The 113,016-nt window shown below is 70.4% G+C and carries 100 protein-coding genes, 17 pseudogenes and 1 other annotated feature (2 of these 118 only partly in view); of the genes and pseudogenes, 81 read left to right on the forward strand and 36 right to left on the reverse strand.

The features are described 5' to 3' along the window. The 11 genes and pseudogenes from QQK49_RS02370 to QQK49_RS02420 form a co-directional block, all read left to right on the forward strand. Positions 1-1,579 (forward strand): annotated as a pseudogene (locus QQK49_RS02370) (bifunctional uroporphyrinogen-III C-methyltransferase/uroporphyrinogen-III synthase) (it extends 88 nt beyond the left edge of the window). Then, positions 1,579-2,598 carry a porphobilinogen synthase gene (hemB, locus tag QQK49_RS02375; RefSeq protein WP_284302515.1) on the forward strand — a complete coding sequence of 340 codons (1,020 nt, stop codon included), beginning with the start codon at positions 1,579-1,581 and terminating at the stop codon, positions 2,596-2,598. Before QQK49_RS02370 ends, hemB begins: the two are co-directional and overlap by 1 nt. Positions 2,599-2,611: 13 nt before the next feature. Then, entirely contained in the window at positions 2,612-3,145 is a 534-nt protein-coding gene (locus QQK49_RS02380; protein ID WP_284302517.1) for a MarR family winged helix-turn-helix transcriptional regulator, read from the forward strand. Positions 3,146-3,152: 7 nt separating this feature from the next. Further along, a pseudogene (hemL, locus tag QQK49_RS02385) lies at positions 3,153-4,513 on the forward strand (glutamate-1-semialdehyde 2,1-aminomutase). After that, a pseudogene (locus QQK49_RS02390) lies at positions 4,510-5,117 on the forward strand (histidine phosphatase family protein). The pseudogenes hemL and QQK49_RS02390 overlap by 4 nt, the downstream one beginning before the upstream one ends. Further along, positions 5,114-5,728 (forward strand): TlpA family protein disulfide reductase, encoded by a 615-nt coding sequence (locus tag QQK49_RS02395; RefSeq protein ID WP_284302518.1) that lies wholly within the window; start codon positions 5,114-5,116, stop codon positions 5,726-5,728. The pseudogene QQK49_RS02390 and the gene QQK49_RS02395 overlap by 4 nt, the downstream one beginning before the upstream one ends. A gap of 3 nt (positions 5,729-5,731) precedes the next feature. Continuing rightward, complete coding sequence (locus QQK49_RS02400) at positions 5,732-6,508, forward strand: cytochrome c biogenesis CcdA family protein (RefSeq protein ID WP_284302519.1); 777 nt, start codon at positions 5,732-5,734, stop codon at positions 6,506-6,508. Positions 6,509-6,675: 167 nt separating this feature from the next. After that, positions 6,676-6,957, forward strand: a pseudogene (locus QQK49_RS02405) (cytochrome c biogenesis ResB family protein); the annotation flags it as partial. Beyond that, positions 6,846-8,263: pseudogene (locus QQK49_RS02410) on the forward strand (cytochrome c biogenesis ResB family protein). The pseudogenes QQK49_RS02405 and QQK49_RS02410, both read left to right, overlap by 112 nt. After that, positions 8,260-9,300, forward strand: coding sequence for a c-type cytochrome biogenesis protein CcsB (ccsB, locus tag QQK49_RS02415; protein WP_284302522.1), 1,041 nt, complete (start codon positions 8,260-8,262; stop codon positions 9,298-9,300). The pseudogene QQK49_RS02410 and the gene ccsB overlap by 4 nt, the downstream one beginning before the upstream one ends. Next, positions 9,300-9,653 (forward strand): DUF4229 domain-containing protein, encoded by a 354-nt coding sequence (locus tag QQK49_RS02420; RefSeq protein ID WP_284302524.1) that lies wholly within the window; start codon positions 9,300-9,302, stop codon positions 9,651-9,653. The genes ccsB and QQK49_RS02420 overlap by 1 nt, the downstream gene beginning before the upstream one ends. A gap of 41 nt (positions 9,654-9,694) precedes the next feature. Here the strand turns inward: QQK49_RS02420 and QQK49_RS02425 are convergent, their stop codons facing one another. Beyond that, entirely contained in the window at positions 9,695-10,036 is a 342-nt protein-coding gene (locus QQK49_RS02425; protein WP_284302525.1) for a hypothetical protein, read from the reverse strand. Between the two features lie 34 nt (positions 10,037-10,070). After that, positions 10,071-10,460 (reverse strand): heavy metal-responsive transcriptional regulator, encoded by a 390-nt coding sequence (locus tag QQK49_RS02430; RefSeq protein WP_007928756.1) that lies wholly within the window; start codon positions 10,458-10,460, stop codon positions 10,071-10,073. Between the two features lie 105 nt (positions 10,461-10,565). Here QQK49_RS02430 and merA point away from each other — a divergent pair, with 105 nt between their 5' ends. The 6 genes and pseudogenes from merA (at position 10,566) to QQK49_RS02455 (ending at position 15,227) form a co-directional block, all read left to right on the forward strand. Beyond that, a complete protein-coding gene (merA, locus tag QQK49_RS02435) occupies positions 10,566-11,966 on the forward strand; it encodes a mercury(II) reductase (protein ID WP_017838447.1) in 1,401 nt (466 codons plus the stop codon). A gap of 220 nt (positions 11,967-12,186) precedes the next feature. Next, on the forward strand, positions 12,187-12,789 hold the full coding sequence (locus tag QQK49_RS02440; RefSeq protein WP_094364518.1) for a recombinase family protein: 603 nt from the start codon (positions 12,187-12,189) through the stop codon (positions 12,787-12,789). 1 nt (position 12,790) lies between these two features. After that, positions 12,791-12,901, forward strand: a pseudogene (locus QQK49_RS22535) (hypothetical protein); the annotation flags it as partial. 53 nt (positions 12,902-12,954) lie between these two features. After that, complete coding sequence (locus QQK49_RS02445) at positions 12,955-13,275, forward strand: transposase (protein ID WP_284302529.1); 321 nt, start codon at positions 12,955-12,957, stop codon at positions 13,273-13,275. Beyond that, positions 13,239-13,370 (forward strand) — a sequence feature (AL1L pseudoknot). Its footprint overlaps the gene before it by 37 nt. A 102-nt stretch (positions 13,371-13,472) precedes the next feature. After that, positions 13,473-13,706 (forward strand): IS3 family transposase, encoded by a 234-nt coding sequence (locus QQK49_RS02450; RefSeq protein WP_284302530.1) that lies wholly within the window; start codon positions 13,473-13,475, stop codon positions 13,704-13,706. Positions 13,707-14,000: 294 nt separating this feature from the next. Then, on the forward strand, positions 14,001-15,227 hold the full coding sequence (locus QQK49_RS02455) for an IS110 family RNA-guided transposase (RefSeq protein WP_284302531.1): 1,227 nt from the start codon (positions 14,001-14,003) through the stop codon (positions 15,225-15,227). A 173-nt stretch (positions 15,228-15,400) separates the two neighbouring features. On the opposite strand, the gene QQK49_RS02460 is transcribed toward QQK49_RS02455, so the two are convergent. Beyond that, on the reverse strand, positions 15,401-16,402 hold the full coding sequence (locus QQK49_RS02460; protein WP_284302532.1) for an IS256 family transposase: 1,002 nt from the start codon (positions 16,400-16,402) through the stop codon (positions 15,401-15,403). Between the two features lie 44 nt (positions 16,403-16,446). Between QQK49_RS02460 and QQK49_RS02465 the strand changes: the two genes are divergently transcribed. After that, positions 16,447-17,708 (forward strand): IS3 family transposase gene (locus QQK49_RS02465; protein ID WP_094449642.1). Its coding sequence is split into 2 segments (ribosomal slippage): positions 16,447-16,798 and positions 16,798-17,708, totalling 1,263 coding nucleotides; the frame shifts between segments, so codons are not numbered across the junction. A gap of 34 nt (positions 17,709-17,742) precedes the next feature. On the opposite strand, the pseudogene QQK49_RS02470 reads toward QQK49_RS02465, so the two are convergent. Continuing rightward, positions 17,743-18,045, reverse strand: a pseudogene (locus QQK49_RS02470) (transposase); the annotation flags it as partial. Between the two features lie 148 nt (positions 18,046-18,193). On the opposite strand from QQK49_RS02470, the pseudogene QQK49_RS02475 reads away from it, so the two are divergent. The 6 genes and pseudogenes from QQK49_RS02475 to QQK49_RS02500 all read left to right on the forward strand — a co-directional run. Then, positions 18,194-18,625, forward strand: a pseudogene (locus QQK49_RS02475) (integrase core domain-containing protein); the annotation flags it as partial. A gap of 242 nt (positions 18,626-18,867) precedes the next feature. Next, a complete protein-coding gene (locus QQK49_RS02480) occupies positions 18,868-19,041 on the forward strand; it encodes a hypothetical protein (protein ID WP_284302534.1) in 174 nt (57 codons plus the stop codon). 8 nt (positions 19,042-19,049) lie between these two features. Then, entirely contained in the window at positions 19,050-19,910 is an 861-nt protein-coding gene (locus QQK49_RS02485) for a Mu transposase C-terminal domain-containing protein (protein WP_284302535.1), read from the forward strand. Between the two features lie 2 nt (positions 19,911-19,912). Continuing rightward, the gene (locus tag QQK49_RS02490) at positions 19,913-20,722 is read left to right on the forward strand and encodes an AAA family ATPase (protein ID WP_094364516.1); all 810 of its coding nucleotides are present in this window, start codon (positions 19,913-19,915) and stop codon (positions 20,720-20,722) included. Between the two features lie 157 nt (positions 20,723-20,879). Then, entirely contained in the window at positions 20,880-21,239 is a 360-nt protein-coding gene (gene cmtR, locus QQK49_RS02495; protein ID WP_006590980.1) for a Cd(II)/Pb(II)-sensing metalloregulatory transcriptional regulator CmtR, read from the forward strand. After that, positions 21,236-21,837 (forward strand): annotated as a pseudogene (locus QQK49_RS02500) (cadmium resistance transporter). Before cmtR ends, QQK49_RS02500 begins: the two are co-directional and overlap by 4 nt. A 380-nt stretch (positions 21,838-22,217) precedes the next feature. Here QQK49_RS02500 and QQK49_RS02505 read toward each other — a convergent pair. Genes QQK49_RS02505 through menE form a run of 3 tightly spaced genes read right to left on the reverse strand, consistent with a single transcriptional unit; the run spans position 22,218 to position 24,620 of the window. Next, positions 22,218-23,099 carry a 1,4-dihydroxy-2-naphthoate polyprenyltransferase gene (locus QQK49_RS02505; protein WP_284302536.1) on the reverse strand — a complete coding sequence of 294 codons (882 nt, stop codon included), beginning with the start codon at positions 23,097-23,099 and terminating at the stop codon, positions 22,218-22,220. Between the two features lie 3 nt (positions 23,100-23,102). Next, complete coding sequence (locus tag QQK49_RS02510; RefSeq protein ID WP_284302537.1) at positions 23,103-23,378, reverse strand: PLD nuclease N-terminal domain-containing protein; 276 nt, start codon at positions 23,376-23,378, stop codon at positions 23,103-23,105. Between the two features lie 3 nt (positions 23,379-23,381). Then, the gene (menE, locus tag QQK49_RS02515; RefSeq protein WP_284302538.1) at positions 23,382-24,620 is read right to left on the reverse strand and encodes an o-succinylbenzoate--CoA ligase; all 1,239 of its coding nucleotides are present in this window, start codon (positions 24,618-24,620) and stop codon (positions 23,382-23,384) included. A gap of 29 nt (positions 24,621-24,649) precedes the next feature. Between menE and QQK49_RS02520 the strand changes: the two genes are divergently transcribed. Then, the gene (locus tag QQK49_RS02520) at positions 24,650-25,390 is read left to right on the forward strand and encodes an SDR family NAD(P)-dependent oxidoreductase (protein WP_284302539.1); all 741 of its coding nucleotides are present in this window, start codon (positions 24,650-24,652) and stop codon (positions 25,388-25,390) included. A 203-nt stretch (positions 25,391-25,593) separates the two neighbouring features. On the opposite strand, the pseudogene QQK49_RS02525 reads toward QQK49_RS02520, so the two are convergent. From QQK49_RS02525 to QQK49_RS02540, 4 genes and pseudogenes are all read right to left on the reverse strand, one after another. Beyond that, a pseudogene (locus QQK49_RS02525) lies at positions 25,594-26,607 on the reverse strand (IS110 family RNA-guided transposase); the annotation flags it as partial. A gap of 321 nt (positions 26,608-26,928) precedes the next feature. Next, positions 26,929-28,062 (reverse strand): acyltransferase family protein, encoded by a 1,134-nt coding sequence (locus tag QQK49_RS02530; protein WP_284302540.1) that lies wholly within the window; start codon positions 28,060-28,062, stop codon positions 26,929-26,931. A 2-nt stretch (positions 28,063-28,064) separates the two neighbouring features. Further along, positions 28,065-29,051: a 1,4-dihydroxy-2-naphthoyl-CoA synthase gene (locus QQK49_RS02535; protein WP_284302541.1), complete on the reverse strand. Its 987-nt coding sequence runs from the start codon at positions 29,049-29,051 to the stop codon at positions 28,065-28,067. Positions 29,052-29,173: 122 nt separating this feature from the next. Continuing rightward, positions 29,174-29,365 carry a hypothetical protein gene (locus QQK49_RS02540; RefSeq protein WP_284302542.1) on the reverse strand — a complete coding sequence of 64 codons (192 nt, stop codon included), beginning with the start codon at positions 29,363-29,365 and terminating at the stop codon, positions 29,174-29,176. A 337-nt stretch (positions 29,366-29,702) separates the two neighbouring features. Here QQK49_RS02540 and QQK49_RS02545 point away from each other — a divergent pair, with 337 nt between their 5' ends. The 3 genes from QQK49_RS02545 (at position 29,703) to QQK49_RS02555 (ending at position 33,516) form a co-directional block, all read left to right on the forward strand. Further along, positions 29,703-30,230 (forward strand): NUDIX hydrolase, encoded by a 528-nt coding sequence (locus QQK49_RS02545; protein WP_284302543.1) that lies wholly within the window; start codon positions 29,703-29,705, stop codon positions 30,228-30,230. A 163-nt stretch (positions 30,231-30,393) separates the two neighbouring features. Further along, positions 30,394-32,433 carry a phosphate acyltransferase gene (locus QQK49_RS02550; RefSeq protein ID WP_284302544.1) on the forward strand — a complete coding sequence of 680 codons (2,040 nt, stop codon included), beginning with the start codon at positions 30,394-30,396 and terminating at the stop codon, positions 32,431-32,433. Between the two features lie 75 nt (positions 32,434-32,508). Next, entirely contained in the window at positions 32,509-33,516 is a 1,008-nt protein-coding gene (locus QQK49_RS02555; protein WP_284302545.1) for an o-succinylbenzoate synthase, read from the forward strand. A gap of 70 nt (positions 33,517-33,586) precedes the next feature. Here the strand turns inward: QQK49_RS02555 and QQK49_RS02560 are convergent, their stop codons facing one another. Continuing rightward, positions 33,587-34,825, reverse strand: a complete 1,239-nt coding sequence (locus QQK49_RS02560; protein WP_284302546.1) for a class I SAM-dependent methyltransferase — start codon at positions 34,823-34,825, stop codon at positions 33,587-33,589. A 324-nt stretch (positions 34,826-35,149) separates the two neighbouring features. Between QQK49_RS02560 and groES the strand changes: the two genes are divergently transcribed. Then, positions 35,150-35,446, forward strand: coding sequence for a co-chaperone GroES (gene groES, locus QQK49_RS02565; RefSeq protein ID WP_284302547.1), 297 nt, complete (start codon positions 35,150-35,152; stop codon positions 35,444-35,446). A 154-nt stretch (positions 35,447-35,600) separates the two neighbouring features. Continuing rightward, positions 35,601-37,211, forward strand: coding sequence for a chaperonin GroEL (gene groL, locus QQK49_RS02570; RefSeq protein WP_284305806.1), 1,611 nt, complete (start codon positions 35,601-35,603; stop codon positions 37,209-37,211). Between the two features lie 114 nt (positions 37,212-37,325). Here groL and QQK49_RS02575 read toward each other — a convergent pair whose 3' ends face one another. Continuing rightward, positions 37,326-37,616: a WhiB family transcriptional regulator gene (locus QQK49_RS02575; protein ID WP_284302549.1), complete on the reverse strand. Its 291-nt coding sequence runs from the start codon at positions 37,614-37,616 to the stop codon at positions 37,326-37,328. Positions 37,617-37,975: 359 nt separating this feature from the next. Here QQK49_RS02575 and shbA point away from each other — a divergent pair, with 359 nt between their 5' ends. Further along, complete coding sequence (gene shbA / locus QQK49_RS02580) at positions 37,976-38,545, forward strand: RNA polymerase sigma factor ShbA (RefSeq protein ID WP_284302550.1); 570 nt, start codon at positions 37,976-37,978, stop codon at positions 38,543-38,545. A gap of 604 nt (positions 38,546-39,149) precedes the next feature. On the opposite strand, the gene QQK49_RS02585 is transcribed toward shbA, so the two are convergent. Continuing rightward, the gene (locus QQK49_RS02585; RefSeq protein WP_284302551.1) at positions 39,150-39,749 is read right to left on the reverse strand and encodes a hypothetical protein; all 600 of its coding nucleotides are present in this window, start codon (positions 39,747-39,749) and stop codon (positions 39,150-39,152) included. Positions 39,750-39,951: 202 nt separating this feature from the next. Here QQK49_RS02585 and guaB point away from each other — a divergent pair. The 6 genes and pseudogenes from guaB to QQK49_RS02615 form a co-directional block, all read left to right on the forward strand. Further along, positions 39,952-41,489, forward strand: a pseudogene (gene guaB / locus QQK49_RS02590) (IMP dehydrogenase). Between the two features lie 403 nt (positions 41,490-41,892). Continuing rightward, positions 41,893-42,669: a glucose-1-phosphate cytidylyltransferase gene (gene rfbF, locus QQK49_RS02595; RefSeq protein ID WP_284302552.1), complete on the forward strand. Its 777-nt coding sequence runs from the start codon at positions 41,893-41,895 to the stop codon at positions 42,667-42,669. Continuing rightward, positions 42,669-43,694 carry an NAD-dependent epimerase/dehydratase family protein gene (locus QQK49_RS02600; protein ID WP_284302553.1) on the forward strand — a complete coding sequence of 342 codons (1,026 nt, stop codon included), beginning with the start codon at positions 42,669-42,671 and terminating at the stop codon, positions 43,692-43,694. Before rfbF ends, QQK49_RS02600 begins: the two co-directional genes overlap by 1 nt. A gap of 2 nt (positions 43,695-43,696) precedes the next feature. Then, on the forward strand, positions 43,697-44,239 hold the full coding sequence (rfbC, locus tag QQK49_RS02605) for a dTDP-4-dehydrorhamnose 3,5-epimerase (RefSeq protein WP_284302554.1): 543 nt from the start codon (positions 43,697-43,699) through the stop codon (positions 44,237-44,239). Beyond that, positions 44,236-45,534 carry an NAD(P)H-dependent oxidoreductase gene (locus QQK49_RS02610; protein WP_284302555.1) on the forward strand — a complete coding sequence of 433 codons (1,299 nt, stop codon included), beginning with the start codon at positions 44,236-44,238 and terminating at the stop codon, positions 45,532-45,534. Before rfbC ends, QQK49_RS02610 begins: the two co-directional genes overlap by 4 nt. Before the next feature lie 200 nt (positions 45,535-45,734). Next, positions 45,735-46,166 (forward strand): annotated as a pseudogene (locus QQK49_RS02615) (FAD-dependent oxidoreductase); the annotation flags it as partial. On the opposite strand, the gene QQK49_RS02620 reads toward QQK49_RS02615, so the two are convergent. Then, entirely contained in the window at positions 46,121-46,261 is a 141-nt protein-coding gene (locus QQK49_RS02620) for a hypothetical protein (RefSeq protein WP_284302556.1), read from the reverse strand. The pseudogene QQK49_RS02615 and the gene QQK49_RS02620 sit on opposite strands and share 46 nt — an antisense overlap. Positions 46,262-46,309: 48 nt before the next feature. Between QQK49_RS02620 and QQK49_RS02625 the strand changes: the two genes are divergently transcribed. Both QQK49_RS02625 and QQK49_RS02630 read left to right on the forward strand, forming a co-directional pair. Further along, positions 46,310-46,438, forward strand: a complete 129-nt coding sequence (locus QQK49_RS02625) for a hypothetical protein (RefSeq protein WP_284305976.1) — start codon at positions 46,310-46,312, stop codon at positions 46,436-46,438. Further along, positions 46,423-46,911: an FAD-dependent oxidoreductase gene (locus QQK49_RS02630; protein ID WP_284305807.1), complete on the forward strand. Its 489-nt coding sequence runs from the start codon at positions 46,423-46,425 to the stop codon at positions 46,909-46,911. Before QQK49_RS02625 ends, QQK49_RS02630 begins: the two co-directional genes overlap by 16 nt. Positions 46,912-47,061: 150 nt before the next feature. On the opposite strand, the gene QQK49_RS02635 is transcribed toward QQK49_RS02630, so the two are convergent. The 3 genes from QQK49_RS02635 to QQK49_RS02645 form a co-directional block, all read right to left on the reverse strand. Continuing rightward, complete coding sequence (locus QQK49_RS02635; protein WP_284302558.1) at positions 47,062-48,054, reverse strand: SRPBCC family protein; 993 nt, start codon at positions 48,052-48,054, stop codon at positions 47,062-47,064. Then, positions 48,051-48,296: a hypothetical protein gene (locus QQK49_RS02640; protein ID WP_284302559.1), complete on the reverse strand. Its 246-nt coding sequence runs from the start codon at positions 48,294-48,296 to the stop codon at positions 48,051-48,053. Before QQK49_RS02640 ends, QQK49_RS02635 begins: the two co-directional genes overlap by 4 nt. A gap of 224 nt (positions 48,297-48,520) precedes the next feature. Further along, positions 48,521-49,648, reverse strand: a complete 1,128-nt coding sequence (locus QQK49_RS02645; RefSeq protein WP_284302560.1) for a DUF480 domain-containing protein — start codon at positions 49,646-49,648, stop codon at positions 48,521-48,523. Between the two features lie 162 nt (positions 49,649-49,810). Here QQK49_RS02645 and QQK49_RS02650 point away from each other — a divergent pair, with 162 nt between their 5' ends. From QQK49_RS02650 to QQK49_RS02675, 6 genes are all read left to right on the forward strand, one after another. Continuing rightward, positions 49,811-50,956, forward strand: coding sequence for a GuaB3 family IMP dehydrogenase-related protein (locus tag QQK49_RS02650; RefSeq protein WP_284302561.1), 1,146 nt, complete (start codon positions 49,811-49,813; stop codon positions 50,954-50,956). 58 nt (positions 50,957-51,014) lie between these two features. After that, positions 51,015-51,323, forward strand: a complete 309-nt coding sequence (locus QQK49_RS02655) for a DUF3995 domain-containing protein (protein WP_284302562.1) — start codon at positions 51,015-51,017, stop codon at positions 51,321-51,323. Continuing rightward, positions 51,320-51,505: a hypothetical protein gene (locus tag QQK49_RS02660; protein ID WP_284302563.1), complete on the forward strand. Its 186-nt coding sequence runs from the start codon at positions 51,320-51,322 to the stop codon at positions 51,503-51,505. The genes QQK49_RS02655 and QQK49_RS02660 overlap by 4 nt, the downstream gene beginning before the upstream one ends. Before the next feature lie 16 nt (positions 51,506-51,521). Continuing rightward, a complete protein-coding gene (locus tag QQK49_RS02665; protein ID WP_284302564.1) occupies positions 51,522-53,081 on the forward strand; it encodes a succinic semialdehyde dehydrogenase in 1,560 nt (519 codons plus the stop codon). A 66-nt stretch (positions 53,082-53,147) separates the two neighbouring features. Then, the gene (locus QQK49_RS02670; protein WP_284302565.1) at positions 53,148-54,026 is read left to right on the forward strand and encodes an SURF1 family protein; all 879 of its coding nucleotides are present in this window, start codon (positions 53,148-53,150) and stop codon (positions 54,024-54,026) included. Beyond that, entirely contained in the window at positions 54,023-54,394 is a 372-nt protein-coding gene (locus QQK49_RS02675) for a DUF3817 domain-containing protein (RefSeq protein ID WP_284302566.1), read from the forward strand. Before QQK49_RS02670 ends, QQK49_RS02675 begins: the two co-directional genes overlap by 4 nt. A gap of 62 nt (positions 54,395-54,456) precedes the next feature. On the opposite strand, the gene QQK49_RS02680 is transcribed toward QQK49_RS02675, so the two are convergent. Further along, positions 54,457-54,741, reverse strand: a complete 285-nt coding sequence (locus QQK49_RS02680; RefSeq protein WP_284302568.1) for a hypothetical protein — start codon at positions 54,739-54,741, stop codon at positions 54,457-54,459. Continuing rightward, on the reverse strand, positions 54,738-55,343 hold the full coding sequence (locus QQK49_RS02685; protein WP_284302569.1) for an HlyD family secretion protein: 606 nt from the start codon (positions 55,341-55,343) through the stop codon (positions 54,738-54,740). The genes QQK49_RS02680 and QQK49_RS02685 overlap by 4 nt, the downstream gene beginning before the upstream one ends. Before the next feature lie 118 nt (positions 55,344-55,461). Here QQK49_RS02685 and purL point away from each other — a divergent pair, with 118 nt between their 5' ends. Both purL and QQK49_RS02695 read left to right on the forward strand, forming a co-directional pair. Then, the gene (gene purL, locus QQK49_RS02690; RefSeq protein WP_284302570.1) at positions 55,462-59,457 is read left to right on the forward strand and encodes a phosphoribosylformylglycinamidine synthase; all 3,996 of its coding nucleotides are present in this window, start codon (positions 55,462-55,464) and stop codon (positions 59,455-59,457) included. Positions 59,458-59,471: 14 nt separating this feature from the next. Beyond that, positions 59,472-61,238 carry a choline/carnitine O-acyltransferase gene (locus QQK49_RS02695; RefSeq protein WP_284302571.1) on the forward strand — a complete coding sequence of 589 codons (1,767 nt, stop codon included), beginning with the start codon at positions 59,472-59,474 and terminating at the stop codon, positions 61,236-61,238. On the opposite strand, the gene QQK49_RS02700 is transcribed toward QQK49_RS02695, so the two are convergent. Then, positions 61,219-61,776 carry an NADPH-dependent FMN reductase gene (locus QQK49_RS02700; RefSeq protein ID WP_284302572.1) on the reverse strand — a complete coding sequence of 186 codons (558 nt, stop codon included), beginning with the start codon at positions 61,774-61,776 and terminating at the stop codon, positions 61,219-61,221. The two genes, QQK49_RS02695 and QQK49_RS02700, sit on opposite strands and share 20 nt — an antisense overlap. Before the next feature lie 210 nt (positions 61,777-61,986). On the opposite strand from QQK49_RS02700, the gene guaA reads away from it, so the two are divergent. Continuing rightward, the gene (gene guaA / locus QQK49_RS02705) at positions 61,987-63,597 is read left to right on the forward strand and encodes a glutamine-hydrolyzing GMP synthase (RefSeq protein WP_284302573.1); all 1,611 of its coding nucleotides are present in this window, start codon (positions 61,987-61,989) and stop codon (positions 63,595-63,597) included. A 166-nt stretch (positions 63,598-63,763) separates the two neighbouring features. Further along, positions 63,764-64,138, forward strand: a complete 375-nt coding sequence (locus QQK49_RS02710; RefSeq protein WP_284302574.1) for a nuclear transport factor 2 family protein — start codon at positions 63,764-63,766, stop codon at positions 64,136-64,138. A gap of 33 nt (positions 64,139-64,171) precedes the next feature. On the opposite strand, the gene QQK49_RS02715 is transcribed toward QQK49_RS02710, so the two are convergent. The 3 genes and pseudogenes from QQK49_RS02715 to hemG all read right to left on the reverse strand — a co-directional run. After that, positions 64,172-65,425 carry a radical SAM protein gene (locus QQK49_RS02715; RefSeq protein ID WP_284302575.1) on the reverse strand — a complete coding sequence of 418 codons (1,254 nt, stop codon included), beginning with the start codon at positions 65,423-65,425 and terminating at the stop codon, positions 64,172-64,174. Further along, positions 65,422-66,204: a protoporphyrinogen/coproporphyrinogen oxidase gene (locus QQK49_RS02720; RefSeq protein ID WP_284302576.1), complete on the reverse strand. Its 783-nt coding sequence runs from the start codon at positions 66,202-66,204 to the stop codon at positions 65,422-65,424. Before QQK49_RS02720 ends, QQK49_RS02715 begins: the two co-directional genes overlap by 4 nt. 23 nt (positions 66,205-66,227) lie before the next feature. Further along, a pseudogene (gene hemG / locus QQK49_RS23120) lies at positions 66,228-66,863 on the reverse strand (protoporphyrinogen oxidase); the annotation flags it as partial. Positions 66,864-67,029: 166 nt separating this feature from the next. Between hemG and QQK49_RS02725 the strand changes: the two are divergent. The 7 genes and pseudogenes from QQK49_RS02725 to QQK49_RS02755 all read left to right on the forward strand — a co-directional run bounded on the left by QQK49_RS02725 (position 67,030) and on the right by QQK49_RS02755 (position 76,317). After that, positions 67,030-67,902: a phosphatase PAP2 family protein gene (locus QQK49_RS02725; RefSeq protein ID WP_284305808.1), complete on the forward strand. Its 873-nt coding sequence runs from the start codon at positions 67,030-67,032 to the stop codon at positions 67,900-67,902. Positions 67,903-68,056: 154 nt separating this feature from the next. After that, entirely contained in the window at positions 68,057-69,337 is a 1,281-nt protein-coding gene (locus tag QQK49_RS02730; protein WP_284302577.1) for a PHB depolymerase family esterase, read from the forward strand. 359 nt (positions 69,338-69,696) lie between these two features. After that, a complete protein-coding gene (locus QQK49_RS02735; RefSeq protein ID WP_284302578.1) occupies positions 69,697-71,613 on the forward strand; it encodes a beta-glucoside-specific PTS transporter subunit IIABC in 1,917 nt (638 codons plus the stop codon). A gap of 11 nt (positions 71,614-71,624) precedes the next feature. Next, the gene (locus tag QQK49_RS02740; protein WP_284302579.1) at positions 71,625-73,061 is read left to right on the forward strand and encodes a 6-phospho-beta-glucosidase; all 1,437 of its coding nucleotides are present in this window, start codon (positions 71,625-71,627) and stop codon (positions 73,059-73,061) included. A gap of 3 nt (positions 73,062-73,064) precedes the next feature. Next, positions 73,065-73,970: a PRD domain-containing protein gene (locus tag QQK49_RS02745; protein WP_284302580.1), complete on the forward strand. Its 906-nt coding sequence runs from the start codon at positions 73,065-73,067 to the stop codon at positions 73,968-73,970. Positions 73,971-74,306: 336 nt separating this feature from the next. After that, a pseudogene (locus QQK49_RS02750) lies at positions 74,307-75,421 on the forward strand (MurT ligase domain-containing protein). Next, complete coding sequence (locus tag QQK49_RS02755) at positions 75,418-76,317, forward strand: type 1 glutamine amidotransferase (RefSeq protein WP_284302581.1); 900 nt, start codon at positions 75,418-75,420, stop codon at positions 76,315-76,317. Before QQK49_RS02750 ends, QQK49_RS02755 begins: the two are co-directional and overlap by 4 nt. Here QQK49_RS02755 and QQK49_RS02760 read toward each other — a convergent pair. Next, positions 76,269-76,613: a hypothetical protein gene (locus QQK49_RS02760; protein ID WP_284302582.1), complete on the reverse strand. Its 345-nt coding sequence runs from the start codon at positions 76,611-76,613 to the stop codon at positions 76,269-76,271. The genes QQK49_RS02755 and QQK49_RS02760 overlap by 49 nt on opposite strands. Continuing rightward, on the reverse strand, positions 76,610-77,974 hold the full coding sequence (locus QQK49_RS02765; RefSeq protein WP_284302583.1) for a PspC domain-containing protein: 1,365 nt from the start codon (positions 77,972-77,974) through the stop codon (positions 76,610-76,612). The genes QQK49_RS02760 and QQK49_RS02765 overlap by 4 nt, the downstream gene beginning before the upstream one ends. Before the next feature lie 202 nt (positions 77,975-78,176). Between QQK49_RS02765 and QQK49_RS23125 the strand changes: the two are divergent. The 3 genes and pseudogenes from QQK49_RS23125 to QQK49_RS02775 all read left to right on the forward strand — a co-directional run. After that, positions 78,177-78,308: pseudogene (locus QQK49_RS23125) on the forward strand (PspC domain-containing protein); the annotation flags it as partial. 442 nt (positions 78,309-78,750) lie between these two features. After that, positions 78,751-79,431, forward strand: a complete 681-nt coding sequence (locus QQK49_RS02770; RefSeq protein WP_284302584.1) for a sensor histidine kinase — start codon at positions 78,751-78,753, stop codon at positions 79,429-79,431. Between the two features lie 2 nt (positions 79,432-79,433). Beyond that, positions 79,434-80,156 carry a LuxR C-terminal-related transcriptional regulator gene (locus tag QQK49_RS02775; protein ID WP_284302585.1) on the forward strand — a complete coding sequence of 241 codons (723 nt, stop codon included), beginning with the start codon at positions 79,434-79,436 and terminating at the stop codon, positions 80,154-80,156. A 7-nt stretch (positions 80,157-80,163) separates the two neighbouring features. Here QQK49_RS02775 and QQK49_RS02780 read toward each other — a convergent pair whose 3' ends face one another. Further along, a complete protein-coding gene (locus tag QQK49_RS02780) occupies positions 80,164-80,376 on the reverse strand; it encodes a hypothetical protein (protein WP_284302586.1) in 213 nt (70 codons plus the stop codon). Positions 80,377-80,517: 141 nt separating this feature from the next. Between QQK49_RS02780 and QQK49_RS02785 the strand changes: the two genes are divergently transcribed. Both QQK49_RS02785 and pcrA read left to right on the forward strand, forming a co-directional pair. Then, complete coding sequence (locus tag QQK49_RS02785) at positions 80,518-80,865, forward strand: hypothetical protein (RefSeq protein WP_284302587.1); 348 nt, start codon at positions 80,518-80,520, stop codon at positions 80,863-80,865. 437 nt (positions 80,866-81,302) lie between these two features. Further along, positions 81,303-83,806, forward strand: a pseudogene (gene pcrA / locus QQK49_RS02790) (DNA helicase PcrA). Between the two features lie 63 nt (positions 83,807-83,869). Here the strand turns inward: pcrA and QQK49_RS02795 are convergent. Next, positions 83,870-84,802 carry a M23 family metallopeptidase gene (locus QQK49_RS02795; RefSeq protein WP_284302589.1) on the reverse strand — a complete coding sequence of 311 codons (933 nt, stop codon included), beginning with the start codon at positions 84,800-84,802 and terminating at the stop codon, positions 83,870-83,872. Positions 84,803-85,096: 294 nt separating this feature from the next. Between QQK49_RS02795 and icmB the strand changes: the two genes are divergently transcribed. The 3 genes from icmB to sucD all read left to right on the forward strand — a co-directional run bounded on the left by icmB (position 85,097) and on the right by sucD (position 87,833). After that, complete coding sequence (icmB, locus tag QQK49_RS02800; protein ID WP_284302590.1) at positions 85,097-85,498, forward strand: coenzyme B12-dependent isobutyryl CoA mutase small subunit; 402 nt, start codon at positions 85,097-85,099, stop codon at positions 85,496-85,498. A 232-nt stretch (positions 85,499-85,730) separates the two neighbouring features. Further along, positions 85,731-86,912, forward strand: a complete 1,182-nt coding sequence (gene sucC, locus QQK49_RS02805; RefSeq protein ID WP_284302591.1) for an ADP-forming succinate--CoA ligase subunit beta — start codon at positions 85,731-85,733, stop codon at positions 86,910-86,912. 33 nt (positions 86,913-86,945) lie between these two features. Next, the gene (gene sucD / locus QQK49_RS02810) at positions 86,946-87,833 is read left to right on the forward strand and encodes a succinate--CoA ligase subunit alpha (RefSeq protein ID WP_284302592.1); all 888 of its coding nucleotides are present in this window, start codon (positions 86,946-86,948) and stop codon (positions 87,831-87,833) included. Here the strand turns inward: sucD and QQK49_RS02815 are convergent. After that, positions 87,820-88,653, reverse strand: coding sequence for a prepilin peptidase (locus QQK49_RS02815; RefSeq protein ID WP_284302594.1), 834 nt, complete (start codon positions 88,651-88,653; stop codon positions 87,820-87,822). The genes sucD and QQK49_RS02815 overlap by 14 nt on opposite strands. A 140-nt stretch (positions 88,654-88,793) precedes the next feature. Between QQK49_RS02815 and QQK49_RS02820 the strand changes: the two genes are divergently transcribed. From QQK49_RS02820 to QQK49_RS02850, 7 genes are all read left to right on the forward strand, one after another. Beyond that, positions 88,794-90,278, forward strand: coding sequence for a cell division protein PerM (locus QQK49_RS02820; RefSeq protein WP_284302595.1), 1,485 nt, complete (start codon positions 88,794-88,796; stop codon positions 90,276-90,278). A gap of 56 nt (positions 90,279-90,334) precedes the next feature. Beyond that, positions 90,335-90,967 (forward strand): phosphoribosylglycinamide formyltransferase, encoded by a 633-nt coding sequence (gene purN / locus QQK49_RS02825; RefSeq protein ID WP_284302596.1) that lies wholly within the window; start codon positions 90,335-90,337, stop codon positions 90,965-90,967. Positions 90,968-91,131: 164 nt separating this feature from the next. Then, positions 91,132-92,787: a bifunctional phosphoribosylaminoimidazolecarboxamide formyltransferase/IMP cyclohydrolase gene (gene purH, locus QQK49_RS02830; protein ID WP_284302597.1), complete on the forward strand. Its 1,656-nt coding sequence runs from the start codon at positions 91,132-91,134 to the stop codon at positions 92,785-92,787. A gap of 25 nt (positions 92,788-92,812) precedes the next feature. Next, the gene (locus QQK49_RS02835) at positions 92,813-93,811 is read left to right on the forward strand and encodes a DMT family transporter (RefSeq protein WP_284302598.1); all 999 of its coding nucleotides are present in this window, start codon (positions 92,813-92,815) and stop codon (positions 93,809-93,811) included. Then, positions 93,808-94,305 (forward strand): MOSC domain-containing protein, encoded by a 498-nt coding sequence (locus QQK49_RS02840; protein WP_431310506.1) that lies wholly within the window; start codon positions 93,808-93,810, stop codon positions 94,303-94,305. Before QQK49_RS02835 ends, QQK49_RS02840 begins: the two co-directional genes overlap by 4 nt. A 239-nt stretch (positions 94,306-94,544) precedes the next feature. After that, the gene (locus QQK49_RS02845; protein WP_284302599.1) at positions 94,545-94,820 is read left to right on the forward strand and encodes a hypothetical protein; all 276 of its coding nucleotides are present in this window, start codon (positions 94,545-94,547) and stop codon (positions 94,818-94,820) included. A gap of 56 nt (positions 94,821-94,876) precedes the next feature. Next, positions 94,877-95,614 carry an HNH endonuclease signature motif containing protein gene (locus QQK49_RS02850; protein ID WP_284302600.1) on the forward strand — a complete coding sequence of 246 codons (738 nt, stop codon included), beginning with the start codon at positions 94,877-94,879 and terminating at the stop codon, positions 95,612-95,614. 247 nt (positions 95,615-95,861) lie between these two features. Here QQK49_RS02850 and QQK49_RS02855 read toward each other — a convergent pair whose 3' ends face one another. Next, positions 95,862-96,677, reverse strand: coding sequence for a hypothetical protein (locus QQK49_RS02855; protein WP_284302601.1), 816 nt, complete (start codon positions 96,675-96,677; stop codon positions 95,862-95,864). 186 nt (positions 96,678-96,863) lie between these two features. Here QQK49_RS02855 and QQK49_RS02860 point away from each other — a divergent pair, with 186 nt between their 5' ends. Further along, the gene (locus QQK49_RS02860; RefSeq protein ID WP_284302602.1) at positions 96,864-97,712 is read left to right on the forward strand and encodes a bifunctional methylenetetrahydrofolate dehydrogenase/methenyltetrahydrofolate cyclohydrolase; all 849 of its coding nucleotides are present in this window, start codon (positions 96,864-96,866) and stop codon (positions 97,710-97,712) included. A gap of 8 nt (positions 97,713-97,720) precedes the next feature. Then, positions 97,721-98,035 (forward strand): DUF3017 domain-containing protein, encoded by a 315-nt coding sequence (locus QQK49_RS02865; protein ID WP_284302603.1) that lies wholly within the window; start codon positions 97,721-97,723, stop codon positions 98,033-98,035. Here the strand turns inward: QQK49_RS02865 and QQK49_RS02870 are convergent. The 4 genes from QQK49_RS02870 to QQK49_RS02885 form a co-directional block, all read right to left on the reverse strand. Beyond that, on the reverse strand, positions 98,014-98,469 hold the full coding sequence (locus QQK49_RS02870; protein WP_284302604.1) for a hypothetical protein: 456 nt from the start codon (positions 98,467-98,469) through the stop codon (positions 98,014-98,016). The genes QQK49_RS02865 and QQK49_RS02870 overlap by 22 nt on opposite strands. A 155-nt stretch (positions 98,470-98,624) precedes the next feature. Continuing rightward, positions 98,625-99,614, reverse strand: coding sequence for a malate dehydrogenase (locus QQK49_RS02875; RefSeq protein ID WP_284302605.1), 990 nt, complete (start codon positions 99,612-99,614; stop codon positions 98,625-98,627). A gap of 186 nt (positions 99,615-99,800) precedes the next feature. Then, positions 99,801-100,556, reverse strand: a complete 756-nt coding sequence (gene aqpZ, locus QQK49_RS02880; protein ID WP_284302606.1) for an aquaporin Z — start codon at positions 100,554-100,556, stop codon at positions 99,801-99,803. Positions 100,557-100,734: 178 nt separating this feature from the next. Next, positions 100,735-101,742, reverse strand: coding sequence for a hypothetical protein (locus tag QQK49_RS02885; RefSeq protein ID WP_284302607.1), 1,008 nt, complete (start codon positions 101,740-101,742; stop codon positions 100,735-100,737). A 235-nt stretch (positions 101,743-101,977) separates the two neighbouring features. Here QQK49_RS02885 and QQK49_RS02890 point away from each other — a divergent pair, with 235 nt between their 5' ends. From QQK49_RS02890 to QQK49_RS02920, 7 genes are all read left to right on the forward strand, one after another. Then, positions 101,978-104,203, forward strand: coding sequence for an NADP-dependent isocitrate dehydrogenase (locus tag QQK49_RS02890; protein WP_284302608.1), 2,226 nt, complete (start codon positions 101,978-101,980; stop codon positions 104,201-104,203). A gap of 240 nt (positions 104,204-104,443) precedes the next feature. Continuing rightward, positions 104,444-105,178: a hypothetical protein gene (locus tag QQK49_RS02895; RefSeq protein WP_284302609.1), complete on the forward strand. Its 735-nt coding sequence runs from the start codon at positions 104,444-104,446 to the stop codon at positions 105,176-105,178. Further along, entirely contained in the window at positions 105,178-105,339 is a 162-nt protein-coding gene (locus QQK49_RS02900; protein WP_284302611.1) for a hypothetical protein, read from the forward strand. The genes QQK49_RS02895 and QQK49_RS02900 overlap by 1 nt, the downstream gene beginning before the upstream one ends. 95 nt (positions 105,340-105,434) lie before the next feature. Next, positions 105,435-106,268: a hypothetical protein gene (locus tag QQK49_RS02905; RefSeq protein ID WP_284302613.1), complete on the forward strand. Its 834-nt coding sequence runs from the start codon at positions 105,435-105,437 to the stop codon at positions 106,266-106,268. Positions 106,269-107,221: 953 nt separating this feature from the next. Continuing rightward, positions 107,222-107,602 carry a hypothetical protein gene (locus QQK49_RS02910; protein WP_284302614.1) on the forward strand — a complete coding sequence of 127 codons (381 nt, stop codon included), beginning with the start codon at positions 107,222-107,224 and terminating at the stop codon, positions 107,600-107,602. Positions 107,603-107,633: 31 nt separating this feature from the next. Next, entirely contained in the window at positions 107,634-108,647 is a 1,014-nt protein-coding gene (gene trpS / locus QQK49_RS02915; RefSeq protein ID WP_284302615.1) for a tryptophan--tRNA ligase, read from the forward strand. 11 nt (positions 108,648-108,658) lie between these two features. Then, a complete protein-coding gene (locus QQK49_RS02920; protein ID WP_284302616.1) occupies positions 108,659-109,234 on the forward strand; it encodes a 2'-5' RNA ligase family protein in 576 nt (191 codons plus the stop codon). Between the two features lie 347 nt (positions 109,235-109,581). Here QQK49_RS02920 and QQK49_RS02925 read toward each other — a convergent pair. Both QQK49_RS02925 and QQK49_RS02930 read right to left on the reverse strand, forming a co-directional pair. Beyond that, positions 109,582-110,370 (reverse strand): annotated as a pseudogene (locus QQK49_RS02925) (D-alanyl-D-alanine carboxypeptidase family protein); the annotation flags it as partial. Between the two features lie 179 nt (positions 110,371-110,549). After that, the gene (locus tag QQK49_RS02930; RefSeq protein WP_284302617.1) at positions 110,550-111,680 is read right to left on the reverse strand and encodes a glycosyltransferase family 4 protein; all 1,131 of its coding nucleotides are present in this window, start codon (positions 111,678-111,680) and stop codon (positions 110,550-110,552) included. Positions 111,681-111,928: 248 nt separating this feature from the next. On the opposite strand from QQK49_RS02930, the gene QQK49_RS02935 reads away from it, so the two are divergent. Continuing rightward, positions 111,929-113,016 carry the 5' portion of a mannose-1-phosphate guanylyltransferase gene (locus QQK49_RS02935; RefSeq protein ID WP_284302618.1) on the forward strand. 25 nt of this gene lie beyond the right edge of the window, so 1,088 of the gene's 1,113 nt are visible here — the first part of the coding sequence; it begins with the start codon at positions 111,929-111,931; its stop codon lies beyond the right edge, outside the window.

Raw genomic sequence — 113,016 nt, forward strand, 5'->3', positions numbered from 1 at the left:
TGCTGACCGTCCGGGCCACCGACCTGCTCGCGGCGGCGGACGCCGTCGTCGTCGACTCGGTCGCCGCCGAGGACATCGTCAAGCAGTTCGGTCGTGAGGACGTCACGATCATCGAGACCACGCAGGGCGACCGTGGCAGCGCGCTCACCCACGCCTCGTGGGCCAAGCTCGTCGCCCGCGCCGCGACCCAGGTCGCCAAGAACGCCGCGCAGAACGGCGCCGCGACCGCGGGTGGTCCGGGGCTGCTGGTGCGGCTGATGACGGGCGACCCGACGGCCTTCCACGGCCTCGCCGCCGAGCTCGCCGCCTGCCACAAGGCCGGGCACAGCACCGAGATCGTACCCGGCGTGAGCACGTCGGCCGGGGTCGCCGCGTACGCCGGCATCCCGCTGACCTCGCGCGAGTCGGCCTCGGTGCACATCGTCGACGCCGCGACCTCCGACGCCGACTGGGGTGGCGGTGTGGCGTCCACGACGACCGTCGTCGTCATCGGCACCGACGCCGCCCAGCTCGCCGACGGCCTCGACCGGCTGCTCGAGGCCGGGCGCGACGGCGCGACCCCGGTGGCGCTCACCGAGCACGGCACCACGGTCGAGCAGAAGACGACGACCACGACCCTGGCCGAGGCGTCCGCGTTGCTGCGTCGGGGCGACCTGCAGCCCGACGTCGCGCTCGTCGGGGCGACGGTTCCGCTGCGCGACGAGATGTCCTGGTACGAGACCAAGCCGCTGTTCGGGTGGCGTGTCCTCGTGCCGCGCACCAAGGACCAGGCGGGTCCGACGATCGAGCGCCTGGCCGAGTACGGCGCCCGCGGTGAGACCGTCCCGACGATCAGCGTCGAGGCCCCCGCACGCCGCAGCAGATGCAGCGCGCGATCAAGGGCCTGGTCACCGGTCGGTACGAGTGGGTCGGGTTCACCTCGGTCAACGCCGTGCGGGCCGTGCGCGAGAAGCTCGAGGAGATCGGCCTCGACGTGCGGGCGTTCGCGGGCCTCAAGATCGCCGCGGTCGGCGGCGTGACGGCCGACGCGCTGCGCGAGATGGGCCTGGAGCCCGACCTGCTGCCCACGGGTGAGCAGTCGGCCAAGGGCCTGCTCGAGGTGTGGCCGCCGTACGACGACGTGCTCGACCCGATCAACGGGGTCTTCCTGCCGCGCGCCGACATCGCGACCGACACCCTCGTGGCCGGTCTGCAGGAGATGGGCTGGGAGGTCGACGACGTCACGGCCTACCGCACCGTGCGCGCGGCGCCTCCGGCCGTCGAGATCCGCGACGCCATCAAGCAGGGCGACTACGACGCGGTGGTCTTCACCTCCTCCTCCACGGTGCGCAACCTCGTCGGCATCGCCGGCAAGCCCCACCCGACCACGGTGGTGGCGTGCATCGGGCCGGCCACGGCCAAGACCGCCGAGGACCACGGGCTCACCGTCTCGGTCCTGGCCGACGAGGCCTCCTCCGCGGCCCTGGTCGACGCCCTGGCCGACTACGGACACCGGTTGCGCGCCGCCGCCCTCGAGGCGGGCGAGGACGTCCGCCGGCCCAGCGACAAGCGTCCCGCCGGACGCCGGAAGGCGCGTTGATGTCCGAGGCGAACCTCGACCGCTCGGCCGGGCGCATCCGTCCGCGCCGGCTGCGGAGCACCCCGGCCATGCGGCGTCTCGTCGCCCAGACGCGGCTGCACCCGGCCGAACTCATCTGGCCCCTGTTCGTCAGGGAGGGCGCCGACGGTCCGCGACCCGTCACGTCGATGCCGGGGGTGGAGCAGCACAGCCTGGACTCCCTCGTGACGGCGGCGCGCGAGGCCGTCTCCGCGGGCGTCGGTGGACTCATGCTGTTCGGCGTGCCGCAGCAACGTGACGCCACCGGCACCGGGGCCGACGACCCCGACGGCATCCTCAACGTGGCGCTCGCGACGGTCCGTGAGGCCGTCGGCGACGACACCCTCGTCATGGCCGACCTGTGCCTGGACGAGTTCACCGACCACGGACACTGCGGCGTGCTCACAACCGGCCCGCGCGGTGAGACCGTCGTCGACAACGACGCGACGCTCGAGCGGTACGCCGCGATGGCGCTGGCCCAGGCCGACGCCGGGGCGCACGTGCTCGGCCTGTCCGGGATGATGGACGGCCAGGTCGGCGTCGTGCGCGACGCCCTCGACGCCCACGGCCGCTCCGACGTCGTCGTGCTCGCCTACGCTGCCAAGTACGCCTCGGGCTACTACGGTCCGTTCCGCGACGCGGTCGAGTCGACGCTGCAGGGCGACCGGTCCACCTACCAGCAGGACCCGGCCAACGCCGCGGAGTCGCTGCGCGAGGTGCGCCTGGACATGGAGCAGGGCGCCGACATGGTCATGGTCAAGCCGGCACTGCCCTATCTCGACATCCTCGCCAAGGTCGCCGACGTGGCGGCGCAGGCCGGGGTGCCGACGGCCGCCTACCAGGTCTCCGGTGAGTACGCGCAGATCGAGGCGGCCGCCGAGCGGGGTTGGATCGACCGCGACCGGGTCGTGCTGGAGTCGCTCACGGCGATCCGGCGGGCCGGTGCGGGCTCGGTCCTCACGTACTACGCCCTCGAGGTCGCGCGCCGCCTCAACGGATGACGAGCGAGGACAGATGAGCGCCGATCGGCCCGCGGACCCCCGGCGGGGACGCGATGTCCCGCGCCCGCGCCAGGAGTGGTTGACCGAGCGCGAACAGCGTGCCTGGCGGGCCTATCTCGCCGGCAGCCGCCTGCTCGACGACGCCCTCGACCACGATCTGCAGCGGCACGGACTCCAGCTCAGCGAGTACGAGATCCTCGCCCTGCTCTCGGAGGCCGACGGACGCCACCTGCGCATGTCCAAGCTCGCCGATCAGGTCGTCCAGTCGCGAAGTCGCCTGACCCACACCGCCACCCGCCTGGAGCGGCGGGCCCTGGTGCAGAGACGCCCGGCTCCCGGCGACGGCCGCGGCGTGGACCTGTGGCTCACCGACGAGGGGTCGGCGTTGCTCGACCGCGTCGCCCCCACGCATGTGGCGAGCGTCCGTCGCCACCTCGTCGACCACCTCGGGGCGGAAGGACTCGCGCAGTTGGGGGCCGCGATGGCCCGGATCCGCGACGGCATCCTCGGCGAAGGTGACCCCGCGTCGCCCCGCACGGCCCGCTGAGGACAGGATGGGAACCATGAACGACAACGCAGCAGTCCAGTCGGCCCGACTCCTCGACCGTGCGACCGCGGTCACGCCGGGGGCGTCAACAGCCCGGTCCGCGCGTTCCGGGCCGTCGGGGGCACGCCGCGCTTCATCCGCGAGGCGAAGGGCCCGTGGCTGACCGATGTCGACGGCGCCACCTATGTCGACCTCATCGCTTCCTGGGGGCCGATGATCCTCGGACACGCCCACCCCGACGTCATGGCCGCTGTGCAGGACGCCGCCTCCCGCGGCTTCAGCTTCGGCACACCCAGCGAGAACGAGGTGCTGCTCGCCGAGGAGATCGTCTCGCGGGTCGAGCCGGTCGAGCAGGTGCGGCTCGTGAGCAGCGGCACCGAGGCCACGATGAGCGCCGTCCGCCTGGCGCGCGGGTTCACCGGCCGCAGCAAGGTCGTCAAGTTCGCCGGCTGCTACCACGGCCACGTCGACGCGCTCCTCGCGCACGCGGGCAGCGGTGTCGCGACGTTCGCCCTGCCCGATTCGGCGGGGGTGCCGACGTCGGCGGCGGGCGAGACGATCGTCCTGCCGTACAACGACGTCGAGGCCCTCGAGACCGCGTTCGCCGAGCACGGCTCCGAGATCGCCTGCCTCATCACGGAGGCGAGCCCGGGCAACATGGGTGTCGTGCCACCCGAGGAGGGGTTCACCGAGGCCCTGCGCCGGGTGACCGCCGCCCACGGTGCGCTGCTCATCTCCGACGAGGTCATGACCGGCTTCCGCTGTAGCCGATCCGGGTGGTACGGGCTCGAGGGGCCCTACTCCGGCGGCGCGCCCGACCTGTTCACGTTCGGCAAGGTCATGGGCGGCGGGTTCCCGGCCGCTGCGTTCGGCGGGCGGGCCGACATCATGAGTCACCTGGCGCCGCTCGGCCCGGTCTACCAGGCGGGCACGCTGTCGGGTAACCCCGTGGCCACGGCCGCCGGGCTCGCCACCCTGCGCGGCTGCACCCCCGAGGTCTACACGCGCCTGGACGAGGTCTCGCGCACGATCGCCGACGCCGCCTCCGCCGCGCTCAGCGCCGAGGGCGTGCCCCACCTCGTGCAGTGGGCAGGCAGCATGTTCAGCGTCTTCTTCACCTCCGAGGGCTCTCGTCCCGCGCAGACCGGCGTCGTGCGCGACTACGACGACGCCCGCGCCCAGGACCTCCCGGCGTTCGGCGCGTTCTTCCACTCGATGCTCGACTCGGGCGTGCACCTGCCGCCGAGCGCCTTCGAGGCCTGGTTCGTCGGCGCCTCCCACGACGACGAGGCCGTCGGCCGGGTCCTCGATGCGCTGCCGGCCGCTGCCAGGGCAGCCTCAGCAAGCCGTGGCAGGATGGCGGGATGACCCGCACGATCGTTCATCTCGTCCGTCACGGCGAGGTCGAGAACCCCGATCGTCTGCTGTACGGCCGACTCCCCGAATACCACCTCTCGGCCCGTGGACAGCGGATGGCCGAGCGGCTGGGGAGTACTTCGCCGGCAACGACCTCGCGGCCGTCACCGCCTCCCCGCTCGAGCGTGCCCAGGAGACCGCGGCGCCCATCGCCCGGGCGCACGACATGCAGGTGCGTTCCGACGAACGTCTCATCGAGGCGGGCAACCACTTCCAGGGCACGCCGATCGGCTCGCGCCCCGCCCAGTTGCTCAACCCCAGGTACTGGCACCTGCTCGTCGATCCACTGCGTCCCTCCTGGGGCGAGTCCTACGACTCGATCGCGCAACGGATGTCGGCGGCGATCGACGCGGCGCGCGACTTCGCCCACGGGCGCGAGATCGTGCTGGTCTCACACGAACTGTGCGTCTGGACCGCGCGCCGCCACGCCGAGGGGCGGCGCCTCTGGCACGACCCGCGGCGCCGGGAGTGCACCCTCGCCTCGGTGACGACCCTGACCTACCACGACGACGTCCTGTCCTCGCTCGCCTACTCGGAGCCCTGCGCAGATCTATGACCCCTCGTTCCACTCGCCCCGCCCGGTTCGCCGCCGCCACGCTCGCCCTTCCCCTCCTGCTCCTGGCGGGCTGCACCGACGAGGGCGGCACCAACACCGTCGCGGGCCAGGCCCGTGAGGTCGCCGACCGCGCCTACAACAGCGGCGACGGCCGCATCGAGACCCTCGCGCCCGACGAGCGCGGCGAGCCCGTCGAGCTGACCGGCCGCACCCTCACCGGTGAGGACTGGTCGAGCGTCGATCATCGCGGCGGCATCGTCGTCCTCAACGTGTGGGGGTCGTGGTGCCCGCCGTGCGTCTCGGAGATGCCCGAACTCGAGAAGGCCTGGACCACCCTGCAGAAGCGCGACCACAAGGTGCAGTTCATGGGCGTCAACACCGGCGGTGAGAGCCCCGCGACCGCCGCGGCGTTCCTGCAGCGCACCGGCACCAGCTACCCCTCGCTGGAGGACGACGGCGGCGTGGCCCTGATCGCCCTGCAGGAGAAGGCCTCCACACCTCCCACGACCCTCGTCCTCGACACCCAGGGCCGCATCGCCGCCCGGGTCGTGGGCGAGACGACCGCCGCCACCCTCACGGGCCTCGTCGACGACGTCGCCGCGAAGGGCTGAGGCATGCTCGTCGCCTCCGGCGGCCTCGCCGGGCTCCTGTTCGACGGAAACCTCCTCCTGGCGGTGGGTGTGGCACTCGTCGCGGGTGTCGTGTCGTTCGCCTCACCGTGCGTGCTGCCGCTCGTGCCGGGATTCCTCGGGTTCGTCACCGGCGCGACCGAACGCCCCCTGGCCGACCAGCCGCGACCGCGGGTCCTCGCCGGGGCGCTGTTGTTCGTCCTCGGGTTCTCCCTGGTCTTCATGACGGGCACCCTGCTGGCCACGGTCACGGGGTCGTTCCTGCGCCTGCACGGCGACCTGCTCCGGCAGATCGGCGGCGTGGTCGTCATCCTGCTCGCCCTGGTGTTTCTGGGCGTGGGGGCCGGGGCGGGCACCCAGCGCGCGTGGACGCCGCGGTGGCGACCGGCCGCCGGACTCGCGGGAGCGCCGCTGCTGGGCGTCGTCTTCGGCCTGGGCTGGGCGCCCTGCATGGGCCCGACGGTCGCCGTCATCTACACCCTCGCCACCGACCTGCGCGGTGACGAGCACGTCATCGCCCGCGGCGCGGCGCTCGGACTCGCGTACTGCCTCGGACTCGGAGTTCCGTTCCTGCTCATCGCCGCCGGGTGGTCGAAGGCCGTGCAGACCTCGGCGTGGCTGCGTCGCCACACCCGCGCCGTCCAGCTCCTCGGCGGCGGACTCCTCCTGCTCGTCGGCATCCTCCTGGTGACCGGCGGGTGGGGCGTGCTCGTGACCCAGGTGCAGAGCACGCTGGTCCAGCGATTCGAGACGCTGCTGTGAGCGGCGGGCGTGGGGTGAGCGGTCGCGCTCCGGACGGACTCGACACCGGCTCCGGCGGATCCGGCGCAGTCGACGCCGGTGGCGACGACGCCGGTAGCCACCGGGTGCGCGAGCCGCGGCTCGGCGCCCGCGGGTGGGCCCGGTTCGTGTGGCGGCAGCTGACCAGCATGCGTACCGCGCTGATCCTGCTGCTGCTCGTGGCGATCGCGGCCATCCCCGGCTCGGTCTTCCCCCAGCGCAGCATCGACGTCACCGCCGTCGGCGAGTACCTCGAGGCCAACCCCACGTGGGGTCCGATCCTCGATCGGCTGCAGTTCTTCGACGTCTACACCTCGGTGTGGTTCTCGGCGACCTATCTGCTGCTCGTCATCTCCCTCGTGGGCTGCATCGTGCCGCGCACCGGCCAGTTCTGGGGCGCGCTGCGGGCCGTCCCGCCGGCGGTGCCGCGACGTCCCGAACGCCTCGGCGACAGTGTGCGACTGGAGATCCCCGCCGCGCCGGCGGAGGTCGAGTCGCACGTGCGCCACCTCCTGCGACGTCGGCGCTACCGGCTGCGGGCGGCCTCCGACCCCACCGGCGACGCCACCGGTGCGGCGACGACCCGCGAGGTGTCGGGGAGTCCGGTCACCTGCGCGAGGCGGGCAACCTGCTGTTCCACTACGGCGTGCTCGCCGTCATCGTGGCGCTCGCGGCCGGGTACCTCGTCGGGTGGAAGGGCGACCGGATCGTCCCCATCGGCGAGAGCTTCGCCAACGCCCGCTCGGCCTACCACACGTTCTCCGGCGGGCCGCTGGTCGACGACGGCGGTCTCGAGCCGTTCGTCGTCACGCTCGACTCGATGGTGGCGAGGTTCGAGGACCGTGTCGGCACGGGGCAGCTCGGTGCGCCGCGCGAGTTCCGCGTCGAGACCACGGTGCGCGACACCCCCGGCGGCGAACCGCGGCCGGAGACCCTCGAGGTCAATCGGCCGCTGCGGTTCGACGGCGCCGAGGTCTACCTGCTCGGCAACGGGTACGCGCCCGTGCTGACCGTGCGCGACGCCGACGGCGACGTCATCTACCGCCAGCCCACGCCGTTCCTGCCGCACGACGACAACTACCGCTCGACGGGCGCGGTGAAGGTCCCGGCCGCCGCGCCGAAGCATCTCGGCTTCTCGGGGTGTTCCTGCCCACCGCCGTCCAGGTCGGTGAGGACGGTGAGACCTCCGGCGTGCCCGGCGACGACGTGCCGGACTACCAGTCCGGATTCCCCGACGTGCGTGATCCCCTGCTCGTCCTGTCGGTCTTCGAGGGCGACCTGTTCCCGGGCGCCGAGCCGCAGTCGGTCTACCAACTCCAGACCCGCGCCATGCAGCCCGTCGCCGACGCCGCCACGGGGCGTCCGTTGCGCCTGGAGATGCGCCCCGGGCAGACCGTGACGCTCCCCGGTGGGCGTGGCAGCGTGGAGTTCGAGAGCATCGAGCGCTGGGCGGGGATCTCGACCCGCTACGACCCCGTCAAGGGCGTGGCCATGTGGTCGGCGATCCTCATGCTCATCGGGCTTCTCGGGTCGCTGGTGATCTCGCGGCGCCGGGTCTTCATGCGGGCCACCGGCGTCGAGGGGGAGGAGCGCAGCACCGTGCTCCTCGCCGGACTCGCCCAACGTGAGGACGTCGCCCTCGGCGGGTTGCTGGAGGACCTCGCGGACGACCTGCGAGAGCGATGGCCCGGGGCAACTATCATCGACCAGACCGACTCGCGGACGGATCGCCCATGACCTCTCCTCAGATGGCCCAGCTCTCCACCCTCGCGCTGTACGCGGCGATGGGGGTGCTCGCCTTCGCGATGCTGGCCTTCACGCTGTACCTGGCCCGCCTCGCCCCGAAGCGATCGGCGACCCGTCGGGCCGACCGTTCGCCGGTGCTCGTGGGCGCCGGCGGTGCCGAGGTGGAGACCCTCGACGGCCGTTCCGCCGGCCGCGGGGACGTGCAGGACGCGACGGGTGGGGCCGACTCGTCCGAGGTGTCTTCGAAGCGGGCCGGAGGCGCGGCGGGCAGCGCCGGTCTCATGCTGAGCTGGCTCGCGGCCATGCTGCTCGTGGCCTCCATCGCCCTGCGCGGGTTCGCCGTCATGCGCCCCCCGGTGGCCAACCTCTTCGAGTTCGCCGTCGCCGGCGCCACGGCCACCCTGGTCACGTATCTCGTCCTGGCCCAACGCCGCCCGCTGCGGTGGCTCGGTCTGTTCGTCGTCCTGCCGGTGCTGTGCGTGCTCGGGCTCGCGCTCGTGTCGTGGTACGTGCCGGCGGCCGAACTCGCGCCGGCCCTCGACGACTACTGGATCGCGATCCACGTGCCGATCGCCATCATCTCCATCGGGATCTTCACGGTGGCCTTCAGCGTGCTCATGATCCAGCTCCTCGTCGAACGCCGTGAGCGCGGCCTGGCCGAGGTCGAGCGCGGCGGCGGCGCCGCTCCGGCGGGCAGCCTGCTCGACGAGCTCCCGAGCGCGGCCCGCCTGGACCGGTTGGCGTACTCGCTGCACGTGGCGGCGTTCCCGCTGTGGACCTTCACGATCATCGCCGGCGCCATCTGGGGTCAGAAGGCGTGGGGCACCTACTGGAGCTGGGACCCCAAGGAGATCTGGAGCTTCGTCATCTGGGTCCTCTACGCCGCCTACCTCCACGCCCGCGCCACGAGCGGCTGGAAGCGACGCACGGCCAACCTCATCGCCGTCGCCGGCTACGTGGCCATCCTGCTCAACACGACGGTCGTCAACCTCTTCTCCTCCGGCCTGCACTCCTACTCGGGACTCTGATGAACACCACGATCCAGTACTCGCTCCTGCGCATCCTGCTCTTCCTGGCCTCGCTGTTGGTCCTGTGGCTGGTCGGCCTCAAGAACCCGCTGTGGCTGCTGCTGGCCGCGGCAACGGTGTCGATGCTGCTCTCGCTGTTCCTGCTCTCGGGGCTGCGGGAGCGCATGAGCGCCGACGTCGTGCAGCGTGTCGAGAGCCGTCAGGCCAAGAAGGCCGCGCGACGCGAGAGCGCGCCGCTGGACGAGGACATCGAGGACGCCGAGGTCGGTCGTCGCGAGCGCCCCACCCCCTCCGCCTCCACCGAGCGCCCCGGTCGATCCACCCCCGCCGAGGACCCCGACGCCTTCCGCTGATCACCCCGGCGCGAACCGCGTCAGAGGTGATCGGCGCGAGGTCAGTGCCGGTCGGGGCCGGTGAGCACGGCGCCCTGGCGCCAGCACTCCGCCCAGAGATCGAACGCCGTCAAGGTCGCCAGCGTGGCCAGCTCACCCATCCCGGTCAGGTGGGCGCCGGTGGTGGCCATGCCCACGGGGTCCAGCGGGAAGGCGGGCTCATGCGGTTCGTCGATGCGCGTCGGGGGGTGTCCGGTGAGGTCCTGCTCGATGCCGGCGAGGAAGGTGGCGGCGTGGACGGCAGGGCCGCCGAAGAACGCGCCGTAGTTCTCCAGGCCCAGGCGGGCGGAGGTGTGGCTTTCGCCGTTATATGGCGGGGTTCTGTCGACGCTCTGTGGCGGCATCTGCTCATGGCGATACACGCGAGCACCGGTCTGGTCACAGATAGCGGCAGACGGTCGTGGTGTCGCATTTGGTGGGGTCGCTGGTGGTGGCACTGTGGTGAAGGTGCGCGACGGTGTGTCGCAGTGCTTGCAGGTCGGCGATTTGGCGGTCCAGGTCGCCCAGGTGGGCTTCGAGCAGGGCGTGCACGTGCTGGCAGGGTGCGACTCCGGCGTCGCGGATGTCGAGGATCTCGCGAATCTGGGCCAGGGTGAGCCCAGCGGTGCGGCCGCGGCGAACGAAGTCCAGGCGCGCCAGGGCCGCAGGGGTGTAGTCGCGGTATCCGTTGGCGGTGCGCTCAGGCGCAGGTAGTAGGCCGGCTTCTTCGTAGAAGCGCAGCGTCTTGGTTGTGGTGCCGCTGGCCACGGCCAACTCACCGATGCGCACAGTGGCCCCTTTCTCGGCTCTCGTCCATGTTCGCCTTGACCTTCCCCTGCGCTGGAACGTCCACTATGGACGCTGAAGAGGGGTCACGCGAAGGAAGGTGGGCAAATGGGTGTGGACTACGACGTCGATCTGGCCGTGATCGGCTCAGGAGGCGCGGCGATGTCCGCCGCCATCGCGGCCAGCCAGGCCGGTAAGAGCGTCGTGCTGGTTGAGCGCGGTGTTCTGGGCGGGACGTGCGTGAACATCGGCTGCGTGCCGTCCAAGACGCTCCTGGCGGCCGCCGGGGCCCGGCACGCCGCGCTCACCAATCCCTTCAAAGGTGCCCCAACGTCAGCCGCACCGGTGAACCTCGGCGATCTGGTGGCCCAGAAGGACGCACTCATCGAGCGCCTGCGTGATGCGAAGTACGCCGATGTGGCCGCTGCCTACGGCTTCCAGGTCCGCCCAGGCCAGGCCAGCTTCCTGGACGGGGACACCCTGGCCGTCGACGGCCAGGCGCTGCGGGCCCGGGCCTATCTGGTCGCCACCGGTGCCACCCCCGCCATCCCGGAGGTGGTCGGTCTCGACTCTGTGGACCGGCTGACGTCCACCACCGCGATGCAGCTGACCGAGCTGCCTGAGTCCCTGGTCGTTATCGGTGGCGGGTACGTCGGGATGGAGCAGGCCCAGCTGTTCGCTCACCTCGGCACCCGGGTCTCTGTGGTCGGGCGTCTGGCGCCGCACGCCGAGCCGGAGCTGGCCCAGAGACTTCGGGAAGTCTTCACCGACGACGGCATCACCGTGGTCGAAGAGCGCGCGACCACTGTGGCCCGCGAACCAGGCCCCGCAGGAGAGGTGGTGGTGACCACGGACTCGGGCGAACAGGTGCGCGGCGCGCAGGTCCTGGTGGCCACCGGACGCCTGCCCCGCACCGACGGCCTGAACCTGGCCGCTGCCGGTGTGGACGTGGACGAGCGCGGCTTCGTCGTGGTCGACCAGACCCAGCGCACCTCCAACCCGCGCGTCTGGGCCGCCGGTGACGTCTCGGGGGCTCCCCAGTACGTCTACGCCGCCGCCGCCGGCGGTCGGGCCGCCGCGCTCAACGCCCTGACCGAGGACAGGTACCCGCCGGCAGCTCGGGTCGACTACGCCGGCTTTCCTGCGGTCGTGTTCACCCGGCCCCAGCTGGCCTCGGCGGGGTTGACCGAGGACGAGGCCCTCACCCGAGGGCACGCGTGCGACTGCCGCGTCCTGGACCTGTCCGATGTCCCCCGGGCGCTCGTCCAGCACGACACCCGCGGGGCGGTGAAGCTCGTCGCCGACGCCGTGAGCGGCAAGGTTCTGGGCGTGCACGCTCTGGCGGACGGGGCCGGGGAGATCATGCTGGCGGCCACCTACGCCATCAAAAGCGGCATGACCGTCGACGATCTGGCCGACACCTGGGCGCCGTACCTGACCATGAGCGAAAGCCTGCGCATCGTGGCCGGCCTCTTCCGAAACCAGATGCCGACGTCATGCTGCGCCTGAAACCCGCGGCCCCAGCGGGGTGGACGAGGGCTCCCGCGGCGGCCCGCCTGGCGCCGTGAATGTGCCTTAAAAACCTACAGTCTTATGAGACACCAGGCGGGGACCGGACGCCGAGACCGCTTCATGGGCCGATGGGCACCTTCTGCCTCTCGCGAAGTCGTCTCACCGTGAACTGTCGCAGGGTGGTGCTCGGTAGGGGTTTGTGAGTCATAATCATGTCATGAGGCTCTTGGGGTACACCCGCGTGAGCACTGCGAGTCAGGACGCGCAGTTGCAGTTGGATGCACTCGTGGATTCCGGGGTGCAGAAGCGGGATGTGTTCGCGGATGTGACCTCGGGTAGCCGGACCGCGATCGAACGCCCGGGGATGAAGCGCCTGTTGGACTATGCCGAGTCCGGCGACACGGTCGTGGTGTGGCGCATCGACCGGCTCGGCCGATCCTTGATCGATGTCCTCAACACCGTGAACCTGATGCGCGACAAGGGCGTAAAGATCAAGTCGCTTTCGGACGGCATCGACCCGGAGACCACTTCCGGCCGGTTAATGCTGGGCATGCTGGCCACGCTGGCCGAGTACGAGCGCGAGCTGATCACCGAGCGAGTCAATGCCGGCATCGCTGCGGCGAAGCAGAGCGGTACCCGGTTCGGTCGGCCGCCTGTTGACCCGGCGGTGATTGCGGAGAAACTCGACATCGCTCGGGACGCCCGCGCCAAGGGTCGCACCGCCGAGGAAGCCGCCCGATTGGTCGGATGGTCTCGCGCCACGCTGTACCGGCACCAACAGGCTGCCCGCGACCGCGACATGGTCTCCCAGCAGGTGTGACATGGACGGGCCGCAGCGGTGGCGAATCCTCCGGCTTCACGTCGAGGACGGCATCTCGCTGACGACCCTGGCCCGTGACACCGGCACCGGGCTGCGGACACTGCAACGCTGGCTGGATCGCCCCGGGAAGGGTGGAGGGCTTGATCTCCCCAGGAGGATGGAGTCATGCCTGCACCAAGGAAGTACCCCGAGGAGCTGCGTGAGCGGGCGATCCGGCTGGTCCGGGATCGTCTTGCGGACGAGCCTGGCCTGCCGGTCTCGCGAGCGTGTCGCTTGGTCGGTGAGCAGCTCGGAGTCAATGGCGACTCGTTGCGGAACTGGGTCAAGCGCGAACGCATCGATGCCGGGGAGGTCCCGGGCGTGACCAGCGCGGAAGCGGTCCGGATCGCCGACTTGGAGAAAGAGAATCGTGAACTCCGCCGGGCGAACACGATTCTGCGACAAGCGAGTGCGTATTTCGCTCAGGCGGAGCTCGACCGCCGCTGACTGATATTGATGGCTTCATCGACGCGTACCGCGATGAACACGGGGTCGAGCCGATCTGCCGCGAACTCACCGAGTCCGGCGTCCAGATCGCCCCGAGCGGATATTACGCCCGCAAGACCCGTCCGGCGTCGGCGCGGTCGGTCATGGATGCCCAGATCGATGAACGGTTACAGGTTCTCCACGCGGATAATCTCGGCGTGTACGGAGTGAGGAAGCTGTGGAAGGCGTACAACCGGGCCTGGCCGCAGGCGCCGATCGCGCGGTGCACCGTCGAGCGGCGGATGCGGGTCCTGGGCTTGGCTGGAGTCCCGAACTCCCGCACCGCCAGGACCACCAGGTCAGATCCGGCGCAGGCGAGCCCGGGTGACCGCCTGGAGCGGGACTTCACCGCCCCGGCCCCGGATCGGCGATGGGTCGCCGACATCACCTAATGGTGGAGCCACCCGGGGTGGCGGCTCCTGGCAGGGGCCACTGAGATTTCACTGACCCATAGGGTCGATGCTGGTGGTGAGCTGCTGGCGGGTGTCCACTCACCTGTGCTTCACCAAGGCTCGGCCGTGCCGAGGTTTCTCAACGTAGACGGTGGCCCTGCCAGTTGCCCGGGACCAGATCATCGGCTTGTGAGATGCCGCGCCATTGAGCGCTTCCATTAGGTCGCCGTGCTCGTCCCGATGCTCATCACCGGTCCGACCGTCGGACCGCGTGGAAGGGACGAGGAGAAGTGGATGGCACCTGTCACCGTCGGCATCGACTGGGCTGAGGGGCATCACGACGTCGCTGTCATGGACGAGGCCGGCGCCGTCGTCGGCAAGACCCGGATCGACACCGGCGTCGCCGGTTTCACCGAGCTGCTCGCGTTGATCGCCGAGCACGGCGGTACGCCCGAGCAGACCCCGGTCGGCATCGAGACCGACAAGAACCTGCTCGTTGTCGCGCTCGTTGCTGCCGGGTTCACCGTGTACCCGCTGAACCCGCGCGCCGTGGCCCGCTACCGGGAGAGACACTCCCAGTCCGGGCGAAAGTCCGACGCCCGCGACGCCGCGCTGCTCGCCGACGTGTTGCGCACCGACCGTCACCTGCACCGCCCGATGCCCGCGATCAGCGAGCAAGGGCTGGCGCTGAAGGCGTTGGCGCGCCAGCACCAGGAAGCGATCTGGGCATGGCACGACGTCCTCAACCGGCTGCGATCGCTGCTGATGGAGTACTACCCCCAAGCACTCCTGGCCTTCCCGAACCTCAAGCACAAGGCCGCGATCGAGGTCCTGGGCCTTGCCCCCACCCCGAGCAGCGCCAGGACGCTGACCCGCCGACGCCTCGTCGCGGCGCTGCATCGCTGCGGCCGACGCAACGACCCACCCCTGGTCGACCAGCTCCTCACGGCACTACACGCAGACGGCCTCGCCCAGCCACCCGCCGTCGAAGCTGCCCTCGGCACAGCAGCCGCCCAGCTGATCGCTGTGGCCAAGACGATGAGCGCCGGTGTCGACGAGCTCGAAGCCGCCCTGACAGCAGCGTTCGCCGAACACCCCCAGGCCGCGATCGTGGCCAGCGCACCAGGACTGGGGCCAGTCCTGGCCGCGCGCGTCTTGGCCGAGATCGGCGACGACCCCACCCGATTCCCCACCGCTGCTGCGCTGCGCTGCTACGCGGGCACCGCACCCGTGACCAGGTCCTCCGGCCGCTCCCACTACGTCAAGGCGCGCAAGGTCCGGAACAAGCGACTGGGCGACGCCTGCCACTGGTGGGCCTTCGCCACCCTGACCCGCTCGCCAGCAGCCCGAGCCCACTACGACGCCCGCCGCGCCGCCGGCGACCATCACAACGCCGCTCTGCGCAACCTCGCGAACAAGCTCCTCGGCAAGCTCTGGTGGTGCCTGACCCACGGGCAGGAATGGGACGACGCGACCGCCTGGCCAGCGCACCCACGAGCCGCTCTGCCCGCGGCTGCCTGAGCCTGATGTTGACACCTCACTCGCGTGGGATGTCTACGTCTCGACCTGGGCGGGTTTCGTTTATGTTGCCTTCGTGATGGACCTTTTCTCCAGGCGGATAGTCGGCTGGCGGGTATCGACATCGCTGGAGCCTGTCAAGTTGTCTGTGTAAGTGACCTGGGTCTCATGGGGTGTTACAGGTAGGGGTTGATGCGGTCGGGATAGATCAGGGCGAGCTCTCCCAGGGCGGCTTTCCAGCCTTGGATGACGGAACCCTCGACGAGCTTGCCGGGCGCCTTGCGGGGAGTTCCTCTGGGGGCGCCGGCTTCCTTGGCGCGTTCACGGGCCCGCTTGTCCTCGATGTTGCGGATGGCCAGCCACAGCAGCTTGATCGCGGCCGTGTCGCTGGGGAAGTGGCCGCGGTTCTTGATGATCTTGCGTAGCTGGTAGTTGAGCGACTCGATCGAGTTGGTCGTGTAGATGACCTTCCTCAACGCCGGCCCGAACGCCAGGAACGGGGTGAACCGCTCCCATGCGTTCTCCCAGGAGGCCACGGCGGCGGGGTACTTCTTGCCCAGGTTCGAGTCGGCGAACGCGGTCAGCGCCATCAACGCCGCGTCCTCGTTCGCGGCGGTGTAGATCGGACGCAGCATCGCCGCGACGGCCTTGCGGTCGGTGTAGGAGACGAACCGCATCGAGGCCCGGATCAGGTGCACGACGCACGTTTGGACCATCGCGCGGGTCCAGGTCGCCTCGATCGCCTCGGGGAAGCCGGTCAGACCGTCGCAGCAGACGATCAGCACGTCCTTGACGCCGCGGTTGGCCAGCTCCGCGCACACCGAGGCCCAGAACTTCGCGCCCTCGACGGCTTGGACCCAGATGCCCAAGACGTGCTTGACGCCATCCAGGTCCACGCCGACAGCGATGTGCGCAGCCCGGTTGGCCACGTGCGCGCCGTCACGGATCTTCACCACCAGCGCGTCGAGGTAGATCACCGGGTAGAACGCCTCCAACGGCCGCGTCTGCCACGCGGTGACCTCCTCGGCCACGGCGTCGGTCACGTTGCTGATCGTCTCGTGGGACAGCTCAGTGCCCAGCGTCGCAGCCAGATGATGCTGGATGTCGCGGATGGTCATCCCGCCCGCGTACAGCGAGATGATCATGTCCTCCGGGGCTTGACCCCGGTTCTTGGACACGCTGAATCCAGCACCTGCTGGGGAAGCGAGATGATCCAGGAATCATGGCCAGGAAGAACTACTCCGAGGAGTTCCGTCGTCAGGCCGTCGACTTGTACGAGTCCACCCCGGGCGCCACGGTCCGCGGCATCGCCGAGGATCTCGGCATCGTGCGCGGCACGCTGCGGCACTGGCTCGAGGTCTACGGGACCGGCAAGAAGACCGCCGCTGACGGGACATTGACCTCCAGCCCACTGCAGTCCAAGCCGTCGCCGACAAGCCCTACGGGTCCCGCCGGTGAGACGCCTGAGCAGAAGATCGCCCGGCTCGAGGCCCGGGTCAACGAGCTCGAGGTCGAGACGACGAAGCTGACCACCGAGCGGGAGATCCTCCAGCGGGCGGCCAAGTATTTCGCTGGGGAGACGGGCTGGTGAGTCGCTTCCAGTTCGTCGCCGACAACTCCGCCACCTTCGAGGTGAAGCGACTGTGTGAGCTCGTCGAGATCGAGCGCTCGTCCTACTACGCATGGCTCAAGGCTGCCCCGGCCCGAGAAGCCAGGGCAGCTGACGACGCGGCGCTGGCAGAGCGGATCAGGGCTGTCCATGCCGAGGACAACACCCAGGGTGCGCCACGGATCACCGCCGAGCTCAACGACAGCGCGCCTGCCGGTGAGCGGGTAAACCACAAGCGCGTCGCCAGGGTGATGCGGCTGCAAGGAATCCGGGGCTATGTGAAGAAGCGGCGGGTGCGGACCACGATCCCCGAACCGTCTGGCCAGAAGTACCCCGACCTGCTCAAGCGCGACTTCACCGCCCCGGCGCCAGGGCTGCGCTACGTCGGCGACATCACCTATCTGCCGATCGCCGACGGCACGAACCTCTACCTGGCGACCGTGATCGACTGCTACAGCCGTCGGCTTGTCGGGTGGGCCATCGCTGACCACATGCGTACCGAGCTCGTCGAGGACGCGTTGAAGGCCGCCGCCGCAACCCGGGGCACCCTCAAGGGCAGCGTATTTCACAGCGACCACGGGTCGGTCTACTGCTCGAAGGACTACGCCAAGCTCTGTCGCAAGCTCGGCGTCACCCAGTCCATGGGCGCCGTCGGGTCCAGCGCGGACAACGCGTTGGCCGAGTCGTTCAACGCCACCATGAAGCGCGAGGTTCTCCAAGACGCCGCCTGCTGGAGCAACGAACTGGTCTGCCGCCGGCAGGTCTTCAGGTGGCTCGTCCGCTACAACACCAAGCGACGCCATTCGTGGTGCCGCTACGTCCCGCCGGTCCTCTACGAGACCGGCAACACCGCTACGCTGCCGACGGCTGCGTAATCACACCCCGTGTCCAAGATCCGGGGGTAGGGCCCTCCAGTCCACCCAGACGCCTTGCGCCCTTGGGCACCAACGACGACGCGAAGGTGGAGTTACGATCCCTCGGCCGGTCCAAGCCGACGTCCCCGACCTCGGTCCCGACCGTCTTCGGGGTCGTGCCGTTGCGCGAGTTGCCCGAGCCGTTCCCACCCGGGTCTCCCTTCTCATACCCGAGGTGGTCGGTCAGCTCGGCCTGCATGCCCCGCTCGAGGACTGCCTTGATCATCTCGGGCAGGAATCCGCCCTCACCCGTCAGCGACAGGCCCCGCTCGTCGGTGGCGGCCATCAGCTTGTCGAGCATCTCGTCGTCGAAGAACTCACGACGCAACTGACGCGCTTCAGGCTCCTGCCCGGGCTCGTCGCTCTTCTTCGGCTTGGTCATAGCCATAGTCAATCTCCTTCAGGTGGGAGACCCCTCGCTTACACAGACCATCTGACACCCCCCATCGCTGCGCACCGACCTGGCCCTGGACGCACTCGAGCATGGGCTGTGGACTCGGTCACGCGAGCATCGAGACATGTCCCAACTCATCCACCATTCCGACAAAGGATGCCAATACGTTTCGATTCGCTACACAGAACGCCTCGCCGAAGCCGGCATCGAGGCCTCGGTCGGATCCGTCGGTGACTCCTACGACAATGCTGCCGCCGAAGCGCTCAACAAGCTGTACAAGAAAGAGCTGATCTGGCGTCGTGGACCGTGGAGCGGCTTGGACGCCGTCGAGCTCGCCACCCTCGAATGGGTCGACTGGTACAACAACACCCGCCTGCACTCACACTGCGGCGACATCCCGCCCGTCGAGTACGAGAGCACCTACTACGCTGAACTGACCACCGCGCCGCCAACCGCCGGCCCGGCACAACCCGCTCTCCACTGAACCCGGGGCGATCCAGGCACCAGCTTTACAAGACCGGCGGCATCGCGGCGTTGGAGCCGCGTCCACGACGCGACACGGGATCTCGACGCACTCCGGCGGAACTGGTCACGTTTCTCGAGCACCTCGCGCTGACCCGCCCACGCCCGAGCACCGCTGCATTGCACCGGCTCACCACGGCCGAAGCGGGTCGCTTGGGTTTGGCGGCCCCGAGCTATGCCACGGTCCGCGCCATCGTCCACGCTTTGGACCCGGCCCTGGTGACGCTTGCTCTGGAGGGGCCGGCAGCATATCGGGACCGCTATGAACTGGTGTTCCGCCATCGCGCCGAACGGCCGAATGTGACGTGGCAAGCCGATCACACCGAACTCGACATCCTCATCACCGGCGCCAGCGGCACCCCGACCGGCCCTGGCTGACGGTGGTGATGGACGACTACTCCCGCGCGGTCTGCGGGTACATGGTCTTCACCGGGGCGCCATCGGCGATGAACACCGCGCTGGTGCTACGACAGGCGATCTGGCGCAAGACCGAACCGGCCTGGGCGATGTGCGGACTACCCGACGTCCTCTATATCGATCACGGCAGCGACTTCACCAGCCGCCACCTCGAGTACACCGCGGTCTCACTGAAAATCCGCCTCATCTTCTCCACCGTCGGTCGCCCGCAAGGCCGAGGCAAGATCGAGCGGTTCTTCGGCACAGTCAACACCGAGCTCCTGGCCACCCTGCCCGGACATCTGGCACCAGGGGCCAAGACACCTCCATCACTGGATCTACCTGCGCTCGATCAGGCGATCGCCGGTTTCATCGCCACCTACAACGAGCGGACCCACCGGGAGATCGGGACGAGCCCGAAGAAGGCGTGGATCGGTGACGGGTGGTTGCCACGCATGCCCGAATCCCTCGATGAACTCGACGGACTGCTGCTGACGGTGCCCAAGCACCGCACCGTGCAGCGTGACGGCATCCACTTCCAAGGCCGGCGCTACCTCGCGCCAACTCTGGCACCGTTCGTTGGCCGCCCGGTGACGATCCGCTACGACCCGCGTGACATCTCCGAGGTTCGCGTATACGACCGCGACACCTTCCTCTGCGTGGCCATCGATGAGGCGCACCCGAACCAACGGGTAAGCCTGCAAGAAGTCGAGACCGCACGCCGAGCCCGCCGGCGCCAACTGCGCAAAGACATCAACGACCGCATCCCGCGTATCGCCGATCGGGCCGAACCGCGCACCGCCGCCCCCGGAGCGCGGCCAACCAAGCTGCGCACCTACGAAGAGGACTAAGGATGGCCAAGGACTTCATCATCACCAAGGAACATCGCCGGTTCACCGAATTCGCCACCGCGGTACGCAAGGAACGCACCATCGGCATCTGTCACGGCGACGCCGGCATCGGCAAGACCCAATCGGCACGCCGATACGCCCACTGGGACACCGTGGAACCGTTCATCACCGAATGGGGGCCGCGCACCGAAGACGACGCCAAGCTTTATGCAACTGCGAACCGGTGCCGGACCGTGTTCTACACCCCCGAGGTGCTCCCCAGGCCCAAAATCCTCATGCACGAGATCGCGCACCTGCAGACAAAGCTCGGCATCTGCATCGACGAACACCAGCGCAACATCGGCAAAGTCACCGGCGCCCGCTCAGGTCACACCAACAAGTGGGTCGAGCTGCTCATCATCGATGAAGCCGAACGACTGGCCCCGACCGCACTCGAACTCCTCCGTGATGAACACGACCGCTACGACCTGGCGATCATCCTCATCGGCATGCCTGGCATTGACCAGCGGTTTCGCCACTACCCTCAGCTCTACAGCCGCCTCGGATTTTCACACCGATACCGGGCACTAGGACGCGAGGAACTGCTCTTCGTCCTCGATCGCCATTGGAAACGCCTCGGCCGCACTCTTGACCCAGACGACTTCACCGACGCTCAAGCGATCGCCGCGATCGAACGCATCACCCGGGGCAACTTCCGCCTCCTCGAACGCCTCTTCCCTCAGATCGCCCGAGTGCTCAAGATCAACCAACTCGAGACCATCACCGACGACGTCATAGAATCCGCCGCCAGCATCCTCGTGATCGGAAACTAACGCCCCCAAGCGATCACAGAAAACCGCCGCAAAGCACTCAAACCCACATTCCTCTCGATAAGTAGCGGTGGTGTCCGGTGAGGGTTCCCCTTACGGGCATGCGATCTGGGCTGACGCCTGTGACCGAGTGTTCAGTGCGCGCTGTATAGTTCAGTCCATGCTGACTATTGCTTCGCGTCTCGACGTGATGAACCGCCTGGGTCGTGCACTGGCCGACCCCACTCGATCCCGGATCATCTTGACCCTGCTCGACCATCCCGCTTACCCGGCGGAACTGGCCCGAGATCTGGACCTGACACGCCCGAACGTGTCCAACCACCTGGCATGCCTGCGCGATTGCGGGATCGTCGTCTCCGAGCCCGAGGGTCGTCGGACACGATATGAGATCGCCGATTCGCACCTGGCGCAGGCGCTGACGGCACTGGTCGATGCCACCCTGGCAGTGGACGAAGACGCCCCGTGCATCGATCCCGCCTGCTCGCTTCCCGGATGCGACGCAGCTGGGGAGGGCGCATGATCCTCACCTCGGTCTTGCAGGCGATGGGCCTGTTCGCAGCGACCAACATCGACGACATCATCGTGCTCTCCCTCTTCTTCGCGCGAGGGGCAGGCCAGCGCGGCACTACCGCCCGCATTCTGGCCGGCCAGTACCTCGGATTCGCCGGCATCCTCGGTGCCGCGGTCCTGGTGACTATCGGTGCCGGAGCATTCCTGCCCTCGGCAGCCATCCCGTACTTCGGTCTCATCCCTCTGGGCCTCGGCCTCTGGGCCGCATGGCAGGCCTGGCGCGGAGACGATGACGACGATGACGACGAGGCCAAGGTTGCCGGCAAGAAGGTCGGCGTGTGGACCGTCGCAGGCGTCACCCTTGCCAACGGCGGCGACAACATCGGCGTCTACACCCCTGTCTTCCTCAGCGTGGAACCTCTCGCAGTAGTCGCCTACTGCATCGTCTTCCTCGCGCTCGTCGCGGTCCTGGTGGCCCTGGCAAAGTTCGTCGCCACCCGCCCCCGATCGCCGAAGTGCTCGAACGCTGGGAGCACATCCTCTTCCCCATCGTTCTCATCGGCCTCGGCATCGTGATCCTCGTCAGCGGCGGAGCCTTCGGACTCTGACGTAGCGGCAGCGATCCAAACGGCCCCGACCGGGCGCACCCCTCTCGGTTCAGACCGCGACACCTACCTGCAGCCAGTCCTGCGTGATCGCGGCAACAAGACCGCCACGGAGCGCTGCAAAAACCCCGCCACCAAGCGAACGAAGCCACAGGCGGAGGTGATCGCCACGGTGGCCGGGGCAGGAGAAAAGGTCGATGCGGACATGGGTGTCTCCATGAGACGGGGTGGGCAACGGATCTACCCGCGTCCCCTCGGGCAGTGTGCTGAGGCCCTGACAGGGGCCGTCACACTCCGAATCGACAGATGTTTCCTCGCCGGTAACTTCTGGTCGACATGATGTGCGACACAGAGTCGGGACTGCTGGAAGGTGGGTTCGTCCCTCACCAGTGGCGGACGAGCACGACTCCCAGGCCGAGGACGACGGCGTACACGAGGGTGAGGCGGCCGGTCGCTCCGAGCACGGGGATGAGGGCGAGCCCGGTGACGCGCTGCAGCACGGCGCGGCAGGGGTTGACGGCCAGGGGGATCGCCGCGAGTCCGAGGAGGGCTCCCGGGTGCTGGACGGCGGCGACCAGGCAGGCGAGGAACGCCGCGACCACGAGCGCGACGTAGGCGAGGCGGGCCCGGCGCTCGCCGAGGCGGACGGCGAGGGTCTTCTTGCCGGCGGGCCCGTCGGTGGGGATGTCGCGGATGTTGTTGGCCATGAGGATGGCGCACGACAGCGCACCGACACCCGTCGCCGCCGACCACGAGGCGAGAGTCGTGCTCGCGGCCTGGGTGTAGGTGGTGCCGAGGGTGGCCACGAGCCCGAAGAACACGAAGACGAAGACCTCACCCAGGCCGAGGTACCCGTACGGGTGGGAGCCGCCCGTGTAGTACCAGGCGGCGACGATGGCGGCGGCACCCACGGCCAGCATCCACCACGCCCCCGACCAGATCACCAGTGCCAGGCCGGCGAGTGCACCGACCCCGAACGCGGCGAACGCGGCGATCTTGACCTGCTGTGGTCGTGCGTGACCGCCCCCGACCAGTCGGGCCGGACCCGAGCGACGGTCGTCGGTGCCCCGGATGCCGTCGGAGTAGTCGTTGGCGTAGTTGACGCCGACCTGCAGCGCGAGTGCCACGAGCAGCGCGAGGAGCGCGCGCCCGAGGTGGCCGGCGTCGATCGCGAACGCGCAGGCGGTGCCGAGCAGCACCGGTGCGAGGGCTGCGGGCAGGGTGCGGGGGCGGGCCCCGTCGACCCACTGGGAGAGCGTCGCCACGGGTCAGAGCCGCCCGAGGAAGTCGGGGTCGTCGTCGGGCCCGAGCGGACCGCGCCGTCGCGGGCGGTCCTGCGGGGATCCACCGCCGAGGCCGGGGAGACCGGCGGGGCGCCCCGCGATCCACCAGGCACCGCCGCCCACGAGGGGGAACAGCAGGATGACGAACACCCAGGCGATCTTGGGCAGCCCCTTGACCTTGTCGTCCTCGGTCTGGACGCAGTCGATGACCGTGTAGATCGTGAACGCCAGTAGAGCGACGGCGGCGATGACGCGGAGCAACGGTCAGCCTTCCTGTTCAGGGGTGGACACCCCATTCTCCCATCCCGGATCCATGAGGAGCGAGGCGAGCCGGGCCCGATCGGGCTTGCCGGGTCCGCGCCGTGGCAGGGCACGCACGACGCGGGCCAGGCGAGGGCGTGCGTGCGGCGGCAGGACGTCGCGGGCGTGGTCGAGGAGGTCGGTGAGCAGGTCGGCCGACGACCCGTGCGTGCACTCCACGGCCACCGCGACGCGCTGGCCCCACTCCGGGTCCGGCAGGCCGACCACGGCGAGGTCGCAGCCGTCGGGGACGAAACCGGCCAGGGCCCGCTCGACCTCGGTGGGCCAGACCTTGAGACCGCCGCTGATGATGACGTCGTCGACCCGGCCGTCGACGACGAGCAGGCCTTCCTCGTCCAACCGGCCCATGTCGTCGGTGCGGAACCAGCGCAGCCCGCCGTGCTCGAGGAACGGGTCCTCGCCCGCCGGTCGGCGCACGAGGTAGCCGCGGGCGACGACGGCTCCGGCGAGGTGGATCCGGCCCTGCTGGATGCGCAGGTGGACCCCGTCCAGGGGCGTCCCGTCGTAGACGCATCCGCCGGCGGTCTCGCTCATCCCGTAGGTGACGACGACCGGGATCCCGGCCTCACGGGCCCGTCGCAGGAGCACCGGGGGCATCGAGGATCCGCCGACGAGCACCCCGTCGAGACCGCGGGCCGCGGCGACGGCGTCCTCGTCGAGCAGGAGTCGCTGGAGCTGGGTGGGCACGAGGGAGGTGTAGCGGCGCATGCCCGTCATCGAGTCGACCCCGGCGACGAACCCGGCCGGGGTGAACGACCCCGGGGGCACGACCGCGGGCCGGGCGCCGGCGCGCAGCGAACGCAGGAGCACCTGCAACCCGGCGATGTGGTGGGCGGGGAGGGCGAGCAGCCACTGACCGGGACCACCCAGCCGCGCATGGGTCGCATCGGCCGAGGCCGTGAGCGCGGAGGCGTCGAGGACGGCCCGCTTGGAGGCTCCCGTCGATCCGGACGTGCCGACCGCGATCCCGCCGCCGGAGGGGAGGACGTCGGGGTCGATGTGGTCGAGGTCGGGCTCGTCGGGGCCGTGGCCGGTACCCGTCGGGGCGGCGGTGGGATCCGAGGGCGACGGTTCCTGGGGGAGGAGGAGAGGCCCTCTGCCCGCGATGGCGTCGGCCAACCGATCGAGCAGCGCCGGGTCCGACGTGGGGTCGGCCGGAAGGGGCAGGGGTACGGGCTTCACCGCTGAAACCTAGCGTTAGGTTGGGTCTCATGACGAGAACAGCAGTGGTGACCGGAGCCAGTAGTGGGATCGGCAAGGCCACGGCGCGGGCCCTCGCCGCCGACGGATACCGCGTGGTGCTCGCGGCGCGGCGGGGTGACAAGCTCGCCGGGATCGCCGAGGAGTTCGGTGGAGTCGCGGTGACCTGTGACGTCACGAACGAGGAGGACGTCGCTCGTCTGGCAGCGGCCGCCGGGGACGACGTCGCGGTCGTCGTCAACAACGCCGGTGGCGCGCTCGGCCTCGAGCCCGTCGCGGACGCCGCGCTCGACAAGTGGCGTCAGATGTACGAGACGAACGTCATCGGCATGGTCGCCGTGACCAAGGCGTTGATGCCGGCGCTGCGTGCGGGTGGTGGCGGGTCGATCGTCACGGTCACCTCCATCGCGGCCGACGGGGCGTACGAGAAGGGCGCCGGGTACTGCGGCGTCAAGGCGGCCGAGCGGTACGCCTCCGACGCACTGCGTCTGGAGCTCAACGGCGAACCGATCCGCGTGTGCGACATCGCTCCCGGCCTGGTGGAGTCCGAGGGGTTCTCCCTCGTGCGGTTCGACGGTGACGAGGAGAAAGCGGCGGCGGTCTACGAGGGTGTCGAGAATCCCTTGACCGAGGAGGACGTGGCGGAGTGCATCCGCTGGGTCGTCTCCCTGCCGGCGCACGTCAACATCGACCGCCTCACGGTCAAGCCGGTGGCACAGGCCGCACCACACAAGATGGCCCGCACCTCCTGAGGCCAGAATCGCCGAGACCGGCACCCTTCTGTGTCAAGCGGGGGTCTTGAGGGGGTCGTATTCTGGGTGGTGACGGGTCCAGGAAGTGACTGATCCGAAGTGTCGGTGTGGGGCTGTGAGCCGGCCGCGCTGGATGACAGTGACGCGCCCCGGTGTCCTCCTGGGCCCGTCCTTTGTGTGGTGAGGACGTCGTTGAGCATGGTGCGGTAGAGGATGTCGGATAGGCGTCGTTTCAGGCAGCGCATTGCTTCGCTGGGGCGTTTGCCGGCGGCGATTTTCCGGTCGTAGTAGGCCCGTCCTTGGGTTGTGGGGGTGCGCAGCTGGACGATGGCCATGATGTGCAGCACGTGGTTGATCTGTCGGTTCCCGCCGCGGGAAAGGCGGTGGCGGGTGTTGTCACCGGAGGAGGCGTCGATCGGGGCGGTACCGTTCCAGGACGCGAAGTGGGCCTTGCTGGGGAACCGGGTGATGTCACCGATCTCGACCAGCAGCCGGGCGGCGCCGGTGGGTCCGATGCCGTGCAACCTGAGCAGGGCGGTCCCGGTGCTCTTGAGGAGCTCGATGAGTTCCTTGTCCGCGCTCTTCTTGCGGGCGTGGATCCGTTCCAGGTCGACCACCAGTTCCAGGGCGACCCGTTTGCGGGTCTTGCCCAGGGCGTCCTTGGGTCGCACGCCGGTCAGGATCGTGCGGGCGCGGGCGGCGGACAGGTCTTTCTTGGCCCCACCAGGGACGATCTCCAGCAGCAGGGCGTGCAGCTGGCAGACCTTGCGGACGTGTTCTTCCCCGATCCGGCGGCGCCGGTCGACCAGCAGCCGCAGGACTTCCAGCTGCTCGTCGTGGGCCACCGACTGCAACCCCGCGATCCGGGCCCCGACCAGGGCGATGGAGTGGGCGTCAGTGTCATCGGTCTTGCGGCCCTGGCCGGTGGCGAAGATCCGCATCCGGGCGGACAGCTTGGCCGGCACGTCCACGACCTGCTCGCCCAGCGGCAACAACCTGGCCACGACATGTCGACCGATGCCCTCACAGCCCTCGACCGCCCACCTCCGTTGGGGCCAACGCCTGACGTACTCCAGCATCGCGGCGAAGCCGTCCTCGTCGGTGGTGAACTGTCCGTGTCCGAGGATCTGCTCCTTGGGGGTCATCACCTCGATCGTGACGGTGCGCTTGTGCGGGTCCATCCCGATCACGACCGGACCCGGTGCCTGCTCGTTCATCAGCTGCCTCCTGACATCCTCGACATCGGTGGTGTCGGTCCGGAGGGCACCGCTACTACCAGCAGAGCAATCCCTTCTTCAGCCTCTCCCGACCATGTCGGTGGCCGGAGCAGCGCAAGCCGGTCGAGAGTCACACCACCAGGATGGACAGCCGGAAAAGAGCGACTACCCCGACCACCTAGACCGAGCCTGGCCAGGCACCGATCCTGAGGTCAATAGAACTAGTAGCCGGCAATAGCCGGCGGTCTCGGCATTTCCGCGTGCGGCCAAAGGGTCGGATGGCGTTCTGGGCGCCCCGGGCGCGCGCTCTGGTGCGCGCAGTCAGTCCCGGGGGAGTCGGCGACCGTCGGCGCGGCGGTACAGCGCACGGCGGTAGCGGCTCGGCAGGCGGAACAGGTGGCCGAGGCGCAGGGCCCCGAGGGTGTTCTCCAGCCAGACGCAGACGACGATGACCAGGGCCGTCAGCAGCAGGGGGTACAGCAGGTCGAACCACAACGACCCGGCGGTGAGCTGTTTCACGAGCGCCAGCGGTCCGAGTTCGACGGCGAAGTGCCAGGCGACGATGACCGGCACGTGCATGACGTAGATCCCCAGCGTGCGCCGACCGATCCACGACCCGGCCCTCGCCCAGGGGCGCAGCCGGCACAACTGCGCCGACAGCGCGATCGCCAGGACGGTCGCGGAGAGCTGGAGGACCTGGATGGTCAGCGCGTTCTGCAGCGACAGCGGCGCCGGCGTCATCAAGGTCCTCAAGGTGAGCATCCAGAACGTGACCAGCGCGAGGACCGCGGTGACGGGCAGGACCCACACCTTGCTCGCCACCCCGATGAGCAGCGCGCGTCCGTACACCCCGGCCACGAAGTAGAAGACGTAGAGGATGGCCCGGGTCCACAGTGGTGACTCCACCGACCACGTCATCGCCGCCCAGACACCGAGGGCGAACGCGGTCCCCGCCACGATCCCTCGCGGCACCCTGCGCAACGCGGTGAACAACACCATGTACACCGCGAGGGCGAACACGAACCACAGCGGCGTGCGCGGCTGGAGGATCTGGATGAAGAAGTCCTGGACCCGGGCAGGCTGGAAGGGCACGACGATCGGGCCGGAGGCGAGGAAGAGCACGCCGTACACCGCGAGCCAGACCAGATACAGGTAGTAGTTGGTGACGGCCGACAGGATCGCGTTGCCGCGGGTGAACCCGCGCCGGATCTTGCCGGCGGCGAGCATGCCGGACACGACGAAGAGCAACGGCATCCGCACCACGGCGACGACCTGATTGATGCGGTCCCACCGCGGCAGGACCCAGTCGTCGGCGTGGGGGAGGCCGTAGAAGTGCCCGATGCTGACGTGCAGGAGGACGACGCCGACGATGGCGAGGGCGCGCGCGGCGTCCAGCCATGCTAGACGCCCTCCGTCGCTGTGGGAGCCGCGTCGGGGCAGTCGTCCGAAGGACATGCTCAGAAGTACCAGGGGAACGGCGACCAGTCGGGGTCACGCTTCTCGAGGAACTGGTCGCGGCCCTCGACGGCCTCGTCGGTCATGTACGCCAGGCGGGTGGCCTCACCGGCGAACACCTGCTGGCCCATGAGCCCGTCGTCGACGAGGTTGAACGCGAACTTGAGCATGCGCTGGGCCTGGGGAGACTTGCCCATGATCTCGCGGGCGACCTGAATGGCCTCGGTCTCGAGGTCGGCGTGGTCGGCGACGATGTTGACGGCGCCCATGCGGTGCATGTCCTCGGCCGTGTAGGTGCGGCCGAGGAAGAAGATCTCGCGGGCGAACTTCTGCCCGACCATGCGGGCCAGGTAGGCGCTGCCGTACCCGGCGTCGAAGCTGCCGACGTCGGCGTCGGTCTGCTTGAAGCGGGCGTGCTGCCGGCTCGCGATCGTCAGGTCGGAGACGACGTGCAGGGAGTGCCCGCCACCGGCGGCCCAGCCGGGCACGACGGCGATGACGACCTTGGGCATGGTGCGCATGAGCCGCTGCACCTCGAGGATGTGCAGGCGTCCGCCTTCGGCCTTGACGCGGGCCTCGTCGACGCTGCTGCTGCCCTCGTCGCCGGACTCGGCGGCCTGGGCGGAGGCGTACTGGTAGCCCGAGCGGCCGCGGATGCGCTGGTCGCCACCGGAGCAGAACGACCACTTGCCAGCCGCGCCCGTGCCCTCCGGCCCGGGGCCGTTGCCGGTGAGCAGGACGACGCCGACGTCGGGGGAGCGGCGGGCGTGGTCGAGCGCCCGGTAGAGCTCGTCGACGGTGTGGGGGCGAAAGGCGTTGAGGACCTCGGGCCGGTCGAACGCGATACGGACCGCGCCCAGCGTCCGCCCCGGCACGGGACCGGGCAGCACGCTGCGGTGATACGTGAGGTCGGTGAAGTCGAACCCCTCGACCTCCGCCCAGGCGGCCGGGTCGAACGGGGAGGGGGAGGGCAGGGAGTCCGAACTCATGAGCGCAGCCTACAAACTCGCCCCGACACCGCCGTCCCCCGCGAGCCCCCTTCTCACCTGAGACAGCAAGAGATGTCTGAAACAGCCGCGCAGGACCTGCTGTTTCGTCCTCACCTACTGTCTCAGGCAGAGGGGCGCGGGCGGGTGGGGTGGATGGTGGCGAGCGCGTCGCAGGGGTACAGCGGGAGCGGCTCATCGGCGTCGTCGAACGGGCGCCATGCCAGGGGGTAGGTGGTGCCGTCGGCCTCGGTGAGGGTGGCACCCTCGGGTGGCGGCATCGGGTCCAGACGCCCTCTACCTCGTGACGTCGACACGGGTGACCTCCACGGGCGGTCGACGACGGACCCCGCCGATGGCCTTCAGATCCACCGCGCCGTCTCGGGTGATCGACGGCAAGACGACCTGGCTCGACTCGCGATCATCCGAAGAGGACGTCGCCGACATGTAGGTCCGCACGAGGTCCTCACTCGGCTCGTCGGTGCCCTTCTGGTACATCCAGATCGCCAGTGCCCCGAACGGTTGATCGTTTCGTCCTGGTCAACCCTGGTCCGGGTGCGGGTGTCCGGGCGTGATGATCCGGGCCGGTCTGGCCTGTGGAGGTGGTCTCGTCCCAGGAGCGAGCGCTCCGGGGCGGCGATCTACGGTGGAGTCATGCCCATCCCCGAGCACGTCGCCTGGTTGCGCGACCACGTCGGCCCGGCGCCGTTGTGGCTCACCGGGATGACGGCCGTCGTCCTCAAGCACGACCCCGATGCCGTCGCCGACCCCGATGGCCCCGCTGCTCCGCCGTCGGTGCTCGTCGTGCGCCGCAGCGACAACGGCGCCTACACGCCGGTGAGCGGCATCGTCGACCCGGGCGAACACCCCGCCGACACGGCCGTGCGTGAGGCCGAGGAGGAGACGTGCGTGCGGATCGAGGTCGAGCGTCTGATCGACGTGCGGGTCGTGGGGCCGATCACCTACCCCAACGGTGACGTCTCGACCTATCTCGACCATGCGTTCGTCTGCCGGTGGGTGTCCGGGGAGCCCCGGGTGGGCGATGACGAGTCCACCGAGGCCGGATGGTGGCCCGCGGACGCGTTGCCGCCGTTGTCCGACGCGCACGCGGCGCTCGTGCAGGCTGCCGTCACCGGTGAGGTCGGCCCGTACCTGGGCCCGCCGGAGGCGCGCGAAGCCTGACGCGATCCCACGACGCCACCGGGATCCGGACTCCCCTCGCCCCGCCTCGAATCGACTACGACCGATCCCGGGTCGGCCGATAGGGGAAGGGTCCCCGCGCGGCCGTTGCGCGGCGGAGCAAGCCGACGTGGCCGGAGAGGATCCGGTGCGGGAGGAGCCTGGCATGTCGCTGCGGATCGTCGTCGTCCCGATCAACCACGGCGCGGGGGTGACGACCGCCTGTCTGGGACTCGCGCACGCACTCGACCGGCAGCGGGTGTCGGTCGGCTACATCAAACCCTTCGGACGGGCCGCGGCCGACGGTGAGGACCCCTCGGCCGAACTGTTCCGGCTGGCCACCCCGCTGCGTCCGGCGCCGCCGATCCCGTTCACGCACGTCGAGGCGATGCTCGCCGCCGGGCGCGACGACGAACTCATGGAAGAGGTCCTCGCCCTGGCCGCCGACACCATCGGCGCGCACAAGGTCACGATCGTCGAGGGGGTCGCGCGCGAACTCCGCTCGGCGCACTCCACGCGGCTCAACGTCGAGATCGCCCGGTCCCTCGACGCCGAGGTGTTGTTCGTCGCCTCGGCGGCCGACACCAACCCCGAACGTCTCGTGCACCAGGTCTCCGCCATGGCGCAGGGCTACCGCGTGCCCGGCGACGAACGCGTCATCGGCATCGTGCTCAACCACATCCCCCTCGGTCAGGACGACGGACGCTACGAGCGGGCGCTCGAGGAGGCCGGATACCGGACCGTCTGCTCCCTGGTCCACCGACCCGAGTTCGCCCGCCCGCGGGTGCGGGACATCGTGCACCAGCTCGGTTTCGAGGTGCTCAACGCCGGTGACGACCGTCGTCGGATCGCCGGTGCGATCGTCGCCGCCCAGAGCCTGCCCGGGTTCCTCGCCCACCTCGACGACGAGCGGCTCGTCATCGTGCCCGGTGACCGTCACGAGGTGCTGTTGTCGGCCGCGCTGGCCGAGCAGAGCGGGACGCGGCTGGCGGCGGTGCTGCTGACCGCCGGGATCCGGCCGGACGCCGACGTCATGCGCCTCTGCCGCCCGGCGCTGCAGGAGGGCCTGCCGATCCTGCTCACCGACGATCTGACCTTCGAGGCGACCAGCCGCGTCGTCTCCCTCGACCCGGGCATCCCCGCCGACGACGAGGACCGCGCGCGCCTGGTCATGCGCGGCGCGGCCGACGCGTTCGACGACGTGTGGCTGGCCGAGGTCCCGAACCGCAGTTGCGTGCGCCGCCTGACCCCCGCGGGATTCCGGCTGGCGATGGCGACCTCGGTGGCGAAGGGCGACCTGCGCATCGGACTCACCGACGGAGACACGCCGCGGGTCGTCCGCGCGGCGCTCTCGCTGCACGAGCGTGGCCTGCTGCGCTGCATGCTCGTGGGTGACCCCGAGCGGGTGGAGGCGATCGTCACCCAGAGCGGCGCCACGGTGCCTCCCGGTCTGCGCGTCATCGATCCCGGAGCGGTCGAACCGGCCGAGGCTCGGCGTCTGGAGCAGGTGGCGCGCGAGGCCGGCAGCCGCAGTTCGACCACTGCGGATCTCGCGCCGACCGATTCGCTCATCGTGGGTCTGGACCTCCTCGCCCGCGGTGAGATCGACGGCCTGGTCACCGGGCTCTCCCACGATCACCAAGACGTCGTCGCCCTGGCCGAGGCCGTCATCGGTCACCAGGAGGAGATCCCCCTGCTCACCTCGGTGCACGTACTCAACCTGCCCAACGAGGTCGTCATCTTCACCGACTGCTTCCTCAACGAGCACCCGAGCAGTGAGGAGCTGGCGCTGATCGCGCTGTCCGGTGTCGCCGCCGCCGAGAGCATCGGGATGGAGGCGCGGGTGGCGCTGGTCACCGGCCCCCGGTCGGATCCCGATGCCTCCCAGCGGATCGCCGGCGCCGTGCAGGCCATCCGTGACCGCCGCCCCGACCTGCAGGTCGAGGGGCCCGTGACGCTCGACCGGGCCTCCCGGCGGGTGAAGGCGGGTGAGGGTGGCGGCAACGCGTCGGTCTTCGCGTTCGCCGACCTGGCGACGGCCGAATCGAGCCTCACGGCCGTGAGCCGGGACGCCGACGTGTCCACCTACGGCCCGGCCATCATCGGTCTGCGGCGCCCCGTCAACGTGCTGGCCCCCACGGCCTCGGCCCTCGAGATCGCCGACATGGTCGTCGGCACCGCCCACCAGTCGGGCGAGGCGGGCTGAGGGCGCTCCCCCGACCCGTCGGGACGGTGGGGGCAGGGCGGGGTATCGAGGGAGGCGTGCCGGGATACTGAGCCGGTGACCTGCCTACCGACGCCGCCCCTGGCGGACCTCCTCGACTCCGCCCACGTCGTGCGCATCCCCATGCGGACGCGGTTTCGCGGACTCGCCGTGCGCGAGAGCGTGCTGGTGCACGGGCCGGCGGGGTGGGGTGAGTTCGGGCCGTTCCCCGAGTACGCCGACGTCGAGGCGGCCCGATGGCTCGCCGCGGCCATCGAGGCGGCCTGGTCGGGACACCCGGCGCCGGTGCGCGAGGTCGTGCCCGTCAACGCGACGGTGCCGGCTCTCGGCGCGGATCAGGTGCCCGAGGTGCTCGCCCGGTTTCCCGGCACGACCACGGCCAAGGTCAAGGTCGCCGAGGCCGGTCAGTCGATCGAGGACGACGTCGCCCGGGTCGCCGCGGCCCGTGACGTGCTCGGTGCCTCCGGACGGATCCGGGTCGACGCCAACGGCGCCTGGGACGTGGATCAGGCGCTCGACGCCATCGAGGCGCTGGCCCGGTACGACCTCGAATACGTCGAGCAGCCGTGCGCCTCGGTCGACGAACTCGCCTCGGTACGACGGCATCTCGCGAGGTCGGGACGCGACGTGCGCATCGCCGCGGACGAGTCCATCCGTCGCGCCGAGGACCCCGAACTCGTGCGTCGCCACGGGGCCGCCGACGTGATGGTGGTCAAGGTGGCCCCGCTCGGTGGCGTGCGGGCGGCGGTGGAGGTCATCGAACGCGTCGGTCTGCCCGCGGTGGTCTCCAGCGCGATCGACACCTCCGTCGGCATCACGGCCGGCGTGGCCCTGGCCGCGTCGCTGCCCGACCTGCCCTTCGCCTGCGGCCTCGGCACCGTCGCCCTGCTCGACGGCGACGTCGTGACCGACTCGGCCCTGCCCGAGGGCGGGGTCCTGCGCGCCGGCCGGACGCTCCACGTCGATCCGGCCCTGATCGAGCAGTACGCGGCCCCCACCGACCGCACCACCTGGTGGACGGACCGCCTGACCCGCTGCCACGCGGTCCTGGCGGGGCGCTCCTGACCGCCCGACACGGGCACCGACCGCCCGGACACGGCTGCCGCTCGTGGTGGTCGGGTGACGAGTGAGGCGCCTACGCCTCGCGGTCCAGGACGAGGGCCAAGGGGCCGTCGGGGCCCACGGTGAGGAGCAGGGTCGCCTGGTCGCCGCCGCGGGCGGAGAGTCCGAGGCGACGGCGGAACTCCTCGGGGTCGAGGCGGCCACCGCGACGTTTGATGGTCAGGCCCGTGACACCTTCGCGCCGCAGCCAGGCCTTGACGGCCTTGACCTGGGCCGGGAGCACGTCGGTCACGCGGTGGCGGCGGGCGTAGGGGACGTCGATGCGCTCCTCGGAGACCACGTAACCGGCGCCCTCACCGAGTTCGGCCCCCTCCACCGCGTCGGACAGCGCCCCGACGAGCCCCGCCTGGAGGACCGCCAGGTCGGGTTCGTAGAGCAGAGAGCCGGGTTCGACGACCGACGTGCCCGCAGGCGCCGCGCCGACGGCGTCGGCCTCCGTGACGGTCACGACCTCCCCGCTCCGGCGCACCACCGTGGCGACCCGTCCCGGCGTCTGCGCCAACGGCCCCCACCACAGTGCGCATTCGACGAGATCGCCTCCGGTGGAGACCCATTCGGCCTCCGTATCGGCCGGGATCGCGGGATGGGGGAAGGCGGGTGACAGCTTGGCCCCGGTCGCCGGGATCCGCGCGGCGGAGTCCTGCACGAACTCCCAGGAGGGCGCCATGTCCTGCAGCCGAAGGGTCCGGCGGGTGCGGCCGGAGGCGTCGTTGCGCCCGGGGGTGCGTCGGGCGGGATCGAACCAGACCCCCTCCGTCGGCGACGGCCGGGCGTCCTCCGCACGCCCCTGCCGGGCACGAGAACGCCCCTGTCCGAACGCGTCCGGGCCGAGCGCCCCGATGTTGTGGTCGGCGAGCAGAGCGGTGGCCTCGTCGGCGTCGACGGCCCGGACCGTGAGCCCGGCGCGCCCGAGAGCGAGGGCGTCGGAGCCGATGCCGCACCCCAGGTCGTGGACCGTCTCGATCCCGGCGGCGGCGAACCGCTGCGCGTGACGATCGGCGACCTCCCGGCGCGTGGCCTGCTCGAGCCCGTCCGCAGTGAAGAGCAGGCGGGCGGCGTCGGCCCCGAACTTGGCCCGCGCCCTCTCGCGCAGCCGCGACTGGCTGAGGACCGCCGCCACGAGCCCGGCGTCGTATCCCTGTGTCCGCAAACGGGTTCCGAGCGCCAACGCCTCACCCTCGTCGTACGGCGGGAGTCCGGCCAGGAGGTCGAGCCCGTCGGCGATCAGGGTCCTGGCGGTGTCGGCGTCCACCGGCGTCACGCTACCGGCGCGCGGCACCCGTCCTCTCGCAGCGTCCGGACGCATCCGGGCAGCGCGTCGGCACCTCCGGCCGGGTATTGGCAGTCGAGTTGACCGAGTGCTAATCGCGGGCCTAGATTCGGGGTTAGCACTCGACCACTCCAAGTGCCAGTCGCCGGCTCCGGCCGACCGATGGTCACGAGGTGTGGCGAGCGATCAGAAACGAGAACCGCATCCCGTGTTCTCCGGGCCGACCCCCGCGACGGCGACCCGGACGATCACGCGGGTGCACCTTCAGACCACGCGCCCACGGGCGCACTAGCGAAAGGTCGTACCGTGTCGGTGAACATCAAGCCGCTCGAGGACCGGATCGTCGTCAAGTCCAGCGAGGCCGAGCAGACCACGGCCTCCGGTCTCGTCATCCCGGACACCGCCAAGGAGAAGCCCCAGGAGGGCGAGGTCCTGGCCATCGGTCCGGGTCGTGTCGACGACAACGGCAACCGCATCCCGCTCGACGTCGCCGTCGGCGACAAGGTCATCTACAGCAAGTACGGCGGCACCGAGGTCAAGTACTCGGGCGAGGAGTTCCTCATCCTCTCGGCCCGCGACGTGCTGGCCGTCGTCACCAAGTGACTCAGGGGTCCTCTGACTCACCGCGGGTGTGCCCCTGAGGGCGCGGTCCGCCACAGCAATTCCGATGCGCCCCGGCCGCCTGAGCAAGGCGCAGGCCGGGGCGTCGTCGTCCCACGACCGGGAACTTCCACGAACACAGATGGGTGGCTCACACATGGCCAAGGAGCTGGAGTTCAACGACTCCGCACGCAAGTCGCTGGAGCGCGGTGTCGACGCGCTCGCGAACACCGTCAAGGTGACGCTCGGTCCGCGCGGCCGCAACGTCGTCATCGACAAGTCCTGGGGTGCCCCGACCATCACGAACGACGGTGTCACCATCGCCCGTGAGGTCGAGCTCGAGGACCCGTACGAGAACCTCGGCGCGCAGCTCGCCAAGGAGGTCGCGACCAAGACCAACGACGTCGCCGGTGACGGTACGACGACCGCGACGGTCCTCGCGCAGGCGATGGTCAAGGAAGGCCTGCGCAACGTCGCTGCCGGCGCGGCCCCCTCGGGCCTCAAGCGCGGCATCGAGAAGGCCGTCGAGGCCGTCGACGCGGCGCTGGTCGAGAGCGCCCGCGACGTCGAGGGCAAGGAGGAGATCGCTCAGGTCGCCTCGCTGTCCGCGCAGGACTCCGAGATCGGTGGGCTCATCGCCGAGGCCTTCGACAAGGTCGGCAAGGACGGCGTCATCACGGTGGAGGAGAACCAGACCGCGGCGACCGACCTCGAGTTCACCGAGGGCATGCAGTTCGACAAGGGCTACCTCTCGCCCTACTTCGTCACCGACACCGAGCGCATGGAGGGTGTCCTCGAGGACGCCTACGTGCTGGTCAACTCGGGCAAGATCTCCACGGTCGCCGACATCCTGCCGGTGCTGGAGAAGATCGCGCAGAGCAAGAAGCCGCTGCTCATCATCGCCGAGGACGTCGACGGCGAGGCCCTCTCGACGCTGGTCGTCAACCGCATGCGCGAGATCCTCAAGGTCGTCGCCGTCAAGGCGCCGGGCTTCGGTGACCGTCGCAAGGCGATGCTGCAGGACATCGCGGTGCTCACGGGTGCCACGGTCGTCTCCGAGGAGGTCGGTCTCAAGCTCGAGAACGTCGACCTCGACATGCTCGGCCAGGCGCGTCGCATCGTCGCCACCAAGGAGACGACGACGATCGTCGACGGCTCCGGCGAGGCGGCCGAGGTGAACGCCCGCGTCGGTCAGATCAAGTCCGAGATCGAGCGCACCGACTCCGACTGGGACCGTGAGAAGCTCCAGGAGCGCCTCGCCAAGCTCGCCGGTGGTGTCTGTGTCATCCGCGTGGGTGCGCACACCGAGGTGGAGCTCAAGGAGAAGAAGCACCGCATCGAGGACGCCATCTCGGCGACCCGCGCGGCCATCGAGGAGGGCATCGTCGCCGGTGGTGGCTCCGCTCTCGTGCACGCCTCCACCGCCGTGGACTCCCTCGGCCTGGAGGGTGATGAGGCCACGGGCGCGCAGATCGTGCGCAAGTCCGCCGCCGAGCCGCTGCGCTGGATCGCCGAGAACGCCGGCCTCCAGGGCTACGTCGCGGTCGCCAAGGTGTCGGAGGCCGGGCCCGGTACGGGTCTGGACGCCGCCACCGGTGAGTACGGCGACCTCATGGCCAAGGGCATCATCGACCCGGTCAAGGTGACCCGGTCGGCCCTGCGCAACGCCGCCTCGATCGCGGCGATGGTCCTCACCACCGACACCCTCGTGGTGGAGAAGAAGGTCGAGGACGACGGCGCCGGTCACGGTCACGGTCACGGCCACTGAGGCACCTGATCGGGCCAGGCAGGACCGCCTGACACCAGTTGGGCCCCGCCGTCGTGGCGGGGCCCAACTGGTGCGTCCGGGCGCAGGAGGACCGTGCGGCGAGGCCGCGCGTCTTCAGGAGGCCAGTTCGTCGCGGCGGGGGTAGCAGGCCTCGCGCTCGTCCTCGGTCATCCCGCCCCACACGCCGTAGGGCTCGCGGACGGCGAGTGCGTGCTCGCGGCACTGTTCGAGCACCGGGCAGCCGGAGCAGACCAGCTTGGCGGCGGCGTCACGGGCGCGGCGCCGTGCTCCGCGTTCTCCCTCGGGGTGGAAGAAGGTTTCCGGTCCGGTCGCCCGGCAGGCTCCCTCGTACTGCCAGTCCCATCGGTCGGCCTGGGGGCCGGGGAGTCGCGAGATCTCTGCCATGATCTTCCTCCTGGTCACGAGAGTTTCGCCCGTGTTCGGGTTGCCGCAGCGTCATTGATGAGGCACAGTCGAAGCGAGGTGTCGTCCGACTGGGTCCTGCCGGGGCGCGTGAGGTTGTGTTACCCGCCGCGCCGGAGTCCGAAACGTCGGTCTTCCGACTTCTCTTCGGGTGGTGTCCTCACAAGGGGTTCCACCCGGTCGATCCAAGGGCTTGACGCCATCCACGTCCGCCTGGCCAGGGGGTAGTCCACCCCGCCCGAGGAGGGAACTGCATGACCGTGCCGCTTCGGCCACTCCTCGCGGGCACCGGGGGAAGCCAGGAAGACGTAACGCAACCCACGTCCGACGCGATGACACGAATGACAGCCGCGTCACCCCTCGCCGAACTCGTTCCGGCGGCCATGGGCGGGGACACCGCGGCGTTGGAGGCTCTGATGCTCGCCGTGCGCGAGCGGGCCTTCCGTTATGCAAGGGCCAGGTTGGGTCGGTTCCCGCAGGCAGCGGGGGCCGCCGAGGATGCAGCGCAGGAGGTGTGTATCGCGGTGCTCACGTCATTGTCGCGGTACGACGAGCGCGGCGTCCCGTTCGAGGCGTACGTGTACTCCATCTGTGCCCGCAAGGTCGCCGATGTGCAGCGGTCGATGTTCCGTCAGCCCGTACCCACCGACGAGGTCCCCGACCGGGCCGACCTCGACGCCGGTCCGGAGGAGCTCGTCGTGGCGGGTTCGCAGGCCGACGAGGCCTGGGAGCTGATGCAGTCGTTACCGGATCACCAGCGTGAGCTCCTGACGCTGCGCGTGGCGGTCGGCCTGTCGGCCGAGGAGACCGCTTCTTCATTGGGCATGACCGCGGGGGCGGTCCGTGTCGCACAGCATCGTGCGCTGGCCCGACTCCGTGAGATGTTCCACAAGCGCCAGGGGGAGGCGTAAGAGATGTCCGCCTCACTCGGCTTCGGGCCGATCAAGGACGACGACGAATTGCTCGACCGGCTGGGTTCGCGGGGGTCGCACTCCGACGACGGTCTGGAGGGTGTGTTCGCGTCGTGGACCACGTCGATCGACGAGGACGAGCGCGCCTGCGCCCGTAACGTCGGTCCGCTCGGTTTGCGTCGCGTCGAGGGCCGCTCGGACGAGGAGACGGTCGCGGCCGCCTCGCAGCGCGTGCGCGTCGTCCGGGTGCCCCGTTCGCGTGCCGTCGCCGTCCTCGGCGCGCTGGCGCTGACGGTCTCCGGCGGTGGGGTCGCGGCCGCGATCAACCAGACCGAGCTCGCACCGGTGGTCCGGGCGATCGAGAAGGCCACGGCACCGATCGCCGCTCTGCAGGTCGCTGCCGGCACGCACAGCACGACGCCGACGCATTCCGCGTCCAGCCCCGCAGGGGTGCTGCCCGTGTTGGTCGACAAGGCACGCGGTCTGGCGAAGGACGGTCAGTACGGCAAGGCCCTCGGTGTCATCGAGGCCGTGCGCAGCATGGCTCCCAAGGACGCCGTGGGACAGCAGATCACGGCGCAGGTCGATCAGCTCGAGAAGCAGATCACCGGCGGACCGGTGATCCTCGCCGACCCCCGCAGAAGGCGCCGCTCACGCGCACGCAGCCGACGACGACCCTCCTGTCGACCACGGCGACGGGCGCACCGGTCACCTCGCCGACGGCCACGTCCTCGGCTCCGGCCACGTCCTCCCCGCCGGCCACCACGTCGACGCCGGCCGAGGAGAAGCCGACCTCCACGACACCGGGTGACCCGACCAGCACGGGCGCCCCGACCTCCACGGCACCCGCCGAGACGCCGGCCACCACCGCGCCGACGACGACGCTGGGCACCGCCGGTGGCGAACAGAACCCGGGCACGGCCTCGCCGTCGAAGGGTACGGAGACCACGCCCACCAGTGGGGGCACCGAGGCTCCTCGGGGTTCGGTGAGCCCGAGCGCGCCGAGCGAGAGTGCCACGAACGCGCCGAAGACGGCCCAGGGATCCACGGCGCCGAAGTCGGCCGAGTCGACGAAGAAGTCGAAGTCCTCGACGAAGAAGACGACGAAGACGACCAAGGTGACGAAGAAGGCCGCGGCACCCAAGGCGACGACGTCCGCCAAGGTTCCGTCCGCCGCGATCGACCCGGCGGTGAGTTCGGCCACGTCGACCGGTGCGGGAGCGTCGGCGACCTCGGTCGACTGAGTCGAATCCGGCCGCCAGCCCTGCCGGTTTGCCGACCAGCGATGGAGTTTCGCCGACCAGCGATGGGGTCTGTCCCATAACGATCTCGGACCCCGTCCGAGGTGTCGGCCGACGCCGACCGGGGCGGATCGGAGCCCATCTGGGGGCACGTAGACTTCTGTCATGACGAGCACCCACGACGGACCTTCTCCCGCCGGAGAGATCCCGGCCCTCGTCGCCCCGCTGGGGCTGACCTACGACGACGTGTTGCTGCTGCCGGGCGAGACCGACGTGATCCCCAGTGAGGTCGACACGACCTCCCCGTTGACGCGCGGGATCTCGCTGCGCACCCCGCTGATCTCCGCCGCGATGGACACGGTGACCGAGTCGCGGATGGCGATCGCGATGGCGCGTCAGGGGGTCTGGGAGTTCTGCACCGCAACCTCTCGATCGAGGATCAGGCCCGGCAGGTCGACCTGGTCAAGCGCACGCAGACGGGGCGGATCACCAACCCCGTCACGATCGGTCCGGACGCGACGCTCGAGGATCTCGACCGCATCTGCGGGGAGTTCCGTGTCAGCGGGCTGCCCGTGGTCGACCCCGGCGATCACCTGCTCGGCATCTGCACCAACCGTGACCTGCGGTTCACGCCCGTGGCCGAGTGGGCCACCACATCGGTGCGCGACGTGATGACGCCGATGCCGCTCATCACGGCTCCCGACACGATCTCGCACGAGGACGCCACGGCGATCCTGCGTCAGCACAAGCGCGAGCGGCTGCCGCTGGTCGACGAGCAGGGACGGCTCACGGGGCTCATCACGGTCAAGGACTTCGTCAAGAGCGAGCAGTACCCCGACGCCAGCAAGGACGCCGACGGGCGGCTGCTCGTCGGTGCCGCGGTGGGCTTCTTCGGTGACGCGTGGGATCGCGTGACGGCGCTCGTGGACGCGGGCGTCGACGTGCTCGTGGTCGACACGGCCAACGGGCACGCGCGGCTCATGCTCGACATGGTGCGACGCCTCAAGGCAGACCCGGCGACCGAGCACGTGCAGATCATCGGCGGCAACATCGCCACCCGCGTGGGCGCTCAGGCACTGGTGGATGCCGGTGCCGACGCGGTCAAGGTCGGCGTCGGTCCGGGGTCGATCTGCACCACGCGCGTCGTGGCGGGTGTCGGTGTTCCGCAGGTCACCGCCGTTCACGAGGCCGCGCGGGCGTGTACCCCGGCGGGTGTCCCCGTCATCGCCGACGGAGGCCTGCAGTACTCGGGCGACATCGCCAAGGCCCTCGTCGCCGGCGCGTCGACCGTGATGGTGGGCTCCCTGCTGGCCGGGTGTGAGGAGAGCCCCGGTGAGACGGTGTTCGTCAACGGCAAGCAGTACAAGCGGTACCGCGGCATGGCCTCGCTCGGTGCGATGACGAGCCGAGGCGACCGTCGTTCGTACTCCAAGGACCGATATTTCCAGGCCGACCTGGGCGATGACGAGATCATCACTGAGGGCATCGAGGGCCAGGTGGCCTACCGCGGCCCGGTCGAGGCCGTCGTCCATCAGCTCATGGGTGGCCTGCACCAGTCGATGTTCTACGTCGGCTCGCGCACGGTGCCCGAGCTGCAGGAGCGCGGCCAGTTCGTTCAGATCACCGCGGCAGGGCTCAAGGAGTCGCACCCGCACGACGTCCACATGACCGTGGAGGCCCCGAACTACCAAGGACGTCGCTGATCGCGCTCCCGCATGTATTCATCGCCTCGGCCTCGTCGGGGGTCGAGGGGTCGGGCCGGGACGTTCGGCCCGACGGACCCGGTCGTGAGACAGGCTCGGGCAGTGGAGCGCTCGGCCGAGGGTGGGCCTGCGGCGTTCGTCGATGCCGGGACTGGAGGGTCGCCGATCGGACCTTCCCGGGCGGCGTGAGATTCGACTAGGACGCTTGTATAGTTGGGGGCGGTGACCCACCGACGCACCGTCCGGGCCCGGCCACGCCGGGTATCACGACTCCGGATCGCTGAACGCGAGATGCCGGGTGGGCCGCCCGAAGGGGAGGCCGCTCGCGCGGCCGTCGAGAACATCATTCTTCAGGGGGATCAGCCATGCCCATGACAGTGATCGACATGCGGGGAGGGGCTCGATGAAGGCAGTCATCCTGGCCGGAGGGCTGGGCACACGTCTGAGCGAGGAGACCACGCTCAAACCGAAGCCGATGGTCGAGGTGGGCGGCAGGCCCATCATGTGGCACATCATGAACGAGTACGCGGCGCACGGCATCAAGGACTTCGTCGTCTGCTGCGGATACAAGGCCGAGTACATCAAGGAGTGGTTCTCGACCTACGCCATGCGCAACTCGGACATGACGTTCGACCTGCGCAGCGGTGAGGTCCAGATCCACAAGCGCGACGTCGAGGACTGGCGGGTCACGCTGGTCGACACCGGGCTCAACTCGATGACCGGTGGACGTCTCAAGCGGGTGCGGGAGTACCTCGGCGACGAGACGTTCTGCTTCACCTACGGCGACGGCGTCTCCGACACCGACATCGGCGCGACGATCGAGTTCCACAAGGCCTCGGGTCGCCTGGCGACGATGACCGTCGTCCAGCCGCCGGGCCGGTTCGGCGCGATCTCCCTCGGTGCCAACGAGACGACCATCGAGCACTTCCAGGAGAAGCCCGACGGCGACGGCGCCTGGATCAACGGTGGCTACTTCGTGTGCGAGCCGGGTGTCATCGACTACATCGAGGGCGACGACACCACGTGGGAGCAGGAGCCGCTGCGCAACCTCGCGCACGACGGCCAGCTCAACGCGTACAAGCACCCCGGCTTCTGGCAGCCGATGGACACCCTGAACGACAAGAACAAGCTCGAGAAACTGTGGGCCGGCGGATCGGCTCCGTGGAAGGTGTGGAACTGATGAAGGTCCTCGTCACCGGAACCGAGGGATACCTCGGCTGCCTGCTCGCCCCGATGCTCATCGACGCCGGTCACGACGTGGTCGCGGTCGACGCCGGGTTCTACAAGAACGGCTGGCTCTACAACGGCCTGACCTCCACCGCGCTGACCCTCGAGAAGGACATGCGCAACCTCACGCCTCAGGACTTCGAGGGTGTCGACGCGGTCGTCGCGATGGCCGAGCTGTCCAACGACCCGGTCGGTGACCTGGTCGGTCCGCTCACCTTCGAGATCAACCACAAGGGCAGCAGCCACGTGGCCTCGACGGCCAAGAAGGCCGGGGTCGAGCGGTTCGTCTACATGAGCTCCTGCTCGGTGTACGGCGTCGCCGACGGCACCGTCGACGAGACGAGCCCGGTCAACCCGCAGACGGCCTACGGCGAGTGCAAGTACCTCACCGAGAAGGACCTGTGGGACCTGGCGGACGACGACTTCCACCCGGTCGCGCTGCGCAACGCCACCGCGTTCGGCGCCAGCCCGCGTCAGCGGTTCGACATCGTGCTCAACAACCTCGCGGGCCTGGCCTGGGTCGAGAAGAAGATCGCGATGACCTCCGACGGCACCCCGTGGCGTCCGATGGCCCACGCCCTCGACCTGTGCAAGGGCATCATGACGATGCTCGAGGCGCCGGTGGAGAAGATCCACGGCGAGGCCTTCAACATCGGCGGCAACGAGAACAACTACACGGTGCGCGAGATCGCCGAGACCGTGGCGGGCGAGTTCCCCGGCTGCGAGCTGTCCTTCGGTGAGCCCGGTCAGGACAACCGCAGCTACAAGGTCAGCTTCGACAAGGTCAAGGACACCCTCGGGTACACCCCCGACTGGGACCTCAAGGCGGGCGCCAAGCAGCTCCACGAGGTGTTCGAGGCCATCCAGCTGGACGCCGAGACCTTCTACGGCCGCGGCCACACGCGGCTCAAGCAGATCGACTACCTCCTCAAGACCGGTCAGGTCGACGAGAAGCTGTTCTGGAAGCGGGAGTGGTGAGCATGGAGTTCACGAAGACGGCCGTCGACGGCTGCTGGATCATCGACCTCACGCCCTTCGGCGACGAGCGCGGCGGGTTCGCGCGCACGTTCTGCGCCAAGGAGTTCGCCGAGCACGGCATCGAGACCGGCGTGGCCCAGGCCAACATGAGCTGGAACGCCAAGAAGGGCACCCTGCGCGGCATGCACCGCCAGATCGCGCCGGCGGCCGAGGGCAAGCTCGTGCGCTGCACCCGCGGTGTCATCGTCGACGCGTGCCTCGACCTGCGCGAGGACTCCCCGACGTTCGGCGAGCACGTCATGGTCGAGCTGTCGGCCGACAACCGCCGCGCCCTGTGGATCCCGCCGTACTGCGGTCACGGGTACCTGACGATGACCGACGACACCGAGGTCACCTACCAGGTCTCCGGCTTCTACAGCCCGGAGCACGAGCGCGGGCAGCGCTACGACGACCCGGCGTTCGGCCTGCAGTGGCCGGGTGAGGTCGAGGTCATCAGCGACAAGGACAAGGCCTGGCCGGACTGGGACGGGAAGCCGATCAAGTGATCATCACCGACACGCTGCTCGCAGACCGCAAGGACAACCCGATCAAGGTCGGCATCGCCGGCCCCGGGTTCATGGCCAAGGGTCTGATCAACCACATCACCAACACCAAGACCGGCATGAGCGTCGCCGTCGTCTTCGCGCGGACTCCCGACAAGGGTGTCGCGGCGCTGGAGAACGCGGGGATCGACGCCGAGCGCATCGTCGTCGTCGACACCGCCGACGAGATCGATCGGGCGAGCGAGAACGGCCAGGTCGCGGTCACCTCCAGCTACGAGGCGATGACCGACTGCTCGGCGATCGAGTGCGTCGTCGACTGCACGGGTTCGGTCGAGTTCGGCTGCCACCTGGCGCTGGCCACGCTCGCCGGCCGCAAGCACCTCGTGCTCATGAACGCCGAGGTCGACGCCACGGTGGGGCCGATCCTGGCCAAGAAGTTCACCGAGGCCGGCCTGGTCTACACCGGCTGCGACGGCGACCAGCCGGGTGTGCAGATGAACCTCATCCGGTTCGTCCGCGGGCTCGGGCTCACGCCGCTCGTGGCGGGCAACATCAAGGGCCTGCAGGACCCCTACCGCAACCCCACCACGCAGGAGGGGTTCGCCAAGCAGTGGGGTCAGGACCCGCACATGGTGACGAGCTTCGCCGACGGCACCAAGGTGAGCGTCGAGCAGGCGCTCGTGGCCAACGCGGCGGGCCTGTCCGTGCACCAGCGGGGTTGCCTGCAGCGTGACCACCGCGGCCACGTCGACGAGCTGACCGGCATGTACGACGTCGAGGAGCTCAAGGAGCTCGGCGGCGCCGTCGACTACGTCGTCGGGTCCAAGCCGGGGCCGGGCGTCTACGTGCTCGCCACGCACGACGACCCCAAGCAGCAGCACTACCTCAACCTCTACAAGCTGGGTGAGGGGCCGCTGTACAGCTTCTACACGCCCTACCACCTGTGCCACTTCGAGGTGCCGAACACCGTCGCGCGGGCCGTGCTCCTCGGTGACGCGACGATCGCGCCGCTGCCGCAGGCACCCAAGGTCGAGGTCATCACCGTCGCCAAGAAGGACCTCAAGGCCGGCGAGACCCTCGACGCCCTGGGTGGCTACACCTACTACGGGGAGTGCGAGAAGGCGCCGGTGGCCAAGGCGAGCAACCTCATCCCCGTCGGACTCGCGGAGGGCTGCGTGCTCACGCGGGACATCGCCAAGGACGAGGCGATCTCCTACGCCGACGTCACCGTTCCGACCGGCCGCCTCTGCGACGAGTTGCGCGCCGAGCAGGACGAGACCTACCCGCAGGAGGCCTGATGAGCGACCGCCCCACGCACGCACCCACCGACGACCCGAGCCTCGCCGGACCGGGACTCGACGGCAGTGCTCACGACGGCGGTGTCGTCGAGGCCGACGGGCAGAGCACACCGCAGGGGACGCCTGCTCCCGGCGGCGCGGCTCCGGCCGTTTACGACTTCGCGGTGATCGGCGGCGGGATCGTCGGTCTGGCGACCGCGATGACGCTGCTGCGTGAGCGTCCCGGGTCGAGCCTGGTCGTCATCGAGAAGGAGGACCGCGTCGCGGCCCACCAGACCGGGCACAACTCGGGTGTCATCCACGCGGGCATCTACTACGCGCCCGGCTCGCACAAGGCCAAGCTGTGCAAGGAGGGCGCCCAGCGCACGCGGGAGTTCTGCGACGAGCACGGCATCCCCTACCGCAACACGGGCAAGCTCATCGTCGCCACGAACGACGCCGAGCTGGAGCGCATGAACGCCCTGTACGAGCGGGCGTTGATCAACGAGCTGGACGTCGAGAAGATCGACGCGGCCGAGTTGCGGCGTCGTGAGCCCAACATCACCGGCGTCGGTGCGATCTGGCTGAAGAGCACCGGCATCGTCGACTACACGGCGGTCTGCCGCACGATGGCCGAGGTCATCGAGTCGGCCGGTGGGACGCTCCGTCTGGGGACGCAGGTCACCGACATCACCGAGTCGCTCTCGGAGGTGCGCATCGACGTCTCCGGTGGTGAGGGGGTCGTCACGCGGCGCCCTCGCAGCGTGCCGAGACGCTGTACGCGAAGCAGCTCGTCGTGTGCGGCGGCATCCAGGCCGACCGGCTGGCGCTCATGGCCGGGCTCGACGTCGACTTCCAGATGGTGCCGTTCCGGGGGAGTACTACCGGCTCGACGCCAAGCACAACCAGATCGTCGACACCCTGATCTACCCGGTGCCGAACCCCGACCTGCCGTTCCTCGGCGTGCACCTCACGCTGATGATGGACGGTGGCGTGACCGTCGGCCCGAACGCCGTCATGGGGTTCGCGCGCGAGGGCTACCCGAAGTGGTCGATGAACCGCAAGGACATCGCCGACTTCGTCACGTTCCCGGGGTTCTGGAAGATCGCGCGCAAGCAGCTCAAGACGGGTGCCGTCGAGCAGTGGAACTCGGTCTACAAGCCGGGCTACCTGGAGCTGGTGCGCAAGTACTGCCCGCAGTTGACGACGGCGGACCTCACGCCGGAGCCGGCGGGCATCCGGGCGCAGGCGGTGCGCAAGGACGGGTCGATGGTGGAGGACTTCCTCTTCTACGACACGCCCCGCATGCTCCACGTGTGCAACGCCCCTTCGCCCGCCGCGACGAGCGCCATGCCTATCGGTGATCTCATCGCGAGCAAGGTGCTGAACCGCGGGTAAGACGCACAGCACACCGGCAGACCCACCGAAACCGGAGGCCGGCGCCCGATTGTGGCGCCATCGCCTCCGGTTTCGGCGTCCCACGCGCGACCTCACACGACTCTGTGCGTGGCGGGCTGAGCGCGTCCGTCTGCTCTGCCTGGTCGGGGTCTACCGGAAGACGCGGCTGATCGACCCGCTCAGTTGCATGAGCTGCATCCACATCCCGAAACGGCGGAGAGGGCGCAGCAGCCACCGGAGCAGGGGGATGCGGCGCGGCGCATCCGGGCGGCGCACCCACGCGATCGAGAGCGACAGTTGCGTTCCTCCTGCCGCGGGCTCGAGGTCGATCCGCACCTGCCGCATGGGGGATTTCGGTGCGTCCGGCCAGGTGAACCGCCATTCGATCCGGCTGAACTCCTCACGATCCGTGAGTTTCACCGCCGCTCGTCGGCGCTCCTGCTTCACGTCGAAGGGCTTTCCGTCCGGGCCCTCCGTCCGTGCCTGCGACACCCAGCGTGATCCGATGGTGGCGCGCGAGGGCACGTCCTCGACGCTTCCCGTGCCCGGTTCCCACTCCGGCATGCGGGCGGGGTCGCAGAGAAGAGCCCACACCTGCGCGACATCTGCGGGGACGAAACCCTCGGACGAGCTCGACAGCGCGCCGGGGCCGAACGAGTGCTGCGCCCGCGCGGGGTGACGCGTGACCTCCTCGAGTCGTGCCAGCACCACATCCGGGCTCGTCCCGAGGCGATGCAGCACCGCCTCGATCAGACCGCTCGGTTCGGTGACCACTTCGCGGAGCACCGCCGCAGCGTCGCCCCTCTTCTTGCCCTCGACCGATCGCTTGACGACCTCGCACGCACTCTCGTTCAGCGAGTAGTCGTTCGTTTCGTAGAACGTGATCCTGCCGGGAGCGGGCGCCTCGGATCGAACTCCGAGCGAGGCCAATTGCGCAGCGTGTTGGGCTGCGACAGCCGCGTGGGCCAGGTCCAGGGTGATCCCGAGGCTCCGGAGCACCTGGCCCGCGACCTGCTCGTTCACGACGAGGGCGAGGAACAGGTGGTCGACGCCCACCGTCCTCTCGCCGAGGCGGGAGGCCTCTTCCATGGCCGTGAGGGACAGGGTGTGGCTCGTCGCTGCCGCAACGCTGAGCTTGCTCATCTGTTCCTCCTCGGAACGGGGATCGACGGGTCGATGCGCTTCGCGTACTTCTTGTGCACCGCCTGGCGCGACACCCCGAGTGCCGCGGCGATGTCCTGCCACGCCATCCCGGCTCGTAGCCCGGCCTCCACCTGCGCCAGTTCGAGGCGATCGGTGAGCGCACGGAGCGAGGCGACGGCTCGCAACCCGGCACGTGGGTCGCGAATGTCCGCCGCGACCTCGGCAACCTCCAATGACTCCATGCGTGCAACCTACGTTGCTAACTGGGTCACTGTCAATGGAAGTTGCTAAAGTGGCTCCTTGGTGCGACGCCTGGCTGTCCCGAGCCTCAGGTCTGGCCGTGCGTGTCGTTCTGCGGTGGTGGAGGCCCCCGCGGACTCTCAGGGGTGGTGGGCGAGGACGTAGAGCCGGTCGGTGTCGACCTCGACGCCGGGGAGCGGTGAGCGGACGTACCTCTCCTGCACGCTCAACCCGGCGGCCTCGACGGCGGCGACGACTCTGGCCGTGTCGTGGAGCACGGCGTCGAGGTCGACGGGATGGCCCACCAGTCGTCGGCGTGACGCACCTCGGCGCCGACGTGGGTCGCCAGCGCGAACACACCGCCCGGCCGCAGGGCGCGGGCCAGCCCCGCGATCGTCTCCGGGAGTTCCGACGGCGCGAGGTGGCACAGCGCGTACCAGGCGACGATGGCGGCCCACCCCTGCGCGGTCGGTGGCCGCATGACGCGCCGCAGGTCGCCGACCTCGAAGGAGACCTCGGGGTGGGCGGCCGTCGCGAGGTCGATCATGCGCGCTGAGATGTCCCGGCCGGTGACCTGGGCGCCGCTGCGGGCGAGTTCCGCCGCGACGTGCCCCGGTCCGCAGCCCACCTCGAGGATCGGCCCGTCGTGGCCGGCCTCGGCGATGCGCGCGAGCAGCCAGCGGTCGAAGGGCTTGTGCTCGAGCTCGTCGCCGAACTCGTGCGCGTAGGTGTCGGCGACCGCGTCGTAGGCCGCCAGCACGCGGGAGTCACGGGCCTCGCCGCCGTCGCGGAGCACGACCTCCAGATCGATGCCGCCCCCGTCCGTGTGCGACCCTCCGGTGGCCACGTCGACGGGGCCGAGGAGATGTGTCCACCGTGCTTCGCGCTGCCCGGCTTGCCGCTCGAGCTGAGCGACCAGAGGTGCGGGCCGGCGCGACATCCGCAGCAGGCACTCCTCGACCGCACCCCGATCGGCGAACGTGTGCAGTCGCTCGGTGCGGGTCTTCAGCTCGCCGGGAGCCTGCGGCCCGCGCAACAGCAACACCGTGAGCAGGGCGTACTCATCGGGGTCGAGTCCGAGTGTGTCGCTGAGCAGTTCGTGGTGCTTGAGGGTGCGCGAGCCCTTGCCCGCCCAGATCACCCGGACCAGATCGCGGCTCTTGAGGTCGCGCACACCCTGCTCGAGGGTGGCGTCGTCGTAGTCGCTCACGGGGTCGCGGCTGCTCGACTGGTTGCAGGCGCCACGCAACGCGTTGAGGGTGAGTGGGTAGCTCGCCGGGACCGTCACCTGCTTCTCGAGCAGGCTGCCGAGGATCCGCTGGTCGAGTGCGTCGAGCGTGGGCAACTCCGTCATCGTCGCGTTCCTCCTGGTGCGCCTGTGCCGCTTCGCGCGATCCGACGGTGCGCCGACCGCGACCCTGTGGGACTCCATGATGGCGTAGCGCGGCGAGTTCGCCCCTACCCCGACCCGCTCCGGTCTCAGGTGCAGGGGCGGAGGGCCGGTAGGCTGGCCCGCGTGAGTGAGATCGAGATCGGCCGAGGCAAACGGGGACGCCGTGCCTACTCCTTCGACGACATCGCGATCGTGCCCAGCAGGCGCACACGCGATCCCGAGGAGGTCTCGATCAGCTGGCAGATCGACGCCTACCAGTTCGAGTTGCCGTTCATGGCGGCCCCCATGGACTCGGTGATGTCTCCCGAGACCGCGATCGCGTTCGGACAGCTCGGCGGCCTCGGCGTCCTCGACCTCGAAGGCCTGTGGACCCGGTATGAGGACCCCTCCCCGATGCTGGCCGAGATCGCCTCCCTCGACGCGGGTTCGGTCACCGGCCGCATGCAGGAGCTGTACGCCGAGCCGATGAAGCCCGAGCTCATCACCGCACGCCTCGGGCAGATGCGCGAGGCCGGGGTCACCGTGGCGGGCGCCCTGTCACCCCAGCGCACGCAGGAGCATTGGAAGACCGTCGTCGACGCCGGTGTCGACCTCTTCGTCATCCGCGGCACCACCGTCTCGGCCGAGCACGTGAGCAGCCACGCCGAGCCCCTCAACCTCAAGCGGTTCATCTACGAACTCGACGTGCCGGTCATCGTCGGTGGCGCCGGCACGTACACCGCCGCGCTGCACCTCATGCGCACCGGTGCGGCGGGCGTGCTCGTCGGCTTCGGCGGGGGAGCGGCGCACACCACCCGCCAGACCCTGGGCATCCAGACCCCGATGGCGACCGCGATCGCCGACGTCGCCGCCGCCCGGCGCGACTACCTCGACGAGTCCGGCGGACGCTACGTCCACGTCATCGCCGACGGCGGCATGGGCCGCTCGGGTGACGTCATCAAGGCCATCGCCTGCGGCTCGGACGCGGTGATGATCGGCGCGGCGCTCGCGCGCGCACTCGAGGCTCCCGGCCGCGGATTCCACTGGGGTTCGGAGGCGCACCACAGCCAGCTCCCTCGCGGCGAGCGGGTCCACGTCGGCGCCCTCGCCCCGCTGCAGGAGATCCTGCTCGGCCCGGGCCGCTCGGCGGACGGCATGACGAACCTCGTCGGCGCCCTGCGTCGGGCCATGGCGACCACCGGGTACTCCGAACTCAAGGAGTTTCAGCGCGTCGAGGTCGTCGTCTCGCCCTACACCCCCGCGGGTCTGCACAGCCAGTACGGCGGCTGACCTCGCTGTCGGCCTGAGGTTCACGCGCCCGACACCCACCGGTCCTACGGTCGGGGGCATGAGGTCCCGTCCCGGCATGCCCCTGTTCGTCGGAGCCGCGGTGGCGGGCCTCCTCCACGCGGCCGCGAGCCTGTACTGGGCGCTCGGTGGCACCTGGCTCCTCGACACGGTGGGGCAGTTCGCCGTGGACATGCAGCGCGAGGGCGGTCCGCTGATCACCCTGATGTTGTGGGTCGTCACCCTCGCCAAGGTGGCCGGTGCCCTCGTGCCGCTGCTCGATCACGCCCGCCCCCGGCCCACCGGTGGGTGCGGGTCGTGTCCTGGCTGGGGGTGCTCATCCTGCTCGCGTGGGGAGGGGCGGGCATGATCGGCGCCTGGATCGCGCTGACCTCAGGGACCTCGACCGGCGACGACACCGCCCTCGTCGGCCACGCGTTCCTGTGGGACCCGCTCTTCGTGATCTGGGCAATCCTGTTGGCCTGGGCCCTGATCGCGTCGCGGTCCTGGTGGCGTCCCGGCCTCGTCGCGCCCGGGAGTCCTCCCCGCTGACGTCTACGATCGGCACATGACGAGCACGGTTGCCGACGCCCCGGTCCTCGATCCGATGCGGGTCGCGCAGTTGGCCGAGTACGCGGTCACCTCGCCCCTGGCCGCGACGATGACGACCTTCTCGCCCATCGACGGCGCCCGCCTCGCCGACCTGCCGTGCTCGACACCGGAGGACGTCGCGGTCGCGGTCACGGGTGCGCGCGCGGGGTTCCGGTCGTGGTCGCGCATGCCCGCCACGTCGCGGGCGGCGGTGCTGCAACGCTTCCACGACCTCGTGCTCGACAATCAGGTGGAACTGCTCGACCTCATCCAGCTCGAGACCGGCAAGACCCGCACCCACGCCTTCGCCGAGATCGTCGACGCCGCGCTGACGGCCCGATACCTGGCACGTCGCGCACCGGGGGTCCTGCGCCCGCGCCGGCGGGCCGGCCTCGTCCCGGTGCTCACCGACGTCATCGAGACGCGCCGCCCGGTCGGGGTCGTCGGGGTCGTGGCGCCGTGGAACTACCCGCTGTCGATGGCCGTCTCCGAGGCCCTTCCGGCGTTGATCGCGGGCAACGCCGTCGTCATCCGGCCCGACCCCTCCACGTCGCTGACGATGCTCATGGTCGCCGAACTGCTCGCGCGCGCAGGTCTGCCGCAACGGGTCCTGCAGGTCGTCCTCGGTGACGGACCGGTGGTCGGGGGCGCCGTGCTCGCGAGCACCGACTACGTGTGCTTCACGGGGTCGAGTGCCACCGGGCGGGAGGTCGCCGTCGGCGCGGCCCGCCGGCTCGTGGGCGCGAGTCTCGAGCTCGGTGGCAAGAACGCGATGTACGTCGCCGCCGACGCGGATCTCGACCGGGCGGTTCCCGGCGCGGTCGAGGCCTGCTTCACGAACGCCGGTCAGGTGTGCATCTCCATGGAGCGGATCTACCTGCACGAGAGCATCGCCACCGAGTTCCTCACCCGGTTCGTGCGGCGGGTCTCGGCGTTGCGCGTCGGGGTCGACCTCGCCTACGGCGCCGATATGGGCACCCTGTCGGGTCCGCGGCAGCTCGAGCGCGTCACGGCGCACGTCGAGGACGCCCGGGCCAAGGGCGCGGCGGTCCTCACGGGCGGACGTCCTCTGCCGAAGGTCGGCCCCTACGCCTATGCCCCGACCGTGTTGGAGGACGTGAGTCCCGACATGCGGTGTGCGGGGGAGGAGACGTTCGGGCCGGTCGTCTCGGTGTGCCGGGTCGGCAGCGACGCCGAGTTCGTCCTCGCCGCCAACGACACCGAGTACGGCCTCACCGCCTCGATCTGGAGTCGTGACGTCGCTCGGGCGCGGGGGATCGCCCACCTCGTCGAGGCCGGGACCGTCAACGTCAACGACGGATTCGCGGTCGGCTACACCGCCAAGGACGCCCCGATGGGCGGCATGAAGTCCTCGGGGATCGGCCGTCGTCACGGCGAGGCGGGCATCCTCCGCTTCACCGAACCGCAGACCATCGCCACAGCGCGGGGAGTGTCCCCGACGATGCCGACGACGGCGGAGGCGGCCCGCTACACCACCGGTGTTCTGCGCCTGTTGTCGGTGTTCGGTCGCCGCTGAGCAGACCCTGTTCCGCGGCCTCGGGGCGCCCGGATTTCTCCCAGCCCCATGGCCTAGCCTGGACGGGTGCTCCAGACGGCCCTGCGACCCAGATGGTTGGCCCTGTTGGGCCTGGTCGCGGCCATCGTGGTGCTGTTCGGCTGGCTGGGTCTGTGGCAGCTCAACGTCTCGCAGCAGAAGGCGCAGACCGAGCTCCTCCAGCAGGTCGAAGCGGCACCCGAGGCCCCGATCGACGACGTCCTGCCCCCGCAGACGTCGATCACCGGCGCCCACGTGGGCCGGTCGGTGATCGCCGCCGGTCGCTACGACGCCGAGAACCAGGTGCTCGTCGCCGGTCGCCGACTCGGGGACCAGGTGGGGACATGGGTGCTCACGCCCCTGGTCGTCGATGCCACCGGCGCCCGTCTGGCGATCATCCGGGGGTTCGTGCCGGAGGGCACCTCGCCGCCCCCGCCGCCGCCCGGACCGGTAACGGTCACCGGCACGCTGCAGCCGCAGGAAGGTCCGCCCGACCAGCGTCAGCCGATGCCGGAGGGGCAGGTGCAGACCGTCGACCTCTCCTCCTTCGTCAACACCTGGCCCAGCGACGTCTACAACGCCTTCGTCTTCGCGGACACCGAGACTCCTCCGGCCACCGGCGCCGCCGCCCAGGTCACCCCCGTGCCGCCGCCCGCGGTCGACCCCGGCGGACTCAACTGGCGCAACTTCGCCTACGCCATCCAGTGGTGGATCTTCGCCGCGTTCGTCGTCTACGTGTGGTGGCGCCTCGTGCGTGACGACTACCGCCTGAGCCTCGAGGGCGAGTCCCACTCCGAGGCAGGCGCCGAGGCCGGCGACACCGACCAGACCACCCGCACCGGTGAGGACCCGCCGGTGCGCGACGCAGGCGAGGGCACCACCGACCCGACGGACCACCCGCTCCCCTCAGGAGGCAACACACGATGACGACCGCCGCGAGCACCCGGGTCCCGCGAGGATTCGACGCCGAGAAGACGCGAAAGGCGTTGCCCTTCTTCAAGATCATGGCGTTCATCGTCGGCGTCGGTCTGCTCGTCCTCGTCGTCGAGATGTGGTTCGCCTACGGCATGAAGATGACCAAGGAGGAGAACCCGCTGTCCTGGTGGCCGGGCCCGCACGGGTTCATCTACATGGTGTACCTGGCGGCGGTGGCCAACCTCGGGTTCCCCGCACGGTGGTCCCTGCTCAAGATGATCGGCGTCATGCTCGCCGGCTGCGTGCCGTTCCTGTCGTTCTACGTCGAGCGCAAGGTGGCCCGCGGCGTCGAGAGCCAGCTGGCCGCCGCCGAAGCCTGACCGTTCACCGCCGACCGCCCCCACGTGGAGACGGTCGGTGGTGAATAGGGCGGAGTCCTGCGTCAGGAGATCAGACGGGTACGGCGTCGCTCCAGTTCGAGGATCGCCGCACTCACCTTCTCGATCGCGTCGTCGAGCTGGGCCGCGGCCTCCTTGATCCGGCCGCGCACCGACAGGTCGGTGAAGATGTTGTCGAAGAAGATGTCGATGCCGCGGGAGAGGCCGTCGACGACGGGCGCGTCGACGCCCGGCAGGTCGACGTCGGCCAATTCCCGTGAGAACCGGTCGAGGACGGCCGATGCGCTCTGCAACTGGTCGGTCACCTCGTCGAGGCGCTGGTGCTTCATGTACGAGCTGAACACGTCGCCGCCGCCCCAGGTGTCCCACGCCGACCAGTCGTCGGCCCTGCCGAGGGTCTCGCGGGCCTCCAGCAGGCTCGTCCGGGCCTCGTGGCCGGCGGCCAGGGCCTCCTCGACCTCCCGACGCTCGAGGATGTGACCGAGCTGCCGTTCGGCGTCGCCGGCGACCCCCGCAGGGAGGGATCGGCCTCCGCCGCGCGCACGGTGGCGGCCAGGGCACGTTCGTGGGCCGCCTCGACGTCGCCGAGCGCGTCGCGCTGAGCGCGAAGCCCCTCGGCCTCACGCCGGAGTCGATCGAGGTCGGCCTGCGCGCGCTGGGCCTCGTACCGGGCCCGGTCGGCCTCGGCGCGCTCGCGGTCGAGGTCGCCCTCGCGGCTGCCCTTGAACGTCGCCCACAGGCGCGTGGGGGAGATCTTCTCCAGCCGCGCGACATCGGACTCCTCCTCCGCCAGGCGCGAGCGGGTCTGTGCCGCACGCTCCTCCGCCTCCGCCAGCCGGGAGTCGAGCCGGCCGAGCTGATCACCCAGCCGGCGGTGCTCGGCCCGCGCCCGGATCGCTGCTTCGAGGTCCTCGACGGCGTTCGCGCTCATGCCGCCGACGATACGACGGCCGCGCTCGGAGCGGTGGACGACGGCGTGGACCGGGCTGTCGGTGCACGCCGGTAGCCTGAGTCACGTTCCCGCCGCCCTGGCTGAAAGGCCCCTGCCGATGGCTGCCTCGCCCACGCTCGCCCTGACCACCGTCGTGGGCGGCTCCGCCCTCTCCGCCTTCCGCGCCCGTGCGCTGCTGGAGCGTCTGCGGGAGGTGGCTCCCGGCGTCACCGGCGTCTCCGCGCGCCACGTGCACCTGGTGGCGAGCGAGGCGCCGCTGCAGAGCCGGGTCGCCGAGATCGTCACCGCGATCCTGTCCTACGGCGAGCCCTACGAAGGTCCGGAGCCGAGCGCGAACACCGAGCTGGTCGTCGTCGCCCCGCGCCTCGGCACGATCTCGCCGTGGGCCAGCAAGGCCACCGACATCGTCCACAACTGCGGCATCGACATCCGCCGGGTCGAACGGGTGACGGAGTATGTCATCACGACCACCCCCGAGGCCGAGCCGCTCGACGACCAGCAGTGGCGGGCCGTCGTCGCCGTGCTGCACGACCGGATGACCGAGGTGGCGCTGAAGACGCTGGAGGCGTCCGGGCAACTCTTCGACGAACGTCACCCGGAGCCGATGGCCCACGTCGACGTCCTCGGCCGCGGGCGCGAGGCGCTGGTGGAGGCCGACCGCGAGTTCGGACTCGCTCTCTCACCCGACGAGATCGATTACCTCGTCGACGCGTTCACGGGCCTGCGGCGCAACCCCACCGACGTCGAGCTCATGATGTTCGCGCAGGCCAACTCCGAGCACTGCCGGCACAAGATCTTCAACGCCGACTTCGTGGTCGACGGCGAGGCGCAGACGCGCTCCCTGTTCGGCATGATCCGGCACACCGAGGAGGTCGCCGGCGGCCCCGACAACGGCACCGTCGTCGCCTACCGCGACAACGCCTCGATCATGGCCGGAGGCCCCGTCACGCACTTCCGGCCCGAGGGCGCGGGTGACGGCCCGAGCCGCTACGTCGCCCGCGAGCGCGACTCGCACGTGCTGATGAAGGTGGAGACGCACAACCACCCCACGGCGATCTCCCCGTTCCCCGGTGCCGCGACCGGCGCCGGTGGCGAGATCCGCGACGAGGGCGCCACAGGCCGTGGCTCGGCACCCAAGGCGGGCCTGACGGGTTTCATCGTCTCCAACCTCGAACTGCCGGGGACGAACGAGCCGTGGGAGACCGCCGCCCGCCACACCGGCACCGAGGCGTCCGACGACACCGACGAGTCGACGGCCGGCGACCCCCAGCGCACCAGGCCCGGCCGGCTCCCGGCGCACATCGCCTCTCCGCTGGACATCATGATCGAGGGCCCCATCGGCGCCGCGGCCTTCAACAACGAGTTCGGGCGCCCGGGCCTGGGCGGGTTCTTCCGCGTCTTCGAGCAGCGCGTCGACGGGGTGCACCGCGGGTACCACAAGCCGATCATGAGCGCGGGCGGACTCGGCTCCATCGACGCCGATCAGACCGAGAAGGTCGTCTTCGGCGAGGGCAGTCTGCTCATCCAGCTCGGCGGGCCCGGCATGCGCATCGGCATGGGTGGCGGCGCCGCCTCCTCGATGGCGGCGGGTGTCAACGCCGCCGACCTCGACTTCGACTCGGTGCAGCGCGGCAACCCCGAGATCGAGCGCCGGGCGCAGGAGGTCATCAACCACTGCCGTCAGCTCGGCAGCGACAACCCGATCCTCGCGATCCACGACGTCGGCGCCGGCGGGCTGTCGAACGCCTTCCCCGAGCTGGTCGACGACGCGGGCATGGGTGCGCGGTTCGACCTGTCGGCCGTGCCCCTGGAGGAGTCCGGCCTCGCGCCCAAGGAGATCTGGTGCAACGAGAGCCAGGAACGCTACGTCCTGGCCATCGCCCCCGACTCGCTCCCGCGGTTCGCGGCGCTGGCACGGCGTGAGCGGTGCCCCTACGCCGTCGTGGGCGTCGCCCGCGCCGACGGGCAGCTCGTCCTGGCTCCCGGTCCCGAGGAGGACACGCCGGCGGAGGCCGACCGGCCCGTCGACATGCCGCTGGAGGTGCTGCTGGGCAAGCCGCCGCGCATGACCCGCGACGTCGCCCGGGTGGAGTGCTCCACGCCCGAGCTGCATCTCGACCTCCCGGCCGACCAGGTCCGCGAGGCCGCCTACGCCGTGCTGCGGCACCCCAGCGTGGCGAGTAAGCGGTTCCTCATCACGATCGGCGACCGCACCGTCGGTGGACTGACCCACCGCGACCAGATGGTCGGCCCCTACCAGGTGCCGGTCGCCGACGTCGCGGTCACCCTGTCCGACCACGTCGGTTTCGCCGGCCAGGCGATGAGCAGCGGTGAACGCACCCCGCTGGCCTCGGTCGACGGGCCGGCCTCCGGGCGCATGGCCGTGGGTGAAGCCCTGACCAACCTCCTCGCCGCGCCCGTGACGCTGGGCGAGGTCAAGCTCTCGTGCAACTGGATGGCCGCCTGCGGTGAACCGGGCGAGGACGCCGCGCTGTACGACACGGTGCAGGCCGTGGCGATGGAGCTGTGCCCGGCGCTCGGCATCTCGGTGCCGGTCGGCAAGGACTCCCTGTCGATGCGCACGCGCTGGGTCGACGAGACGGGCCAGGCCCGGCAGGTCATCTCGCCGGTCTCGCTGGTCGTGTCGGCGTTCGCGTCGCTGCCCGACGTGCGCGGCACGCTGACCCCGGTCGTCGGATTCGGCGACGAGTTGCTGCTCGTCGACCTCGGCGCCGGGCGCGACCGCCTCGGCGGCTCGATGCTGGCCCAGGTCAGGGGCGAGTTCGGTGGTACGGTGCCCGATCTGGACGACCCGCAGCGCCTCGTCGCGCTCGCCTCGGCCCTCACCGCGCTGCGCGCCGACGGGCTCCTCACCGCCTACCACGACCGCTCCGACGGTGGACTGTGGGCGACGCTCGCCGAGATGGCGTTCGCGGGCGGCGTCGGCATCCAGGCCGAGGTCGACTCGCTCGCGGCGCTGTTCACCGAGGAACTCGGTGTCGTGCTCGGAGTGCCGGCGGGCGACGTCGACGCGGCCGAGGCGGTGCTGGCCGCCCACGGGCTCGGTGAACTCACCCGGCGCGTGGGGCGCACGCGGCCCGAGCGGGAGGTCACGGTGCGCATCGGCGACCGTGTGGTGCTCGCCGAGCAGACCCGCGACCTGGCCCAGGCGTGGGACGAGGTGTCCTGGCGCATCAGCGCCCTGCGCGACAACCCCGTCTGCGCCGACGAGGAGCACGCGGCCGCCGGTGGCGACGACCCGGGTCTGGTCCTCGAGACCACCTTCGATCCGGCCGACGACGTGGCCGCGCCGTACCTCTCGCGGGGCGTGCGTCCGAAGGTCGCGATCCTGCGTGAGCAGGGCGTCAACTCGCACGTCGAGACCGCGTTCGCCTTCGACCGTGCGGGGTTCGACACCTACGACGTGCACATGACCGATCTGCAGTCGGGGCGGTTCGACCTCGCCGACGCGACCGGCCTCGTCGCCTGCGGCGGGTTCTCCTACGGCGACACCCTCGGCGCGGGCGAGGGCTGGGCGCGGTCGGTGCTGTTCAACGACCGGCTCAAGGAGACGTTCTCCACGTTCTTCGACCGCACCGACACCTTCGGCCTGGGCATCTGCAACGGAGCTCAGATGTTCGCCGCGCTCGCCGACCTCATCCCGGGCGCGCAGGCGTGGCCGCGGTTCACCCGCAACCTCTCAGAGCAGTACGAGGCGCGGCTGTCGACCGTCGAGGTGCTCGACTCCCCGTCGATCTTCTTCGCCGGCATGGCCGGGTCGCGCATCCCGATCGCCGTCGCCCACGGCGAGGGGTTCGCCGACTTCTCCACTCGCGGTGATGAATCCGCGGTGCTCTCGGCGGTACGGTTCGTCGACGGCCACGGCGCTCCCGCGACGACGTACCCGCTCAACCCCAACGGGTCACCCGGCGGGATCACGGCCGTGACCACGCCCGACGGGCGGTTCACGGCGATGATGCCGCACCCCGAGCGGGTGCAGCGCAACGTCCAGATGTCGTGGACGCCCGGGCCGATCGAGCAGGAGAGCCCGTGGTTGCGCATGTTCCGCAACGCGCGGGTGTACGTGGGCTGAGAAAGGACGAGCGGGTGAAGCAACTGCCGGTCCCATCGTTGGAGCAGACGATGGCGGGATTCTGCGAGGCCGTGGAGCCCCTGGTCGCTCCCGAGGTGCTCGAGGCCTCGCGCCGTGCGGCGCAGGCGTTCGCCGACGGCGACGGGCCGGCGGCCCAGGAGGCGCTGCGACGCTTCGCCGACGCCGAGCACGGCGAGGGGCGCAGTTGGCTCTCCACGGCGTGGTTCGACGGGTACTTCGGGGTGCGCACCCCGCTGCCGCTGACGAGCAACACGTACTTCGAGCTGGCCTGGGAGCAGACGCGATCGGGCGTCGACCTCGCGGCCGACGTGGTCGCGGGCTTCGCCGCGGTCCACCTGGCCCACCTGCGTGGGGAGTTCGAGATCCCGACGTCCGCGCGCGGTGAGCAGGTCGACCCCGGCCAGTTCGGGTTTCTCTCGGGCGGCATCAGGATCCCGCGGGAGAGGCTCGACGTCTCCGAGCCCGGCGACGCCGGCGCCGGTGGGCGCGAGGTGGTCGTGCTCCACCGCGGGCACGCCGCGGCGCTGACGGTGAGCGACGCCGACGGCCACCCGCTGCCGGCATCGGCGATCGGGGCCGCGCTGGCCGAGATCGCCGCGTCGACGCCGACCGAACCGGGGCTGTTCGCCCGTCCCGCCTACCTCGCCGGCGACGACGCGGCCGCGATGCTGACGACGCTCGTGGCGGACCACGGCAACGGGGACACCTACGAACGGCTCCGCAACGCGCTGTTCGTCCTCACGCTGGTCGACGACACCACCCCGGACTCAGACGGCGATGGCGATGGCGAGGACCTCGAGGAGTTCATGCGTCGCGGCGCGTTCGGGCTGGACGAGGCGTGGCCGTACAAGGCCGTGAGTCTGCGGGTGCCGTTGGGATCGACTCCCAGGGTCGGTCTGCACATGGAGCACGCGATGATCGACGGCGGCACGATCGTCGCCGTCATCGCGGCGGCTCAGCAGGCGGCGGCCGATCTCGACCCTGGCGCCGACGGCGCTCCCGTCGCGTGGGAGCCGGTGTCGTGGACGCTCACCGAGGATCAGCGCGCACGGCTCGTCGCCGCCGGTGAGGACTACGAGCAGCAGGCCGCCGGTCTGCGGTTCCGGATCGTCACCGAGCCGATCGAGCCGTTCCCGACCCTGCCGTTCAAGGCAGGCCTCGACGGGGTGCTGCAGCTCGTCATGCTCTACGCGCAGCTCGCCACCTACGGGCGGGTCCGCAGCACGTACGAGTCGGTCGACATGCGGGAGTACCGGGCCGGTCGCACCGAATGCCTGCGCCCCAACACCCCGGAGGCCGTCGCCTGCGCCACCGCGATGGTCGCGGGGGAGGCGGGGCCGGTCCATCTGGAGGCGGCGATGGCAGCCCACCGGGCGCGGATCAAGAGCGCCAAGGCGGGTCAGGCCATCGACCGTCACCTCTTCGGCCTGCATCTCATGGCCGAGCGCGACGGCCTGCGCGCGCCACTGATCGACGACGAGGGGTACCGGGCCCTCACCACCGACTTCCTGTCGACGACCTCCCTGGGCTCCCGCGCGCAGATCGTGCGCACGGCGTTCGCCCCGACGAGCGCGGGAGGTCTGGGGCTGTACTACTCGGCCTCCGACCGTGACGTCGACGTCTGCATCAGCTACGACGAGCGTGAGGCCTCGCGCGTCACGGAGTTCGAGGAGAACCTGCGGGCCGGCGTCCGGGCCGTGCGTGACCTCATGGTCGCCGCGGCCTCGGACGCCGCTGCCGTCAGTCGCGCAGGGTCTTGATGGCCCCGGCCAGGGGCACGAGCTCGTCGAGCAGGTTGCCCACTGACTTCGCCTTGCGCTCGTCGGGGGCGAAACCCTGCTCGCCGAAGTCGGTGAACAGGTTGAGCACGACCTGACCGCGCGTCGAGTGCAGGTAGTTGTTGATGACGACGCCGCGCCAGTGCTCCACGGCGCGGGTGCCGCTGTCGGCGCCGTAGCTGACGAACCCGACGGCCTTGTTGCCCCACTCGGGAGCGAGGAGGTCGAAGGCGTTCTTGAAGGCACCCGGGATGCCGTGGTTGTACTCGCCGGTGACGAAGACGAAGCCGTCGCAGGCGTCGATGGCCTGGCTCCAGCGGCGGGTGGCCTCGTTCTCGTACTGGGGGTTCGCGGCGCTGGGGGGTGTGGGCTCGGCGAGCAGGGGGAGGTCGAACTCGGCGATGTCGAGCAACTCGTACTCCGCGTCGTCGCGTCCCGACGCGATCTCGTGGACCCACGTGCCCACCACTTCGCCGTTGCGACCCTCGCGGATGCTGCCCATGATGATGCCGATCTTCATACAGTCTCCTTTGTATGACGAGTCACGCAGTTCCGGCTCCACCCTATGAGGTCTCGCAGCCGGGCGCGACCGGGGGCGTGGTCCCGGCGGCGCCCGACGCGGTGACCGGCCCGAGGCACACCCGGAGGCCCGCAGGTCGCGAACGGCCAGGGATTAGAGTGGGTCGACCCGTCTCACCGCCGCCGGGCGCCCGACCGAGGAGATCCCCGCGTGACCACAACCCGGCCCGAGGGCCTGCACGAGAACCCCGTTCTCGTCGTCGATTTCGGAGCCCAGTACGCGCAGCTCATCGCTCGCCGCGTGCGGGAGGCCGACGTGTACAGCGAGGTCGTGCCGCACACGATGAGCGCCGAGGAGATGCTGGCCAGGAGGCCGGGCGCGATCATCCTCTCCGGCGGTCCGTCCTCGGTGTACGCCGAGGACGCCCCCGGGCTCGATCCGGCGCTGCTCGACGCCGGGGTGCCGGTGTTCGGCATGTGTTACGGCTTCCAGGCGATGGTGCAGGCCCTGGGCGGCACGGTCGCGCGCACCGGACTCGGGGAGTACGGCTCGACGCAGGCCGACATCCACGACACCGACTCGACCCTCTTCAAGGGGCAGCCGTCGACCCAGTCGGTCTGGATGAGCCACGGCGATTCGGTGACCGAGGCCCCCGCCGGGATGCGCGTCACCGCCGCGACCTCGGGGGCGCCGGTCGCGGCGTTCGAGGACGACGAGCGCAAGATGTTCGGGGTCCAGTGGCACCCCGAGGTCATGCACTCGACCTTCGGGCAGCGGGTGCTCGTCAACTTCCTGCGCCAGGGGGCCGGGCTCGAGGGTGACTGGACGGCCTCCAGCATCGTCGAGGACCAGGTGGCGCGGATCCGCGAGGAGGTCGGCGACGCGCGCATCATCTGCGGGCTGTCCGGAGGCGTGGATTCCTCGGTGGCCGCGGCGCTGGTGCAGCGCGCGGTCGGAGACCAGTTGACCTGCGTCTTCGTCGATCACGGCCTGCTGCGCGCGGGCGAGGCAGAGCAGGTGGAGAAGGACTTCGTCGAGGCCACGGGCGTCGACCTGGTGGTCGTCGATGCGAGCAAGCAGTTCCTCGACGCGCTCGCCGGCGTCAGCGACCCGGAGACCAAGCGCAAGATCATCGGCCGCGAGTTCATCCGCAGCTTCGAGCAGGCGGCGCGCGACGTCGTCGCGGGGACCGCGGGGCAGAACTCCCCGCAGGACGCCGAACAGCACCCGGTCCGGTTCCTCGTGCAGGGAACGCTGTACCCCGACGTGGTGGAGTCCGGCGGAGGCAGCGGCGCGGCCAACATCAAGAGCCACCACAACGTCGGCGGCCTGCCCGAGGACCTGCAGTTCACGCTGGTCGAGCCCCTGCGGGACCTGTTCAAGGACGAGGTGCGTCAGGTCGGCCTCGAGCTGGGCGTGCCGGAGTCGATCGTGTGGCGGCAGCCGTTCCCCGGCCCGGGTCTGGGCATCCGCATCATCGGCGAGGTGACCGGCGAGCGCCTGGAGACGTTGCGCGCCGCCGACGCGATCGCCCGTGACGAACTCACCGAGGCCGGCCTCGACCGCGACATCTGGCAGTGCCCGGTGGTGCTGCTGGCCGACGTCCGCTCGGTGGGCGTGCAGGGCGATGGGCGCACCTACGGGCATCCGATCGTCCTGCGCCCGGTGAGCAGCGAGGACGCGATGACGGCCGACTGGTCGCGCGTGCCCTACGACGTGCTCTCGAGGATCAGCACCCGCATCACGAACGAGGTGAGCGAGGTCAATCGGGTGGTTCTCGACGTGACCTCCAAGCCCCCGGGCACCATCGAGTGGGAGTGAGCCGGTGCTGACTGACGGACGCGTCGACGTCGGTAGGGGTGCTGCCGGGACGTTCGTTCGGGCAGGATGAGCGGCAGGGATCCGGTGATCCGGTGATCGTCAGCGACGCAGGGGATCACCGGAGACGGTGATCGGGCAGTGATCGGTACGACGACGGGAGATCGACATGAGCAACACTCCGCTCCAGACGCGCCTGCGCCAGGCGGTGCAGGGGTATTACGACGCGCTCGACCGGAACGACGTCGATGAGGTGCTGTCGGACTTCAGCGGCGACGTGCTCTACCGGCGTCCGGGGTACGACCCGATCGTCGGTCTCAAAGGGCTGCGCGAGTACTACACGGGCAGCCGCAAACTCGCGGCCGGGCGGCACGTCCTGCGGGCCATGGTCGTCGAGGACAACAACGTGGCCGCGCACGGCATGTGGGAGGGCGACCTCAAGGACGGTGGCCGCACCAGCATGGGCTTCGCGGCCTTCTTCAGCTTCGATTCCGCGGGTCGCATCACCGAGCACACGACGTACTTCTTCACCCCCGCCGTCTGACGCCTACCCGCCCCACCTCGCCGAGACCGCCGCCTATAACCGGCGGTCTCGGCGAGGTGGGGTGTTACGCCGGTGCGTTGATCGCGTGGCCGGGGCGGTCGTGCGGCGCGCGCATCGCCTCGGGGATGTAGGTGCAGGTGGGGTCGCTGCCGAGGATGTCGCCGGTGACCGCGTAGGCGTGGCTGCGCGATCCGCCGCAGATCTGGTTGAACTCGCACACCCCGCACTTGCCGTGGAAGGTCTCCGGACGCCGCAGCGAGCGCAGCAGGTCGCTCTCGCGGTAGACCCGCGTGAACCCCAACTCCTTGACGTTGCCGCAGTGCTCGGGGAAGAAGCCCGAGGGGTAGACGTTGCCGCGGTGGTCGACGAACGCGAATCCGCGGCCGGAGTTGATGTCGATCGGCGGACGCGGGGGCGGTGGGGGATCTCGTGGCCGTCGGCGACCCACTCGGCCAGCATCCGCTCGGTCTCGCGGGTGAGGTAGGCGTACGTCTCGCCGCGCTCCTCGAGCTCGCGGGGGTCGCGCCCCTCGGCCTTGGCGCGGGCGCGCTGGGTGAGCACGCGCCGGAAGTGCGGCGCCTCGGTGGTCTTGACCGCCAGCATGTCGGAGATGTCGGCCATCCAGTGCAGGACGTCCTCGATCTGCGGCGCGTCGAGGGTCTTGAGCTGCTGACCGCGGCCGGTGGGCACGAGGAAGAACAGGCTCCACAGCGAGACCTCGAGCTCGAACATGATGCGCAGGAGGTCGGGCAGCTCGGGCATGGTGTCGCGGGTGACGGTGCTGTTGACCTGCAACCGGATCCGGTCCTCCCGCATCGCCCGACCCGCGGCGAGGGTCGAGTCGAACACCCCGGAGAACCCGCGGAACGCGTCGTGCGTCTCGGGCTTGGCGCCGTCGAGGGACAACGACATCGAGTTGGCGCCGGCGGCGTGCATGGCGCGCACCGACTCACCCGTGAGGCGCGGGGTCACCGAGGGCGACAGCGCCATGTGCAGGCCCAACTCCGAGCCGCGGGTGAGGAGTTCGTGCAGGTCGGGCCGTTCGAAGGGGTCGCCGCCGGTGAGGATGACGATGGGCAGCGGCTTGCCGAACGAGGCGATGTCCTCCAGCAGTCGCAGGCCCTGCTCTGGGGTGAGCTGCTCGGGGTGGGCCTGGGGCTGGGAGTCGGCGCGGCAGTGCCTGCACACGAGCTGGCAGGCGCGCGTCACCTCCCAGATGACGATCATCGGCCGGTCGTCGATGTCGTGCTTGAGCCGGCGGACGGCCTTGTCTGGCGCCATGGTCATGCTCGGGTGCCTCCTTGGGCATGGGTGGGTCCGAGGTGGGTGAGGACGTCGGTCGCGGCCCGGCGGGCCGAGCCCAGGCAGGCCGCGATGCCGACACCGTCGTAGGACGATCCGGCGAGGGTGAGGCCGGCGGGCAGGTCGTCGCGGGCCGCGCTGAGCCGGTCGAGGTGTCCGACGGTGAGCTGTGGCAATGCCGCCGGCCACCGCTGGACGTGGACGTGGCGCGGGGCGGCCTGCAGCCCGATGAACCGCGCGAGGTCGGCGCGGACCCGGGCCACCAGGGCGTCGTCGTCGAGCCCGGCGAGGCGTTCGTCGCCGGCGCGGCCGGCCGAGGCGCGGCAGAAGTACAGGTCGGGGTGGTCCAGGTGGGGCCACTTGGTCGACAGGAACGTCGCGGCCTTGAGCAGCGAGTCGACCGAGGAGGGGACGAGGATGCCGGTCCCGGCGAACGCCGGGAGGGCCTCGACGACGTGCCGCGGGTAGGCGAGCACGAGGGTGGCGACGTTCGCCCGCGGGGTCTGGCCGAGGAGTCCCGGTGCGCGCGGGGCGAGTCCGTCCAGCAGCGCGGCGGCCCGGTCGCCGGGGAGGGCGACGACCACGGCGTCGAACGTGCGCTCGTCGGCGTCACCGGCAGCGGCGGACGCGCCGACACGCAAGCGGTAGCGGCCGTCGTCGGTCCGTTCGATTCGTTCGACCGGGGAGTCCGTGTGGATGTCGAGCCCCGCGGCGAGCGCCTGCACGACCCGCGTGAGCCCCTCGCGCCACGTGACGAACGACATCGCCGGCGGTTTCGCCCCTTTCGGGCCGGCCCGCGCGCCTTCTTGCGGCCGGTGACCAGCGATCGTCCCTGTTCGGCGGCGGTCACCAGCGACGGCGTGCACGCGCGCAGGCTGAGGGTGCGCACGTCGCCGCCGTGGAGGCTGCCGAGCAGCGGGTCGACGAACCGCTCGACGACCTGGTCGCCGAACCGGCCACCGACGAAGTCGCCGACCGAGCGGTCACGGCCGGCCGAGAGGTCGGTGCGCCCGCGTGTGCGGGCCAGCAGCGGCTCGAGTCCGGCGCGCGCGAGGCCGGGGACGGTCATCACGCCGCTGGCCAGCACCGGCCGCAGCCGCGTCGGGCCTGCCGGGCCGACTCCGGCCGGCAGACGCCGCAGGCCCTTCGGAGTGACGATCCAGCTCGCGCCCGGCCGCGCGGTCACCATGTCCGGCGCGAGACCGAGTGACTCGATGAGCTCCGCGGCCCCCGGCGCGCCCAGGTGCATCGCCTCGGCGCCGACGTCGACGGGGACACCCCCGACGTCGACGGTGCGGATCTGTCCGCCGACGCGCGAGGACGCCTCGTGGACGACGACCCGTACTCCCGCGTCCTGGAGGAGACGCGCGGCCCGGAGGCCGGCGATTCCCGCGCCGATCACGGCCACGCCGGCCTGCTGCATGGTCACGTGGTGACCTCTCTTTCTCCGGGGGATCCCAGGTTAACCCGCGCCGACACACCCGTCCCAGGGGCCGGAAGTCACGTTCAGGGCGGGTCCGGGGTCGACGTCTACCCTGAACGTGCAGGGGGAAGAACCGTCGGGGTGGGAGGGGAGTCGGAACGTGCAGATGTGGCGTGCCCGGACGATCGGGTGGGTCATGGTCGCCCTGGGCGGCCTGTCCGTCGTCGCCTGCGTCGTCCTCGTCGTCTGGACCCACCTCGGGCAGCGCGCCGACGAGCGCAGCCTGTGGTCGGTCGCGGTGCCGTCGGCCACGTCGCGGATGCTGCGTGCCTGGCTGGGCCTGGTCAGCGTGGAGTTCATCGTGATCGTGCTGGTCGTGGCGGTGCTCCTGGCGTTCGTGCGCCGACGGGTGTCGAGGGCGCTCGCGGCGCTTGCGCTCGTCGCCGGCGCGAACGTGACCACCCAGATCCTCAAGGCGGGCCTGCCGCGCCCCGACATGGGCGTGGGGGCAGGGCTCGGCAACACCCTGCCCAGCGGGCACGTGACCGTGGTGACGTCGCTGGTCCTCGCCGCGCTGTTCGTCGTGCCGGCGTCGTGGCGGTCGGTGGTCGCGTTCCTCGCGGCCGGCGCCGGGACGCTGACCGGCGCGGCGGCGCTGATCCTGCGCTGGCACCGGCCGAGCGACGTCATCGCCGCCTACGGGGTGTGCGCGATCTTCGCGGGACTCGCGTTGCTGCTCGCCGAACGCTCCTCGCGGGGCGACGGCGCCCACACCGGGCCGCTGCGGCTCGGCCGCCCCCGCCTGGTCGGCCACGCGCTCGCGGCCCTGACCGGCGCCGCGCTGACGGGCGTCGTCCTCATCGCCTTGGGTCTCGTGCCGCACGCCGACGAACCGAGCGCCCTCCTCGGCGGGATCGTGCTCTCGGCGATGGGCGTGACCTGCGCCGGGGTCGTCGCGTTCAGCGCCTGGGGGCTCGACGCCCTGACCGGCCGGGCCTCGCGCCGGAGTCTGGTGGCATCCACACGCCCCCGGGGGTGAGGACGACCCCGGGTCGGAGGGGCGGCCGAAGCGCACCGCGTTGCGCAATCGTTCACCCCATCAACGAAATTCGGCAGCACGCTCAGGCTCCCGACGTGCTCGGGGCGCTCTAGCGTGAGCGCACCCCGCCGCCTCGTTGCCCAGGAGAGTTCCGATGAAGGTGCGACTGTTCGTCTCTGCCGTGGTGTCCGGTCTGGTCGTGACGGGGGGTGTGGTGCCCGCCTCGGCGTCCGGTGGAGCGCAGGCCCCGCCCGCGGAGCGGCCGACGACGTTCCTGCTCGACGCGCGCGTGCTCGACGGCGGGCAACAGGTGGTGTCGGTGACCCTCGATCTGCCCGAGCAGATGAAGGTCGACCCCCGCAGCCTCACGCCGTCGACGTTCACGGTGCGCGCCAAGGGCGCCAACCCCGCGCGGGGTGCCGACACGGCCCGGTTCGCGGGCGAGTACGACCTCCAGCGTCAGGTGACCGGCGTGCGGGTGAACCGCGCCGGGGACGTCGTCGTCGACCTCGCGCACGGTCCGAAGGCGCAGGGAGCCTCGACGTTCGGGTGGGCGCCGGATGCCGGCCGCAACGTCGTGCTCGACCTGACCTACACGATCACGCAGGCCAAACCCCTGAAGCTGCGCAACGGCTCGTCCGTGACGCTGAAGCGGTTCGCGCAGGGCTCGGTGGTCGATCGCGAGGTCGACGCCTTCGGCGCCGGGATGTCGTCGTCCGGACTGAAGTACCGGGTCTACACGCCGGCCCGCAAGAGCGGTGAGGGCTCCAAGCGTCCGCTCGTCGTGTGGTTGCACGGCGGCGGGGAGGGCGGCTGGTCGCAGTCCTACCACAACGACCTGCCGCTCATCGCCAACCGCGGCGCGCTCGGATTCGCGACCCGCGAGGCCCAGCGCACCTTCGGCGGCGCCTACGTCGTGGCGCCGCAGGCCTGGACCCGGTGGCTCGACGACGACACCTACGACTACACCGCCAGGCTCAAGAGCCTCATCGACGAGTTCGCACGCAAGCACGACGTCGACACCTCCCGCATCTACGTCGCGGGTGCCTCCAACGGCGGCTACATGGCGAGCAAGCTGGCCTCGGCCTACCCGAAGGCGTTCGCGGCGAACGTCTCGATCTGCCCCGTCGCCGTCTTCACCGATCAGGCCGCGGGCACGACGCGCACCGTGCTCACCGACGCCCAGCTCCGACGCGTCCGTTCGACCCCGACGTGGATCATCTACGCGAAGAACGACCCGGTCGTCGACCCGGTGCGCAACGGCCGCCACATGGCCGAGGTGATCGGCAACGCGGTGGAGACGGTCTACCCCGCCGTCGTCCGCAACGGCCACGAGTACGACGGGCACTGGACGTGGATCTACGCCGCCCGCAACGACCCGAAGACGCCGCAGGGGACGAGCCTGTGGACGTGGATGGCCCAGCAGCAGCGGTGAGGAGCATCGCGATGCCAGGACCGGAGTCGCGGGCTCCGGCAGGGTGCGTGGTGGGTCGGGGTCCTGACAGATGGCTTGCGCAAGGTGGGCGCAACAGCACCTTGTCCGCTCGACGAGCCGATGGATATGGTGTCCGAATTCCACTCGGATAACGGGCCTGTCATTCCGTCCCTCGCGGACCGGAAGCAATAACCCGAGGTCAGGTGATGTCTGCCCTGCCTTGGTGTTCGACGCCCGTCACGTCACCGCACCTCCTCGGCAGCTTCTCCGACACCGGGTCGAGTGCCGCTCCGCCGAGACCCCCTCCCGGAGCGTTGCCACTGTGACATGGGCGACGATGCCCGAGAGAGGAGCTGACGGTGAGCGCGCAGATACGTGACTACCCGAAGCTGGCCCGCGACATCCTCGATGTCGTCGGAGGTCCGGAGAACGTCAGCAATGCAGCCCGTTGCGCCACGCGCCTGCGGCTGGTGCTCAAGGAGACCCCGCCGGATGCGAAAGCTCGTGTGTCCGAACTGCCGGGCGTCATCACGGTCGTGGAGAACAACGGTCAGTTCCAGGTCGTCATCGGCAACCACATCAGCGATGTCTACGACGAGTTCATCACGCACGTCGCGGCGGATTCGGCATCGAGCGACGCGCCCCACGGGTCGATCGTCAATCGGATCATCGCGACGATGTCGGCCGTGTTCGCGCCGTTCATCTATGTGCTGGCGGCGGCCGGCATTCTGCAAGGTGGGCTGATCATCGCCCGCATGATCCAGCCTGCGTTCGAGACAACCGGTACCCACGAGGTGCTGGCCATGATGTCGTGGGCTCCCTTCACCTTCCTGCCCATCTTCATCGCGATCACGGCCGCCCAACACTTCAAGGTCAACATCTTCAACGCAGTGCTGTGCACTGCGGCGCTCGTGACCCCGACCTGGGCCGAGATCGCAGGTCGGATCGCCGAGGGAGAGCAGGTGACCTTCTTCGGGATCGCACTCTCGCAGACGACGTACACCAGCTCGGTGCTGCCGCCGCTCTTCCTCGTGTGGATCCTCTCCTACCTCGAGCGCTTCCTGAACAGGCGGATCCCGGCCGTCGCCCGTCAACTCCTCGTCCCGCTCATCTCGATCCTGGTCATGGTTCCCCTGACCCTGCTCGTCATCGGCCCGATCACGGCTGCGGGAGCCACGCTCATCGCCACCGCCTACAACGCCGGCGTCGAGGTGGCGCCGTGGCTGGCTGCGGCCTTCATCGGCGGGTTCTGGCAGGTTGCCGTGATCTTCGGATTCCACTGGGGCATCACGCCGGTCGTGCTCGACAACTTCGCCAAGTACGGACAGGACTCTTTCCAGGCCTTCCAGACTGCAGCCGTCATCGGCCAGGTCGGCGCTGCGGCCGGTGTCTTCCTCAAGAGCCGCAACCGCAAGATCAAGGGAGTCGCCGCGCCCGCGACCGTCACCGGGGTCTTCGGCATCACCGAGCCCGCCATCTACGGCGTGACCCTGCGGTTCAAGACCCCGTTCATCTTCGGCTGCATCGCGGGTGCCGTCGGCGCCGTCGTCATCAGCCTGTTCGGCGCCCGCTACTACGCCTACGCCGGCCTGCCCGGACCGCTGACGATCGTCAACGCCTACTCGCCCGACAACCCGATGTCGTTGTGGGGCGAGCTCATCGGGTGCGCCATCGCCTTCTTCGGGGCCGCGGCCCTGGTGTACTTCGCCGGTTACAAGGACGTCCTCGCCGAGACCGGCACCGGGCCGGCCGACCCGCAGGCCACGTCCACCGCGGGTGACCTCGCCCAGGACCTGCAGATCGCGAGCCCCCTGGAGGGGTCGGTCGTTCCTCTCTCGGAGGTCCCGGATCCGGTCTTCAGCGGCGGAGTGCTCGGTCAGGGCGTGGCCATCCGTCCCACGGGAAGCAGGATCGTCGCCCCGTTCGACGGCTCCGTGGTGTCGGTACTCGACTCCCAGCACGCCGTGGGCCTGCGCTCCGATGAGGGTGTCGAACTACTGATCCACGTGGGACTCGACACCGTCGCGCTCGAGGGCGAAGGCTTCACCGGTCACGTCAGCGCCGGACAGCAGGTCCGGGCGGGCGATCTCCTCATCGAGTTCGACCCGCACCTCATCGGGGAGCGCGGGTACGACCTCATCACCCCCGTCGTCGTCACCAACGCGGCCGCATTCGCCGGTGTTCGTCCCGTCGCCACGGACAGCGCCGTCATCGGTGAGCCCGTCCTGGCCCTGGACCGCCTGCCCGCCGCGAACTCGGCATCCACCGACGCCTGAGAGGACCGACCATGTCACGCTTTTCCGACGATTTCCTCTGGGGTGGCGCCGTCGCCGCTCATCAGTTCGAGGGTGGCTACGACCAGGGCGGCAAGGGCCTGTCCGTGGTCGACGTCCTCACCGCCGGTGCACACGGCACACCGAGGCGCATCACCGAGACGGTGGAGGAAGGGGAGTACTACCCCAACCACGAGGCCATCGACTTCTACCACCGCTACGAGGAAGACATCTCGCTCTTCGCCGAGATGGGGCTGAAGTGCTTTCGCACGTCCATCGCCTGGTCGCGGATCTTCCCCCTGGGTGACGAACACGAGCCCAACGAGGAGGGCCTGCGCTTCTACGACGACCTCTTCGACGAACTGCTCGCGAACGGCATCCAACCGGTCATCACGTTGTCCCACTTCGAGCTGCCGCTGCATCTCGCCCGCGAGTACGGCGGTTTCCGCAACCGGAAGTTGGTCGACTTCTTCGCACGTTTCGCGCGCGTGTGCTTCGAGCGATACCACTCCAAGGTCCGCTACTGGATGACCTTCAACGAGATCAACAACCAGATGGACACTCGCAACCACCTGTTCCTCTGGACCAACTCCGGGGTCGTGCTCACCGAGGAGGACGATCCGCGTGAGGTGCTCTTCCAGGTGGCCCACCACGAGTTGCTCGCGAGTGCCCAGGCCGTGGCGATCGGCAAGGAGATCGACCCCGACCTGCAGATCGGGGCGATGGTCTCGCACGTCCCGGTCTACCCGTACTCGTGCGACCCGGCGGACGTCATGGCTGCGCAGATCGCCTCCAGGGAGCGGTTCTTCTTCGCCGACGTGCAGGTGCGTGGGCACTACCCGCCGTATGCCGTCAAGGAATGGGAACGTGAGGGCTACCGGGTCGGGATCGAGGAGGGCGACGAGGAGATCCTCGCCGCGGGCACCGTCGACTATCTGGGGTTCAGCTACTACATGTCGACCGTCGTCAAGGCCGACGCCTCCAACGACGCGACGGACTCGGTCGACGGCGGTTTCGCCAACAGCGTGCCCAACCCGTATGTGAAGGCGAGCGACTGGGGTTGGCAGATCGACCCGACCGGTCTGCGGTTCACCCTGGCCACGTTGGCGGAGCGCTATGAGCTGCCGCTGTTCATCGTGGAGAACGGGTTCGGCATGGTCGACGAGATCGCGGAGGACGGCACGATCTCGGACGCGCCCCGGATCGACTATCTGCGCGCGCACATCGAGGCGATGAGGGATGCCGTCGAGTACGACGGGGTCGATCTTATCGGGTACACCCCGTGGGGCATCATCGACCTCGTCTCCTTCACGACGGGTGAGATGAAGAAGCGCTACGGATTCATCCACGTCGACCGCGACAACGCGGGCGAGGGCACCCTCGAGCGTCGCCGCAAGGAATCCTTCGAGTGGTATCGCACGGTCATCGCCTCCAACGGCGAGAACCTGTAGGTCGTGACCGTCGTCGGTGGGGTGGCGCAGGCCGGCAGCGCTGCCCCACCGACGCCACAGGAGGTGAGCATGGAGGTCGTGCGTGCGCTCAACAACAGCGCAGTCCTGGCGACCAGTGGGTCGGGTGAGCGATGTGTCCTGATGGGCAAGGGCATCGGCTGGAACAAGGGCCTGGGGGACGCGGTCGACATGGCGGCAGTCACCCAGCGATTCGTTCCGGACGGTTCGCACTCCCTGCCCCAACTGGCGGCCTTTCTCGCCGACATCGACCTCGACATCGTCCTCGTCGCCCAGTCCATCGTGGAGCTGGCCGCACGACGCCTCGGTGTGGCAGGCGAGCAACCGCTGCTCTTGACGATCGCCGACCACATCCACCACGCTCAGCTGCGGCTGGGAGCCGAGGAGGGCCCGCATCCGCTGTCCTGGGAGATCGACCAGCTCTACCCCGAAGAAGCAGTGATCGGTCGCGAGGCTGCGGAGTTGGTGGAACAGGAACTGGGGTGGGCCCTTCCGCAGGGAGAGCCCACCGCGTTCGCCCTGCACCTCGTCAACGCCCGCTTCGCGACCGGAGACCTCGCCAAGTCCGCACAGATGACGCGACGGATTTCCGAGATCCTCGACGTCGTGGCTGCTCGCACGGGCGCCGACATCCACGCCGACCCGATGAATGTCGCCCGGTTCGTCGCTCACCTGCGCTATCTCCTGGCGAGAATGGATGAAGACCGTCTGATCGAGGACGGCTCCTCTCGTGGATTGGTCGATCTGCGCGAGTCCCACCCGGAAGCTCATGCAGCGGCCGAGGATCTCCGATCGGTGTTCTCGGCGCACGGAAGGGCGATCACCGCCGACGAGGTCGGATATCCGTCGCTCCACATCGCCCGGCTCACCTCGGCTCAGCGCAGGAGCTGAGGCCGTCCGTCCACCGGGTGTCGATGCCGAATCCGCCGAACGGTCCCGCAGCCCTGTCTGGCTCCTCACGGGTGGTCTCGCCGGCGCCGACGCGCGGGCTGCTATGTGTACCGCCGAGGTACGACGTCTAGGCTGACCGACGTGCTCAGGACCTCTCTCGCCGTCGCTGCAGGAAAGGCCGCGCGTGCGGCGGCTCGTGTCAAGGGTGGTGGTGGCTCCGCGCTGCCCGGCCTCCTCGCCGAGCGGATCGACCCCACGTTCCTCGCGCACGCCCTGGCGGGGGTGGAGGACGTCGTCGTCGTCACCGGCACCAACGGCAAGACGACCACCACGCGCATGCTCGCCGCCATCCTGCGCGCGCACGGCCGGGCGGTGTTCAGCAACCCCACGGGCAGCAACTTCACCCGCGGCGTCATCAGCTCGATGCTCGGTGAGATCGGGATCTCGGGTCGGCTGCGGGCCGACGTGGCGGTGCTCGAACTCGACGAGGCGCACGCCCTGCACTTCGCGCGCGTCGTCGCTCCCACGCACGCGCTGCTGCTCAACGTGGCCCGCGATCAGCTCGACCGGTTCGCCGAGATCGACCACACCGCAGACCTCTTGCGTCGCTTGGGCGTCCAGGCCACGCGCGGCGTGGTCATCAACCGCGACGACCCGTTCGTCGCTCGCCACGCCGACGAGATGAGCGCGCCGGTCACCTACTTCGGCCTGCACGCCTCCATCGCGGACCGGCTGCCCGAACTGCAGGAGGACGACGTCCGCGGCGCCGTGGCCGACCCGCCGCCCGCCACCGGCGCCGACGGGCTGCTCAACCCCGACCCCGACCCCGACCAGCCCGGCCGGTTCTCCGTGGAGTTCGGCGCCGGCCCGCACGTCGGGCCCGTCGAGCTGCGGCAGCGCGGACTGGCCGCCATGATCAACGCGACCGCCGCGGCGACCACCGCACGCACGATCCTGCGTGAGGACTTCGACCCCGCCGCGGCCACCCGGGCACTGGCCCAGGTCGCCCCGCCGTTCGGCCGGGGTGAGGTGATCGACCTCGGCGACGGCCGCACCCTCGAACTCGTGCTCGTCAAGAACCCCGCGGGGTTCACCGTCGCCCTCGGCACCTACGGCGGGCACCCGGCCGCCACGATGATCGCCATCAACGACAACACCGCCGACGGCCGCGACGTCAGCTGGCTCTACGACGTGTCCTTCTCCTCCCTGCGCGAGCGGGGGTGTCGATCACCAGCGGCATCCGCGCCTACGACATGGCCCTGCGCCTGGAGTACGACGGGGTGAGCACCGACGCCGTCGTCATCGACCTCGACGAGGCACTCGACGCCTTCCTCGACCGGCACCCCGGTGAGCCGCTTCGCCTGTTCTGCACCTACACGGCGATGATGCACCTGCGGCGGGTGCTCGCCGCGCGGTACGGCCTGGAGGAATTCGGGGCGGAGGGCAAGTGAGCGGGAACGGAATCGGCGACGACAAGGGCAATGCCGAAGACACAGCCGAAGACATGGCCGGCGATGCGCACGACGCGGAGCACGACGGCGCCCGGATGATCGACGTCCCCCTCGACGACCCGACCGGCGCGGGCCCGGCCACCGGGCACCGCAAGGGGCGGATCCGCATCGTCCACCTCTACCCCCGCGAGATGAGCATCTACGGCGACCGCGGCAACACCCGCGCCCTCGCCATGCGCGCCCGCCGCCACGGCTACGACGCCGAGGTGCACGAACATCACCCCGGCGGAACGCTGCCCGAGGGCATCCACCTCGTCGTCGGCGGCGGCGGCCAGGACTCCGGGCAGGACCGGGTGCGGGAGGATCTCGAGCGGATCGGTCCGATGCTCACGGCCCTCGCCGACGACGGCACGCCGATGCTCATGATCTGCGGGATGTACCAGCTCTTCGGCCACGACTTCCGGACCACCTCCGGCCGGGTCATCCCCGGCCTGGGCATCCTCGACGTGACGACGAAGGGCAACGACGTCCGCATGATCGGCCCGGTGTTGCTGCGCACCGATCTCGGCGACATCGTCGGGTACGAGAACCACTCCGGCTCCACCGAACGCGGTTCGGGCCAGGCGCCGCTCGGCATCCTCGGCTACGGCAAGGGCAACAACGGCAAGGACGGCACCGAGGGCGCGGTGCGCGACCACGTCTACGGCTCCTACCTGCACGGCCCGGTGCTGCCCGCCAACCCGGCGTTCATCGACCGCCTGCTCGGCGTGGCGCTCGACCGCGTCTCGGGCAAGGGGTTCGAGCCCGCCGAGATCGACGACACGCTCGCCGACCAGGCGCGCCGGCGTCAGGTCGACCGGTTGCTCACGGCCGCGGCCAAGGGCCGTGAGGTCTGAGCCGCGCGCCGGCGTCTGCGGATCAGCCCGACGACGCCGAACAGGACGCACAGGCCGCCGATGCCGAACATCCACTGGGCCGGGTCGAGGTCGACGGTGTAGCCGGTCAGCCGGGTCACCGCCACGAACGCCGCGACGAGCAGGGCGGCGATGCCGGTGAGGAGTTGGAACCCGCGCACTCCGCGCCGCCGCTCGGTCGCCGTGGCGCCGGTCGCCACATCGCTGTGCGTCGGGTCGGTCTCGGTCACGTCCCGGTGGGCGTAGGGGTTGGTGGGGTCGGGATGCACGGTGCTCATGGCGTGGCCCTTTCGATGGCCGGGGCGTGGGTGTCGGTGAGGCGGACGGTGATCTCGCCCACGCCGGCGTCGAGTTCGATGTCGTAGGCGTGGTGGCCGGTGCCGATGTCGATCGGCGTGGTGACGTCGTTGCCGACGGCGATCTCCCGGTCGTGGCCGTTCTCGACGACGTGGACGGCACCCAACCCCAGCTGTGTCGTCACCGACGTCCGGGCGTTGGCGGGGAGTCTGATCTCCAGGTCACCGACCCCGTGCGACACCCGGACCCGATGCGTCTCCGCCCCGACCGGCACCGCCGTGAGGTCGAGGACATGCGTGCCGATCCCGCCGTCGTACACGGTCTCCAGCGCCGCGACGCTGGTCGGCCGCCACACCGTGTCGCCGACGGACGTCGTTCCAGCACCCATGCTGGCCAGCAGGCTGATCGCGAGGGCCCACGCCGACAGGGTCACGAGGGGCGGCCGGTGGCGCGTGATCGCGGTGACGATCAGGACGAGCCCGAGCACGGCCAGCGAACCGGCCATCGGCACCATCCACTGCTGCTCGCCCTCGACGGGGATGAGGTCGAGACCCACGTAGGCGAGGATCGCGAGCCCCGCGGCGATGAGGGTGACCAGCCAGGACGAGGGGTCGCGGCGGCGAGCGACGCGGGCGGGCGCGGAGGTCGGGGGCTTTGTCGGGATCGGCTGCGGGGCCCACCCGCTGGGATGCGGCCGGACGTCCTGAGGCTCCCCGAGCAGCGGGTTGACCAGCGGGGGAGTGCGGTCCTCGGGTCGGTCGAAGGTGAGCGCGTCAGGGCTCGAAGTCGTCACGGGGGCGGCCGTCGGCGTGTTCACCGGCGTGGCCGACGTGGTCGTGTCCGGCGCACTGGTCGTCGCGACCTCACCGGCCGTCGTCGGGTCCGCAGCCGTCGAGGACTCGGGCTGCGTGTGCGGCGAGGTGAGCACCGTGCCCGGTGCGCTCCGGCTCCTGACGAGCAACCACACGATGCCGGCGACGGCGACGAGGCCGAGGAACGACAGCCCCGTCTTGTCGCCGTCGGGAGTGAGGGTGCCGACGACCGCGATGATCGTGAACACCATGAGCGTGATGGCGATCCTGTCGCCGCCGCGCACCGCGCGGTCGAGAGCGACCGTGTCGTCCTCGGCCGGCAGCAGCAGCCAGCACATCAGATACACCGGGATCCCGATGCCGCCGAACAGCGAGAGCAGCAGAAACCCGACCCGGAACAGGACGGGATCCACGCCGTAGCGCGCCGCGAGGCCGACACACACCCCGGCGACCCACCGACGCTCCGAGCGCCGGCGGATACCGGTGCTCAGGCTCTGCCGGACGAACCTGTCCAGCGCGTTCTCAGCCATGACGACTCCTTCGCGGACCCTGCGCCGCTGTTGTCTGCGGCGCCCTCGCCGTGGTGGGCGGGCGCCTACCTCGATCGTGGACGACGCAGCACCCCCGCGATATGAGGGGCGACCCTGAATCCACCCCGAATCGCTCAGGGACGACCCCGGACTATGCCGCCGGCGCGTGACGAACCGTGAGGTAGCGGGGCACGATGAGGACATGACCGCGCCACCGAGCACCGAGCTGCCGCGCCTCGTCCGAGGCGACGGGCACGTGGCCGGCGTGTGCCAGGGGGTCGCCACACACCTGGACGTCCCGGCTCGCCTGGTGCGCTGGATCTTCGTGGCGATGACGGTGGCCGGCGGTCTCGGCGTCGCGGCCTACGGGCTGCTCTGGGTGATGACGCCCCGGGGTGAGGCGGGCCGTGAGCTCGTCGGAGGCGACTCCTTCGCCGGGCTGTCCCGTCCGTCGACGCTGCTGCTGGTGGGCGGAGTGCTGCTCGCCGGCGGCGCGATCTGGGTCAGCGGCGCGGTGGCGGGGGATGGACCTTCACGATCGAGAACCTGCTGCCGTTCCTCGCGGTCGGCGCCGGTGCCGTGCTGGCCTGGTCCCAGCTCGACCACTCCCGAGGGCGGCGCGAGGGCATCGTCCGCGTCGGCCTCGGGGCGCTGTTGGCGGTCACCGGGGTCGTCGTCCTCATCGCGCGTGAGCAGGGCGTGCGCATCCTCTGGGACGTCATGTTCGCCACGCTCGCCGTGCTCGGGGGCTCGCCCTCGTCCTCGGCCCCTGGATCATGCGGTTCTGGCAGCGTTACCAGATCGAGCAGACGACCCGCATCCGCGAGACCGAACGCGCCGACATCGCGGCGCACCTGCACGACTCCGTGCTGCAGACCCTCGCGCTCATCCAACGCACCGACGACCCCACCCGCATCACGCAACTCGCCCGTGCGCAGGAACGTGAGCTGCGGTCGTGGTTGTACGGCGCCCCGACGCAGAGCGTCGACACGCTCGCCGCGGCGGCAGCGGCCGTGACGCACGAGATCGAGGACCTCCACGGGGTGCCGGTCGACCTCGTCCTCACCGGTGACCGCCCGCTGGACGAGGCCGGTCAGGCGCTCGTGGCCGCGATGCGGGAGGCGCTGGCCAACGCCGTGCGCCACGGGTCTCCGCCGGTGTCGGCGTACATCGAGGTCGGGCCGCGCCTGGTCGAGGCGTTCATCCGCGACCACGGGCCGGGATTCGACCTCGACGCGGTGCCGGAGGACCGTCTCGGCGTGCGGGAGTCGCTGTTCGGGCGGATGGAACGACACGGCGGGTCGGCGCGTATCCGGTGCCTGGAGGTCGGAACCGAGGTCAGCCTCTCCCTGCCCGTCCGCGATCCACAGCCTGAGACAGTAGGCGACGACGACACAGCACCGCCTGAGCCACTGTCCGAGACCTCAGGTGCTGTGTCAGGTGAAGGGAGAGGGTGACGATGAGCGTTGCTGGTTCGGGTTCTTCGGGTGCTGGTTCGGGTTCGGGTGGGGCGATCCGGCTCGTGCTCGTGGACGACCACCGCATGTTCCGCACGGGCGTGAAGAGTGAGCTCGCCGAGTTCGCCGGCGCTGGACTCGAGATCGTCGGGGAGGCGGCGGGCGTCGAGGAGGCCGTCAAGGTCGTCACGCAGACCCGTCCCGACGTCGTCCTGCTCGACGTGCACCTGCCCGGTGGTCAGGGCCGCGGTGGCACCGACGTGCTCCTGGAGTGCAAGGGCGTCATGGCCGACCCCGAACGGCCGGTGCGCTTCCTGGCGTTGTCGGTCTCCGACGCCGCCGACGACGTCATCGCCGTCATCCGCGCGGGTGCCCGCGGGTACGTCACCAAGACCATCTCCCCGAACGACCTCGTCGCCGCCATCCGCCGGGTCGCCGACGGCGACGCCGTGTTCAGCCCGAGGCTCGCCGGATTCGTCCTCGACGCGTTCGGCGCGGCCGCCGGTGAGGTCGCCGAGGTCGACGAGGAACTCGACCGGCTGTCCGCGCGCGAGCGGGAGGTCATGCGCCTCATCGCCCGCGGCTACCAGTACAAGGAGGTCGCCAAGGAGCTCTTCATCTCGGTGAAGACCGTGGAGACCCACGTGAGCAGCGTGCTCCGCAAGCTGCAGCTCAGCTCGCGTCACGAACTCACGGCGTGGGCGATGCACCGACACCTGCTCTGAGGCACGCTCAGCGCGGCTCGTCGACGACCTCGATCCGCACGACGTCCTCGGGTGTCGACCCGTCGGGCCGGCGCACGACGTAGTGATCCCCGGGGATGTCGAGCACGAGTCCCCGCGGGCTCTCCCGCACGACACCGGTGAGGGCCGCCGAGCAGTCGTAGATCAGCCGCACATGGTCGCCGGGTCGCACGTCGGAGGCGCTCGTCGGTCTCTCCGCCATGGCCCCTCACCCCCTGTCGACGGTCGCCCTTCCTATCGGCGCGGAGGCGCCGGGCCTGGGCCGAGTGTGCCGACCATGACCACCGAGCATGAGCAGCGCACCGATTCGGGATCACCGCGCCGGTTTCCGTAGGGTGGGGCCATGGATACTGCTCTCGTCGCTCTCGGATGGGCCCACTGGGGTGGGCTCGCGCTTCTTGTCGTCGGATATGTGATGAGCCTCGCGTCGGGGGTGATCCACCCGATCATGGTCTGGGGTGCGCGTCTGCAGTTGCTGCTGGGCCTGGCCATCGTCGCCGGCGGTGAGATGGCCGGCTGGTCGATGAACCACATGTGGGTCGGCGTCAAGCTCATCGTGGCCCTGGCCGTCGTCGCGCTGTGCGAGATCGCGAGCTCCAAGGCCAAGAAGGGCGAGAACAAGCCCCTGTTCATGCACCTCGCGGCCGCGCTCGTCGTCGCCAACACCCTGTACGCGCTGTTCGGCCTCTGACGCGGGGGCGCACAGCACACCGCGCGAGAACGGAACCGGCACCACCCTGGAGAAGAGGGCGGTGCCGGTTCGTCGTGCTGGACGGCCGGCAGGTGGCTCACGAGCCGTGCGCGGTGGACGAGTCCGCACGAGCCTGCCGATCGCGGTGACCGCGGTGGATTCCGACGTCACGCGTCCGAAGACGGAACGCGCTTATCGCGCGATCACCTCACATGTCCGAGAGTTCTTCACTATCGGATCACCTCCCTTCCTGTGTCCCTCGACGGTAGGGCGGCAGGGCGCACGACCGCAACGCTTTTTTCTCTCCTCGGACAGGAGGCCAGGGGTGAGACAGCACCGTAGGCGCCACGGTCTCGACGACGCCTGCTGTCCGAGCGTGGTCCACCCTCCGGGCTAGGCGAGGGTTGTCGGAGGTACGTCCTAGACTCGGCGGCGAGATGAGCCTCTTCGACGACCTCCCCGATTTCGACGTCCCCGCACCCACCGAGCAGGGCCCACGCCGCGCCTCTCCCGCGCGTGAGGCCGACCCGCCCGGCGGCGATGTCGACGCCTCCGGGGTGCCGATGTGGGCCGTGCGGGGTGCGGCGGCCCCCGACCGTCCCCGCGGTGGTCGTGGCGGTCGCGGGGGCGCCGGGCCGCAGGTCGACGTCGAGGCGCTGCTCGCCGGGCTCAACCCCCAGCAGCGCGAGGCGGTCGTGCACGAGGGCGCGCCGCTGCTCATCGTCGCCGGCGCCGGGTCGGGCAAGACCCGCGTGCTCACGCACCGCATCGCCTATCTCCTGGCCGAACGGCACGTCAACCCCGGTCAGATCCTCGCCATCACGTTCACCAACAAGGCCGCGGCCGAGATGCGCGAGCGGGTCGAGTCGCTGGTCGGACCCAAGGCCCGCGCCATGTGGGTGAGCACCTTCCACAGCGCGTGCGTGCGCATCCTGCGCAAGGAGGCCTCGCGGGTCGGCCTCAAGAGCAGCTTCTCGATCTACGACGCGGCCGACTCCCAGCGGCTCATGGCGATGGTCATGCGCGACCTCGACCTCGACGCCAAGCGCTACCCCCGCGGTCGTTCTCCACGCAGGTGAGCAACCTCAAGAACGAACTCGTCGACGAGGAGGAGTTCGCCTCCCGCGCGAATGCGGAGGGCGCCGGCCCCGCGGACTCCATCCTGGCCGAGGCCTACACGATGTACCAGCGGCGGCTGCGCGAGGCGAACGCCATGGACTTCGACGACCTCATCATGACGACGGTCAACATCCTCCAGGCCTTCCCCGACGTCGCCGAGTACTACCGCCGCCGGTTCCGTCACGTGCTCGTCGACGAGTACCAGGACACCAACCACGCCCAGTACGTCCTGGTCCGCGAACTGGCCGCGCCGGTCGAGGTCGGGCCGAACGAACACCCGGTGGCGCCGGGCGAACTCGTCGTCGTCGGTGACGCCGACCAGTCGATCTACGCGTTTCGGGGCGCGACGATCCGCAACATCGTCGAGTTCGAGCAGGACTACCCGCAGGCGCGCACCATCCTGCTCGAGCAGAACTACCGCAGCACGAACACCATCCTCAAGGCCGCCAACGCCGTCATCGCCAAGAACTCCGAGCGGCGACCCAAGCGGCTGTGGACCGACGCGGGCGACGGCGCGAAGGCGATCGGGTACGTCGCCGACTCCGAGCACGACGAGGCCGCGTTCGTCGCGAGGCGCATCGACCAGCTCTCCGACGAGCACGGGGTCCGCCCCGGCGATGTCGCGGTCTTCTACCGCACCAACGCGATGAGCCGCGCGCTGGAGGAGGTGCTGGTCCGCGTGGGGTTGCCCTACAAGATCGTGGGCGGCACCCGCTTCTACGAGCGTCGCGAGGTCAAGGACGCGCTGGCCTACCTGCGCGTCATCGCCAACCCCACCGACACGGTCAACCTCCGCCGCATCGTCAACGTGCCCAAGCGGGGCATCGGTGACCGGGCCCAGGCGTGCGTCTCGTTGCTGGCCGAGCGGGAGCGCATCTCGTTCGTGCAGGCCCTGGCCATGGCCGAGGAGGCCCCGGGCATCGCGACGCGGTCGGTCAAGGCCATCGGCACGTTCACCGCGTTGCTCGAATCGCTGCGTGAGGTCCACGACTCGGGCGCGGGCGTGGGTGACCTGCTCGAAGCGGTGCTGCACCAGAGTGGCTACATCGACGAACTGCGCGAGAGCAGAGACCCCCAGGACGAGACCCGCCTCGACAACCTCGCCGAACTCGTGGGCGTGGCACGGGAGTTCGACGAGCAGGCCGCCAACGACGGCAACGAGTCCGTCGCCTCCCTCGACGACTTCCTCGAGCGCGTCTCGCTGGTCGCCGACGCCGACGAGGTGCCCGACGAGGCGGTGGCCGACGGCGCACACGCCGCGGCCGACCAGGGCGTCGTCACCCTCATGACCCTGCACACCGCCAAGGGCCTGGAGTTCCCCGTCGTGTTCCTCGTGGGGCTCGAGGACGGCACGTTCCCGCACGCCCGCTCCCTCTTCGACACCGACGAACTGGAGGAGGAACGCCGCCTGGCCTACGTCGGCATCACCCGGGCCCGCGAACGCCTGCACCTCTCGCGCGCCGTCGTGCGCTCGGCGTGGGGTCAGCCGCAGTACAACCCGCCGTCGAGGTTCCTCGGCGAGATCCCCGAGGAGCTCATCGACTGGGAGCGCACCGACGCCTCGCTCACCGGGTCCTCGGCGGTCACGACCCGCAGGGCGCCGGGAGTGGCCACCCTCTCGGCGCGTTCGGGGCCGACGCAGCCGGGCAGGCGCCAGATCCCGTCGCTCAAGGCGGGGGACCGGGTCAACCACGACTCCTTCGGTCTGGGCAAGGTCGTGCGCGTCGAGGGTGAGGGCGACCGCACCATGGCGCACGTCGACTTCGGCGGCGACGCGGTCAAGCGACTACTGCTGCGGTACGCCCCGCTCGAGAAGCTCTGAGCTGGAGCGGTTCTGCGCGCCGGGCCGGCGCGCCGGCGCGAGGAGAGGGTCGAGAAGCGCCCGTCACTTCGTCGCGTCGACGGGGACGACGCCGCGATCGGTCAGCCAGGGCATCGGGTCGATGGGCGCGCCCTTCGGGGTGCGCACCTCGAAGTGCAGGTGCGGTCCGGTGGAGCGGCCGGTGTTGCCCAGGGCGGCGATGATCTGGGCCGGTTCGACCTCGTCGCCGACCTCGACCCGGATCTTCTGCAGATGTCCGTAGCGGGAGAACGACCCGTCCTCGTGCTCGACCTCCACGAGGTTGCCGTAGCCGGGTTGGACCTCGGCCACCGTGACCGTGCCGCCGGCCACGGCCCGGATCGACAGGCCCACGGGCCCGGCGTAGTCGACTCCCGCGTGCAAGCGGCCCCAGCGTTGGCCGAACGGCGAGGTCATGTGGGCGCCTTCGACCGGTCGGGCGAACCCGGGCCTGGCGCCGAGCATGGCCCGGTCGGCTGCGCGTGAGGCGCGTGCCTCGGCCTCGAGACGGGCCCGCATGGCCGGTCCTACGCGCACTCCGGCGCCGGCCGAGACCGCTGCCGCAGCTCGTCCGGATGCCGAGACGTTCGGTGAGGCGGCGGCGGCCGCGGCCGGTGTCTCCGGGATCGTGAGACCGGGCAGCGACGCGGCAGGAAGGGCGTCCGCCGGGAAGCGGAGGCGGGCGAGCTCGTCGGCCTCGGCCTGCGCGGCCGCCTGGTCCTGGACGGCCTGCTGCTGGGCGGCGGCGACCTCGGCCTGGTGCGGAGCGTTGAGCATGGGCAGAGACATCGCCTGCAGGGCCGGAACGTCCTCGGGGGCAGCGGTGCCGGCCCACATCGAGGCGCTGATCAGGGCGATCGCGGTGAGAGCTCCGCCGCGTCGTGCCCATCGATGCCGCCGCGTCCGTGCGCCGGGGCGCAGGGGGAGGGCCTCACCGGGACGTCGTGTCCCCAGGAGTTCTGACTTCGATGTCGGCATGGGACCTCGCACGGATCCGGTTCAGGGGCGGTAACGAAACACACTATGCATGGTCACGGGGCGGTAAAGAAATCGTATCGAACGAGCGTCTTGAACGAGTGTGAAGAGAACGACACGTGTCTTCCTCGCCCCGCGGACCTCTCCTTCTGCACCTTCTGCGTCCACCCGGCGCCTCCTCGGGTCCCCACCTCGCGGTGGTGCCGCCAGACCCCCTCGGTCGGGCGCCGGGACTTCGGTCCTTCTTCTCAAGCCGCCTTCTCACATGGGGTCCGCGCTGCGGGCTAGGCTGACGTCATGAGTGAATCTCCGTTGCGCATCGTGGTGGCCAAGCCCGGACTCGACGGGCACGACCGTGGTGCCAAGGTCATCGCGCGGGCGTTGCGTGACGCCGGGATGGAGGTCATCTACACCGGCCTCCACCAGACCCCCGAGCAGATCGTCGAGGCCTCGATCCAGGAAGACGCGGACGCGGTCGGGCTCTCGGTGCTCTCCGGTGCGCACATGACCTTGTTCGCCAAGACGATCGAACTCCTCAAGGAGCGCGAGGCCGCCGACATCACCGTCTTCGGTGGCGGCATCATCCCGGAGGACGACATCCCCGAGCTCACCCGGTTGGGTGTCTCGAAGGTCTTCACCCCGGGCGCGACGACGACCGAGATCGTCGACTGGGTCAAGTCCAACGTCACACCTGCCTGACGCGTCGCACTGCACACCGCCCCGCGGTGTGATCGTCATCGCATCCACGTCGGTGCAGTGAGGTGAACGGGCGGCCCGGTGGGCCGCCCGGTCGGTCTTCCGCGCTCAGCGGTGTGACCTGCGTCTCGATAGGGCCGATCGTGGCCCCCGACCGTAGGACTCGATAGTTCTGCGCCTCCGGCCGTCGGTAGACTCCCGCTCGGACCTCTACCATCGATGACGAGGAAGTGCCGTGGATCTTTTCGAGTATCAGGCTCGTGACATGTTCGAGAAGCACGGTGTCCCCGTGCTGGCCGGCGAGATTGCGACGACCCCGCAGGAGGCGCAGGCCGCTGCGGAGGAGATCGGCGCCCGAAGTGGTGGCGTGACGGTCGTCAAGGCCCAGGTCAAGACCGGCGGTCGTGGTAAGGCCGGTGGCGTCAAGCTCGCCAAGTCGGGCGAGGAGGCCGCGTCCCTGACCGAGCAGATCCTCGGCATGGACATCAACGGGCACACGGTGCACACGGTGATGATCGCCCAGGGCGCCAAGATCGCCGAGGAGTACTACTTCTCCCTGCTGCTCGACCGCACCAACCGCAACTACCTTGCGATGTGCAGCAAGGAAGGCGGCATGGACATCGAGACCCTCGCCGTCGAGCGTCCCGAGGCGCTGGCCCGTATCGGCGTCGACCCGCTGGTCGGGATCGATGCGGCCAAGGCCGAGGAGATCGTCGAGGCGGCCGGTTTCGACGACGACGTCAAGGCCGAGGTCGCCGAGGTCCTGCAGAAGCTGTGGGTCGTCTACCGCGAGGAGGACGCCACGCTGGTCGAGGTCAACCCCCTCGTCAAGCTCGAGGACGGCGGCATCGTCGCCCTCGACGGCAAGGTGACCATCGACGACAACGCCCGCTTCCGCCAGCCGGAGCACGAGGACCTCGTCGACCAGAAGGCCGAGGACCCGCTGGAGGCCAAGGCCAAGGCGATGCACCTCAACTACGTCAAGCTCGACGGCAACGTCGGCATCATCGGTAACGGCGCCGGTCTCGTCATGAGCACCCTCGACGTCGTGGCCTACGCGGGCGAGGAGCACACCGGCGGCAAGAGCAAGCCCGCCAACTTCCTCGACATCGGTGGCGGCGCCTCCGCCAAGGTCATGGCCAACGGACTCGACGTCATCCTCGGCGACGAGCAGGTCAAGGCCGTGTTCGTCAACGTGTTCGGTGGCATCACCGCCTGTGACGCGGTCGCGGACGGCATCGTCGGCGCCCTGAAGAGCCTCGGCGACAGCGCCACCAAGCCCCTGGTCGTCCGCCTCGACGGCAACAACGTCGACGAGGGCCGCCGCATCCTGTCCGACTTCGACCACCCGCTGGTGACGATCGAGGAGACCATGGACGGCGCCGCCCGCAAGGCCGCCGAACTGGCCGCCAAGTAACCGACGACCGACGAGAAGGAAAAGACAACAGACATGGCAATCTTCCTCAATGCCGACTCCAAGGTCATCGTGCAGGGCATGACGGGCGCGGAGGGCATGAAGCACACGGCCCGCATGCTCGCGGCCGGTACCAAGATCGTCGGTGGCGTCAACCCCAAGAAGGCGGGCCAGACCGTCGACTTCCCCGAAGGCAAGCAGATTCCCGTCTTCGGCAGCGTCGGTGAGGCGATGAAGGAGACCGGGGCCGACGTCTCCGTCGTCTTCGTCCCGCCGGCTGCCGCGAAGGCGGCCGTGATCGAGGCCATCGACGCCAAGATGCCGCTCCTCGTCATCATCACCGAGGGCATCGCCATCAAGGACACGGCGGAGTTCTTCAACTACGCGAAGGGCAAGGGCAAGACCCGCATCATCGGCCCGAACTGCCCCGGCATCATCAGCCCCGGTGAGTCGAACGCGGGCATCACCCCGGCCGACGTCTCGGGACCGGGCAAGCTCGGGCTCGTCTCCAAGTCGGGCACCCTGACCTACCAGATGATGTTCGAGCTCCGCGACATCGGCTTCACCACCGGTGTGGGCATCGGTGGCGACCCCATCGCCGGAACCACGCACATCGACTGCCTCGAGGCGTTCGAGAACGACCCGGAGACGGTCGGCGTCGTGATGATCGGTGAGATCGGTGGCGAGGCCGAGGAGCGTGCGGCCGCGTGGATCAAGGAGAACATGACCAAGCCGGTCGTCGGCTACGTCGCGGGCTTCATGGCTCCCGAGGGCAAGACGATGGGCCACGCGGGCGCCATCGTCACCGGTTCGGCCGGCACGGCTCAGGCCAAGAAGGAGGCCCTCGAGGCCGCCGGTGTCAAGGTCGGCAAGACCCCGACCGAGACCGCCGAACTGATGCGCGAGATCGTCAAGGGTCTCTGACCCCAGGCTGTTCCACCGACGGCCGGATCCCGACAGGGGTCCGGCCGTCGCGGTGTTCAGGTGCTGGTGACAGGGGTGATGGCGAGGGGCATAGCCAGAGCCAGAGCCAGGAGCGGGCCCAGGGCGAGGAAGGGGCCCAGGGGGAGGGGGTGCGCCGGTCGGCGTGGCCGGTGAGGAGCAGGAGTGCGGCGGCGAGCCCGGCGAGCAGCCAGGTGATCGCGAGGCCCGCCGCGAGGACCGACCAGCCGTGCCAGGCCGATACCGCGGCCAGCGACCACGACAGCTTGACGTCGCCGAGGCCGAGACCTCTCACGGCCAGGGCGGCGACCAGGGTGAGCGCCGGCACCACGACCCCGGCCAGCAGGGCGCGTGCTCCGGCCTCGGACGTCGGTCCGTCTCCGGCGACGACGGCGAGGATGCTCAGGACCGTCGCCGCCGCACCCGCGGGGAGGGTGAGGACGTCGGGCAGCCGCTGCACGCATACGTCGACGCACGCCGCGGCCACGAGCACCGCCGCGAACGCCAGGTGGGTGAGCAGCACGACGACCGCCGGCGGAGTCGTCGGCGCAGGCAGGCTGAGGGCCAGGAGCAGCCACGCGAGGGCGGTCATCACCGTCGGGACGCCCCTCGTCCTGCGCGGCGGCGGGTCACCGGGACGTCGGTACCACCCGCGGGCATGACGACGCTCGACGACGAACCCCACCCCGAGCCCCAGCGCGAAGAGCGCGAGCCCGAGTCCCGCCCCCGCGGTCAGAAGTGGGGAGGTCGGGAACACCACGGCGATCACCTGTGCGGCGCTGCCGGACGGGTCGTGGATCATGGGGCACCGACCCCTTTCGGTGACGTGGCGGTGATCCGAAGCCTCACCCGCTCGCCCGCCGATGTGTGGCGGTCGTCCACAGACCCCGCGCGGCGTGGGAACCCCGCGCGCGCCTTCGCCCGGGAGACGATGAACCCCTGATGCGTGACACCCTGATGCGTGTGCGAGACCTCGATTCCCCCTCGTCCCAGGAGGAGGACGTCCTCCCCGTCTGGCTGATCGCCGGTGGGTCGGGCGCCGGTGCGGCGTCGGCGTCGGCGACGATGCTCGTCGTCCTCGCGGTGCTCGGCTGGTTGACCGGCGCGGGCGGTTCGGAGTCGGCGGGTGTGACGGTCGCGGCCGGACTCGCCGGCTGGGCCTTCGCCCACGGCGCCCCGCTTCGGCTCGACCAGGGCAGCGTCGGCCTCATCCCGTGGTTGCTGGCCCACTGGCCGCTGCTGTGCGCGTGGTGGTCGGCGCAACGCGTCGTCCCCGATCCGGAGGCCACCTCGCCGCGATTGCGGGGGTTCGGTGGTGTGCGCCGCGACGTCGCGGTGGCCGGGGCCGCCTTCGTCGCCGGGTACGCCCTGGTCGCAGCGCTCCTGGCGGTCGGCGCTCACCTCGGCGGCGCTCGGCCCTCGATCGCCTTCACCGCGTTCGGGGCGCTCCTGCTCGCCGCGCTCGCGTACCTCCTCGCGCTGCTGCCCACCTACCGCGGACACCTCGACGCGCTCGCGCCGAGGGTCGCGTGGGCCTGGCGGGAGTACGTCCCGCAGTGGGTCGCGGCCGCGATCCGGCCGGCGCTGCGGGCCACGCTGCTGACCCTCGCCCTGGGGGCGTTGACGGTCATCGTCGCGGTCGCCGTCGCGTTCCCGTCGGTCACCGCCGTGTACGCCAGGATCGGCGGCGGGGTCGTCGGCGCGACCCTGCTCACCCTCGCCCAGCTCGCCTACCTGCCCACCCTGTCGCTGTGGGGCGCCTCCTGGCTCGCGGGTCCCGGTTTCACCCTCGGCGGGGGGACGTCGGTGTCGTGGGGCGCCTCGGAGCCGGGGATCATCCCGCTCATCCCGGTGCTGGCCGCCGCGCCGCCTCCCGGACCGATGCCCGCCTGGACCCCGATCGTCGTGGCCGGCCCGGTGCTCGTCGGCATCCTCCTCGGCGTGTGGTGCGCCCGTCGGGCCGACGGCACGTGGATCGGTCGCGCCAGGCTCACGGGAGCCGCGGTCGCGCTCTACGGCATCGTCATGCTGGTGGTGGCCGTCGCCGCGTCGGGGTCCGTCGGTGGGGGCCGGTTCGCCCACGTCGGTGTCGACGCCGTGCTGACGGCCCTCAGCCTCACCGGGGAGGTCGGGCTCGCTGCGTTCGTCGTGGTGGGTCTCGCGGGACTCCGCCTGCGGCGCACCGGGGCAGGGGCGCGTGATCGCTCCGAACCCGCAGCGTCGCCGACGACCACGACGTCGACGACCACGACGTCGCCTACGTCCACGAAGAAGGCCGTGCCGAAGAAGAGCGAGCCGAACAAGGCCGGGCCGAAGAAGAACGCGCCGAAGAAGCCTGAGAAGAAGAACGCGCCGAAGAAGAGCGAGGACGAGACTCCCGGCAGACGTCTCCGTCCTCGGCGCAGCAAGCCGCCCCAGGACGACTGATCCGCGCCACCCTCCGGTGTGCGCGCGGTGACCTGCCGGATCGTTAGCCTGTGCTCATGCAGCGCACCCCCGTCGTGGTCCTCGTCTCCGGTGGCGGAACCAACCTCCAGGCCCTGATCGAGGCAGCGTCCGACCCGGCCTGCGGTTTTCGCATCGTCGGTGTGGGGGCGGATCGTCACGGGATCGAGGGGTTGCGGCGGGCCGAGGGCGCGGGCATCCCGACGTTCGTCGTCGCGGTCGGCGATCACCCGGATCGCGAGGCCTGGGACGTGGCGCTCACCGAGGCGGTGGCGGGTTTCGAGCCCGAGCTGGTCGTCTCCGCCGGGTTCATGAAGATCCTCGGCGAGCACTTCCTCGCCCGCTTCTCCGGCCGGGTCGTCAACACCCATCCCGCCCTGCTGCCGAGTTTCCCCGGGGCGCATGGAGTCCGCGACGCCCTCGCCCACGGCGTCCGGGTCACCGGGTGCACCGCCCACCTCGTCGACGGCGGTGTCGACACCGGCCCGATCATCGATCAGCGGGCGGTCCTCGTGCGCGAGGACGACACCGAGGACACCCTCCACGAGCGCATCAAGGTCGAGGAGCGGGAGATGCTGGTCGACCTCGTCGAGGCCATGAGCGCCCACGGCTGGCGGGTGGACGGACGCGTCGTACGCGTGGGCGCAGGCTCCCCGGGCGGCCGAGCCTAGGGGCCGGGCCGGCACACGCCCACGGGTAGGCTGAGCGCACACGAGTGGCGCGGGTGGGACACCACCGGGGAGTGACTTCGTCGGCATCGCCCGCCTGGGTGCCGAAGCACAAGACCTCTACCCACTTCGATCTACTTCGACCGACTTCGACCAGGAGCGCGCGCATGCCCGAGTCCACCCCCGTCACCGCCCTCGACGACAGCGACGGCCGACGGCCGGTCCGGCGGGCGCTGGTGTCCGTCTACGACAAGTCCGGCCTCGAGAGCCTCGTCCGTGGCCTGCACGAGGCCGGGGTGCAGCTCGTCTCGACCGGCGGGTCGGCGGCGGCGATCGAGGGTCTCGGCCTGCCCGTCACCCGGGTGGAGGAGCTGACCGGGTTCCCCGAGTGCCTCGAGGGCCGGGTCAAGACGCTGCACCCGCGGGTGCACGCCGGGATCCTCGCCGACACCCGCAAACCCGACCACCTCGAACAGCTCGAGCAGTTGGGTGTCGAGGCGTTCGAGCTCGTCGCGGTCAACCTCTACCCCTTCACCGACACGGTCGCCTCGGGCGCCGACGTCGACGCGTGCGTCGAGCAGATCGACATCGGGGGTCCCTCCATGGTCCGCGCCGCGGCCAAGAACCACCCGAGCGTGGCGGTGCTCACGTCCCCGGCCCAGTACGAGGACGCTCTCGAGGCGGTGCGCTCCGGCGGCTTCACCTACGCGGCCCGGGCGAGGCTGGCGGCTCAGGCGTTCGCCCACACCGCCGAGTACGACGTCGCCGTGGCGACGTGGATGGCGCAGCAGTTCGACACGGCCGGTCCGGGGGAGGCGGGTGGCCACTTCCCCGAGTTCGTCGGTGCGGCCTACCAGCGCGCCTCGGTGCTGCGCTACGGCGAGAACCCTCACCAGGCCGCGGCCCTCTACGTCGGCGGTCCGGCCGGGTTGGCGCAGGCCGAGCAGCTGCACGGCAAGGCCATGAGCTACAACAACTACGTCGACGGCGATGCCGCGCTGCGGGCCGCGTACGACCACGGCGACGTCCCGACGGTCGCGATCGTCAAGCACGCCAACCCCTGCGGGATCGCCGTGGGTGCGCGGGGTCAGGACGTCGCGGAGGTCCACGCCCGCGCCCACGCCTGCGACCCCGTCAGCGCGTTCGGGGGGATCATCGCGACGAACACCGAGGTCAGCGAGGCCATGGCGCAGCAGGTGAAGGACATCTTCACCGAGGTCGTCATCGCTCCCTCGTTCGCCCCGGCCGCCCTGGAGATCCTCACCGCGAAGAAGAACCTGCGCCTGCTCACCTGCGGTGCTCCGCCGCGGGACTCCTGGGAGACCCGCCCGATCTCCGGCGGACTGCTCGTGCAGGAGCGCGACCTCATCGACGCCGAGATCGACCGCGCCGAGGACGCCGCGTCCCCGACGCAGGGCTACGGCGACGACCCGAGCCGCTGGACCCTCGTCGCCGGTAGCGCGGCGGACGAGGCGACGCTGGCCGACCTCGCCTTCGCCTGGCGGGCCGTGCGGGCGACGAAGTCGAACGCGATCCTCCTGGCGCGCGACGGTGCGTCGGTGGGCATCGGGATGGGCCAGGTCAACCGGGTCGACTCCTGTCACCTGGCCGTCAACCGTGCCGGCGCGGAGCGGGCCCGTGGTGCCGTGGCGTCCTCCGACGCCTTCTTCCCCTTCGCCGACGGCCTGCAGGTGCTCCTCGACGCCGGTGTCACGGCGGTCGTCGCCCCCGGCGGGTCCGTGCGCGACGGCGAGGTGATCGAAGCGGCGACGGCGGCGGGAGTCAGCCTGTACTTCACGGGAACCCGTCATTTCGCGCACTGAGTCGTCCGCGGGCAGCTCCTCCCTCGTGGTCCTCGCGGGTGTCGCGGCGTTCACCGCCGGGGCGCTCACGGCGTTCCAGTCCCGGGCGAACGCGATGCTCGCGACGACGTTCCAGTCGGCCATCGACGCCGCGCTGTGGTCGTTCCTCAGCGGGTGGATCCTGCTGAGCCTCGGCCTGTTCCACCCGAAGGCCCGTGCCGGGCTACGTCGGGCGCGACAGGCCTACCGCGACCGGCACCTGGCGTGGTGGCAGTTCTTCGGCGGCCTGGGCGGCGGGTTCTTCGTCGCGGCCCAGGTGTGGAGCGTGCCGCAGATCGGCGTCGCCATGTTCACCATGGCGCTGGTCGGCGGTCAGACGACGAACGCCCTGCTCGTGGACGGTGTCGGACTCGGGCCGGCAGGTCGGGTGCCGGTTTCGGTGACGCGGGTCGTGGCGGCCCTGGGCACCTTCATCGGTGTCGGGGTGGCGATGGCCGGTCGTGGGGGACTCGGGGTCCACGGCGTGCCCGTCGCGGCGGTCCTGTTCGCCGTCGCCGCGGGCGCCGGGCTGGCCGTCCAGCAGGCGGTCAACGGCCGGGTCAACCGGCACTCGGGCAGTGTCGCGGCGACGACATGGGTCAACTTCACCTGGGGCAGTGGGCTGCTCCTCGGCATCCTCCTCACCCAGGTCGTTCGTGGCACCTGGTCGGCCCCCGTGAGTCTGGACGCGCCGGTCTGGGCCTGGACGGGCGGGATGGTGGGCATCGTGTTCGTCGCCGTCGGTGCGGTCGTCGTCCATCATCTCGGCGTCCTGCTCGCCGCCCTGCTGACGCTGTCCGGGCAGCTCATCGGTGCCGTCGTCGTCGATCTCGTCTCGCCGGGGCCGGCGGCGCACGTCGACGGGATCGTCCTCGCGGGCGTCGCGCTCACCCTGGCCTCCGCGGTGGGTGCGGCCGTGGCCGCACGGCGCGCGAGGTCAGGCGACGATCGGGCCGTGAACCTGGACGCGACGAGGTGCAGACAGGGAGCAGAATCGGGCGAGTGAGTATCCCTGTGGTCGAGGCCGTGAGCCGTGATGAGGTGCACCGCTTCTCGAAGACACCCGTCGAGTCGATCCTCCTGGTCGCCGGACTCGGCGTCGCGGGCGATGCCCACGCAGGAACCCTCGTCCAGCACCGATCCCGGGTACGGCGCGACCCGAACCAGCTCAACCTCCGGCAGGTACACCTCATCCACGCCGAGCTCTTCGACGAGGCCCGTTCACGGGGATACGAGCTCAGGCCAGGAGATCTCGGCGAGAACATCCTGACCTCCGGAGTGAACCTGGTGGGACTCCCCGTCGACACGACGCTGACGATCGGGGACGCCGTCATCCGCCTCACCGGGCTGCGCAACCCGTGCGCGCAGATCAACGAGTTCCGACCGGGGCTGCTCAAGGTCGTCCTGGAGAAGCCGGACGGCTCCCCCAGGACGAGCCTGCTCCGTCGACCGCGTCCGCGGAGATCAGATCCGTGCGGCTGGTCCGCAAGGCCGGCGTGATGGGTGTCGTCGAGCGTGGTGGAACAGTTCGCGCCGGCCAGTCGATCAGGGTGGCGCTGCCCGAGCACCCTCACGCACCGCTGGAGCCGGTCTAGGTCTGCCGAACGATGCGTCGGCGAACGATGTCCGCATCGATCGACGCCGCCGATGGAGATTGGCCGACGCTGATAGACAGGATGTCTTAAAAAGGCTGGCTAAACCACTAGTCATCGAACACGTATTCGGATAAAATCAGGGGTATGACAAGCCGCCCCGCACCTCCCGAGATGACGCTGGATGCAGCCGTCGCGCTCATGGAGCAGGGGCGGCTGGATGCGGTCCTCGATGCCGTGCGGGAGCACGTGGTGCGGCTCGGTGATGGGCAGGTCGGTGCACTGGCGTCGGCGGCGTTGAAGGTGCGGGCGCTGGCCGAAGGGTTGGCGTTCGCGTTGACGGCCGAGGCCGACTCCCGCGGCGTCATCGCTACTGCGCCGGCGGCGCTTCCGCGCGACCGCTGGGTCACGCCCGCGACATGATCGTGTCCCAATACGGCCTCCCGGCAGAGTTTCAGGACGACTGCGACGAGCGGGCGATGCATCGACAGGTCACCGCATTCCGGCGCACCCGTGACGGGATGTACGCCGCGCGGATCGAGCTGGATCCCGCCTCGCACGCCGTCGTCGAAGCCGCGCTCACCGCCCTGTCTGCGCCGACCCCTGCCCAGGATGGGCTCGCCGACCTGCGCACCCCCGGGCAGCGGCGAGCTGATGCCGTCATCGAGATGTGCTCGGTGGTGGCGACCGACCCCGATCTGTTGTCGCGCAGTGAGCACACCCCGGACAAGGCGCCCACCGGACGCTCTGCACGGGCGCGGGTGGTGATCACGATGCCGTGGACGTGGCTGATCGAACAGACCGGTCACGGCCGGACCGGGTTCGAGCAGCCCGTCGCTCCCGGTGACGTGCGCCGGATGGCGTGCGACGCCCAGATCATCCCGATGGTCCTCGGGAGCGCGAGTCAGCCCTTGGATGTGGGACGCGCGTCGCGCCTGGCCACCCCCGCTCAGCGAGCCGCCCTCGCCCAGCGGGACAAGGGCTGCACCTTCCCCGGCTGCGATCGGCCACCGAGTTGGTGCGAAGCCCATCACCTGAATCCGTGGGAGACCGGTGGCCACACCGACCTCGACGAACTCGCCCTGCTCTGCTGCCGACATCACACCGTCGTCCACCGCGACGGACTCGTCGGCACCGTGGAAGGACCACCGGGCGAACGCGGATCGCGGGTCGTGTGGCGACCACCCGCGCACAGCCGCGCTGCCCCCGCAGCCTGAGCCCCGTCCCATGTGTCGACCCCTGTCCGACCTGATTCGCCGGTGACGGTGCGCAGGCCGCCGGGTCGCAGGCCTCGGCGACTCAAGATTCCGGCCCGCGACCTGATGACGGTCTGAGGCGCCTATGCGGCTCGGCGCAGGCGCTGCTGCAAGCGCTGAGCGCTCGCTGCCGCGCGGCCGAGATCGAGGCTCAGATGACCGTGGTCGATCCATCAGGAGCACCGATCGCCCTGAGTGCGAACCCGGCTCAGGACGGTGAGCCGATGGCCTTGAGGGCGTCCACGAGCACGGCGTCGTCAGGGTTCTTGCCGACCCCGTAGGCGTTGAGCAGCACGACGGAGGCGCCCGTGCGGCGGACCGCGACGTCCTGCACGACCTCGGCCGTCGTGGGACTGGACGTGCCGGTTGCGCTGCCGGGCACGGGGATCCGCACGCGTTGACGCCAGGCCACGACCCCGGCGGGTGCGCCGGCCAGGGAGAGCTTCTCGACCGTGAAGGTGCTCTGGCCGCCGTCGCCGTCCTTGGCGGTGTAGGTCGTGCAGTCGGGGATCTTCGAGGCCAGGGCCTTGGTGACCGTGGCGGCGGTGTCGTCGGCGTACACCCGCACGTGCTGTTCGAGGTAGGGGCCCGCGGCGGAGGCCTGCCAGTTCTGCTGGGCGCCGTCGACCGGATCGCTCGGTTCGAGATCGACCCCGCACACCGTCATCCGGTAGCCGCGGGTGTCGCGTGCGGGGGTGGCGGTCCACCCGGTCGGCAGCGCCGAGGTGGGGACGAGCAGGGGCGTCGCGCTGCCGTTGCCACCGGGCAGCCGGGCGACGCTGTCGGCGGGGGAGGTGCTCGCCCCGCCGGTCGGTGAGGGCTCGCTGGGTGGCGTGTCGGTGGGGGCTGCCTGCGTCGGTGTGCCGTCCGTCGGCGACGGCGTCGCACCCGGCGTTCCGGCCTCCGGTGAGAGCGCGGGTGTGGTCAGCGGTGCGGTCGGCGGAAGCCCGAGGCCGGCGCAGCCCGAGAGCGCCGTCATGGCCAGGAGGCCTGCGGCGACAGCGGATCGGCGGCGACAGCTCATCCTTCGCAGGATAGGGAGCGGGGCGGGGTGGGGCGAGACGCCTGGGATACGTCGGCGGCGGTCACGCCCTCGTGGGAGGTCGGCTGCCGTGGCCGCAGGGGTCGGTCCTGGGCTCGTCGAGCACCCGGCCGGGCGTGTTTGCCCATGCGTCCGCCGCACCGGCGCCGGGGGTGGAAGGATGGAGCGGTGACTGCGATACCTCTCGACGGCAAGGCGACCCTCGCCCAGATCAAGACCGAGCTGAAGGCCCGTGTGGCAGAACTCGCGGAGAAGGGCATCACGCCCGGTCTCGCGACGGTGCTGGTCGGCGACGACCCCGCCTCCTCGTGGTACGTCGGCGCCAAGCACAAGGACTGCGCCGAGATCGGTATCACCAGCATCCGCCGCGACCTGCCGGCGTCCTCCACCCAGGCCGAGGTCGAGGCCGTCATCGACGACCTCAACGCCGACCCGGCCTGCACCGGCTACATCGTGCAGCAGCCCACGGGGCTCGACGAGTTCGCGCTCCTGTCCCGCATCGACCCCGACAAGGACGTCGACGGACTGCACCCGTTCAACCTCGGCTGCCTCGTGATGAACCGCCCGGCCCCGCTGCCGTGCACGCCGGTCGGCGTGGTCGAACTGCTGCGCCGTTTCGAGGTGCCGATCGCCGGGGCGCACGTCGTCGTGGTCGGTCGTGGACTCACCGTGGGCCGGCCGCTGGGGCTGCTGCTCACCCGCAAGTCGGAGAACGCCACGGTCACCCTGTGCCACACCGGAACCCGTGACCTCGCCTCTCATGTCTCGGACGCCGACATCGTCGTCGCCGCCGCAGGGGTGCCCGACATCATCACCAAGGACATGGTCAAGCCCGGCGCGGCCGTGCTCGACGTGGGCGTCTCCCGCCGCGACGGCAAGGTCGCCGGTGACGTCTCCCGCGACGTCGCCGAGGTGGCGGGCTGGCTCACGCCCAACCCCGGCGGGGTCGGGCCGATGACGCGGGCGATGCTCCTGCAGAATGTCGTCGAGACGGCCGAGCGTCAGGTTCAGGGCTGAGTTCCGCGATGAGCAGCACCTCCTCCCCACCCGCGGCGTCCACCGCCCGGCCCCTGGTCCGGCTGGGCGTGGGGTGGTGGGCCTGGGCGGTGCTGGTCCTCGGCGGTCTGGTGGTCTTCGCCGTCGGCGGCGGCATCCTCGCCGGTGGGCTGGTCATGGCCGCGGGGTTCGCGGTGGCGGCGGTTCTGCGGGCGGTGCTTCCGGCGGACAAGGCGGGGGGTCTGCACATCCGGGGCCGTCGGATCGATGTCCTGCTGCACGGACTCATGGCGGTGGCCGTGGTCCTCGCCGCCGTGCTCGTTCATCTGCGCGAGGCGACCTGAACCTCGGGCCATTCCCGTGGGTAGGGGTGGCGCATCGTGGCCGGGTCGACCTCGGTGTGCGGGGCCGCGGCGTGCAGGCGGCCGTCGCGCTGCACGATCGCCCCGGCGGACTCCATGCCTGAGAGGAGTTCCTGCGCGAACTCCTCGGCGTCGCGGCGGAGCAGCCTCGCGGCGTCGGTGAGCCAGGCACGGTCGATGAGGTACTGCTCGATCTCCGCGGACGGGATGCCCCCGCGGATCATCAACGCGTAGGCGAGGATCCGTCGCGCGCCGTACCAGAGCGCGCCGTCGGGGTCGTCGACGAGGCGCTGGGCGCGGGTCAGGGCTTTGGCGACGGCGCGCTGGGGATCGACCAGGATCGGACCGTGCGCGGGCAGGACGACCCGCGCGGACAACTCGGCGATCCGCCAGCCGGGCAGATCGTCGGAGCTCACGTGCGCACTCCCTTTCCGAAGGCCGACGGTGAACCTCTGGGCAGGCTATCCGCCCCACCGGGATCGAGGCCGTCGACGACGCAGGGCCCCTCCCGATCGGGGAGAGGCCCTGCGTCCGGGGGCGTGGATCGTGCGTCCGACGATCCGTGCCGGGATCAGATCAGGCCGAGGTCCTTGACCGCGTCGCGCTCCTCCTGGAGCTCCTTGACCGAGGCGTCGATCTTGCCGCGCGAGAAGTCGTCGATCTCCAGACCCTGGACGATCTCCCACTCACCGTTCTTGGTGGTGACGGGGAAGGAGCTGATGAGGCCTTCCGGCACGTCGTAGGAGCCGTCCGAGGCCACGGCCATGGAGATCCAGTCACCCTGGGCCGAGCCCTTCAGCCAGTCGCGGGCGGCGTCGATCGTGGCGCTCGCGGCCGAGGCCGCCGAGCTGGCACCGCGGGCCTCGATGATGGCGGCGCCGCGCTTGGCGACGGTCGGGATGAACGTGTTCTCCAGCCACTCCTGGTCGCCCACGGCCTCGGCGGCGTTACGGCCACCGACCTCGGCGTGGAACAGGTCGGGGTACTGCGTGGCGGAGTGGTTGCCCCAGATCGTCATCTTGGTGATCTCGGTGACCGGCACGCCGAGCTTGGTGGCCAGCTGGGAGATCGCCCGGTTGTGGTCGAGGCGGGTGAGGGCGGAGAAGCGCTCACGGGGGATGTCGGGGGCGTTGCTCATGGCGATGAGCGCGTTGGTGTTGGCCGGGTTGCCGGTCACGCCGATGCGGATGTCGTCGGCGGCGTGGTCGTTGAGGGCCTTGCCCTGGCCGGTGAAGATCGCCCCGTTGGCCGAGAGCAGGTCGCCGCGCTCCATGCCCTTGGTGCGGGGGCGGGCGCCGACGAGCAGGGCCAGGTTGGCGCCGTCGAAGATGACGTTCGGGTCGGAGCCGATCTCGACACCCGCGAGCGTGGGGAAGGCGCAGTCGTCGAGCTCCATGACGACGCCTTCGAGCGCCTTGAGCGCCGGCTCGATCTCGAGCAGCCGGAGCTGGACCGGGGTGTCCGGGCCGAGCAGTGCACCGCTGGCGATGCGGAAGAGGAGGCTGTAGCCGATCTGACCGGCGGCACCGGTGACGGCGACCTTGACGGGGGAGTTGCTCACGTGACGACCCTTCCAACAGGGAACAGATGTGTTTTCGACGCTATCAAAGGGCGACAGTCGCCGAGCCGGAGAGTCTTGTGCATCACGCCACCCTGGAACGCGAACCGCCCCGCACCCGCTCGGAACGCCTCCACGTGGGGGCGGTCCGGGTCGGGACGAGGCGGTTGTCGAGCTCGGGGAGAGGGGTCAGATGCGTTCGCCCTCGATGTCGATGCCCTCCCGGTGCTCGCCGGTGAGCGCGGCGTAGGCGAAGCCGGCGATGGCCGCACCGATGATCGGCGCCACCCAGAACAGCCACAGCTGCATGGGGGCTCCGTCGCCGTTGAAGAACGCGACGGCGGTCGAGCGCGCCGGGTTGACGGAGGTGTTGGTGATCGGGATGGAGATGAGGTGGATGAGGGTCAGCGAAAGACCGATGGCCAGCGGCGCGAAGCCGACGGGGGCGCGGGAGTCGGTGGTGCCGAGGATGACGATGAGGAAGAACGCGGTGAGGATGACCTCCGCGAGGAACGCGGCCATGAGGCCGTACCCGGCGGGCGACCCCGCGCCGTAGCCGTTGGCGGCCATGTTGCCGGTGGCGGTGAATCCCTCCCTGCCGCTGGCGATGGCGAAGAGGGCGGCGCCCGCGAGGAGTCCGGCGACGACCTGGGTGATGACGTAGGCGGGGACGTCCTTCCACTTGAAGCGCTTGGCGACCGCGCAACCGATGGTGACGGCGGGGTTGAAGTGTCCGCCCGAGACGTGTCCGACGGCGTACGCCATGGTCAGCACCGTGAGGCCGAAGGCCAGGGCCACGCCCATGAAGCCGATGCCCATGTTGACGGGGTCGTCGGCGTGCATGACGTGAGCAGCGAAGATCGCGCTGCCGCAGCCGCCGAAGACGAGCCAGAACGTGCCCAGCGCCTCCGCGCTCAACCGGTGTGCGAGAGCTGGTGTGTTCACGACGATCCTTGCTTCTGAGAGGTATTCGGGATTGGGGAGGGCTCGATCGCCATCCGTGGACGACGGTAGCGCGACCGCTCCCCGACGTCGCGCAGCCACCCCCAGGCACCGGCAGCCCTGATCCACCGCGTCGGTGGATCAGGGCTGCAGGTGATCGGAAGGGGTGTTCGGCGCGTCCTCAGCGCTTGCGGCCGAAGAGGCGCTTGAACAGGCCCGGCTTGTCCTCCTCGGGCCGGCTCTCGCTCGGCCGGGCGTCCTCGGGTCGGGCCGGCTCGACGGGTCGGCCGTCCGCGGCCGGGGCCGGGGCCACCGGCTCGGGCCGGGGCTCGGCGGAGGGGCGGTGCTCCGCCGCAGGGCGGTCGGGCTGCGGAGTCGCCTGCTCCGTGGGGCGGTCCACCGGGCGGTCCACGGGAGTCATCTCGCGGTCGTCGGTGGTGCGGGCCGAGGTCGCGCCGCCGGTCTCGCGGGACTCCTCGGCGCCCTCGACCGGGACGGCCAACAGCGGCGGGCTCGTCGCGGGATCGGCGGCCGCGGCCGTGGAGGTCGGGACGACGACCTCGGGACGCGCCTCGTCGTGGGTGTCGGGGGCGTCGCGGCCGTCGTGGGACGCCGCCGGTGCGTGCTCGTGCATCGGACGATCGACGGGTCGTTCCTCGGTGTGCGGGAAGTCGCCCGAGGTCTCCTCCGAGCCCAGCGCCACCTCGCGCGCACCCGTCTCGGCGTGGGCGGGGTAGGAGGCGTCGGAGCGCAGGTCGGCCTCCGGCTCGGTGTTGTGCACCACGCCGGGGGAGTCCTCGTACTCCATGCCGACGAACCGTTTGGTCTGCTCGGAGAACACGTACACGCCGTCACGTTCGGACAGGGCCGCCATGATGCGGGCGACGTCGCGCTCGCGGACGCCGGTGGGGTCCTCCTGCCCGGAGGCGTCGATCATCGTCGTGCACCGGGTGACGCGCTTGCGACGCAGCGGGGAGGCGTAGTCGGCGTAGCGGTCGCCCAACCCGTCGGCGTCGTCGTCGTACCAGAAGGTGTACGTGTAGTCCTCGAGTGTGAGTTCCGCCTTGATCTCGCCCTGTTCGACCCGTGCCTCGGGGAACAGTCCGACGAGGATGTCGGCGAGCGCCTGCTGCGGCAGCGTCTCGGAGCTCTTGGCGAACACGATGTGGGGGTAAGCGTTGCCGGCCATGGGGCCATCCTGGCGCACCACCGGAGCTCGTGCGACCCGCACCCCACTCCGAACGGGGTCCGCAGGCCGCCGGCAGGCCGCGCCCGCGGCCCATCCGACGTCGCGCGAGCGGGGCGCCGGGTAGGGTCGGGAGAGACGATTCTCTCGCCCGGCTCCCGGTGGATCCGGGTGGTCGGGAGAGGTCTCACACCGTCCGACACCAGGTTCACACCGTTCGACGAAGGAGCTGCCACCCGTGGCGACACAGAAGATCATCTGGACCCAGATCGACGAGGCTCCGGCGCTCGCCTCCTACTCGTTCCTGCCGATCGTCGAGGCGTTCACGCGCGGCACCGGTGTGGACGTCGAGACCAGCGACATCTCGCTGTCGGGTCGCATCCTCGCGCAGTTCCCCGACCGGCTGGGCTCCGACCAGCGCATCGAGGACAACCTGGCCAAGCTCGGCGAGCTGACCCAGAGCCCCGAGGCGGCCATCATCAAGCTGCCGAACATCAGCGCCTCGGTGCCGCAGCTCAAGGCGGCCATCGCGGAGTTGCAGCAGAAGGGGTACGACATCCCCGACTACCCCGAGAAGGCGACGTCGGAGGAGGACGAGAAGGTCCGCGCCGCCTACGCCAAGGTGCTCGGCTCGGCGGTCAACCCCGTGCTGCGTGAAGGCAACTCCGATCGGCGTGCCCCGCAGTCGGTCAAGGCCTTCGCGCAGAAGAACCCCCACCGCCTGGGTGAGTGGAGCTCGGACAACAAGGCGCGGGTCGAGAGCATGGCCGGCGGCGACTTCTACGGCAACGAGAAGTCGGTCGTCGCGCGCGAGGACTCCGACCTGACGATCACCTTCACGGGCACCGACGGCACGAGCACCGTCCTCAAGGACGGCATCTCGGTGCTCGAGGGCGAGATCGTCGACGGCACGGTCATGAACGTCTCTGCGCTGCAGTCGTTCTACCGCGACCAGATCGAGGCGGCCAAGGCCGACGACCTGTTGCTGTCGCTGCACCTCAAGGCCACGATGATGAAGGTGTCCGACCCGGTGCTGTTCGGGCACGGCGTCGTCGCCTACTTCTCCGACGTCTTCGAGAAGTACGGCGCCGACCTGGAGTCGGCGGGTGTCGACCCCAACCTCGGCCTGGGCGACCTGTACAGCAAGCTCGACAAGCTCGGCCCCGAGAAGAAGGCCGAGATCGAGGCGGCGATCCAGCGCCAGTACGAGTCCCGTCCGCGCCTCGCGATGGTCGACTCCGACAAGGGCATCACCAACCTGCACGCCCCGAACGACATCATCATCGACGCCTCGATGCCCGTCGTCGTGCGCGACTCCGGTGAGATGTGGAACGCCGACGGCGACCGTCAGCAGACGCTCGCGATGGTTCCGGACCGCTCCTACGGCCCGATGTACCAGGCCGTGTTCGAGGACTGCCGCAAGAACGGCCGCCTCGACCCGGCCACGATCGGTTCGGTGCCCAACGTCGGCCTCATGGCCCAGAAGGCCGAGGAGTACGGCTCGCACCCCACGACGTTCGTCATGACCGGCAACGGCACGGTCACCGTCACCGACCAACACGGCGCCAAGCTCTTCGACCACGAGGTCCACGAGGGCGACATCTGGCGGATGAGCCGGGTGCGCGACATCCCGGTGCGCAACTGGGTCGAGCTGGCCGTCACCCGCGCGAAGGCCACGGGCGCCCCGGCGGTGTTCTTCCTCGACGAGAACCGGGCGCACGACTCGCACGTCATCGACAAGGTCAAGGCCTACCTGCCCGAGGCCGGCGGCGACGAGATCGAGTACGTCATCAAGCGTCCGGTCGACGCGATCACCTACTGCCTCGAGCGGATCCGCCGCGGCGAGGACGCGATCTCGGTCACCGGCAACGTGCTGCGCGACTACCTCACCGACCTCTTCCCGATCCTCGAGCTGGGCACCAGCGCCAAGATGCTGTCGGTCGTGCCGCTGCTCAACGGCGGTGGCCTCTTCGAGACCGGTGCCGGTGGCTCGGCCCCCAAGCACGTGCAGCAGTTCACGGCGGAGAACTACCTGCGGTGGGACTCCCTGGGCGAGTTCTCGGCCCTCGGCGCCTGCTTCGAGCACATCGCGCAGACGACGGGCAACGACAAGGCCAAGGTGCTCGGCGAGACGCTGGACGCCGCCATCGGCCGGTTCCTCGACGAGAACAAGTCTCCGGCCCGCAAGCTCGGCCAGATCGACAACCGCGGCAGCCACTACTACCTGGCCCTGTACTGGGCGCAGGCGCTCGCGGCCCAGGACGAGGACGCCGCGCTCAAGGAGCGGTTCTCCACGGTGGCCTCGCAGTTGGCCGACAACGAGGAGCAGATCAACGCCGAGCTCATCGGCGCGCAGGGGCACCCGGTCGACCTCGGCGGGTACTTCCGTCCCGACCCGGAGAAGGCCTCGGCGGCGATGCGTCCCAGCGCCACCATGAACGGGATCATCGACGCGCTTCGCTGAGTTCCGGATTCTCCCCGGGGTCGCTCGACCCCACTCGTTCGGCCCGTCGGCTCCTGCCGGCGGGCCGAACGCGTTGCGCCCGTGGACGATCGTGCCCCCGAGGCGTCCGCGACGCGAATAACTCTGACGAATCGCGCGACATTGTCAGGGATGCGGGGGTGAACCGGTCAGAGTCGGGCAGGATGCAAGGGGATCGGGCTCCCGGCCGACATCCTGCGTGCCTACGAGAGAGCGGAGCACATGACCACCGATGATGGAGGATCGCAGACTCAGGACGGTTTCGCCGTCGTGCTCCGAGGGGCGATCGCGGCGCGGGGGATCAGCCTGGATCAGTTGCGACGGGCGCTGGCGCGCAAGGGGGTCACGGTCAGCGTCGCCACGCTGAGCTACTGGCAGTCGGGCCGCAGCCGCCCCGAACGCGCCACCTCCCTGGCCGCCATCGGTCCGCTGGAGGAGTGTCTGGAACTGCCCCGCGGCTTCCTGGCGAGCCGGCTGCCCACCTCCCGGCGTAGGCAGACCCGCGACGAGGAGTTCTACGACCAGGCGCAGCTGCCGGACACCTCGGTCCGGCCCCATCACATCGGCCAGGCCGTCGAGCAGCTCGATCTGGACTACTCCGGCGCCACCTGGGTGAGCATCCACGACCGGATCCGCCTGGACCGCAACCGCATGGAGACGATGCACGAGGTGCGGCTGCTCCTGCAGGCACGTCGTGACGGTTTCGACCGGTTCCCGGTGTGGATGGAGACCGACGACCCCTCGATCTACCCGGTGGTCACGGCGTTGACCAACTGCCGGGTGGGGCGCGTGAGGGAGTTCCGCGAGCACCGCGGCATCGCCGTGGAGATGCTCCTGGAGCGCCCGCTGCGCCAGGAAGAGACGATGCTCGTGGAGCATCGGCTGTCGTTCGTCGGGCCGCAGACACCCAAGACGTACGTGTGGCGTCGGGTCGTCACCCCTCCCGGGAGGTGGTGATGGAGATCCAGTTCGACCCCGAGACGGTGCCGACCTCGGCCACCGCCGCAGCCGTGATCGACGGGGTGCGCGAGGAGTTCGCCGTGCCGGTGCACCGCACGATCCAGGCCCACTTCACCGACCGCCCGCCGGGTCGTTTCCACCTGTCCTGGACCTGGTGAGCTCGCGACGCGCCGCCACGAGCCGGAGCCCTCGCCTCCCACCTGCGGCGCCGTAGATCGATCACGCGGCGAGCAACCGGTTCTACAGTGACCCAATGACCAGCGGGACCGCAGCGTTCGAGACGCTCCTGAGCGAGGCCATGGACCGTCGTGGCCTGTCACTCGGACGCATCCGCTACCACCTGCGTCTGCGGGGCCACGACCTGTCGGTGGCGACGTTGAGTTACTGGCGGCGGGGGTTGTCCCGCCCCACCCGACTGCGATCACTGGCCGCGGTCGAGGCCCTGGAGGAGATCCTCGATGTCACACCCGGCGAACTCACGGGGTCGTTGGTCGAACGAATCCGGCCGGAGGGCCCCGGGGCGCCCGGCGAGGAAGCGTTGGTGGCCTCACTCGGCCTGTCCTGGGACGACGGGCTCGTGCGCACCAGCGTGCATGACAGCGTCGTCCTCGATGCCGCGGGCCGACCCTCGACCTACCGGCTCCGGGAGACCGCGGTGGCCCAGCGCGCCGGGATCGACCGGTACCCCGTGGCGATCTGGCAGGACGACGGCCTGGCGGGGGTCCGGATCACGGCCGGCGACAACTGCGTGCTCGGGCGCGAGAGGCGGACCGACGGCGCGGTGCTGGCCGAGATCCTCCTGCCCCGGGCGCTGGGGACCGGTGAGTCGTGGACGACCGATGTCTCCGTCACCCACGGCGACGGAGCCGCCCCCATGGAGTGCTGGGGCAGATGTGTGACCACCCGGACCCGGTTGGTGCACTTCACGATCCACTTCTCGCCCGCCCGTCTGCCGATGAGCGCCGCGGCGGTCACCGAGGTCAAGGGCGTCACGACGCGCGTGCCGTTGGTGATCACGGGGAGCTCCCTCGAACTGCACCTTCAGGACTTCGGTCCGGGTGAGGCGCGGATCAACTGGTCCTGGTAATCCAATTCACTACACGATCAAGCGCTTCGGCCGATGAGGACCGTGCCTGCGTCCGGTGCGCAGGCCGGTGTCTGCGCCGGCGGGCATCCGTGGGATCACTCCCCAGGAGAGCGAGAGCCTCGTGCCCGCCCGTGTCCGTACCGGGCTGCTTCGGCGGCCACTGCACCTCGGGGTGATGCTCGCGTCGGTGGTGGTGGCGTTCACGGCGTTCGCCGGTAGCGCGCCCGGTGGTGGCGACGCGGTCGCCCCGGTGACGGGTGCCGCGGCCGATGCCGGCGAGGTCGTCACGCAACTGCGTGTCGGCGCCGCGCAGTCGGCTCCGACGTCGACCTCGGCCTCGCAGCAGCCGCCGCGGGACGTTCACGTCGTCCGCATGGTTCCGGCGGGATTCCGGCCGGACCCGCAGATGGACACCGATCGCGTGCGCGCCGCGGTCGAGGGCGCATCGGCCTACTGGGCCGAGCAGACCCGCGGTGCGGTGTCGTTCCGGGCCATGTCCATCTCGGACTGGGTCACCACCGAGCTGGGCTGCGAGGACGTCCCCGCGCTGTGGGCCCGGGCTCTCGAACTCGTCCCCGACGCGGCCGAGCGGGGCACCCACCTGGTCGTCGTCGCGCCACGTGCCGCGGGAGAGGAGGGCAGCGGGTGCGACTTCGGCTTCGGCTCGATCGGCGTGCGTGACGCCGGGGGTCGACCTACGTCACCGACCTGCGGCCTGAGCTGCTGGCCCACGAACTCGGGCACAACCTCGGGCTGGGCCACGCCGCCGCGCTGGAGTGCGAGGGCGCTCAGGACGGCCGCTGGGACGAGCGCGACTGGGCCGCCGGCTGCGCCGCGCGCGACTACGACGACCTCTACGACGTCATGGGGTACTCCGGCGAGGGGTTCGGGGAGGACACCTCAACGCGGTCGGCATCCATCACCTCGGCGCCGACCCCGAGGGCGTCCGCACCGTGCGGGCCTCGACCTCGGGGATCCGGCTGCTGCCGATCTCGCGCATCGGACAAGGGCAGCGTGTCCTGCGGATCGAGGTGCCGGGGGAGCCGGTGTACTACGCGGAGTACCGCACCGCTCAGGGGCGGGACAAGGCCATCGCCACGGGTGAGTGGCGGCCGTCCACGGGTCTGCGTGTCCTGCGCGAGGACCCGAAGAACGGGAGCGTGGAGCTGGACGCCTCACCCGGCGGGTGGCGCTACGACCGCGCCCTGCGGGTGGGTGGCAGATTCACGTCGGCCTCCGGTGTGCTGCGGCTGACGGTCACCCGTGCCGACGACGAGGGAGTCACGGTGGACGTGACGATCGGCGAGCCCGCACCCGCGCCGACCACCGGATGATGTGACGTCGGGGGCCTGCCACAATGGCCCCATGACCAGCCCCACCCCGACGCGTCCGCGTCTGTTCTCCGGCATGCAACCGACCCAGGACTCCCTGCACATCGGGAACTATCTCGGGGCGTTGGTCAACTGGGTGTCGATGCAGGAGGAGTTCGAGGCGATCTACAGCGTCGTCGACCTGCACTCGCTCACGGTCGACGTGGACCCGGGTGTGCTGCGCACCCGCACGAGGGCCACGGCCGCCCAGTACATCGCCGCCGGTGTCGACCCCGCCAAGTCGGCGATCTTCGTGCAGAGCCACGTCGCCGAGCACGCCGAGCTCACCTGGGTCCTGTCGTGCATCACCGGTTTCGGTGAGGCGGGCCGCATGACGCAGTTCAAGGACAAGTCGAGCAAGCGCGGCTCCGAGGGCACCAACGTCGGCCTGTTCACCTACCCGATCCTCATGGCGGCCGACATCCTCCTGTACGACGCGGCGCGCGTGCCCGTCGGTGAGGACCAGCGTCAGCACCTGGAGCTGTCGCGCAACCTCGCGCAGCGGTTCAACGGGCGCTACGGCGAGACCTTCGTCGTGCCCGAGCCGCACATCCTGCAGGCCACCGCCAAGATCCAGGACCTCCAGGAGCCCACGGCCAAGATGAGCAAGACCTCGCCCGCGGGGTCCATCGACCTGCTGGCCGACCCCAAGCAGACCGCCAAGCGGATCCGGTCGGCGGTCACCGATCTCGAGCGCGAGATCCGGTACGACGAGGCCGAGAAGCCCGGCATCTCCAACCTGCTGTCGATCTACAGCGCCCTCGACGGCCGCACGATCGCGCAGCTCGAGACGGACTACGAGGGCAAGGGGTACGGCGACCTCAAGAAGGACCTGGCCGAGGTGGTCGTCGGTGTCCTGGGCCCGATCCGCGAGCGCGCGATGCAACTGCTCGACGACCCGGCCGAGCTCGACCGGATCCTCGCGGACGGGGCCGAGCGCGTGCGTCCGATCGCGTCCGCCACCCTGGCCCGTGTGTACGACCGGGTCGGCCTGCTCGCGCCGTCCTGAAGGCCGAGACCATGTCGACCCTGTCGACCGCGGCGTCGGTGACGCAGCCGGCGCCGCAGTCGGAGCCCGCCGAGGTCGTGCTCGGGGTGCTCATCCTCGTGCCGGAGCCGCTGTCCGGGCGGGTGCGTGCCCTGCGCACGTCGCTCAGTGAGGACGTGGTCGCCGTGCCGACGCACGTCACGTTGATCCCGCCGACGACCGTGGCGGCGACCGAGCTGCCGAGCGTCGTCGAGCATCTGCGGGCCGTGGCGGCGGGGGAGGCGCCCTTCTCGATCCGTCTGCTGGGCACCGACACGTTCCAGCCGGTCACGGATGTCGTCTTCCTGCCCCTGGCCGACGGCCGCGATTCCTGCGACCGCCTGCAGGAACGCCTGCGCGGCGGACCGCTGCAGGTCGACCTGAGATTCCCCTACCACCCGCACGTCACGCTCGCCCACGACATCCCTCAGGCGGGCCTGGATCAGGCGCGGGCGGCGATGGAGTCGGTCGACGAGACGTTCACCGTCGACAGGTTCGTGCTGTACGCCGACCCCAGCGGCACCGAGGACTGGGAGCCGGTCCGGGAGTTCCCCCTGGCGACAAGCTGACTCGCCTCACCGTCGCCGCAGTCTGCTCCACGTGAACGCGGCGGCGGCCAGGAGCGCCGCGGCTCCGCCGGCCAGGAGGGCCAGCCGGCCCTGACCGATGGTGGGCGACAACTGGATCCCCCGAACGCGGGCGCCGTGGAGGCCGAGGCGTCGGCGGTGGCCTCCGGCTCGACGGGCGCGACCGGTGGGGTCTGCTCGGGGTCGAAGGTGTCCGCGTCGACGAGCTCGCCGACGGGCTTGACCTTGTCGCCGTAGGCGAAGGCCCAGTCGAGCAGCGCGGCGGTGTCCCGCCAGCCGCCGGCCGTGCCGCCGAGATAGGTGATGGCGTACGTCGCATCGCCCCGGCGGACCGCCCCGATGTACGTCTGACGGGCGGCCTGCGTGTACCCGTTCTTGACCCCGATGGTGCCGTCGTAGTTCCACAGCAGCTTGTTGTGGCTGTTGATCTGGTACCGCTCGCGGCGACTGCCCGGGCCATCGGTGCGCTTGCCGGGGAACTCCGCCGTCTTGACCGTGAGGTAGCGGCCGACGACCGGGTCCTCGATGGCGGCGCGGCCGAGCAGCGCCAGGTCGTAGACGGAGGTGAGTTGGCCCGTCGCGTCGAGACCGCTCGTGTTCTTGGCGAAGGTGTCGAGCGCGCCCATGCCGTGCGCGTGCTCGGTCATCTCACGGGCCGTGGGCGCCATCCCGCCGTTGGCGCGGGCGAGGGCGTTGGCCGCGTCGTTGCCCGAGGTGAGCAGCAACCCCAGCATCAACTGCTCGACGGTGTACTCCTCACCGGGCCAGAGGCCGACCTTGCTGCCGTCGATGGCTGCGTCCTCCGGGGTGGCCGCCACGATCTGGGTCCGGGGCAGCTTGGAGGCGAGGGTGAGGGCGGTGAGGGTCTTGAGGGTGCTCGCCGGGCGTGACTGCAGGTGTGCGTTCTTGGCGAGGATGACCCGGCCGTCGTCCGCGTCGGCCACGAGGTAGGCCCCGGCCTGCAGTTCGGGCGGGCGCGGCACCCCGGCGGGGCGGTCGTAGAGGATGCCCGGGCGCAGGAGTCCGGCCCCACCGATCGTCGAGGTCGGCTGCGGCATCGGCGGTGTCGTGGTGGGCGTGGGGGGCGGTGTGGGGGTTGCGGCAGGCATGGCGGGCATGCCGGTGGGCGTGGTGGCAGGCGCGGCAGCAGCGCTGCCGGCGCCGGCGAGCAGCCCGAAGGCGAGCGCCGCCGAGGCGCACCGTCGACGCAGTGTCACGAACCCTCCCCGTACCGTTGACGATTCCCCTCGTTCGACGATACCGGAGAGGTGCAGGTCAGGGCATCATCCGGGAAGATTCAGGCCGCGGTGCCGAGGCGCGTGAGGTCGGCGTAGTGGGCGATGAGGCCGTCGACCAGGCTCTGCCAGGAGCGGCCCTGCACGCGGACACACGCCTCCTCGCCCATGACGGCGCGGCGTTCCCAGGCGTCCTCGGCGGTGGTGAGCGAGGCGACGTGGCGGGTGAGGTCGGTCGGGTCGTCTGGATCGAAGAGGAGTCCTGTGCGTCCGTGGTCGACGAGGTCGATCGGACCGCCACGGCGTGGGGCGACGACGGGAAGCCCGGTGGCCGCGGCCTCCTGGAGGGTCTGGCCGAAGGTCTCGTGCGTGCCGGTGTGGACGAACACGTCGCAGACGGCGTAGGCGCGGGCGAGGTCGTCGCCCTCACGGCGGCCGAGGAAGGTCGCGCCGGGCAGGAGCGCCTGCAGGGCCTGGCGGGAGGGACCGTCACCGGTGACGGCGACCTTGACGCCGGGCAGGTCCACCAGCGGCGTCAGGCGGTCGACCTCCTTCTCGGGGGCGAGGCGGCCGACGTAGCCGACGATCGTCTCGCCCCGGGGCGCCAGCGTGCGGCGCAGGGCGCGGCAGCCGGCGTCGTCGCGCCATCCGGGGTGGAACAGGGCGGTGTCCACGCCACGGCCCCACAGGCCCGTGCGGGTGATGCCGTTGCGCCGCAGGTCGGTCAGCGCCGCCGAGGAGGGCGCGAGGTTGAGGTCGGCGAGGGAGTGGACCCAGCGCAGGTAGCGCCACGTGGCGCGGGCCGCGGGACGCCCGGCCGCGCCGCCGTGCTGGAGGACGTAGGCGGCCATGTCGGTCTGGTAGATCGCGAGGACGGGGATGTCGAGGTTGCGCGCGGCGACCAGCCCGCGCGCCCCGAGGAAGAACGGGGAGGCCACGTGGACGACGTCGGGGGAGAAGGCGGACAGCATCGACTCGATCTCCGGGGTGGGGAGCCCCACCTGGAACTGTCGCACCGGCACGCGCGTGATCGCCTGCACCGGAAAACCGTTGTACTCCCGCGGCGCCGGGGCGGGCGCCACGACCACGGCCTCGTGACCACGAGCACGCAGGCAGTCCAGCACCCGGCACACGCTCGTCGTCACACCGTTGAGCGAGGGGAGGAAGGATTCCGTGACGATCGCGATACGCACGAGGCCAGGGTCTCGACCACCGGCATCCGGGCGACGACGCCGACCTGTGTGTCGGGTGAAGCGCAGACGTCCGGACGGGGGCGCCATTCACCTCGTCCTCGGGGTGGATCCCCCTGGCGTTCATGTGGAGTCACCGACGCGTGCGAGACGAGCGGCCACCGACGTCCGCGCGCGTGTCCGTGCCCCTGCTGAGCCCGGCGCATCCGGCGCGCACCGGACCGGTCCGGGGGTCCATTACCGTGGACGTCATGACCAACACACGGGACGACTTCTGGTGCGTCATCCCCGCCGGTGGGGCGGGCACGAGGCTGTGGCCTCTGTCGCGGGCGGGCTCGCCGAAGTTCCTGCACGACCTGCTCGGATCGGGCCGCACCCTCATCCAGGCCACCGTCGACCGGCTCACCCCGCTGGCCGGCGAGCGGCTCCTCGTCGTCACCGGACGCCGCCACGCCGAGGCCGTCGCCGCGCAGCTCCCCGAGGTCCCGAGCGACCGCATCCTCGCGGAGCCGTCCCCGCGTGACTCCATGGCCGCCATCGGGTGGGCCGCGGCCGTCATCGAACGCCACAACCCCGAGGCGATCATCGGCTCCTTCGCCGCCGACCACGTCGTCGGCGACCCCGAGACCTTCCGCGCGATGGTCAGCGAGGCCGTCGCCGTCGCGCGCCACGACTACGTCGTCACGCTCGGCATCCGCCCGACCTACCCGGCGACCGGATTCGGCTACATCCACGAGGGTGCCTCCCTGGAGTACGACGACGCCCCGCACGCCCGGTCCGTCGTGCAGTTCGTCGAGAAGCCCGACGCCGTGACCGCCCGACGCTACGTCGGCACCGGCGAGTTCCGGTGGAACGCGGGCATGTTCGTGGTCAAGGCCCGCGTGCTGCTCGACCTGTTGGCACAGTGGCACCCCGACCTCGCCGCCGGTCTGCGCCGCATCGCGGCCGAGCCGGAGCGCCTCGAGCAGGAATGGGACGCGCTGGAGAAGATCGCCATCGACCACGCGGTGGCCGAACCCGCGGCCGACGAGGGCCGGGTCGCCGTCGTCCGGTGCGACGTCCCGTGGGACGACATCGGCGACTTCCATTCGCTCGCAGGCCTGCTCGCGGTCGCCGCGCGCGATGACGACGCGGACGCCGCCGCCTCCGACCTCTACACCGTGGGGCCCGCCGACGTGCTCGGCATCGACTCCACCGGCATCGTCGCGTCCCGCAGCGACCGTCTGGTGTCGGTCGTGGGCGTGGAGGACATCGTCGTCGTCGACACCCCGGACGCGCTGCTCGTCACCACCCGCGGCCGCGCCCAGCACGTCAAGAAGGTCGTGGACCGCCTCAAGGC

The organism is Mobilicoccus caccae, from assembly GCF_030161635.1.
GTDB lineage: Bacteria > Actinomycetota > Actinomycetes > Actinomycetales > Dermatophilaceae > Mobilicoccus > Mobilicoccus caccae.

What these genes read in the sequence shown, in the direction of transcription:
- hemB (WP_284302515.1), top strand. Translation starts at nt 1,579, where the DNA reads ATGTCCGAGGCGAACCTCGACCGCTCGGCCGGGCGCATCCGTCCGCGC.
- QQK49_RS02380 (WP_284302517.1), top strand. Translation starts at nt 2,612, where the DNA reads ATGAGCGCCGATCGGCCCGCGGACCCCCGGCGGGGACGCGATGTCCCG.
- QQK49_RS02395 (WP_284302518.1), top strand. Translation starts at nt 5,114, where the DNA reads ATGACCCCTCGTTCCACTCGCCCCGCCCGGTTCGCCGCCGCCACGCTC.
- QQK49_RS02400 (WP_284302519.1), top strand. Translation starts at nt 5,732, where the DNA reads ATGCTCGTCGCCTCCGGCGGCCTCGCCGGGCTCCTGTTCGACGGAAAC.
- ccsB (WP_284302522.1), top strand. Translation starts at nt 8,260, where the DNA reads ATGACCTCTCCTCAGATGGCCCAGCTCTCCACCCTCGCGCTGTACGCG.
- QQK49_RS02420 (WP_284302524.1), top strand. Translation starts at nt 9,300, where the DNA reads ATGAACACCACGATCCAGTACTCGCTCCTGCGCATCCTGCTCTTCCTG.
- QQK49_RS02425 (WP_284302525.1), bottom strand. Translation starts at nt 10,036, where the DNA reads ATGCCGCCACAGAGCGTCGACAGAACCCCGCCATATAACGGCGAAAGC.
- merA (WP_017838447.1), top strand. Translation starts at nt 10,566, where the DNA reads ATGGGTGTGGACTACGACGTCGATCTGGCCGTGATCGGCTCAGGAGGC.
- QQK49_RS02440 (WP_094364518.1), top strand. Translation starts at nt 12,187, where the DNA reads ATGAGGCTCTTGGGGTACACCCGCGTGAGCACTGCGAGTCAGGACGCG.
- QQK49_RS02445 (WP_284302529.1), top strand. Translation starts at nt 12,955, where the DNA reads ATGCCTGCACCAAGGAAGTACCCCGAGGAGCTGCGTGAGCGGGCGATC.
- QQK49_RS02455 (WP_284302531.1), top strand. Translation starts at nt 14,001, where the DNA reads ATGGCACCTGTCACCGTCGGCATCGACTGGGCTGAGGGGCATCACGAC.
- QQK49_RS02485 (WP_284302535.1), top strand. Translation starts at nt 19,050, where the DNA reads ATGGACGACTACTCCCGCGCGGTCTGCGGGTACATGGTCTTCACCGGG.
- QQK49_RS02490 (WP_094364516.1), top strand. Translation starts at nt 19,913, where the DNA reads ATGGCCAAGGACTTCATCATCACCAAGGAACATCGCCGGTTCACCGAA.
- cmtR (WP_006590980.1), top strand. Translation starts at nt 20,880, where the DNA reads ATGCTGACTATTGCTTCGCGTCTCGACGTGATGAACCGCCTGGGTCGT.
- QQK49_RS02520 (WP_284302539.1), top strand. Translation starts at nt 24,650, where the DNA reads ATGACGAGAACAGCAGTGGTGACCGGAGCCAGTAGTGGGATCGGCAAG.
- QQK49_RS02530 (WP_284302540.1), bottom strand. Translation starts at nt 28,062, where the DNA reads ATGTCCTTCGGACGACTGCCCCGACGCGGCTCCCACAGCGACGGAGGG.
- QQK49_RS02535 (WP_284302541.1), bottom strand. Translation starts at nt 29,051, where the DNA reads ATGAGTTCGGACTCCCTGCCCTCCCCCTCCCCGTTCGACCCGGCCGCC.
- QQK49_RS02545 (WP_284302543.1), top strand. Translation starts at nt 29,703, where the DNA reads ATGCCCATCCCCGAGCACGTCGCCTGGTTGCGCGACCACGTCGGCCCG.
- QQK49_RS02550 (WP_284302544.1), top strand. Translation starts at nt 30,394, where the DNA reads ATGTCGCTGCGGATCGTCGTCGTCCCGATCAACCACGGCGCGGGGGTG.
- groL (WP_284305806.1), top strand. Translation starts at nt 35,601, where the DNA reads ATGGCCAAGGAGCTGGAGTTCAACGACTCCGCACGCAAGTCGCTGGAG.
- QQK49_RS02575 (WP_284302549.1), bottom strand. Translation starts at nt 37,616, where the DNA reads ATGGCAGAGATCTCGCGACTCCCCGGCCCCCAGGCCGACCGATGGGAC.
- shbA (WP_284302550.1), top strand. Translation starts at nt 37,976, where the DNA reads ATGACAGCCGCGTCACCCCTCGCCGAACTCGTTCCGGCGGCCATGGGC.
- rfbF (WP_284302552.1), top strand. Translation starts at nt 41,893, where the DNA reads ATGAAGGCAGTCATCCTGGCCGGAGGGCTGGGCACACGTCTGAGCGAG.
- QQK49_RS02600 (WP_284302553.1), top strand. Translation starts at nt 42,669, where the DNA reads ATGAAGGTCCTCGTCACCGGAACCGAGGGATACCTCGGCTGCCTGCTC.
- rfbC (WP_284302554.1), top strand. Translation starts at nt 43,697, where the DNA reads ATGGAGTTCACGAAGACGGCCGTCGACGGCTGCTGGATCATCGACCTC.
- QQK49_RS02635 (WP_284302558.1), bottom strand. Translation starts at nt 48,054, where the DNA reads ATGAGCAAGCTCAGCGTTGCGGCAGCGACGAGCCACACCCTGTCCCTC.
- QQK49_RS02640 (WP_284302559.1), bottom strand. Translation starts at nt 48,296, where the DNA reads ATGGAGTCATTGGAGGTTGCCGAGGTCGCGGCGGACATTCGCGACCCA.
- QQK49_RS02645 (WP_284302560.1), bottom strand. Translation starts at nt 49,648, where the DNA reads ATGACGGAGTTGCCCACGCTCGACGCACTCGACCAGCGGATCCTCGGC.
- QQK49_RS02655 (WP_284302562.1), top strand. Translation starts at nt 51,015, where the DNA reads ATGAGGTCCCGTCCCGGCATGCCCCTGTTCGTCGGAGCCGCGGTGGCG.
- QQK49_RS02660 (WP_284302563.1), top strand. Translation starts at nt 51,320, where the DNA reads ATGATCGGCGCCTGGATCGCGCTGACCTCAGGGACCTCGACCGGCGAC.
- QQK49_RS02665 (WP_284302564.1), top strand. Translation starts at nt 51,522, where the DNA reads ATGACGAGCACGGTTGCCGACGCCCCGGTCCTCGATCCGATGCGGGTC.
- QQK49_RS02675 (WP_284302566.1), top strand. Translation starts at nt 54,023, where the DNA reads ATGACGACCGCCGCGAGCACCCGGGTCCCGCGAGGATTCGACGCCGAG.
- QQK49_RS02680 (WP_284302568.1), bottom strand. Translation starts at nt 54,741, where the DNA reads ATGAAGCACCAGCGCCTCGACGAGGTGACCGACCAGTTGCAGAGCGCA.
- QQK49_RS02685 (WP_284302569.1), bottom strand. Translation starts at nt 55,343, where the DNA reads ATGAGCGCGAACGCCGTCGAGGACCTCGAAGCAGCGATCCGGGCGCGG.
- purL (WP_284302570.1), top strand. Translation starts at nt 55,462, where the DNA reads ATGGCTGCCTCGCCCACGCTCGCCCTGACCACCGTCGTGGGCGGCTCC.
- QQK49_RS02700 (WP_284302572.1), bottom strand. Translation starts at nt 61,776, where the DNA reads ATGAAGATCGGCATCATCATGGGCAGCATCCGCGAGGGTCGCAACGGC.
- QQK49_RS02710 (WP_284302574.1), top strand. Translation starts at nt 63,764, where the DNA reads ATGAGCAACACTCCGCTCCAGACGCGCCTGCGCCAGGCGGTGCAGGGG.
- QQK49_RS02715 (WP_284302575.1), bottom strand. Translation starts at nt 65,425, where the DNA reads ATGACCATGGCGCCAGACAAGGCCGTCCGCCGGCTCAAGCACGACATC.
- QQK49_RS02720 (WP_284302576.1), bottom strand. Translation starts at nt 66,204, where the DNA reads ATGTCGTTCGTCACGTGGCGCGAGGGGCTCACGCGGGTCGTGCAGGCG.
- QQK49_RS02725 (WP_284305808.1), top strand. Translation starts at nt 67,030, where the DNA reads ATGTGGCGTGCCCGGACGATCGGGTGGGTCATGGTCGCCCTGGGCGGC.
- QQK49_RS02730 (WP_284302577.1), top strand. Translation starts at nt 68,057, where the DNA reads ATGAAGGTGCGACTGTTCGTCTCTGCCGTGGTGTCCGGTCTGGTCGTG.
- QQK49_RS02740 (WP_284302579.1), top strand. Translation starts at nt 71,625, where the DNA reads ATGTCACGCTTTTCCGACGATTTCCTCTGGGGTGGCGCCGTCGCCGCT.
- QQK49_RS02760 (WP_284302582.1), bottom strand. Translation starts at nt 76,613, where the DNA reads ATGAGCACCGTGCATCCCGACCCCACCAACCCCTACGCCCACCGGGAC.
- QQK49_RS02765 (WP_284302583.1), bottom strand. Translation starts at nt 77,974, where the DNA reads ATGGCTGAGAACGCGCTGGACAGGTTCGTCCGGCAGAGCCTGAGCACC.
- QQK49_RS02770 (WP_284302584.1), top strand. Translation starts at nt 78,751, where the DNA reads ATGCGGTTCTGGCAGCGTTACCAGATCGAGCAGACGACCCGCATCCGC.
- QQK49_RS02775 (WP_284302585.1), top strand. Translation starts at nt 79,434, where the DNA reads ATGAGCGTTGCTGGTTCGGGTTCTTCGGGTGCTGGTTCGGGTTCGGGT.
- QQK49_RS02780 (WP_284302586.1), bottom strand. Translation starts at nt 80,376, where the DNA reads ATGGCGGAGAGACCGACGAGCGCCTCCGACGTGCGACCCGGCGACCAT.
- QQK49_RS02785 (WP_284302587.1), top strand. Translation starts at nt 80,518, where the DNA reads ATGGATACTGCTCTCGTCGCTCTCGGATGGGCCCACTGGGGTGGGCTC.
- QQK49_RS02795 (WP_284302589.1), bottom strand. Translation starts at nt 84,802, where the DNA reads ATGCCGACATCGAAGTCAGAACTCCTGGGGACACGACGTCCCGGTGAG.
- icmB (WP_284302590.1), top strand. Translation starts at nt 85,097, where the DNA reads ATGAGTGAATCTCCGTTGCGCATCGTGGTGGCCAAGCCCGGACTCGAC.
- sucD (WP_284302592.1), top strand. Translation starts at nt 86,946, where the DNA reads ATGGCAATCTTCCTCAATGCCGACTCCAAGGTCATCGTGCAGGGCATG.
- QQK49_RS02815 (WP_284302594.1), bottom strand. Translation starts at nt 88,653, where the DNA reads ATGATCCACGACCCGTCCGGCAGCGCCGCACAGGTGATCGCCGTGGTG.
- QQK49_RS02820 (WP_284302595.1), top strand. Translation starts at nt 88,794, where the DNA reads ATGCGTGACACCCTGATGCGTGTGCGAGACCTCGATTCCCCCTCGTCC.
- purN (WP_284302596.1), top strand. Translation starts at nt 90,335, where the DNA reads ATGCAGCGCACCCCCGTCGTGGTCCTCGTCTCCGGTGGCGGAACCAAC.
- purH (WP_284302597.1), top strand. Translation starts at nt 91,132, where the DNA reads ATGCCCGAGTCCACCCCCGTCACCGCCCTCGACGACAGCGACGGCCGA.
- QQK49_RS02845 (WP_284302599.1), top strand. Translation starts at nt 94,545, where the DNA reads ATGACAAGCCGCCCCGCACCTCCCGAGATGACGCTGGATGCAGCCGTC.
- QQK49_RS02850 (WP_284302600.1), top strand. Translation starts at nt 94,877, where the DNA reads ATGCATCGACAGGTCACCGCATTCCGGCGCACCCGTGACGGGATGTAC.
- QQK49_RS02855 (WP_284302601.1), bottom strand. Translation starts at nt 96,677, where the DNA reads ATGAGCTGTCGCCGCCGATCCGCTGTCGCCGCAGGCCTCCTGGCCATG.
- QQK49_RS02865 (WP_284302603.1), top strand. Translation starts at nt 97,721, where the DNA reads ATGAGCAGCACCTCCTCCCCACCCGCGGCGTCCACCGCCCGGCCCCTG.
- QQK49_RS02885 (WP_284302607.1), bottom strand. Translation starts at nt 101,742, where the DNA reads ATGGCCGGCAACGCTTACCCCCACATCGTGTTCGCCAAGAGCTCCGAG.
- QQK49_RS02895 (WP_284302609.1), top strand. Translation starts at nt 104,444, where the DNA reads ATGACCACCGATGATGGAGGATCGCAGACTCAGGACGGTTTCGCCGTC.
- QQK49_RS02900 (WP_284302611.1), top strand. Translation starts at nt 105,178, where the DNA reads ATGGAGATCCAGTTCGACCCCGAGACGGTGCCGACCTCGGCCACCGCC.
- QQK49_RS02905 (WP_284302613.1), top strand. Translation starts at nt 105,435, where the DNA reads ATGACCAGCGGGACCGCAGCGTTCGAGACGCTCCTGAGCGAGGCCATG.
- trpS (WP_284302615.1), top strand. Translation starts at nt 107,634, where the DNA reads ATGACCAGCCCCACCCCGACGCGTCCGCGTCTGTTCTCCGGCATGCAA.
- QQK49_RS02920 (WP_284302616.1), top strand. Translation starts at nt 108,659, where the DNA reads ATGTCGACCCTGTCGACCGCGGCGTCGGTGACGCAGCCGGCGCCGCAG.